This window comes from Methylophaga sp. OBS3 (assembly GCF_026319325.1).
Taxonomy (GTDB): domain Bacteria; phylum Pseudomonadota; class Gammaproteobacteria; order Nitrosococcales; family Methylophagaceae; genus Methylophaga.
The window spans coordinates 346,030-452,906 of record NZ_JAPDMU010000003.1 but is presented as its reverse complement, the minus strand read 5'-3'; the positions used below and the strand labels follow the sequence as shown (position 1 = coordinate 452,906).

Sequence of the window (106,877 nt, the reverse complement as noted above, 5' to 3'; positions counted from 1 at the left end):
CGAGTTGGTCCCACCTGTTCCCATCCCGAACACAGAAGTGAAACAGCTCAGCGCCGATGATAGTGTGGGAGTTCCCATGTGAAAGTAGGACACTGCCAGGCTTTAATACTAAAAAGCCCGACTCTAATCGAGTCGGGCTTTTTTTTTCCTGGTTAAAACTACTATCCGATATGCTCTTGGACTCTTTATTATTGTTACCTTGCATCTGTTAAGGTAGTCATATGTCTCACAGGGAGTCCCAATTCATGCAGACTGAACAGATTGAGATTGCAGGTTTTCTTGCTAGTTATCCGCCTTTTGATGGCCTTCCTGAGCAGGCACTTAATTACCTCGCTACGCAAGTTGAAATTGCTTACTACCAAGCCGGTACCAATGTACTAAATTTTGGTGAAGCAATTCATGATCTTTATGTTATTCGAAGCGGTGTTGTTGAAACCTATCGTCGCACAGGCGAGTTGCATAACCGCCTTGATGAAGGAAACATATTTGGACAAATGGGCTTGCTCATGCATCAACGTGTGCGATTCCCGACAAAGGCGATTGAAGACACGCTCGTCTACTGTATTCCTTTTCCTATCTTTACCGACTATGTAGATAAATATGAGTCTTTTGCTGATTACTTCGAAGGGGAAGATCAGTCACCACTTAGAAAAGTACTGACTGAGCAGCAAGAAAATAGTGCATTAACTTCTGTAAAAGTTAATACGTTATTGTTTCGGGATTTGATTACAGTTCAAGGTGATATTTCTATACGCGATGCAGCTATCACCATGACGGATGAACGGGTTTCATCATTATTAATTGTTGATGAGCGTAAAGACCGTGAGGATGGCTATTCATCTGACCTTATCGGCATGATAACTGATACTGATCTGCGCAAGCGTGTATTGGCTGAAGGATTATCATTTGATACACCTGTTTCTCAAGTGATGACGAAAGATTTAATTACCCTGGATGACAATACGTACGTGTTTGAAGCCGTACTAACCATGTTGCGTTATAACATTCACCATATCCCTATCATGCACCGTCATCAGCCTATTGGGGTTATTGCATTATCGGATGTCGTTCGTCATGAATCCCAGAGCAGCATACTTCTGGTCCGTAGTATTTTTTCTCAGCCGTCCGTAGCTGAACTTGCTGAGCTTGCAAAGCACGTTCCTTCCGCTTTCGTGCGTATGGTTAAAGAAGATGCCAATTCGCATATGATCGGCAGTGCGATGTCTGTTATTGGACGAAGCTTCAAACAACGCTTATTAGAAATGGCGGAAGCTGAGTTTGGCAAACCACCAGTCCCTTACTGTTTTCTTGCGCTGGGTTCCATGGCGAGAGATGAACAGCTTATATATACCGATCAAGATAACGCGCTGGTTTTGGATGATGCCTACAACGAAGAGGAGCATGGGGAATACTTTGAGAAACTTTCCAGGTTTGTTTCAGATGGTCTAGCAGAGTGCGGTTATATCTATTGTGATGGAGGTATTATGGCGACTAACCCTGAGTGGCGTAAAACACTATCAGAGTGGAAAACACATTTCTCCAATTGGATAGATAAACCCGAACCTCAAGCATTACTCAACAGCAGTATATTTTTTGATCTTGATGGTGTTTGGGGTCAAACCAAGTGGGCAAAAGATCTTCATCGATTCGTGACCAGTAAGACTAAAGGTAATCAGAAGTTTCTGGCATGTATTGCACGAAACGCCTTGAATCGAACGCCGCCATTAGGGTTCTTCAAAGGGTTTGTCATGGAAAAAGACGGTCAGCATAAAGACTCAATTAACATAAAGCGCCGAGGAACAGCACCATTGTCAGATGTTGTTAGGGTCCATGCGTTGGCAGTCGGCTCTCGCTCAATCAATTCATTCAAACGGCTAGATGACATCATCGAGGCCAAAGTCTTACCGCCAGGTAAAGGACGTGATTTGAGTGATGCGTTCGAATACATCTCAATGGTGCGAATTCGTCATCAGGCTTGGCAGATCGAAAATGGTGAAACACCAAATAACAACATTCATCCTGATCAGCTTTCTTCATTTGAGCGCCGAAATTTGAAAGAGGCTTTTCAAGTTGTAAGTAATGAACAGAACTTTTTGAAATACCGTTATAACGCTAATGCGTCGTTGAAATGATTGATACCGTTAAAAATCAGATAGCATCCCAGAGCCAATATCCTCCACCGGGTACGTCATGGGCTGAATACTTTGAGCAGCTTTCTTTTTCCAGCAAGGATGAGAGACTACAGCAGTTTTATGGCGCCGGAGTGATGTCTGATGATGCTCAAATTGCCAACACAGCTATGGTTGCAATGGACTTTGAGACAACAGGCTTAAACTCCGATACAGATGAGATTGTGAGTATTGGTATTGTCCCTTTCTCTTTACGACGTATTTATTGTCGAGAAGCAGGGCATTGGGTCGTCAAACCCAGAACGGCGCTAGCGCAAGATTCCATTGTGATTCACGGCATTACCCATTCTGATATTAGATCGGCTCCTGATCTTGATGAGATTTTGGAAGAAGTCCTGACAATTATGGCTGGAAGGCTGGTCGTTGTGCATTACTATCCGATTGAACGTGAGTTTCTAGCCAAATCATTGATGTCACGGATCCAAGAAAGTATCGCTTTTCCCGTGATCGATACGATGGAAATTGAAAATCGTATACGAAATAAACAGAAAACCGTTATGGGGCGCATACTAAATCGTGGCTTACCTTCTTTACGGTTAGGGGATTGTCGAAAACGGTATCAGCTTCCACACTACCAAGCTCACCACGCCTTAACAGATGCAATTGCTACTGCTGAATTACTGCAGGCTCAAATCTCGCATTACTTCTCACCGAGCACGCCGGTGAGCGAATTATGGGTATAAACGATCCATAAAAAACGCCGGATGCATAAAAACATCCGGCGATTATTGATAGTCATCGAACATGCTAACTCTTAGCGTCTTTCGGTACTCATTCCCATCACCAGACTGACACACATTAATAACAATACAATCGTAAATGGTAAGCCGGTTGATATCGCACCGGCTTGCAGCGCTTCAATGGCTTCTGTGCCACCAATCCAAAGCAGTGCTGCGGCGATCGCACCCTCTATCGTTGCCCAAAAAACACGTTGTGGTGCTGGTGCATCAATTTTGCCGCCGGCAGTGATACTGTCAATCACTAAAGAGCCGGAGTCAGATGAGGTAATAAAAAATACCAGTACTAAGACAATTGCTGTGATGGATAGCAAGCTGCCAAGTGGCAACTGTTCAAACATCTGGAACATTGCCAGTGGTACTTCGGTAAGGCCATCAGCACCCAAAGCACCAACACCTGCAGCGACCTGATCAAGCGCAATGCCGCCGTAGATAGACATCCAAACTACAGTCACCATTGTTGGAATCAGTAGTACTGCCGTAATGAACTCACGAACAGTACGTCCTTTAGAGACTCGTGCGATAAACATGCCGACAAAAGGTGACCAGGAAATCCACCAAGCCCAATAGAACACAGTCCAGCCTTGAAACCATGCTTCATCTTCACGACCATGCGGGTTACTTAGTGGAATAATATTTTCGATGTAAGAGCCAATTGTTGTCGGTATATTGCCGAAGGCAACTGCGAAACCAACCATGGCAACGAACGCCAGTAATACAAAGGCAATGATCATGTTGACGTTACTGAGCAGCTTTACACCGCCCTCTAGACCACGCATAACCGATATGATAGCCAAAGCTGTAACACCCAGAATTACGAGGAGTTGCAAGCCGGTATCGCCATCATAGCCAAACACATGATTGATACCTGCTGCTGCTTGCTGCGCCCCCAAGCCGAGTGAGGTTGCTAAGCCAAATAATGTTGCCAGCACAGCCAGTATATCGATGATATGACCAGGCCATCCCCATGCTCTATCACCTAATAAAGGATAAAAGACAGAACGAATTGAGAGTGGTAAGCCTTTGTTGTAAAAAAAGAAGGCTAAAGACAATGCAACAACAGCATATATTGCCCAAGGGTGTAGCCCCCAGTGATACATGGTCGCCCCCATTGCCATACGTGCGGCTTCAGGTGTATTCGGCTCAACACCTAGAGGCGTTTCATACCAACCAGTCATGTAGGCGACAGGTTCAGCTACGCCCCAGAACATGAGTCCAATACCCATTCCTGCAGCAAAAAGCATCGCCAACCAAGAAATCATAGAATGCTCAGGTACGGCATCTTCACCGCCTAAGCGGATTTTGCCAAACGGAGTGAAAATCAATGCAAGACAGAACAGGACAAAAATATTGCCAGCCCACATGAATAAGGCATCGAAATTACTGATAATATCCCACTTAATGCCATCCAAAAGGTCTTTGGCGGCTTTGGGATCGCTAATGAGTGTCGCAATTAAAAAGACCATGATAAGGCCAGCGCTTATCCCGAAAACAGGATTGTGGATATCCAGCCCCCATTTGGTGAAGTTGTCTTGTCCTACAGAGTAATCAGTACTTTCAATACTGTACTTATCTTGTTTTTCGTTCATTTCTCTCCCTCTTTATACCCGATCTAATGCCGGTTTCTCAGGTATTTAATGGTCAAACAGACCAAGTCATTTGCATTACTTTTTGTCAGTATCTAATCCCACATCATGAGCTGACAGTGACATTACAAATTCTAAAAGTAGTAACCGAAGTTAATGTTAAAGCGCGACTCCCAGTCGTCCTCTGCATTTGCACCTAAGCGGTCACCAAAGGTGGTATCACCACCGACAAATTCATTCCCAGTGCTATAAGCCCAATCGGTGTAGATATACCAATTGCCATAACCGAAGGCTGCACCCAGTGTGGCAAGTTGGCTGTCATTAAACTCAGATTCGGCTTTAACAATAGAGCTGTATTCAATGTACGGAATGACATAATCCAGCCAAGAAATATTGTCAGTTTGTTGGTAATAACTCAGGGATATCGCCGGTATCCAAGCTTCAGCAGCAGCTGTACTTGGGAAGTCGTAAGCCCCCATCTGTACCAGTTTGTCAGTTCCAAGTGGTTGTAACGCAGATACGTTGTAATCGTAATAAGTAAGCTGTGATGCGAGGGTGAAGTTGTTCCATTTATTCACCATGTGTACTGATGCAGCGTGGTGATCACCGTCCTTTTGAATGCCTTTGCTGGCAAGCTCGCTATATTGAAGAGACAGACCTAATGCCGTTTCTACCGTTTCACCCTCGAAAGTATAGATAGCCCGAACGTTAAACTGATTCTTTTCTTCATAGCCATCGCCGCTTTCATTGACGACATCGTAGGAGTAACGAGCACTGTCTTTGCTGGCACCTTTATAGCCACCTTCGTCGGTCAGGTAATAAGCAGTATCAAGCTGTAAATTGCCAAATTGCTGGGTAAATTTAACACCCAGATCCATGTCATCAGAGAGCCCTAAGTAATAGTGCTGATCAAATAACCAACTTTGCGATACGCCGTATGGTCCAGGGCCAAACGGTACGCGATTGACGCCCACTTGTAATTGACGGTCTTCGTTAAACTGATAGCCGACCCAGCCAGTATGTAAAAAGTTATAGCCCGGATACCAACGATATTCGACCTTACCCAACCATTTACCTTGTTGATAGTCGAGGTTAACTCGGAATGTATCTAGGCTAAAGTCACCGCCGTCTTCTACTGCTCGACTAGCCGCTCCATTGCCACTTTCTGGGTAATCACCAATGGCGTAATTTGCCCGAATAGCACCGCCAACTTTGAGTGGCCCAAAGGTAATCCCTTCGTCTTTGCTGTTGAGCGCTGCTAACTTTTCTTCTGCTTGGTCAACTTGACTCAGTGCGGTATCCCTTTGATTTTCGGCATCCACAAGTGCTTGTTGAGCGGCTTGTAACTCTTGTTCTAATTGCTGGACTTTACGCTGTAATGATTCAACATCTTGAGCGTTAGCAACTGAGAGAGGGGCTGAGAAAATTATGATTAAACTCAGGCGTAAAAATGCAGAAAAAAAAGTATCTTTGGGCATGTTACCGTGCCTTTATTATGGTTATTTTGTTTGATGTTCTTACATCACATTCTGAAATCAGAACGGCGATTTGAAAGTGTTATGTTGCGGATTTTTCTAAGGAAATTTAAAAACCTATTTTTAACCTAGCATAATGAAGTGATGATGCAAAATGCAGCCGGTGAACTGCTGGTTATAAATAGGCAAGTTCCTACCTGTTATCGAGTTGCTGTTTTAAGTCACAAATCAGTCAAAATAGACTGGCGAAATTTAATGGTGTTTTATGTTTGTGAATTTTTATAAGTGACTGAATTTATTTAGATAAAACCTATCGCTTGATTTGCGGCATAAATACTTGAATAGCAGACAAGCATTGGTCAATAAAAAGACCTATATATCTGTAAGGTGTGTGACGTAATACCTGTGCGACAATAGCGTATGCCTAAATTTATTTACTTGATGTTTGCGGTACTGTTTTTCAGTGCGTGTAGTGATGCTGATTATCCCGTGCCTGATGCTGTTCCAGTGCCGAAAGCAGAAACTCGTTCTGTTTCATTTGATGAAGATATTCGGCCAATTGTCGAAACAAAATGTATTGCTTGTCATGCCTGTTTTGATGCGCCTTGTCAGTTAAAAATGGAATCATCAGATGGGATTGTACGTGGTGCCAACATCCGTGAAGTGTATAACGGCACACGAACAGAAGCCCAAATGCCAAGTCGTTTGGGGATTGATGCCCACTCTGAGTCTGAGTGGCGAGCATTAGACTTTTATTCGGTGCTTCATGCCTACCGAGATGAACCCGCACTGATGGCCAATATGCTGACATTGGCCAAACAATATCCCTTTGAAAGTAATAGCAAACTGCCATCAGAACTAGCGATCGGTACTAAGCGGCAAAATCAATGTCCAACACCGGATAACTTTCACGAATATGCTAAGAAACATCCACTTGAAGGGATGCCAATGGCCGTGTCTGGTTTAACAGACCAAGAATATGCACTAATGATGGGGTGGTTAGAGCAGGGCGCAGCAGTTGATAGCCCAAATAAGGCATTAAGTGCTGATGATCAGGCGATGCTTGAGGAGTGGGAAGCTTATTTGAATGTCCCAGATAAACGCCGACAGTTAGTTGCAAGATGGCTATATGAACACTTGTTTCTTGCTCATTTATATTTTGAAACTGCTTCACTCAGACCGCAGTTTTTTGAACTATTAAGATCAACAACACCGCCTGGAGAACCAATCAAGCCTGTGCAAACAAGGCTACCAAATGATGATCCAGAAAGTGATTTCTACTACCGACTAAGACCCATCACCGGCAGTATTGTCCATAAGCGCCATATCACTTTTCAATTTGGTGAAACGTTACAAAACCGAATCGAAACATTGTTTTACAGTGATGAATGGTCAGTGGATACATTGCCAGGTTATGCCTATGCGGATAGAGCAAATCCATTTATGACTTTTTCTGCGATTCCAGCAAAAGCGCGTTATCAATTTATGTTGGATCATGCTGAATACTTCACACGAACCTTTATCCGTGGACCTGTTTGTCGTGGGCAAATAGCGACTGATGTTATTCGCGATAATTTTTGGGTGATGTACCAAGATCCTGATAGAGATCTGTATATCACCAACCAAAAATATCAGGATGAAGTTTCGCCCTTACTCGGTTTACCTGGGCAAAATGATGACTTGCTTGAAGCCGGCGGTAATTGGGATAAATATCGTGATAAACGCAACGCCTACCAAGATAAACGATATGCCGCCTATCGCCAGCATGCGCCAGAGTGGGCATCACTGAGTTCTGTTTGGGATGGAGATGGTCACAATCCCAATGCGTTATTAACGGTATTTCGTCATTTTGACAGTGCCAGCGTTTTAAAAGGGCTCGTTGGTAAAGTGCCACAAACTATTTGGTGGATGGATTACCCAATTTTCGAACGCAGTTATTACGAGTTAGTTGTTAACTTTGATGTCTATGGCAACCTGGCACACCAGTTACAAACCCGTTTGTATTTCGATTTGATTCGAAATGGTGCTGAACATAATTTCTTAAGATTGATGCCACATGAGACAAGAGGCGATATTTTAGATAGTTGGTATGAGGGAATTGGCGCAATAAAAACCCATATCTCTTATGCCAAGCTTGATGAAGAAACGCCTACTACCGAAGATTTTTCGACGCATATGCCAAAGCAAGAGTTTGCGGGCAGATTATTGGAAACGTTCGCGGCGGTAAATGCGATGGGAGATGATCCTTTAAATCGTTGTAATGGTAATGATTGTTTCCGGCCAGATCAGGACGATTGGATTCAGCAGTCTGATCAACAGTTAGCCAGTATTTCGGGGTTAACGCGTGAGGATTTAGCCGGACTAAGCTATCTTCCAGAGCTAACATTTTTACGCGTAAGTTATGGTGAGTCAGATCGAAGCATGTACTCACTATTGCGAAATAGAGCTCACAGTAATGTTGCCTTCTTGTTCGGTGAGTCGTTAAGACATCAACCAGAAAAGGACACTTTGAGCATTTATCCAGGTATTGCCGGTAGTTACCCTAATTTCATCTTCGATGTTCCAGCTGCAGATTTACCAGACTTTGTCAGTCAGTTAGCTAAGGCTGAAGACGAATCCGCTTTTGAAGACATTGTGATTCGCTGGGGTGTTCGCAGAACGAGTCCAGATTTCTGGCAAATCTTCCATGATTTTACAGCTTGGCAGAGAGAACAGCAGCCTTTAGAAGCAGGCATCTTTGATGCTAATCGTTACGTGAATTTGTAGGCTGTTTTTAGGTAGGTCGATTTTTTAGCTGAGTTCAGCAGAAGTAAAAGTAATTCTCTGCGTGCTAAACGTGGCCGACTTAACATCGCCTCATCAGGCTGTTGCTGCAGTTTGTCTAATGTTTTTAGACCACCTAAAGTCATGGCTCGTATTTCCCACCCGAGGCGGCCATTAATGCTGGCACCTAGCGGAATGCCCGACGCCATGAGCTCAGCTGTTTTTCTATACAAGGTTTTTAATACCGGCGCGATTTGTTGGCTGCTTGCTTTCAGTAAATTTTGATCGTTTAAACCAGCATTTTGGAGCAGATCCTGTGGCAGGTAGATACGGTTTTGTTCGGTTAAATCTTGAACGACATCTTGAAAGAAATTGATTAACTGTAAGCTGCTACAGATAGCATCAGATTGTTTAAGTTGTTGTTCAGTCGGTGTTCCCTGAAGATGTAATATCAATCGCCCAACTGGGTTTGCTGAATAGCGGCAATATTCCAACACCGTCGTAAAGTCCTCATAACGAGTTTTGGTAACATCTTGGCGAAAGGCAATCAATAAATCCTCAAAAAGCTGAATGGGGAGCTGAAAACGCTCGACACAATCGGCAACTGCAATAAAAACCGGATCTTTACCTTCATATCGCTTGCTAGCGATTTGCTGTAAGATCTGGCTATAAGCATTGAGTTTGGCTATTCGCTCCGATGCTGGGGCATCCCCTTCATCTGCAAAGTCATCAGCGGTTCGTGCAAAAGCATATATCGCCGCAATAGGCCGACGTAATTTGGCTGGTAATAATACCGAAGCAACCGGAAAGTTTTCGTAGTGAGATTGTGCTAGTTGTAAACACCAAGCGTATGCCTGGTTTATCTCGGCACTATTCGTCTGAGTCACTGTTATTTTGTACTTGTCGAGGTTGTTGTTCGATAGGCGGAAGATCGTCTATCTCACTTTTGACGCTGATGCCCATTTCAGTGAATTTGCGAGCGCCAGGTAATACATTACGCTCTAACGAACCTACGGCACTATTAAAGTGATTCACACTTTGACCTAGGCTGTTACCTAACTTACTTAAGTGTCCGCCAAAAGTGGCTAATCGTTTATACAAGGTCTCACCCAACTCACGAATCACTTCGGCATTTTCTGCGAGTTTCTGCTGTTTCCAGCCATAGGAAACTGCACGAAGTAGGGCGATAAAGTTGGTAGGTGTTGCCAAGATAATGTTTTGGCTCATGCTATCTTCTAGCAACGCCGGATCAACTTCTAAAGCTGCCGAAAGAAATTGCTCGCCGGGAATAAACAGCACCACAAACTCAGGTGACTGACTGTATTCTGCCCAGTAGTTTTTGCGTGATAATTCTCGAACGCGATTACGAATCACCTGTGCATGGCGTTTTAATTCGGCTTTACGTGTTGAATCATCTTTTGCCTGAATGGCAGATAAGTAAGCATCTAGAGGCGTTTTGGCATCCACAACAATATCGCGATTTTCCGGTAGATGAACGATCATGTCCGGACGAATACTGCCATTATCCGTTTGAGTGTGAGTCTGTTCATCAAAATCACAATGCGCGACCATTCCACTGATTTCAGCGAGCCGACGTAAAGTCATTTCACCCCATTGGCCACGCACTTCTGGGCGACGTAATGCTTGAACTAAGTTCTGGGTTTCTAGTTGCAGCTGTTGCTGGCTTTGGGTCATCTGAGCAATGGTGGCACTTAAATTACCGTAACTTTCTTTACGCTCTTTTTCAATTTCGTGGATTTGTTTGCTGGTATTTTGTAAAGCTTCATTGATGGGTTTAAGAAGTTGTTCAATGGCTTTTTCTTTGGTGCCTAACTCTGCTTTGGCCTCACTTTGGAACCGTTTTAGGTTTTCTTCTGCGAGGTTTAAAAAAGTCTTGTTGTTGTGGGCTAAAGCTTCATTAGATAACTGGTTAAAGGTATTGGCCAGCTGATCGCGGGTATGGTCCAAAATCTCATCTAACTCGGCTTTGTGTTGCTGTTCCCAATCCAGCTTCATCGACAAGGTGTTGTTGTCGGCTTGTAACTGACGCACTTTGTTATTTCGAAGCAAAGTGCCGATAAAGATACCAATCAGGATCCCAGCAACCAGCGTCAGTAATAAGTATTGATTTGTAGCCAAAAAATTAATGATTAAATCCACTGCAAAATCTCCAGTGGGTGATTGATGATGCAGTCAGCTTGCCAGCTATCGATATCTTCATCGTGTTGGATGTAACCATATCTCGCGATAACAGAACGCATATGGGCATTTTTAGCGGCTTCAATGTCACGCTGTGCATCACCGATATAGATGCAATCAGCAGGTGAAATCGATAACAACTCACAGGCATGATGAATTGGTGCTGGATGGGGTTTGCTATATACCGTGGTGTCACCGCTGACGATACAGGCGGCTTGCTCGGTAAGGCCAAGTTGTTGCATCAATGGATCGGTTAAAAATGCAGGTTTATTGGTAACCACCCCCCAGCGGATTTGATGTGCTGTCAGTGTTTCCAATACTTGCTGCATACCGATAAACAAAGCCGATTCACGACTGATATTATCGGCATATAAACGTAAAAATCGCTGCTGTAATGCGGGATATTCAGGCTGATCTTTGCTAATGCCAAAACCAAGATTAATAAGACCAGCACTACCATTACTCGCGACCGGACGGATCAGAGCATGATCCAGCGGTGCACGACCTTCTTCTTGAAGCAATGTATTAAGCGCAAAGCCTAAATCGGGCGCGGTATCGACTAAGGTGCCATCAAGATCAAATAACACCACATTAAAAGGAGAAATAACCATTACAACCGCCGACAGTGCAGCAGATAATTTACATCGACATCTTTGGTCAACGAATATTGTCGGCTGAGTGGGTTATAGCTAATACCGGCAATCGCATTGACCGATAAGCCTGCTTGACGACAGGCTTTTGATAACTCTGATGGCTTGATAAAACGCGCGTAGTCATGCGTGCCTTTAGGCAGCATGTTGGCAATGTACTCGGCGCCAACAATGGCTAACAACCAAGCTTTAGGGTGGCGGTTTAACGTTGAAAAGTAGACATCACCACCGGGCTTCACAAGACTGGCACAGGCCTCAATGATGGCTTGTGGGTCAGGTACATGCTCTAACATTTCCATACAAGTGACGGCATCAAACTCACCCGCATGTTCGGCGGCCATCGCTTCAGCAGTAGTATGTTGATAGTCTATTTTTAAACCAGCTTCCAATGCATGTAACTGGGCGATTTCCAATGCTTGCTGGCCCATATCAATGCCAGTCATTTTGGCACCACTGAGTGCTAAAGACTCAGTCAAAATACCGCCACCACAACCAACATCAATCATGTTGGCACCTTCTACATTAGTGCGTTCACGAATAAATTGCAGTCGGTGCGGGTTAATTTCATGTAATGGCTTGGATTGGCCTTGTGGATCCCACCAGCTATCAGCCAGTGCATCAAATTTCGCAACTTCTGCTGGATCTACATTTTGGTGTGTCATGCATTTGCCTTGATTTGGCTGGCCCATTGTTGAGCATCAGCGATGATTTTGTGACTGTCGAGCGTAGTGAGCTGACGATTTTTTAATAAGTGTTTACCTGCAACCCAGACATCAGTGACTTTATCGCGACTCGTGGCGTAAACCAGCTGCGAAGCAATGTCATAAATAGGCTGAGTTTCTAAGTCGCTGGTTTTGACCGCGATAATATCAGCGGCTTTGCCTGTTTCGAGTGAGCCTGTGACCTGATCTAAACCTAGGGCGGTAGCAGCATTAATTGTTGCCATTTGTAAGGCTTGGTAGGCAGGCACAACACTTGGGTCGCCGGCAACCGCCTTAGCTAGCAAAGCAGCTTGGCGCATTTCTGCAAACATATCTAAGTCGTTATTTGAAGCTGCACCATCAGTACCAATGGTGATATTCACACCACTTTTGTTGAGCGCTGCCACAGGACAAAAACCACTAGCTAATTTCAAATTAGACTCGGGACAGTGTGCGATGTGAACACCCGCTTGCGCGCAGTCCTCGATTTCTTCTGGTGTTAGCTGTGTCATATGCACCGCATTCAAACGCGGAGAGAGTAGACCTAACTGCTTGAGTCGAGATAATGGCCGCTCACCAAATTCTTCAATACTTGTGTTTATTTCGCTAGCCGTTTCATGGATATGCATTTGAATGGGGACATCTAACTCCTCTGCATTCACAATGATTTGTTCTAAGGTTTTATTCGAAACCGTATACGGTGCATGTGGAGCATAGGTACTTGTGATGCGCGGGTGATGGCGATACTTATCATGTAAGGCCTGACCTTTGTGTAAGTACTCATTTACATCACTTGCCCAACTGGTCGGGAAGTCGATAACCACCATGCCTAAACTGGCACGAATACCACTGCGGTCAACAACGCGTGCTGTTGCCTCCGGATAAAAATACATATCACTGAACGTCGTGGTACCGCCTCGAATCATTTCAGCAATAGCTAAGGCAGAACCTGCTTCAACAAATGCATCACCGACAAATTTTTGTTCTGCTGGCCAGATATGATCATTGAGCCAACGCATTAGTGGCAAATCATCCGCTAGACCACGGAATAAGGTCATTGCCGAATGACCATGATTATTGATTAAGCCCGGCATCACGATATGATCCGTTAACTCATGGATCTGGGTAGCAGTATATTGCTGGCTTGCCTCAGCTTGAGGAAGCAGCGCTACAATGATGCCTTCGTGAACAGCAATGGCATAATTTTCATAGATAGTTTGCTCCGCTGTCATCGGCAAACACCAACGGGCATAAATCAGCAGGTCGATTTTTTTCATAGTGACCGATTATAACTGGCAAAAGCAGGAGAACACAGTGGTAAGCACAAGCAAAACCGTGGAGCCAATTCGCTGGCAGCAGCAAAGCTTATGGTTACTTGACCAACGACGGCTACCGTCAGAAATCGTTTGGTTGGAATATCAAGACTGCTTAGAAGTTGCCGAGGCTATCAAATCAATGGTCGTTCGTGGAGCACCCGCTATTGGTGTCACGGCTGCTTATGCGGTGGTATTGGCAGCACGGCAATCTTGGCAAATATCCAATAAAAAATGGCAAGAAACAATAAGTGAATACTTGCTCGTCTTGAAAAATGCCAGACCAACAGCCGTGAATTTACTCTGGGCTATTGAGCAAATGACGGCGGTTTATCAGCAATTACCAACCGATGAAAATCCCGAAGCCGCATTACTTGAAGCTGCAAAATGCATTCACGAATCAGATATTGCGGCCAACCACGCAATGGGTAAATTAGGGGCTGATTTATTAAATGAAAACGCCAAAGTATTAACCCACTGTAATGCTGGGGCATTAGCAACGGGCGGTTTTGGCACGGCGCTTGGCGTGATTCGCCAAGGGAATATTGATGGCAAAATTAGCCATGTTTATGTAGATGAAACGAGACCTTGGTTACAAGGTGCGCGGCTGACAGCTTGGGAGCTGTTACAGGAAAACATTCCATGTACTTTGCAAGCGGATGTTGCCGCAGCCAGTTTGATGGCAGAGGGCAAAATAGACTGGATCATTGTTGGCGCTGATCGTATTGCGGCTAATGGTGATGTTGCCAATAAAATTGGCACTTATGCACTGGCCGTGCTCGCTAAATATCACGGTGTAAAGTTTATGGTGGCCGCACCGTTATCAACGATAGATTGGCAATGTGAACAGGGTAGTGAAATTCCTATCGAACAAAGACCTGCTTCGGAAGTTACACATATCGGGGACAAACAAGTTGCACCAGAGGGGGTTAACGTTAGTAATCCGGCATTTGATGTTACACCGGCTGAACTTATTACAGCCATCGTAACGGAATCAGGCGTTGTCTTGTCACCTTCAGTCGATACAATGGGCAATCTAAAAATAAACAAATAAGGAGAGCGAGATGGCACAAACAGCATTAGTGACCGGAAGTAACCGTGGAATTGGTTTGGAATTATGTCGGCAGTTACAGCAGCGTGGCTTTGAGGTGATTGCTACGTGTCGTCACCGCTCGCCCGAACTTAATGAGTTGGGTGTTGAAATCATTGAAGATGTTGAAGTCAGTGATCCGGTGAGCCTGCAAAATCTGTCAGATAAGTTGGGTAATCGCAAAATTGACTGGCTGATTAATAATGCAGGTATTGCGGGTGGTCTTGGTTTGCCAGATATTGATGCCAACACTGTAGAAAGCTTTAAACGTATGTATGAGGTAAATAGCCTTGGGCCACTGCTTACGACACAAGCTTTATTAAAACATTTAGATAGCGGTAGTAAGGTCGGGTTAATTACCAGTCGTATGGGCTCGGTTGCGGATAATGATTCAGGTGGTAGTTACGCTTACCGCATGTCGAAAGCGGCATTAAATGCTGCCGGTAAATCCCTATCAATCGACTTGAAAGATAAAGGCATTGCGGTGGCAGTTTTGCATCCGGGCTGGGTGCGCACCGATATGACAGGACATGGTGGTTTAGTTGACCCTGATGAATCAGCAAGTGGTTTGCTCGCTCGCATGTCAGCATTAAACCTCGAAAATACCGGTACGTTTTGGCATATGAATGGTGACATATTGCCTTGGTAATGTACCCTGCGCTGACACATCATCAGCAAAGAAATCTGCCGCCACTTGTAAAGCCTGCCAAGGCGGTAGCCGCCCAATTTGAAGACAGTAGTCATCAACTGTGGTTTTGTGAAACCACAGTTGGGCCATTGTTTTTGAAAGTCGCTGATAAAACGACGATAAGGGCCTCAGTTTTTTGGCAGGGCGTGAATCGTTTATTTGCGCTCAACTTTCCGGCATCGTTGGCGGAAACCGCTGAGGTACAGCGATTTCTGAGTAGTGTGAGCCCACTCGTTATTCCAGAGTGTCTGGTCAGCCATCATGACTTTATTCTTTGTCGACAAGTGGCAGGCAGTATGCTGACGGCAGACAATATCACTAAACAAAATGTGCTGGCACTGGCTGAGCATGTGGCACAACTGCATCAACATAGCTCAGCACAATGGGGGGCGCTGCTTAAGCCCGCATTTAATGCTGAGCAATGGTCGGCACGTTTACGGCAAACCCTATCTCATCTTGCCGGCCATCATGAACTCGATGTTCCCCCGCTTATTTTGGGCAGTGCATTAAAACAAGCAGCAGATATTCAACCTGATAGCTTAGTGCCAGTCATGTTGGACTTAAGATGGGACCAGTTTTTAAGTGAAGATGGGCAGCTATCAGCGCTCGTTGATTTGGATGCCTTTGTTATCGCACCCCGTGAGTTAGAACTGGTACTTATTGAGTTATTGTTAACCCAAGAACAAGCTCAAATATTTAGTGATAAATACAGCGAAAGTCATACGCTGCCCGACTTATCTCAAGTGCGAACAGCATATCGTTTGTTACTTTTTTTGATGTTTGTCTTTGGTGAAACAGATTGTCAGGCCTGGTTAGACAGGCCAACTTATTTTTAATTTGGTTTGGATTGCGTGTTTAAAAGCTGACGCCATTTGATGAAACCGACCATCGCTAAAAATAGGTAAATGCTATACATCACAACGGTCGCGTAGAAACCAGTCAGGGCGTATAAGACAATGGCAGCAGAATTGATAACCTGCCAATACAGCCAGTTTTCGATGACTTTTCTCGCCATCAAAACCGTATTCATGACAGAAAACACCATTACACCAGCATCTAAAAATGGATACTGAGTGTCGTAGGCGGATAAATAAAATCCAGCCAATACCGTTAGTGTTGATCCTGTGAGAAGGTAAGCGACATGGTAATGCCAAGGCCAACGATGAATATATAATTCGGCGACGTTGGTTTCGTGGCGGCGCCACAATACAAAACCATAAACAGCCATACCAATGTAGTAAATATTGAGCAGCGCCTGCATTGGTAACTGGTGTTGCCAGAACAGTACGGTGTAAATACAAGTACTGACAAACGCCATCGGCCAGCACCATTGTGATTCTCGACCGGCTAACAAGATGTAAGCAATGCCGAGGCTGGCAGCAAAAACTTCCCAGCCACTCATTTGCATGAGGCCGTTTATAACGACCTCAAACCAACTGTTATCACTCATTTATCAACAACATCTGCGCGATCGGTACCGACTAATTTCAGTACAAATGCACTGTGTGGCATGACAGCAAATATTGCCTCAATTTCGCTATCCATGGCAGCCATCACATCAGCGTATTCACCAAAAATTTGGGTGCTGAGTGAGTTACGTTTAACGACTAAAGCAGGGTTTGCTTCTAACTTGTCGATAAAGGTCAAAATGGGCTCAACATATTGTTCCGTCAGCGGGTAAAGGCTGATATCAACAGAGATTCTCATGTTTTGTCCTTAGTAGTCGTAAGAGACAGTCATACCGATAACACGTGGGTCACCTAGTTGAACATATTTTCTATCTTCGTAGCCTTCACCAGCACTAGGGTCAATACCCCAAAAGAAACCACGTGTGTAGTAATCTTTATCGAACAAGTTTCGACCCCATAACGTGAACTTCCAGTTATTACGTGCATATTGCAGACTGGCATTGACCAGCGCGTAAGAGCCCGACTTGGCATTGTGACTGTTTGAAAAGTAAAACTCGTCTTTACCCTCAACGTTAGCGCTTAATGTCCAATTATTAGTAATGTAATAATCGCCGCCTAAGCTAAATTGGTAAGACGGTGCATGTGCGATTCGACGACCACTCAGGGTGATACCTTCATCTAGCAACTCAGGATTTTCATAATCATTCAAGGTCGCATCAAGAAGACCTAATGATGCAAATAACCGCACATTATTATTTACCAACCAGTCGAGCTCAGCTTCGATACCAACATTTGATACTTTCTCAGCATTAACAAAGTAGTCGATAAAGTCAGTGCCACCACCATCTCTTGGTACTTGGAGTGAACTCTTAATTTGTGCGTCTTTACGTAAGGTATAGAAAGCGGTTAATGATGTTATTAAATCACCATCAAGCCAAAATGATTTCAAACCAGCCTCTAGATTCCAAAGGTACTCAGACTCAAATGAGCGATTACTTTCAATGACTCTGGGATCAACGTTAATACCACCTGCTTTGTAGCCTCGAGATAATGTCGTAAAGGCGAGGTGATCATCGTTAAATTGATATTTCAAACCAACTTTACCGCCGTACATCATTTCATTTGGGTCATCAGAAATGTTATTAGATGCGTCATAATCAGCCGTCCAGTACTCAGCACGCAGACCTGTAATTAAAGTCAGTTTTTGCGTGATTGCAGTATCAAGTTGACCATAAATGGCTGTGTTTAAGGTCTCATAGGTATTGCTTTCTTTGTAAGGGGTAAAAGCAGGGCTTTCAATATCATTAGCGAAGTAAGTTCTCTTTAAATCTTGGCGCTGATCGGCGATATAGAAGCCAATGGTCCAATCAGTTGTATCGGCAAAGATTCGACCATTTTCATTCGATAAGGCACGAAGCTCAAACGAGTAATTTTCACGTTCACGTTTATACTCATCAAAGCCACTGTATGGGCAGGTATAAGGATCATTGTCGTCGTCAGCGTCCACACATTCTGGTGCTAATGGAAACTGAGATTTATATGACCAATCATCATCGTAGCTATAGACAAGATCAGACTTTGAATAAGTCATATTTGACTGTAACTGCACCGCATCATTAACACGGTAATCCGCTTTTAAAGATAAGGCATTTGTATGTTGGCTATCTTCACCTGGCTGATCGGAAAGGCTATTTCGGCTGTTATCAAAGGTAAATGCGTCGTAGCCATTGTCGATATTTAAGTGCAGTAAATTTAGATCAATAGTTAAATCACTAGTCGCTAACCATTTCAAATGCGCACGAGTGGTCAATTCATCACGATTCTGCGTATTGTCACGATTGAGAAAATCGTTATCCATGTAGCCATCAGAATTATTTTGATAAACAGAAATTCGACCAAGTAAGCGATCCTTAACGATCGGTCCGCCAACAGCAATACCAACAGCTCTAGTATCATAATCAGCTAATGTAGACTCAAAACGTAAGTCAAAGTCTTCGGTGGCTTCTTTGCTTTTTAGGTTAATCGTACCTGCCATACCATTGGCACCATAAAGTGTGCCCTGAGGGCCTCTTAATACTTCAACTTGTTCAATATCAAATAAGGTTGCTGCACCGCCAGTACGGCTGAAGTCAATCCCATCAATATAAAGACCAACAGAGGGGTTTAGTGGCGCTTTAAACTCACTTCGCTCACCAATACCACGAATTTGGAAGTATTGGCCTCGAGATGCACCGCTTGAGATATTTACGTTAGGCGCTAGATTGAGCAGATCTTCAATGTGTTGGGCGCCGCGAGACTCGATAATTTCATCGTCAAAGGTCGTTAAGCTAACCGGAATATCTTGGGCTTCTGCTGGTCGAAAGTCAGCATTTACTAACAGTGTTGGTAATGATTCAGGCGTCACTTCAGCTATCGCTGGGCCAGAAAAAAGTACGCTGGCAATAGTGAGTGAAAGCAAGTTGGGTTTCATGACTATCCTTTTTAAGTTCAAAAAGGACAGGGGGATCACAGTCTTTGCGTGAGATCGCAAGCAGGTGTTGCCGCCTGTCCCTACGCCGGAATTACCCGGATCAGGTTCATCGGGTCTTCACCATTTGGTGAATCTCAGGCCTTTCGACCACCCCGAGGCTTTAATTTGCTAAGACGGGCGAATATACAGAAAACTGATTGATTTGCCTATTTTTTGTACAGTTTTATGGCACTTTGTTGACTGTTAGATACCTGTTATCGGGACAATGGTGTTACTGTGATTATGTATATCAATAATGTTTGACCAATAAAAAAGGCGCTCGAAAGCGCCTTTCTTTGTGATGTTATGCGAGTGTATTAATTATTCAACACTTGCTTTAACACTTTCCAAGCCAGCTTTGTAGATGCCAGTAATTGCAGCTTTAGCTGTTTCGTCGTTTAGTTCTTTTGGCTCATGGTGGTTACCAGTGTAAGCGCGGAAGAATTTACCGACCCAAGTGACTTTAGTGCCTGCGCCGTCAGCTTCTACTGTAACCCATGATTTGTATTTACTAACAGGCACAGCTGGTACTTCAAAAGTATGACCTTCATACTCAATCTCACCAACTTTGCTCATTTCTTCGATTTGATACATGTAGCTCATGTTTTCGTTATCGAATTTTTTTAATGTTTCAGTGATTGTGCTGCCATCTTTCAGCGTCAATACACGAGTAGCACCGACGTCGTTGCCGGTCGCTTCAGTTGCTTCAATGGCTGGGTGCCATTTGTGCAAGCTGTCAAAATCTTTAACAACTGCCCAGACTTTAGCTGGCTCAGCGTTGATTGTAATTGATTCATTCACCTCGATACGTGACGCACCATGAGCGAATGCTAATGCTGGTAACAGCATCAGGCCAGTGATCAGGCCTTTAAATAAAGCTTTCATTGTTATTCCTTATCTTATATTTCATCGTTTTGCTGAATTACAGCGGGCACTAAACTATCACCGGTCGTTAAAGCTCGCCAAGTGAAAAATTCATAAATCTATGGCTTTTTCAACTACTTCGCGTTGCAGATGAGGGGCAAAATAGCTGATAAATGCATAGCTGTAGCGGCGTAAGTAGCTACCTTTACGAATGCCAATATGCGTAGTGCTTGGCTGAAATAAACCACTGGCATCGATGGCTTTTAGCGGCGCATCTTTGATAGGGTCAAATGCCATGCTTGCAATAATGCCTATGCCAAGACCAAGCTCTACATAGGTTTTAATGACATCGGCATCTGTCGCCGTAAACACGACATTAGGTTTAAGCCCTTTTTCAGTGAATGACTGATCTTGTTGGGCTCGTCCTGTGAAACCCATGACATAGGTCAAAATCGGATAAGTGGCAATATCGGCCAAACTGATTTCAGGCAAAGATAATAGGGGATGTTCGGGGGGTACGATAATGCTGCGGTTCCATTGGTAGCAGGGCAGAATGGCTAAGTTATCAAATTGTGATAACCCCTCTGTCGCGATTGCCATATCAACCTTTCCCTGTGACGCCATCTCGGCGACTTCGGGCGGTGTGCCTTGCACCATATTTAAATGTACATCAGGAAAGTCAGCGGCAAACTGTTTGATAGCTGCTGGTAATGCATACCGTGCTTGGGTGTGCGTAGTACCGATAGATAAAGTGCCTTTCTGTTCATGGCGACTATCAGCAGCGAGCGCTTTGAGGTTATCTACTTCTTGGAGCACTCTTTCAGCCATAGCGAGGACCGATTCACCAACCGGGGTAATACCAGTTAATCGCTTACCGTGACGATCAAAAATTTGCAGACCAAGCTCGGTTTCAAGTGCTTGTACTTGATTACTAATGCCGGGTTGAGATGCATACAAGGCTTGAGCGGCGGCAGAAACACTTAAACCACGTCGAGCAATTTCACGAACATACTTAAGTTGTTGAAGTTTCATGCTTATAGATATTCTTTATCAAGATAAGCACATGTTATTTATATTAGGTATATATGGCAATTCTGCCGTGACGATTAGATGCCGGTATCTGATTGGGGGATAGCCACTTGATTAACGTAAATACCCTGCTGTGGGTGCCAGACCAATGTCATTGTCCCCGATTTCTTAGGTAAGTCAGGCATAGCCGGCGCAATTGGTTGTGGGGACGTTGTCGTCTCGATGGCTTTTGCTGGTGGCAGATGAACTGACGGGGCACTGTTTGTACCCAGTTGCATTATGGCAAATGTTAACAAGGCTGAACCAATCGTTGTGATGACGAGTAGGCGCTGATAAAGACTCATGGTGTTCCCCTTGTTATTACTTTTTGGAAAATGACTGTCGGCGATCATTCGTGAAAGAAACGTGAATATGGCTTTTTGTGCCTATTTGTAAGTTTGCTTTAGCTCAATTTAATAAGCTTTATAACTTTTCGTTATAACAATAGAAGTGATTATTGATTGTGTGAATATTATGAGCTGGTAAACTTGCTGCCATTTTCTTGGTGTAAGGTCACAAAATGGAGTGGGGTTTCTTACTGGCAGGGTTGTTCGTCGGTATCATGGTCGGTATGACTGGTGTCGGTGGCGGTTCCCTGATGACACCACTGCTTATTTTTGGCTTTGGCATCCAGCCTGCAATTGCAGTAGGCACAGATTTATTATTTGCCGCTATCACCAAAGCTGGTGGTATTTGGGCTTATTGGCGCCACGGCGTTGTGCAATGGTCAGTCGTAACTAAGTTAGCCGCGGGTAGTTTGCCAGCTACGTTATTAACGCTCTGGTTTTTAAGTAGTACCGGCGTAGATGAAGGTGCACACAATGACCTCATCACCAATGCTTTAGGTGTTGCACTTATTTTGACGTCTAGTGCACTGCTCCTTAAAAGCTGGTTGGGTGGTATCTTGCAGGCAAGAGCAGGGCATCCTGTCGTTAATGCTTTATACAAGCTTAGAGAAGATGGTCAACATAAAACGCTAGCTACTATTGCTACGGGTGCTGTCATTGGTGTCATGGTGACGTTATCGTCTGTTGGTGCGGGTGCGTTAGGTGCCGTGGCTTTACTCTTTTTATACCCGCGTATGAAAGGGGTGGAAATTGTGGCAACAGATATTGCTCATGCGGTGCCATTAACTGCAGTAGCAGGTCTAGGTCACTCTGCTGTTGGTACGGTTGATTGGAGTCTGCTGGGCTGGTTGTTAATCGGTTCATTACCGGGCATTTATATTGGCAGCCATCTGGGTATTCGTATTCCAGATAAACTAATGCGTACTGTGTTGGCCGTGATTTTGATTGCAGTGGGGGTAAAATGTCTGATTTAAACAAAACGTTAGACTTGTCGATGTTGGGCTGCCCGTTACACAAAAACAAAGCTTTGGCCGCTGCAGAGTTACTAGAATCAGGGCAATCGATGCGGATCAAGCTCAATAACGATGCTGTTAGTAATGTAATTAAACATCTTGATACCAATGGTTTTGAATGTACCGCAGGTAACGCTGATGTATTAACCACGATTGTGGAAGTGAAACAGAAATGACTGAAATAAGTGAAAAGCTTCAAGCTAAGGTCGATGATGCCATCGCCTTATTAAAAGATATTGCTGCGAACTATTCCCCAGCGGTCTTGGCTACCAGCTATGGTGCTGAAGACATGGTGTTGCTTGATTTAATTTGCAAACACGCGCCAGAAATCGAAATTTTTACGCTGGATACTGGTCGTCTGCCAAAAGAAACTTACGAGTTGATGCAAACTGTTAAGCAGCAATATCAGCGTGATGTTCATGTGTATTATCCAGAAGCAAGTGCGATTGAAGCATTTGTCACACAAAATGGCCCGAATGCTTTTTATGACAGTGTTGACTTACGTAAGACATGCTGTGGTATTCGTAAAGTTGTGCCATTAAACCGTGCACTTAAAGACAAGAAGGCTTGGTTAACAGGGATGCGTCGTTCTCAGTCAGTGACGCGTAAAGAGTTACCTGTTTCTGAGTGGGACGAAGATCACGGTTTGCAAAAGTTTAGCCCATTGACCGATTGGTCAAATGGCGAAGTATGGAAATATATCCGTGCCTTTGATGTGCCTTACAACAAGTTACATGACGAAGGTTATGCCAGCATTGGCTGCGCACCTTGCACACGTGCCATTACGCCGGGTGAAGATATTCGCGCGGGTCGCTGGTGGTGGGAAAATCCAGAAAGTAAAGAATGTGGTCTGCACGTTAAAGCCAAATAAAATTCAGAGATTAATGATCAATGATTAGTGAAAAAAAATTAACGCACTTAAAACAATTGGAAGCTGAAAGCATCCATATCATGCGTGAAGTCGCAGCCGAGTTTGAAAACCCGGTGATGTTGTATTCCATTGGTAAAGACTCAGCGGTTATGCTGCACTTGGCGATGAAAGCCTTTTATCCAGGTAAGCCACCATTTCCTTTGATGCACATTGATACCACATGGAAATTTAAGGAAATGGTTAAATTCCGTGACCAGCGCGCTAAAGAGCTGGGATTGGATCTGATTGTTCACACCAATCAAGAAGGTGCGGAAGCGGGTATTAACCCATTTGACCACCCACGTTACACCGACATCATGAAAACAGATGCTTTAAAACAAGCGCTGAGTAAGCACGGTTTTGATGCGGCATTTGGTGGTGCACGTCGTGACGAAGAAAAATCACGAGCCAAAGAGCGTGTTTATTCATTCCGTGATAAAAACCATCGCTGGGATCCAAAAGCACAACGTCCAGAGCTTTGGAATATCTACAACAGCAAAGTGAATAAAGGTGAAAGCATCCGTGTTTTCCCATTATCTAACTGGACTGAGTTAGATATCTGGCAATACATTTACCTAGAGCAGATTCCAATTGTGCCGCTTTACTATGCAGCTGAGCGTCCTGTCGTTGATTACAACGGTTTGACCATTATGGTCGACGACGATCGTATGCGTATTCCTGAAGGTCAAACGCCACGCATGGAAAAAGTCCGTTTCCGTACCTTAGGTTGTTACCCACTGACAGGCGCTGTGAAATCAAACGCGGATACCTTGCCAGAAATTATTCAGGAAATGTTATTGACGACAACCTCTGAGCGTCAGGGCCGAGCAATTGACCACGATCAAGCCGGTTCAATGGAAAAGAAAAAGCAAGAAGGTTACTTCTAGGCTTAACTTTTCGCTGATTACTATTTACGAACAGAATTCAATACCAGGCACAGACTATGGCATACGAAACTGATGCACTTATCGCCTCTGATATCGAGGCATATTTGAAACAACATGAAAACAAAGAGTTACTGCGATTTTTGACTTGCGGTAACGTTGATGACGGTAAAAGCACACTGATTGGTCGCTTGTTACACGATTCAAAAATGATTTACGAAGATCAGCTGGAAGCGGTTACTCGTGACAGCGCTAAATCTGGTACAACGGGCGACCAAGTTGACTTGGCCTTGCTGGTGGATGGTCTTCAAGCGGAACGTGAACAAGGTATTACCATTGACGTTGCTTACCGCTATTTTTCAACCACCAAGCGTAAGTTCATCATTGCAGATACCCCGGGTCATGAGCAATACACCCGTAATATGGCAACTGGTGCGTCTACCTGTCAGTTAGCGGTTATCTTGATTGACGCACGTCACGGTGTACAAACCCAAACCCGTCGTCACAGCTTTATCGCGTCATTGCTGGGTATCAAACACATTATTGTTGCTATTAACAAAATGGATTTGATGGATTACAGCGAACAAGTTTTTAACGACATTCGCACTGCATACAGCGAATTCGCACGTGAACTAGAAATCGAAGACATTCACTTTGTACCAATGTCAGCATTGGTTGGTGATAACGTTGTTAATCGTAGTGAGCATATGCCTTGGTATCAAGGCAACACGATGATGGAATTGTTGGAAAACATTGAAGTTAGCCATGATGCGAACACCAATGACCTACGTTTCCCTGTGCAATATGTTAACCGTCCAAACCTTAACTTCCGTGGTTATTGCGGTACCTTGTCAGCGGGTGTGTTAAAGCCGGGTGATGCCATTACGGTTCTTCCATCTGGTAAAGAAAGTACTGTTAAGTCATTAGTGACATACGATGGTGAGCTGGATTTTGCTGTACCAGGTGAAGCGGTAACCGTCACCTTGCGTGATGAGATTGATGTCAGTCGTGGTGACATGATTGTTCACCGTGATCATCAACCACATGTTTCAAGCCACTTTAAAGCAATGGTAGTTTGGATGACTGAACAACCATTGGTTGCCAACAAGCAATACAGCATCAAAGTTGGTGTGGCTGATAGTACTGGCGTTATGACTGACGTCGATTACCAAATCGATGTGAATACTCTGGAACAGCGTAAAACAACAGAACTGAAATTGAATGAAATCGGTTTATGTGAGTTTTCGTTAAACAAACCAGTGGTATTTGACGCCTACAAACGTAATCGTCACACCGGTGCATTCATCGTCATTGATCGTTTAACCAACGTTACCATTGGTGCCGGTATGATTACCGAAGCGATTAATCATGATGGCCAAACAGCCAGTTCAGGTGACTACTCTGAATTTGAATTAGAGTTAAACGCATTGATCCGTAAACATTTCCCACATTGGGATTGTAAAGATCTAAAAGGTCTTATCGGCGGCTAATCGTCAGCGTTAAGTAGGACCATAAGAGCCAGTCATGAGATTATTCATGGCTGGCTTTTTTATTTTTAACGTTAGCTAAGTGACTTGGTAATGATTGAGTGCCAATGCGCCAATTTATTATCAAATGACATGGCAGCATAAGCTGGACTGGTTGAAGGCAGCACTTTGATACTGATGTGCTTGGCAAGCTGAACATGACGCTTAAATAATTGGTTTGCTTTGCCACCATTGGTACATACTGTCGTGATGTTTGGGGCAAATTTAAATAAAGCATCAAAGTCATTAATGGCAATCGTATCGCGCTCGATAGCACTATCTAAACTACCTCGTCGTCGACAGTGTCGAAGCACGTCCCACAAGGCAATTTTCTCATTAACTAGCGCTTGGCAACGCTCAGTGTAAGTCATCTCTGACCAACCAAAAATGTGCTGCATGATTGGCCAAAAGGCATTTCGAGGGTGAGCGTAATATTGCTGTTGCTGTAGTGATGCGATACCAGGCATTGACCCCACAATCAGTAATTTGGCATCACTTTTTGCCAACCAATCAAAACTATGTGCGAGCGGGACAGACATTATTGATAAATGGTGCCTTCGTGGCGGATCCAGCCATGAGGATGTCTATCGGCAGGATCATGATGTGTCCAATGCATGATGCCACCTTTATTATTCCAAACATACTCACCATACAAGTCGACCTCATCACCCACTTTCAAAGCATCAATACGCGGTGCTAAATCGATATTGTGGGCAACAAGGAGTGTTAAACCACTGGGCAATTCGATGATGAAACGTTGATGACGGCTGCCTTTATTATCATCTGCTAGTGTCTTTATGACTTTGCCGCTCACTTCGAGTTGTACATCCGTCTGGTGTTTCTCGAATAAAACTTCGGCGGTAAGTGAATTCAGCGCTTCGCGGTCATGTTCAGCCTGATAAAAGCTGCCAACAAAAAGTGCTACAGCAAAACCAAGTATTATCCAAACGCGCTGCAACATACGTTTTTGTTTTGACATGTCATTGGCTCCATTACCGAATCGCTTTAATATGCCACATCTGCTTTTTTCTGATGTGAGATCACTAAAGAAATCGTGATATTTGTTTAATTTATGGCTTTGGTTTGCGCAAATTGTCTTACTTGATCGTTTTGTGGTGATTGTTTCACAGGAAAGTTGTTTTGCATTCAACGATATAAAAGTCAGTTAATCAGCTGTATCTCACTGTTTCATATGATGGATTTAGTGTTCAAGCTAATAACCATATAGCTATTTATAATTTCCTGTTATATCGACTGCCCGTTATAATATTGGGTCCATTGAAACCGTTTAGAGATCTTAGATGTATCAATACGATAAGTACGATCAGGCGATGGTTGATCAGCGCGTAGCGCAATACCGTGACCAAACTCGCCGCTATTTAGCCGGCGAATTAACGGAAGATCAATTTCGTCCGCTTCGCTTGGCCAACGGCCTTTATATTCAGATACATGCCCCAATGCTGCGTGTAGCAGTTCCTTACGGCATGATGTCAGCAACACAAGTTCGCAAGGTTGCGGATATTGCCCGTCGTTACGACCGTGGTTCAGTGCATTTCACAACACGCACTAACTTCCAGTTGAACTGGCCGAAACTTGAGGATGTGCCTGATATTTTGGCTGAACTGGCAACCGTTCAGATGCATGCTATCCAAACCAGTGGTAACGATATTCGTAACACCACAACCGATCAGTTAGCTGGCATTAACGCTGAGGAAGTGGAAGATCCACGTCCATGGGCTGAAATTATTCGCCAATGGTCAACTTTCCACCCAGAATTTGCTTATTTGCCACGTAAATTCAAAATCGCCATTATCGCGACCCAAGAAGATCGTGCGGCAACTCAGCTGCATGATATCGGTCTGCGTATGGTTAAAAACGCTGAAGGCGAAGTCGGTTTTGAAGTATTGGTTGGTGGCGGCCTTGGCCGTACGCCAATTATCGGTGTTCAAATCCGCCCATTCTTGGAAAAACAAGACTTGTTGTCTTATTTGGAAGCCATTTTGCGTGTTTATAACCGCTTAGGCCGCCGTGATAACAAGTACAAAGCACGTATCAAAATTACGGTTCGTGAACACGGTATTAATCATATTCGTGAGTTGGTTGAAGCTGAATGGGTACAAATCCGTGAACAGCTGAAACTGGATCAGAAAGAAATTGATCGTGTTAAGTCTCACTTCACTGAGCCAGATTACGAAGCCGACGCGGCTGATGACACAAGCTTTGATGAAATGATGGCTGAAGATGCTGATTTTGCTCGTTGGGTTAAGCAAAACACAGTTGAGCATAAAATCTCAGGCTATCGTGCAGCTTATATTTCATTGAAAAAACCAGGTTTAGCGCCGGGTGATATCACTTCAGAACAACTCGACGTGGTTGCTGATTTGGCCGAAGAATTTAGCTTTGGTGAAATTCGCTCTACTCACACACAAAACTTGATTTTGACCGATGTGAAAAAAGGCGATTTGTATGCCTTGTGGTTGCGTCTAAACGCTGAAGAACTCGCGACACCAAATATCAACACGCTGGGTGATATTATCTGCTGCCCTGGTCTTGATTATTGTGGTTTGGCGAATGCCACCTCAATCCCATTATCAAAACAAATTGCTCAACGTTTTGATGATCTGGATTACCTTAATGATTTGGGTGATATCAAAATCAAATTCTCAGGCTGCATGAACGGCTGTGCTCACCAAAGTGTGGGTCATATTGGGATTTTGGGGGTCGATAAGAAAGGCGAAGAGTGGTACCAATTCACTTTGGGCGGTAGCTCAGAAGCTGATGCTTCATTAGGTGAGCGTCTTGGTCGTGCCATTCCTAAAGAAGAAGTTGTAGACACTGTCGGGCATTTACTTGATGCGTATGTAGAACTGCGTCATGAAGATGAAAGCTTCTTAGGCACCGTGCGTCGTTTAGGCATTGAACCATTTAAAGATCGGGTATATGCAAATGCAGATAATTAAAGATCGCGAAGTCGTCGAGGATAACTGGACGCATTTAGACGATGAGGCGCCTTTAGCTGATGGCAATATCACGGTATCGCTGAACCGTTGGCAAGAACAACATGAATCACTGGTTAAACATGAAGGTGGTTTAGGTATTCGTTTGTCTGGCGATGACCCATTAGAAGAAATCGTGCCTGATCTGGCGCGTTTTCAATTGGTAGTGTTGATTTTCCCAGCATTTACCGATGGTCGGTGTTATTCATATGCCAAACTGCTACGTGAGCGTTATGCTTTTAAAGCAGAAATTCGGGCGCAAGGTGATGTGCTTTACGATCAACTGTTTAACATGGCGCAATGTGGTTTTAATAGCTTCGAATTGGCAAACCCAAATCGTCTAACAAATGCTTTAGCAGCATTTGATGAGTTTACCGAAAGCTATCAATCTACCGTGCTGCGGCCTGAGCCGCTGTATCGTCGTCGCTAATTAGTAACTTCCATGGCGGTTTATGCCATTGGCGATGTGCAGGGCTGTTTCGATGAGTTAGAAAGACTCCTCGACGCCCTGCATTTTGATGCTGAGCAAGATGAAGTCTGGTTGGCAGGTGATTTGGTCAACAGAGGGCCTAAATCAGCTGAAACATTACGATTTGCTAAAGGTCTAGGTAATCGTGCCAAAGTGGTCTTAGGTAATCATGACCTGCATTTGTTGGCGCAAGCATCTGGTGGAAAAGAATACCAACATCGTTTGGATACCTTAGATAGTGTGATTAATGCAGAAGACAGCGATGAGCTTCTGACTTGGTTACGACATCAACCTCTATTTCATCATGATGCAACACTGCAATTTTCGATGGTGCATGCTGGTTTACCGCCAGAATGGACGATTGATGATGCATTAGCACGCGCCGCTGAAGTAGAGGCTGTATTACAAGGTGATGATTGGCGTGAGTTTTTCCAGCATATGTATGGAAATAAGCCAAAGCGTTGGTCTGCTGATTTAAAAGGCTGGGATAGACTTCGCTTTATCACCAACTGTTTCACCCGTTTACGTTACTGTCATGAAGATGGCTCGCTGGCATTAAAGTTTAAGGGCGCGCCCAAAGACAAACCTGCTAAGCAAAAACCATGGTTTGATATGCCAAAGCGTGCGACAGTGAATGATCGAATTGTGTTTGGTCATTGGTCACAATTAGGCACAGGCCAGTATGGCAATGTCTTTTCACTCGATAGCGGAGCGGTTTGGGGTGATCATTTAACGGCAGTCCGTATAGATACACACCCTTATCAATGGACAACTATAGAGGCTGATCCAGCAGGTTTACCAGCAGCACGTAACAAAGTTGCTACAAAGAAATAACACAAGATATAAGTACTTGTTAGGCATTCATTTTTAAACACAGTACAATAACTGCAAAGAAATTTATCAGGATAAAAAAATGAGCAATATCAAAACCTTTTCAGGTGATTTTTCGGCACAGGGCATGCGTGTTGGTATCGTCGCAGGACGCTTTAACGATTTTGTCGTTGATCACCTGATTAATGGTGCCGTCGATACGTTGTTACGCCATGGCGCAAAAGAAAAAGATATTGAAATTGCTCGTGTACCTGGCGCAGTTGAAATTCCATTAGCGGTTAAGCGTATGGGCAACACTGGCAAATATGACGCAATTATTGCGTTAGGTGCTGTTATTCGTGGTGGTACGCCACACTTTGAATACGTTGCGGGTGAATGTTCAAAAGGTCTTGGTCAACTGAACCTTGAGCTGGATATGCCTATTGCCTTTGGTGTTTTAACTGTAGATAGCATTGAACAAGCAATTGAACGTTCAGGTACAAAAGCCGGTAACAAAGGTGCCGAAGCTGCCATGAGCACCATTGAAATGGTGAACGTATTGCGTCAAATCGGAGCTACAAAATAGTGGCTGCAGGTTTGCCTAGAACACAAGCGCGTCGCGCTGCAGTGCAAGCGCTTTATCAGGCGTTAGTTAACGAGCAAGCGCCAGATAAAGCAGAATTAGATTTTGTGATGGCGGAGTACGCTAACAAAATCGATAAAAGCTATTTTCAGACCTTAGTGTCTGGCGTGCTGAAAAACATCGATGAAATTGATAGCGAGTTAAGTCATGCTGTCGATCGTGATTTAACAGCGGTTGACCCGGTTGAGGCTTCAGTACTGCGTTTAGCCGTATTTGAATACATGCATCGTTTAGATATCCCATATCGCGTTGTTTTAAATGAAGCTGTAGAACTTGCCAAGTCATTTGGTGGCGAGCAGGGTCATAAATACGTCAATGGTGTTTTGGATAAAATGGGTGCTCGCTTACGTGAGGTTGAGTACCAAGCTGCCAAAACTAAGCGTGAACAAAAGAAAAGCTAAGCCACTGGCCAAAATTTGTGATGGCCAGTTCAACAGAGTTCTCCCTCATCCGAGATTATTTTTCTGCGCTAACAGATAGGCGTGATGATGTAATCTTAGGGATTGGTGATGACTGTGCTTTGTTACAGCCGCCTGCTGGTCACATCCTTGCGACTTCCGTTGATACCTTGGTGTCTGGTGTCCATTTTTTCGCTGATGTTGATCCATTCCGACTTGGCCATAAAGCCTTAGCCGTTAATTTAAGTGATCTGGCGGCAATGGGGGCAACGCCTGCTTGGTTTACGCTGGCGTTAACATTGCCGGAAGCTAATCCACAATGGTTACAGGCTTTCTCTGCCGGTATGGCAGCACTTGCTAAACAGCATAATATTCAACTTGTCGGTGGTGATACGACTCGAGGCCCCTTAACGATAAGCATTCAAGTTACCGGTTTTTGTGACAGAGGAAATGTTTTACGACGTGATGCGGCAAGACCTGGCGATAAGATATTTGTCACAGGATCGTTGGGAGATGCGGGTACAGGGCTTTTGATAAAGCAAAACCAGTTAGCCACTGAAAATCTATCAACTGAAGAACAACAATTCTTGATTGATAGGTTGGAGTTACCCACACCACGAAATGAGCTCGTAAAAGAGCTCTTGCCCGAGGTTAAATCTGGTATCGATATTTCGGATGGGCTGCTTGCGGATTTAAAGCACATACTGACAGCAAGTAATGTTGGTGCTGTGATTAATACAGAAGCTTTGCCTTTATCTTCATCATTACAAAAACTGAAATCAGAACAAGCAATTCAACTTGCTCTGACTGCAGGTGATGATTACGAACTGTGTTTTACTGTAGCTGCAGAGAAAGCTGACGCTTTGACTTCACGATTGGGAAGCAAAATCCAGTGTATTGGTGAAATCACTGCAGAACCTGAATTAATCGTCTTACCTGAACAATCATTCAAAAGTCACGGCTATGACCACTTCAACAAAACCTAGTACGCGTGAAATTATTAAAAAGCCCGCAGTTTTATTAGCCTGTGGACTTGGTTCAGGGTTAATCCCAAAAGCGCCAGGTACTTTTGGCACTATAGCGGCAATACCGCTTTATTTACTCATGCAGCCGTTATCTCTGCTTAATTACTTAATATTAACCTTTACCTTTTTTGTGGTGGGCATTTGGTTGTCAGCAGAGGCAATTAAAGTCTTTAAACGCGATGATCCTTCTGAAGTTGTATGGGACGAGGTCGTAGGTTTATTGGTGACAATGATTGCAGCACCAGCAGGTTTGCTCTGGGTACTTTTGGGATTTGTGTTGTTCAGAATATTTGATATCTGGAAACCATGGCCCGTCAGTTTGGCGGATATAAAGTTACATGGCGGTCTTGGCATTATGTTGGATGATGTCATTGCCGGTATTTATGCTCTGATCGTTTTACAAGCGATAGCCTTCATGATCTAAATAATCTAATTGCGACAATTTAAAATCTGTGGCAAATTGAAAGTGCTTGATTTGAATAAGGATATTCAACATGCACAACAAAGGATTGACGCTCATTGAGCTGTTGATAGTTATCGCTATTGCAGCAACCATTGCCGCGATTGCTATGCCTTCATTTAAAGGTTTGCTTAATCGCCAAGAAATAAATGGCCAAGCAAACCTCCTATTTTCAATGTTGTACCTTGCCAGAAGTGAAGCCGTTAAACGTAACTCTGTTGTTACTATTTGTAAAAGCAGTGATGGTCAAGTTTGTGGCGGGCTTTGGGCTGATGGTTGGCTTATGTTTGCCGATACGGACAGTGATGGAAGCTTTGATGAGGGTGAGTTAATAATCGCTCAGGGTAAAATTAGTGACAAAATAGCTGTTGGCTGGGTGGCTTTTGGTTCAAATAACTATATTCGATTCACATCACGAGGCATGACATTAGCGCAAAATGGCACATTCACTATTTGCCCAGTTAGTGCTGATGCATCAATTGCACGTACAGTCGTGGTTAGTAAAACGGCTCGCGTAAGGATTACACCATTAGGAATTGATGGCAGCGGGGATGCAATTAACTGTTAACGTTGCCAGCAGGTAGCTGCGTCTCCTCCGGTAGCAGTATAAACTTCACCATTAGCTGCAGTAACTGTGAGCGTAAGAGTGCCACAAACATCGTTAACTTGAGGTCCGGTGGGTTGCGCAGTAACAGTATAGTTAGTCGCATTCGCACCAGCAGCGATATCTACAATATAAAACCCATCAATAGAACTATTATTATCAGTCTGCGTGTAACCCAAATCAGTCATATCTGACGAATAAGCGGGGTTGTTGGCACGCCACTTTTCCTGAGCTAACTGAATGGCAAGTATAGTTGATTTGGCATCAGCTCTTCGAGCACGCTCAACATAACTTTGGTATGCGGGAATGGCGATTGCAGCAAATATAGCAATAACGACTACAACGATCATTAATTCTATTAGAGTAAAGCCCTTATTATTTCTATATGTCATGAGCGTGCCTCATTCGGTTTATTGATAAGGATAGAAAAAAAAATATGTTTAGTCATGCATAAAGTGTGTGCTAACCCACATAATATTTCATTTAAGTATTGCAAAAGCTATGAAAGGTTTCAAAAGCAGTACTATAATCTTATCTGAGGCAAAAGAGGGAATTGATATGCCGCTTAAAAACCGTTTAGGTTTTACATTAATAGAGCTTATGATAGTAATCGCTGTATTAGCGGTTTTGGCTGCTATTGCTTTGCCCTCATTTCAAACTACCTTAGAGAAGCGCCGAGTAACAGGTGCCGCTGATAATCTCTTTGCTGCGCTGCACTTTGCTCGTTCCGAAGCAATTAAACAAAACAATCAAGTCCAATTTCAGTTTGATGCTAATACATGGTGCTATGGTATCGATGATGCTGGTAGTGATTGTGATTGTAGTGCTGAACCTGCCAACTGCACAATTTCAGGCCAACAAAAAATAGGATTGGGTAACGACTATCGAGATGTCGTTTTAACTGTTCAGAACTTTAATGGAAACGATATTGTTTTTAGCCCTCGCCAAGGAATGCCTCTAGACCCAAATGACAGCGGTGTTTTTACCTTATCGATAAATAACTTCTCTAAAATGGTTAGCATAAATGCCGTTGGCAGGATAACGATGGATTAATTATGTCCAAAAGCAAACAAAAAGGCCTCACTCTTATAGAACTGATGATTGCCATGATAATTGGCATTCTAATAATTGGTGGTGTCATTGGTATGTTTGTCACATCAGTTCGAAGTAATGCTGATCATATAAAAATGATTGAGCTAAACCAAGAAATGCGTGTCGTCATGTCTCTAATTACTAGGGAGTTGCGCATGGCAAATGCTGATGAGGCAGCATTTAATGCTTTACCAAATGTTTATCTTTGTGATGCATGTGACGTTACATTGAATACCGTTGACGGCAATCAAACTTTGGCGTTTTCGTTTAATGGTGATAACAAATCTTTTGCTATCAATGGTGATGTTATTGTATTTGATAATGGTGCAAACCCAGAAGGGTTGACCATGCCCGAGCATAATTACTCAACAAGCAGTTTTACAGTATGGAAGTTATATACCAGTGTGGCTGATGGTACTCGTTGGGAAAATCAAAATTACGCAATACAAGCTGACGATACAGACGAAGATCAAATTAAAGTTGATATTAACCTTGTCGGTTCTACTGAAATTAGTGGTGGGGATATTGCCCAAAGAAGGCTTATCAAGACAGTACGTGTGAGGAATTAAAAATGAAACTGTACCGTCAATTTCAAAGTAAACAACGTGGGGCAGCAGCATTATTTACAGTAATCGTTTTACTTATTGCTGTGACTTTAGTTGTTCTTTTTTCGGGTAGGGTAACCATTCAAGAGTTTCGTATTTCTGGTAACGATGCCCGAGCAAAACTTGCATCAGCTAACGCAGAGCAAGGATTAAACATTGGTCTATCAAACCTTAAAGTAACTGCACCCCCTGATAGAATTGCATGGCCATGGGTAGCTTGTACTGATGATGCTCAAGCACCGTGCGGGGCTGCTTTTGATAGTACTTGGTCTTATGCTGAATTAAATACCATAAATAACGATTGCAATAATGTTAACGAGGAAGGTTATTGTGTTCGTTATTTTTCTCAGACTCCGGGGTTGAACTATGCCTCGATTACGGTGGTTTCCGACGGGCATGCTGATTTTCTAAATGCCTCATCAATTGTTACGCAAACTGTTGCAAAATATAACTTCTTTTCTAGTGCTGCAGGCAGAATTCCACCAATAATGACACCCACTCCGTCGATTGGTGGGAATATGACAATTATCCCTAACCCCAATGCAAATGGTATTGCAGGTCAGAGTAACCCTATTTCTGTATGGTCAAGTAATGCAATGGCTTTTCCTGGTGCAGGAAGTATGCAGACATGCGGTGCACTATTTGATGGTGGTGGTAATGTTGGTAATGCGCAATGTTTAGAGCCGGGAGTGGCCGACCCTTTCAGTCGAACAGTGAGTTCATTTAATCAATGTAACTGTAGTAATGTCGATACTAATTACTCTACCGGGACAGATGAAGATGGCCGAAGAAGGCCTTACAGTACAAAGGATGATTTTGGTACTGACGTTGTTGATAGCGATGCGGGTTTTCCTGATGATATGTTCGAATTCTTTTTTGGTGTACCGGGAGCTGAGTGGCAATCAATTAAAGATCTCGCAAAAGTATATAGCACTTGTAGCAACAATCCTCCAATAGACGATGATACAAATCCTGGGGATATTATTTGGATTGAAGGGAACTGTACTTTGGGATCCAATACTTTTCCAGATCGCCAGTTAGGTAGTCGTTTTATAGAAAATGGTGGAAGAGGCCCTGTTATTTTAGTTGTTGAGGGTGATCTGGATGTTACCGGTACAGAAGTTCACATTTGGGGCATTGTTTATATCATTAACCAGACAGGTGTCAGCGATGAAAATTCAGAGGTTAAATTAACTGGTACACCATATATTCATGGTGCATTGCTTGCTGATGATGAGCTTGATATTGGTAATGGCTCAATGACGGTTATGTATGATGCAGATATGTTAAACGCGGTCAGAGCGTCAGAAGACTCTGAAATCAATGTGGCAACAGATATTTGGTTGCCTCGTTCTGGTAGTTGGTCTGATTCAATACCAGCTAACTAGCTGTTATACGGGAGTTTAATATGGCGTTATTACAGCTAAAAAAACATAATAATGGCTTCAGTTTAGTTGAAGTGATGGTGGCGTTAGTTATCTTGGGCTTGGGAATGGTCGCCTTGATAAAGTTTCAAGGTGAACTTATAACCAATGCAACAGAAGCAAAAGAACTAAGCGAAGCATACTCGGTTGCAGAACAAACAATGGAAGTTTTTCGTTCGTTCGAAAATTTACAAACCTTCGCCGCCATAGATGATGGCACTTATGAAGCTCCTTATCCGGCTCCATTTGATAATGCAAATGCCGATATTTTACAGCTAGACCAATATAATAACGCCTATGAAGTTTCGTGGGTTGTAAGTGACTGCTTTGGTGGTGGTGTTCGGACTGTTGATGGCGACAATAATGATATCGACCAGTGCTTGGATGGCTTTGGTGAAACAGCTCCAGCTGGGTGGCAAATAGGTGGTGCTAATGGTCAGATGTATAAAATTGTTCAGGTCAACATAGATTGGGATCGTAATAATGATGGTGATACAACTAATGATGACCCTATCATTTTGCTAAGTGCTATTGAGTCTACAAATTTCCAAGATACAGCATTACCGCCAACGAATGGAGATGCATCGGATATTGCTGGTGACTCAGCATTAACTAGAGATACTCTTAGTGATGAGGTTCAGGTTAACGTTGATACGGGTTCTGGTGAAAAAAGACAGGCCGGAAAACCTCTCCCTGAAGTCGTTGCTTCTGGTCAACGAAAAAATACTTTAGTAGCTTTTGATGTAATTACCTACAGTCCAATCAACAACTCAAATGAAGTTAATGTAAATCTTCGAGAAGAGTTTTTAAATGTTGCTTGTGAGTGCCGAATAAACAGTACTTCAGCTGTGGGTTACACTCCAGGCCATGTTCAGTGGAACACATCCGGTTCCTATAGATATGACGCTGTTAATAACACCGAGCTAAAAACAACAGCAGTGCCTACAGGAGATAACGCTGCAGATGTTGAGGGGCTATGCACAATTTGCTGTAGGGATCATCATGATGGTAATGGTCCTGTCCGTTATGACGGACAAATAGGAGTGACCGGTAATCATCCTCATTATGATGATAATGGTAATGCTGTTAGTGCGGTTGGCGCAATTTATACTGAATCATGCCGTTTTAAAAGAATCGATGGCGTTTTCCGGGCTTTCCAAGATTGGCAGCTTCAGGCAATTAATATTCTACCGAACGAGCAATTATTAAATAACGCTTCTTTAGAGGCTGCTTATAGTAGCTACGTGGGTGACTATATCATTCCTGATAATGATGTAACGACTTTTGCTGATGTTGAAGCGCTAATAGAGCCTGTGGTTATCCCTGTAGGCGGTACAGGAGTTCAACTACAGGCCAGAGGTATTTACCTTGATAATGTTTATGCGATTGATGGTAGCTTATCAACGGGGGCAGGAAGTTATGCTGTCTATGACGGGGAAGACAAGCTTGAGCAGACGCCATTTGCTGAAGTTAATTTAACTTTATTGGCAGATTGGGATGCATTAAATATTCGTCCCCCAGATGAGCCGAATCTCCCTGATTATTTTTCAGATCCAGAGTTTTTAAATGAAGACTTGGCGACCATTGACGTCACTGAGAGCTATTTTGGTAATTTATACAGACGAGGCATTGCTCGTGGGCTTGAGGAGACTCCTCAAAATGGTGCTCCATGGCCAGTTTATGCATCAATAGAAAGCGGTACTGATGGTATAACTGATAATTCGAACACCGAAATCGATTTAGTACTATCTTTAAACGGAACTAATCCCAATGATCCTGACCCAGTCAATAAAAAATTTAGTCGATTTGATGTCGCAGTTCTGGGAGCAGCAAGTTCTTATAGTGTTACTGGTACCATAAGCTTCACTGGCTTGCCGGGAAATAATCTTAAACCCGTTGGTACCGCTGAAACACCATTTTGTGGATTGATCAGTTCTGGAAACAGTAACACCTATTCTTGTATTGTGCCCGATGGCCAAACCTTTACGTTTAATGTTTCTTTTCTCGATAAGAACGGCACACCATATTCATGTACATCAACAGGTAACTCGAACTCATTCACAATCAATGGGGCAAATATTTCAAGAAACCTGAGTTTTACTTGTCAGGAATAATATGATTTTGCGTACCATGATGGGAGATTTTAATGGCGCCCATCATGGATGCGATACGACCTGTTTCTTCCCAATCTTTGCCGTGCAGAATGCCGTGTAGTAAGCCTGCGCGATAAGCATCACCACAACCTGTTGGATCAGCAATTCGCTCAGCTTTATGGCAAGGAATATCAATTCGTTTACCGTCCGTGTAAATGTGTGAGCCTTGGGCACCACGGGTAATAATCAAAGCTTCGACATGTTCAGCAATCTGTTCTTCAGTCAGGCCGGTTCTGTCCATAAATAACTGTGCTTCGTAATCATTTAAAGCGATATAGGTTGCTTGTTTAGCAAACTGCAGCAACTCTTCGCCATTAAACATCGGTAGGCCTTGGCCTGGATCAAAAATAAACGGAATATTGGCATCTGCTAATTGCTGAGCATGCTGTAACATCGCATCACGACCATCTGGAGCCACGATAGCTAACTTAATGTCTTTTGCTTCGCTAATAGGTGTCTCATGCGCAAGGTTCATTGCGCCCGGGTGAAAAGCCGTGATTTGGTTATCATCAATATCGGTGGTGATATAGGCTTGGGCTGTGTAATGACCTTGTTTTACATGGACGTGTTGACGGCTTATACCATGCTTATCCATCCATTCAGCGTAAGGAGCAAAGTCGGTTCCTACGGTGCCCATTGCGACAGGTTCATCACCTAGTAATTTCAAGTTATAGGCAATATTGCCTGCACAGCCGCCGAACTCACGACGCAGTTCAGGCACCAAAAAAGCAACATTCAACATATGAACTTTGTCTGGCAGGATGTGATTTTTGAACTGATCCGGAAATACCATGATGTTGTCATAGGCAAATGAACCACAAATCAAAACCGACATGTTTAAACCTCTTGTGTTGAAAGTTGTTGGCTATCGGCAGTAATTGCCAGTTCACCATGTAAAAAATCGAGTAATTTCTGACCGACTATTTTTTTACGCCAGCCTTTTAATAATGAAATATCCCGTTCACCCCGAACCAAATGTTCAATATCTTTACGGGTAGCAACAGCAACCGGCGTAATCGATTCTTCATCGCAATATTTACGCAGTAATGCCATTAGGGCATCGAGCAATGCTTCTTGTTGATTGGTTAATGGCACAGGTTTAATCAGTTTTGGCCATTGCGCTTCTGGAATTTCTTGAGCGCGAGAAATAACCTCAATGATATCACTGCCATTTCGCTCAATATCTCGGGGCTCTAGGCCACGAATTTTTGCTAGCTGGTTCTTGCTATCAGGGGCAAACCTAGCGAGATCGAGCATGACATCATCTTTGAGAATCCAGCGACGTGGGCGATTACGATCGATCGCGCGTTGTTCACGCCAAGCTGCTAATTGTTGTAATACAACAAGTTGCGATGCTTTTAATTTGCCCGCACCGCGAATTTTGCGCCAAATTGCTTCAGGATCAGCAGTATAAGTTTTAGGGTCTGAAAGCGATGCAAAGTCATCGTTCAACCATGGACGACGCTCTTGTTCATCCAATTGTGCTGACATTTGATGATACAAAGTACGAAGGTATCGAACATCATCAGCTGCATAATCTAATTGCTCATTACTTAACGGACGCTGAGTCCAGTCAGTTCGTGAGTGAGCTTTATCCAAATCAACATCGAGGCAGTGTTTAACCAGATTGCCATAGCCAATTTGATCGCCAATACCTAATACGGTCGCAGCAAGTTGCGTATCAAAAATCTGTTGAGGCAGTTCGCCTCTCAGCATTTGTAACAACTCTAAATCCTGGCGAGCTGCATGGAAAACCAACGTCATACCGGGTTGATAGAGGATATCCATCAGCGGTGTTAGGTCTTCTATCGCAATAGGATCAACACAGGCGATAACGTCATCATTAGCGATTTGAATTAAACACAGCTGTGGGAAGTAGGTTTTTTCACGCAGAAATTCAGTATCAATTGCTAACCAATCACTTTGCTTGATTTGCTCACAAAAGTTATCGAGGTCCGAAGCGTTGTCTATATATAAAACCGTCATGATTTCGCGCAAAAAGCAGACAGTATAACGGTTTTAGCCCTCAGTATTCATACTCCGCATGCGTTCAAGAACATTATTAATGGCATCAATAATGATTTGTGGTTGTTTTTGTGGAATATCGTGACCGCTTTGATGAGCAAACACTTGCTGACTTTGCGGAGATAATAAATAAAGTTGCTGTTGCAAATCAGACCACGTTTTTTCCCTGTTTTGCTGCGTTATGTCACCAAACCACTCCGGTAAACCTCGAGTGACAATAACCAAAGGAATATTCGGTAGTTCGGGAGACGCCTGCACTTGTTTAGCACTTTCGCTAAGCGATGAGATTTCAGCGCGAGCAGCATGAAATGCACGCTCACGTAACACTTGGGGTTTATTTAGATAAGTAGTCGTATCGTCAGTGGATTTTGGAACGACGAGAATATTGCTTCGGCGGTTGTAATGCTGAGGTAAGCTGATTTGAAACCTATCGTATTGCTCCTCATGTGAGGCATCTACCAACACCATACCTTTAACAGCCTCAGGATGCATGGCCGTAAAAACCCGAATGTTATAACCACCAAATGAGTGTCCAACCATGACATAGGGAGGGGGAATATTGGCTTGCTGAAGTAGGGTTTCAAGTTCTTGAGCTATTCGGTAACTGTTACGAGGTTGAGGGCCAAAGTCGCTCCAGCCATAACCTGGTCGGTCAAAAACACAGATGCGACTATCCACTTCAGCACTTGCCTGAACAGGCAGCCAATCAGTAGAGTCATCGCCGAGACCAACATCAACAATAACAGTGGGCGAACCTTCGCCAACACAGTTGATGTGTAGTTGATAACCGCCGACATCGAACCTCTGCCCCGGTGGCTTAGGAAACTCAGCAGCGTTACTGGTAGCACCGATAGTGCACAGTAAAAAAAAAGGTAATAAACGAATCATGCATCGACTCCGTCACTCACAGACTTATCGATAAGAAAGATTGATACCTATTAAAGTTCCGCGCAATTAAGTTGTAAAAAATCAAATAATTGAATGACATCAAAAGGCCAGCCCAATTCAGCCTGATTCGAAGTCTTCACGACAGGAATTCTAATGCCATATTCCGCCACTAAATCATCATCATCACCAATCTCAACTTGATGAATATCAAGCGGATATTGCTGTTGTAGAGAAGTTAATTGGGCTAATGCTAAATCGCACAGATGACAACCCGCAGTGGTATAAAGCCAAACCTGCATTACTTTTCAAGCAGCCGTGGAATAAGGTCGACAAAGTTACAGGGTTTATGTCGCGCATCTAATTGTGCTTGCAGTATGTCATCCCAAGCCGTCTTGCAGGCACCAGATGAACCGGGTAAGCAAAATATAAAGGTGCCATTAGCCACACCTCCAACAGCACGAGACTGAATGGTTGAGGTTTTGATAATCCCGTAAGAGATTTGTCTAAATAATTCACCAAAACCTTCGATAGTTTTATCAAACAGCACAGTGACGGCCTCAGGTGTGCCATCACGACCTGTAAAGCCGGTGCCGCCTGTCGTTAACACGACATCGACACTGGAATCGGCAATCCACTTAGAGACTACAGCACGAATTTGATAAATATCATCCGGAACGATTTGTTGGTCAGCCAATAAATGACCACTTGCCAATAATCGCTCTCTTAATAGTTTTCCAGAAACATCGTCATTTTCTGTTCGACTATCTGAAATCGTTAATACAGCTATGTTTACAGGGATAAATTCGCTTGCCATGCCGACGGGTTCTCAGTTCGTTTTGTCAAAAACCAGTATAGTGGTGGGGATAGTCACGGTCTAGAATGCATTGTGAAATTCAAGCCAATAAAGGAGTTTGTTATGAAAAAATTAATTTTAGTAACAGCAATGGCGGCGACATTAACTGCCTGTGCAACTGATGATCCGAATAAGCGCACTAAAACAGGTGCGGCTGTCGGTGCAGCTGCTGGCGCTCTATTAGGCTATGCCGTAGATGATGGTGCTGGCGGTGTGCTTGTAGGCGCAGCGGTCGGCAGTCTTGCCGGAGCAGGTGTTGGTCGATACATGGATAACCAGCAAAAAGAAATGCAAGCTGCATTAGCTGAAGAGCAGGCACGTAATGAGCTTCAAATTCAGCAGTTACAAGATGAATCACTGAAAATTGATATTTCTAATGAAGTGTCATTCGACTTAAACAGCGCGGCGATTAAACCTGCTTTCGAGCCAACATTGAATAAAGTAGCCGATGTCTTACAACGTTATCCAAAAACCGTTGTGCATGTTATAGGCCACACCGATAGCTCAGGCTCTGAAAGCTACAACCAAAAATTATCAGAGCAACGCGCGCAATCAGTAGTAAACTATTTCACCAGTCGTGGCGTATTGTCTGACCGTTTGATACCAACGGGTCGTGGTGAATTGCAGCCTCGCGCAAGCAATGAAACCGAAGCGGGTAGACAGTTAAATCGTCGAGTAGAAATTATTGTAAAACCGATTGTTGAGGGCCAAGAGTCTGAAGCCTACCAAACGCCGTAAGGCACCTACTGATAAACCAGCATCTGATTCAGATCTGTTATTCGGCCTACATGCTGTGCAGGCGGCACTTGATGTCCCTGCATCGCGTGTGGCTGAAATCTGGATTGCTGATGAACGGCATGATAAGCGTGTTAATGATGTTATCTCTGTTGCCCAGCGACTAGATATCACCGTTCATAAAATTAGCCGTAAAGAACTCGACCTGATGGTGCCAGAAGGGCGCCATCAAGGTTGTGTTGCTAGAGTGACGCCGTTAGAGACAATGACCGAATCTGGGCTTGAACAGTTACTCGACAATCTCAAAGAACCACCATTTCTACTTATATTAGATGGTGTTCAGGACCCGCATAATTTGGGTGCTTGTTTGCGTACCGCTGAAGCTGCGGGTGCACACGCTGTTATCGCTCCTAAGGATCGGGCATCAAGCTTAACAACAACTGCAATTAAAATTTCCAGTGGTTCTGCAGAACGTGTTCCATTTGTTCAAGTAACTAACTTGGCACGCGTATTACGCGATCTTCAAGAGCGCGGCATTTGGTTAGTCGGCACCTCTGGTGATAGTGAAAGCACGTTGTATCAAGTCGATCTGAAAGGGCCTCTGGCTTTAGTGTTAGGTGCAGAGGGCAAAGGGATTCGTCGTCTTACCCGTGAACATTGTGATGCTGTTGTGTATATCCCAATGAAAGGCCAAGCAGAAAGTCTCAATGTTTCAGTTGCAGCCGGCGTGTGCTTATTTGAAGCACAACGTCAACGTAACTTGTGACGCTCCCATAAAATAAAGTAAAATGTCGGATTGCCTGAAAACTTTTTAAGTTTTGGCAAAAACTCCTTGCTTTTGGCTATTTAAGTCAAAAGCTGATTAAACCGTGAGGAGCTCTAATGAGACATTACGAAATTGTGTTTCTGGTCCACCCTGATCAGAGCGAACAAGTGCCTGGCATGATCGAGCGTTATACACAAACGCTGACTGCCAACGGTGGTCAAATTCACCGTCAGGAAGACTGGGGTCGTCGTCAATTGGCTTACCCAATCAACAAAGTGCACAAAGCACACTATGTGCTGATGAACGTGGAATGTGACGTGGAACAACTGAACGAAGTTACCACTGCTTTCCGTTTTAACGATGCTGTTATTCGTCACTTAGTCGTCAATATGGATGAAGCGCAAACTGAGCCTTCACCGATGATGCGTAAAGAAGACGAAAAACAAGAACGTCAAGCATCTTAATCAGCGAATAGGAGAATTCCCATGGCACGTTTTTTCAGACGTAGAAAATTTTGTCGTTTCACTGCCGAAGGCGTGAAGCAAATCGACTATAAAGATGTAAATTTGTTGAAAAACTACATCACCGAAACAGGCAAAATTGTGCCTAGCCGTATCACTGGTACTAAAGCCCGTTACCAACGTCAGCTGTCTACTTGTGTGAAACGCGCGCGCTTTTTGGCATTACTGCCATATTGCGACATGCACAAATAAGCAGTTTCGTTTAATCCAAGTGTAAAGTTTTAAGTATGCTGCGCGGAATCGCTCAATTTGCCATGCAAGGTCGCTGGCAAGCAGCATTAACAGCCAGTTTTCTGGCGGTAGCAGCGATGTTGTTACCACCTTTAAGTTATCTGGCTAGTGGTGTGATTGTTTTGGCAACATTGCGAACTGGCCCACGGGAAGGTTTGCGAGTGTTGCTGACGGCTCTGGTCGTGTTTGCAATCGCTGCTGCAGTGTTATTTAAGTTGGTTTGGCTGTCATTATTCTTGTTTTTGACAGCGTGGTTGCCAGTATATTTGGTAACGCTAGTGCTGGGTTATAGCCGATCACTAGGTAAATCAATGATAGCTGCAGCAGGTATTGGTTTGGTCGGTGTGTTGTTAGTGCATCTGTTTGTGACAGATCCAACAACATGGTGGCAAGAAGCCATGACGCCATTTATGCAATTGTTAACGACACAAGAAGGTTGGCAATTGAGTGATGCTGATACGAAGCAAGTGTTTGACAGTATCGCAGGCATGATGACCGGCTTACTGGCAGCAGCGATGACATTTAATATTATCATCGGGCTTTTAATTGGCAGATCGTGGCAGGCCAAACTCTATGATGACGGCGCTTTTGGTCGTGAGTTTACGCATGTACTTTTGGGTAAACCATTAGCAATCGTGACCGCGGCTTTGATGCTGACATCAATGACATCAGTGTCAGAGAGTTTGCCAATACTGACGGATTTCTTGTCAGTGCTGTTGGTTTTGTTTGCGTTTCAAGGTATTGCCGTTGTGCATGCTTTGGTTCGTGAAAGACAAAAATCAATGGGTTGGTTGGTCGCAATGTATGCACTTTTAGTCATCATGTTGCCTCAAATGGCTAGTTTGCTTGCAACACTTGGAATTACGGAACAATGGATTAATTTTCGCAGACACCCGAGAGGGGATGCGGATTCAATTGATAAGCAGTAAATACTGCGAATGAGGGTAGAACGATGCAAGTAATTTTGCTGGAAAAAGTTCAAAGACTGGGTAACCTGGGTGATGAAGTTAGTGTAAAAGCAGGCTTCGGTCGTAACTTCCTGGTACCAAAAGGTAAAGCATTACCTGCTACCAAAGATAACCGTGAAAAGTTTGAAGCACGTCGTGAAGAACTTGAAGCGGCAGCAGCTAAAATTTTGGCTGCAGCGGAAGCACGTAAAGCTAAGCTGGTTGCTGCTGGCGACGTTAACATCATGGCTAACGCTGGTGTTGAAGGTAAATTGTTCGGTTCAATCACAGCTGCAGATATCGCTGATGCGGTAAATGCTAAAGGTGCTGATGTTGACCGTAACGAAGTTCGTTTACCAACAGGCCCATTGCGTCACACTGGCGAATACCAAATCGACGTGCAATTGCACGCTGATGTATTGGTAAGCGTTGCTGTTAACATCACTTCTGAAGCTGAAATCGCTGCTAAAGCAGCTGCTGAAGAAGCGAAGAAAGCACGTGATGCAGCCCGCGAAGAGCAAGAAGCTATCGCGAAAGCACAAGAGCAAGAGTAAACCTCTCTGCTAGATTAAAGATGGGACACAGGTCATAATGGCCTGTGTCTTATTTTTGACTACAAAAGTAGTCGCTTTATGTTTAACCAGCCTGGGTGTTGCCTGTGGAACAGATTACCTATCCGGAAGATTATCAGGATAACGCTACGCAGGCATTGAAGGTTCCTCCGCATTCCGTTGAAGCAGAGCAGTCAGTACTTGGCGGCTTGATGCTGGACAACAATGCATGGGAACAAGTCGCCGATGTCCTTGTCGAGAAGGACTTCTATCGTCGCGACCACCAACTTATTTTCCAAGCCATCGAGCAATTGATGGAAAAAGCCCAGCCAGTTGATGTCATCACATTGGCTGAGTACCACGAACAACGTGGTGAATTAGACAAGGTCGGCGAACTTGCCTATCTTGGAACACTGGCTAGAAATACCCCAAGTGCCGCCAATATCGCAGCCTATGCGAATATCGTTCGTGAGCGATCAATCCTCCGGCAACTTATCCAAATTGGTAACAACATTGCCAACATGGCTTTTACGCCAGAAGGTCGTAACAGCGAAGAAATGCTGGATGTTGCTGAACGCCATGTATTTGAAATCGCCGAAAAAGGTGCAAAACGTGGTGGTGGTTTTATTCAGGTCAAAGAAGTATTGAGTACGGTTGTTGATCGTATTGACCAACTATTTGAACAAGACAGCGGTATTACCGGTTTACCAACTGGCTTTATTGACTTTGATGAGCAAACATCAGGTTTACAGCCGGCAGATTTAATTATCGTTGCTGGCCGTCCATCGATGGGTAAAACCACCTTTGCGATGAATATTGCTGAAAATGCTGCAATCCAGGCAAAAGAGCCGGTTGCGGTATTTAGTATGGAAATGCCGGCAGACTCGTTAGCAATGCGTATGTTGTCATCGCTTGGCCGTATTGATCAGCATAGACTGCGTACCGGCAAATTGAACGATGAGGATTGGCCGCGTCTAACCTCGGCGATTCAGTTGTTAAATGATGCGCCATTATTTATTGATGATACCGGCGGTCTTACACCAACCGAACTTCGTGCACGTGCGAGACGTTTAAAACGTGAACATGGCCTTAGTCTTATCGTCATCGACTACCTCCAGTTGATGCAAGGTAGTAGTACGGGGCGTCAGTCTGAAAACCGGGCCACAGAGATCTCTGAAATATCGCGTTCTCTTAAAGCTCTGGCTAAAGAATTAAATGTGCCAGTGATTGCCTTATCACAGTTAAACCGTTCATTGGAACAGCGCCCAAACAAACGTCCAGTCATGTCAGATTTACGTGAGTCAGGTGCGATTGAGCAGGATGCCGATATCATCGTCTTTATTTATCGTGATGAAGTCTATAACGCTGACTCAGCAGATAAAGGCAAAGCCGAAATCATTATCGGTAAGCAACGTAACGGTCCAATTGGTACGGTCGCATTGACCTTCCAAGGTAAATACACGCGCTTTGAAAACTTTGCGCCTGCTTACTACGACGAATATGGTGATGATCATTCGTGACGCTCTATCCACACGCAGTCATTAATCTTGAGGCTTTAAAACACAACCTTGAGTGTGTTCGTAAGTTTGCTCCCAATAGTAAAGTCATGTCAGTTATCAAAGCTGATGCTTATGGTCATGGTGTGACGCAAATAGCTTCGGCACTTATTGACAGTGACGCTTTTGCTGTTGCGCGATTGAGTGAAGGTGTTGCACTTAGAAATGCAGGCTTCAATCATGCTATTACGATACTTGAGGGCGTCCATACGCTTGCAGAGCTTCAAACTGCAGTTGAGTACCAACTTGCTCCAGTTATTCATCAACCAGCCCATATCGAATGGTTATTAAACGTCACTGACTTACCTTATTGTTGGTTAATGCTAGAGACAGGTATGCATCGTCTCGGTTTACCTTCAAAAGTCATTAGTGATGCAATCGAGCGGTTAACAAGCTATCGAAACAAAATGGGCTTGATGAGCCATTTTGCAAACTCTGATCTTTACGATGATGATCGAAATTTCAAGCAAATTGCGGTCATGCATCAGTTAGCTGAACAATCAGGTTTACCGATTTGTATGGCGAACTCTGCAGCTGTTATCAACTTGCCGACATCACATGGCGACTGGGTACGTCCCGGGCTGATGCTATATGGCATTTCGCCTTTTGCTGATAAAACTGGGGCCGACCTCGGTCTTAAACCAGTTATGCAGTTAAAGTCGACACTTATCGCTACACAGGTTTTAGCGCCTGGCCATGAAGTTGGTTATGGTGGTGAATGGACAGCAACAGAAGTATGCCGAATGGGCGTTGTCAGTATTGGTTATGGTGACGGCTTTAATCGTCAATTATCTAACGCTGGTCAAGTCATGATTCGTGGTGTGTTAGTACCGGTGATTGGTCGTGTATCTATGGATACGGTATGTGTACTTCTCAAAGATTGTCCTGATGCCGTAACCGGTGATGAGGTTGTTATTTGGGGACATGAATCACTCAGTGTCGAATCACAAGCGGTACGCGCTAAGACCATCCCCTATGAATTAACAACAGTGCTGGCTGGGCGAGTTACAAGGAAGTACCAAAATGGCCAAAGTTAAACGTGTCTATGTTTGTAAAGAGTGCGGTTCTCAAACACCACAATGGGCAGGGCAGTGCAGCGAATGTGGTGCATGGAATAGCTTAACTGAAGAAGTACATGCACCAGCTTCAAGTCAGGCTGCCATAAGTCGTCACACTGGCTATGCTGGACAGCAGCAAAATGTTGTTCAAACACTCCAAGAAGTCACCTCTGAACAAGCTGTGCGCTGGTCTACCGGTTTACCTGAATTAGACCGTGTATTAGGTGGTGGCTTGGTCACAGGATCTGTTGTTTTGATTGGTGGTGATCCGGGTATTGGTAAATCTACCTTGCTGTTACAGGCCATGGCAATGATGGCGAAAACCAGTGGACTCAGCCCGCTGTATGTCAGTGGTGAAGAATCACTACAACAAATTAAATTACGTGCTGAACGACTTCAACTACAAGAAACCCCTGTTGATTTGTTAGCAGAAACACATGCAGAGCAAATGATTGTGACCGCTCAGCAGCGTAGACCGCAGGTTATGGTCATCGACTCTATTCAAACTGTCTTTACCGAATTACTGCAATCAGCACCAGGTACCGTTGCCCAAGTACGTGAGAGTGCCGCGCAATTAGTCAGATATGCCAAATCGAGTGGTACCACGATGATCTTGGTTGGTCATGTTACCAAGCAAGGTGCGCTTGCTGGACCTCGTGTTTTAGAGCATATGGTCGATACAGTATTGTATTTTGAAGGTGACAGCTCAACGCGTTATCGGATCTTGCGTGCTGTGAAAAATCGTTTTGGCGCAGTGAATGAGTTAGGCGTGTTTGCCATGACGGAGTTGGGGCTGCGCGAAGTCAGTAACCCATCGGCGATTTTCCTATCTCGTGGTGAGCAGGCTGTGCCGGGAAGTGTGATTACTGTTATCCGTGAAGGTAGCCGGCCGATGCTCGTGGAAGTTCAAGCATTGGTTGATGAAAGCCCGCTTGGCAATCCACGTCGGGTATCGGTGGGTTTAGAGCAAAATCGTTTAGCAATGTTACTGGCGATCCTTCACCGCCATGGCGGTATTACTTGCCATGACCAAGATGTTTTTATCAATGTCGTGGGTGGTGTTAAGTTGAGCGAAACAGGGGCTGATTTATCGGTTTTAGCGGCAGTGATTTCAAGTTTGCGTAATAAAGCGTTGCCTCATGATTGGGTGATGTTTGGTGAAGTGGGGCTGACTGGTGAGATTCGACCTGTTCAAGCAGGTGAAGAGCGAATTCGTGATGCGGCAAAACATGGTTTTACCCATGCATTAGTGCCTGCTGCCAATGCACCCCGTAAACCAATTAAAGATATGAAAGTCATTCCAGTACAGCATTTATCTGCAGCGATAGAAGCTTTAAGAAACGCCTGGCTTTAGCTGTCGTGAATAAGTGCGGCTAGTTCCCGGTGCAGTAAATCCTCATCGCCTAGATTAAGTTCCACTAAACGCTTTAAATGACTAATGCTTTCTAAATCAATCAGGCTGCAATGAAAGCCAATCGTCCCATTATCGATGTGTGCCACTTCGGCCTGCATTTTGATAACGAGCTCGGCATTATTTAGCAGCAGGTCAATGTGATATTCGTCACCGATGGCGCCTATCCAGCCGACCGGCTTTTCAATTAATAGGCCGTTAAGCGAGACATCTACGACGTGGCACTGCGGGTGAAGCTCACCTTTGATGGCATGGACATTTGCGGTTGCAGAGAAAGGAATCCGCTGAAAACGACGTTGTGAGTGCTCAGATTCTGACATGGCCAACTCCTTTGCTGTTAGAGTCGATACTATCACTGTTTATTCGTTAGGAGACATATCTATGCTTTGGGTAAAAGCATTTCATCTTATTTTTATCGTTACTTGGTTTGCATCGTTATTTTATTTGCCACGCTTATTTGTCTATCACGCGCAAACAGAAGATGCTGCGGGTAATGCACGTTTTAAGATCATGGAACGTAAACTGTATCGCGGCATAATGACGCCAAGTGCGATTTTGACGGTCATTTTTGGTGGCTGGCTGTTGAGCTTTTATGATTTAGCCACATTGAAAACGATGGGCTGGTTACATGCCAAATTAACGCTGGTCTTACTGCTTTTTATTTATCACCATGTTTGTGGTCGGTATCTCAAACACTTTGCTAATGACGCCAATACCAAGAGTCATGTGTTTTATCGCTGGTTTAATGAGTTGCCTGTACTCGTTTTGATCGCAGTAGTGATTTTGGCCGTTGTGAAACCATTTTAAGTAAAAAAAAGCCCCGATTTACGGGGCTTTTTTGATGTAGCTGGTATCGTTTAGTCGATGTATTCAAAAACTTTAACAACTTTCTGAACACCGCCAGTACTACGAACAACATTCACTACTTTGTCGGCTTCTGCTTTACGGATTTTACCCATCAGATAAACAATACCGCGCTCAGTCACAACTTTGGTGTTTAGGCCTTTAACATTTTTATCAGCCAATAGTTTTGATTTTACTTTTGAAGTAATCCAACCATCGCTAGTGCGAGATGGCACTGCACTTGGTGCTAATAACGCTAGCTCGTTGTACACCTTACGAACCCGTGGAATATCTTTAACTAACTCTGTGACTTCTTGTTTCAGGGCTTCACTTGGTGTTTCACCTGTGATCAGCAATACGCCGTTAAAGCTAGTGAAGTTGATATGACTTTGGTCATAGATTTTTTTGTTTTTGTAAATCGTTGAGCTGGCTTTGAACTCTATACCTTGATCATCGATCATGGCGCCAGTAGTACGGCGATCATTATTGACTGCGGCGCCAGTTGCCGCACCACCAACTACGACGGCAGGGCAGCCTTGTAGTAAACATAAACTAAGCAAAAAACTAATCAGATAAAAACGACGCATGAAAATAACCTCAAGAGGAATTTAACAACCGACAGTGTACAGACTGTCAGACTCAACTTAGCTGGAAAGCATCACGGATCCATTCACAAACTTGATGGCTTTGACCATCTTTTTCGCTATGAATTCGCAGGGTCACCACATCAAAGCGGCAAGTTGCCTGTTCTTGTTTTTGCTGTAAGTAGTGTTGAGCGGTGGCAATGATACGCGATTGTTTAGTTGGCGTAATACTTTCTAATGCACTGCCATAACGGTCATTCTGCCTGGCACGTACTTCGACAAAAACCAGCACATCGGCATCTTTCATGACCAAGTCTATTTCACCACGCCGGCAGTGATAATTTTGCGTGAGAAACACTAACCCTTGCTGCTGCAAGTAGTCGCAAGCGGTCTGTTCTGCAAGTTGTCCGCTGCGACGGCTCATAGTTTAAGGAAGAGGGGATAACAACCCATCTTTGAAAATACCTTGTGGCATTAAACGTTGAACATAGCCTTTTTCGTTGATCTGCAAGTCACCAGTGACACCTTGGTAACTAGCATTATCCGAGCGACTTAATTCACTCAGTTCATCAATTAAGTTATAAGCATCCACACCCATGGCGGCCAGGCGCATATAGGTGCCTTTATCGCCACGTGCTTGGGCCAGCAAACCTTGATAGATGGCATCTTCTGATGGAGAAATGATCCAAGGGATATCACTAATAATAGCGCCGTTAAGATCAATGTCCTGACGCGCATTTGCTTCACCATCATAGGCATGTGATGTGGTGATGATTGGCATATTACCTGAGCGGTGGAAGCGGAATTGGGGAACTAACTGTCTTGCTTTAAGTGGTTTCGCAACGACAAAGATAAAGTCCACATCTTGGCGGCGACGTGGCTCAAATTCTAATGTGCGGCCTAAGGTGCTTCTTAAATCCTTAGCCCGCTGTTCACTGGCATTTAAACCGAACAGTGGCACGATGACTTCGCCGAAATCATTGGCTGATTCGCGATAACCATTGCTGCGTACAACACTACCACCTTCTTCACGCCAAGCGTCTTCAAAAGCATGAGTTACCCGTTCACCCCATTCATTACGAGGGCCAAGTACCAAAGCGCGCGTGTAACCTTGTTTGGCAGCATATATAGCAGCAGTACGGGCATCATCTTCTGGGGCTAAACCAAATTGGAATAAATTACTGTGTTCTGGTGCATTTGTGATGCGGTTCAAGGCAATTACCGGAACGGGTAGCATATCCAGCTTAGCTAATTGTTCAACCGAAGCCTTATCGAGGGGACCAATAACAATGTTCGCACCTGCAGCAACTGCTTCTTGGTAAGCGACTACGGCATTGTTTTGCACATCATAAAACGCTAAATCTCGACCACTGTTGTTGTTAAAGTGGGCAGCAATAATGCCTTGTTTAACAGCCTGAGCAGCACCTGCAATTGGGCCTGATTCTGGCAGTAAGACAGCCACATGATTCAGATCTGAAGATAGTTTAAAAACCGGCTTAACCGTTTTTTCCAAACTACTAAGATCTGCCGGATGATTTGGATAACTCCGCTGCCAATCTTCCAAGGCAACTTCTAATGCTTCGGGATTATTCACATAAGCTTTCATGGCATAAGCCAGTGCAAACCAACCGCTATCGTCTGCTGGCGGTTGACCAGGGTTAAATAAATCTAATTGCTGTGTATCCAAAGACATTAATGCTTGCCATAGTGCCTCGCGATTAGTCGCTTGATCTGGGCCAGCTAGTAATGGATCAAGTTCTGTATGAGCTAGCGCTTTATCCAGCATGTTGCCACTCAAAGCGTATGCTTGCGTACGCAATGAAAGTGCTTGAACTTTTTGTTCAGTATTCGTTTTGGTTAAATCAATACTATCAAGAGCGTTTAAAGCGGCAGCAGAGTCTTGTTGAATAATAGCGATATCAGCGCGTAACAAAGCTGCATCAACTTGTTCACCATCACTAAGTTGCGCGGTATTAATTTGTTTGTATGCTTCAACGGCTTGAGGAAAGTCTTCTAGTTTATAAAGTACTGTCGCTGCGCGTAAGTAATAAGCTGATTGGAGCGGGCCAGTGCTGTCTTCCGCTTTACTGAGATAGTTATCAGCTGCGGTTTTAAGATCACCAGATGTTTCTGCTTCTGAGACTAGGCTTTCCGCCGTAACGAGTTGTGGTTTACGATCAACGGCGATTGGTTGACATGCTGCTAATGTCATCACCAGCATTACCAACAGAAAAGTAGAAATTCTTTGCATCTTGGCCTGCGTTTGTCAGTGGATTAAAGGCATCATCTTACCTGTTAGCGTATATTACGACCAGAACCGTGTCGCACTTCAGGAATTCATCGTGTCAGTAACAGAACCCGGCCATTTGTATATTGTGGCAACGCCGATTGGTAATCTTGGCGATATGAGCACGCGCGCAGTCGAAACCTTAAAAGAGGTTGATCTTATTGCCGCTGAGGATACTCGTCACAGTAAATATCTACTCGACTTGCACCTCATCTCAACACCATCAATATCGTTGCATGACCATAACGAGCAACAACGTAGCCAATTGTTACTGGAAAAGCTTCAAGAAGGTCAATCCATTGCGCTCATTTCAGATGCGGGTACGCCGCTTATCAGTGACCCGGGTTATAAATTAGTCACATTAGTGCGGAGTGCTGGGATAAAGGTCATTCCAATTCCCGGCAGTTGTGCGTTTATTGCCGCCTTATCGGCTTCTGGTTTGCCATCCGATCGTTTTGCTTTTGAAGGATTCTTGCCACCTAAATCTGGTGCTAGACAACAAAAGTTGCAAATTCTGGCAGAGGACACGCGTACGCTTATCTTTTATGAAAGTCCTAAACGTGTTGCGGCAACACTCAATGAAATGCAGCAAATCTTTGGTGCCGACCGACAGGCCTGTATTGCCAGAGAGCTCACCAAAATCCATGAAACTATTGAGACTCGTCCACTGGCAGAGTTAGCAGAGTGGGTTGCCGCTGATAATAATCAGCAAAAAGGGGAAATTGTCTTATTGGTTGCTGGTGCAGTCGACGGCATGTCCGCTGATGAGCAAGCGATGCAACGTATGCTAAATCTGCTGCTACCAGAGATGCCGGTGAAAAAAGCGGCAACCATTACCGCTGAGTGGTTATCGGTGAGTAAAAATGCCGCCTATCAATTAGCGTTGAAACTTCAGCAGAAATAATCAAGCTTGCGTAAAATATGCGCTTGAGATGGCCAGACAATCGCACTAATTCTTTTAGTGAGGAAAGTCCGGGCTCCACAGGGTAAGGTGCCAGGTAACACCTGGGGGACGTGAGTCCACGGCAAGTGCAACAGAAAGGATACCGCCCAGCATCTAGAATGCAGGGTAAGGGTGAAATGGTGCGGTAAGAGCGCACCGCGCGGCTGGCAACAGCAACGGCAAGGTAAACCCCACCTGGAGCAAGACCAAATAGGGGAACACATGCTTTTAAAGCATGGCATGCGGCCCGCATGGTTCCCGGGTAGGTTGCTTGAGGCAGATGGTGACATCTGTCCCAGATGAATGATTGTCCACGACAGAACCCGGCTTATGGCCATCTCAACTTTTTCCATGTGACCTAATTGGCGTTGTTCGAAAGTTTTTTTCGAGCTGTCTTTATGCTGTCAAATTTTTTCTATAGCTAGAATTTACTTTAACTTCGTCAGCCAGTTTTTTGATAAGAAAACAGTCCTCACCTAAGTACCCGATCCGTTTTCTCCCACTTTCACAAAACGTCGCTAAGTCCTTGTCGTAAAAAGAGGATTTTGATGATTTTGATGCTTGACTTGTCTGATCTGCACTCCTATAGTGTCGGTTAGTGGGGAAAAGTGGATCTTTGTGGATCACAATTAATTTTTGAGGATTCAGCGTGTTTAGAGGCGTTGCGACATTTAATCTGGATGCAAAGGGGCGAATGGCTGTGCCAGCTCGTTTCCGTAAGCAGCTGGATGTCTGTTGTGAAGGCCGTCTGGTTGTCACTATCGATCATGCTGATCACTGTTTGCAGGTTTACCCTTTACCCGAATGGGAATTGGTCGAGGAAAAGCTAGGTGCTTTACCTAGTCTTAATCCGCAAGTGCGTCGTTTGAAACGGATGCTGCTTGGTTATGCCACTGAATGCACGATGGATGGTCATGGTCGTGTTTTATTACCAGCAAAACTGAGAGAGTTTGCTGGACTTGATAAAAACATCGTGATGATTGGTCAAGGTAACAAGTTTGAATTGTGGGATGAGCAAACTTGGAACAGCTTGATGGAAGACTGTTTGCAGGAAGACTTCGACGCAATAATGCCGGCTGAACTTGAAAGCCTATCCATATAGGGTGGACCATGACAGAGAGCCTCCCAAAACATTTACCAGTCTTGCTCGAAGAGACTGTGACCTCGCTAGCGATCAAGCCGGCAGGGATTTATGTCGACGGCACTTTTGGCCGTGGCGGTCATAGCCGTGCCATTCTCCAAAAATTAGACAATGATGGTCGTCTGCTTGGTCTAGATAGAGATCCGGCCGCGATTGCGGTTGGTCAGCAGTTAGCCTCAGAAGATCCACGTTTCAGTATTGAGCATTGTGCCTTCTCCCAATTAGATACCGTGATTCATCAACGACTTTGGCAGCAGCGTATAGATGGCATCTTGCTAGATATCGGGGTTTCGTCACCGCAATTAGATGAAGCCGCTCGTGGCTTCAGTTTTATGCAGGATGGCCCACTGGATATGCGTATGGATACCAGCAGTGGTATCAGTGCTGCTGAGTGGTTGGCACATGCTGAAGAAGCAGAAATTGCAACAGTAATCAAAACACTTGGCGAAGAACGTTATGGCAAACGTATTGCCAGAGCGATTATTGAACAGCGTCAGGTTGCACCGATCACAACGACAAGACAATTAGCCGAGTTAGTTGATAAAGCCAGCCCAAGCAAAGACAAATTTAAACATCCTGCAACACGGACTTTCCAAGCAATTCGTATTTTTATTAATAACGAACTGCAAGAGTTAACCACTGCATTAGAAAAAGCGATGGATGTGCTGGCTGTCGGTGGCCGCTTAGCGGTGATTAGTTTCCATTCATTGGAAGATCGCATTGTTAAACGCTATTTCCGCGATGAAGCCAAAGGCGACGATTTACCTGCTCATTTCCCAATTCGTGCTGCTGAGTTAAATCCACGTCTGAAAATTATTGGTAAAGCCATTCGTGCTGGTGACGAAGAGTTGGCTGTTAATCCAAGAGCGCGTAGTGCTGTGCTCCGTGTTGCGGAGAAACTGGCATGAACCTATCAGCTATGTTTGCGACCATTAGAGCGGACTTACCGATGGTCGTAATGTTGTTATTGCTACTGTTTTCAGCCGTTGCTGTGGTGGTTACAAAACATGTTGGCCGCAGTGAGTTTGTGGTGATGCAACAGTTAGAAAATCAACGCGACCAATTGAATGAAGAATGGGGCCGTTTGTTATTAGAGCTGAGCACCTGGGCAAGTCCGGGGCGTGTTGAACAACAAGCGCGTCATAAGCTGGAAATGAAATCTCCAACTAACGATGACACTATTATGGTGATGCCATGAGTCGTCAAGGTTCAGCGATGCAAGTAAATGGCTGGCGTTTAACGCTAGTTCGGTTCAGCTTTGCATTAATTGTGCTGGGCTTGCTTTGGCGTTTGGTTGATATTCAAATTCTGAATAACGAATTTTTGCGTAACCAAGGTGATGCCAGACATTTACGCAATGTGCCGGTCGTTGCCCATAGGGGCATGATTCTGGATCGTCATGGTGAGCCTTTAGCTATTAGTACGCCAGTACATTCGGTTTGGATTAACCCGCAAGTCACGCCTGTTGATCAGCCTGATTTAGCTAAACTTGCCAAAATTTTAGACGTCAGCTTAAACAGCATTCAGGATCGTATTGCGAGTAACACAAGCCGCGAGTTTGTTTATATTAAACGTCGCATTACACCGGCATTATCTGCAAAGGTTAAAGAGCTTAAAATTCCGGGCGTGGCATTACAACGCGAATACAAACGCTACTACCCAACGGCAGAAGTCAGTGGTCACGTATTGGGTTTCACTAATATTGATGACCGTGGCCAAGAAGGTCTGGAGCTCGCTTATGAGCCAATCCTAACTGGCGTACCTGGCCTGAAACGTATGGTACGTGACAGTAAAGGTAATTTTGTTGGTGGCGGTGAGCAAATTCGTGCTGCTAAAGCAGGTGAAAATTTACAATTAAGTCTCGACCTAAGACTGCAATATTTAAGCTACAACGCCCTAAAAAATGCGATTAAAACCCATGGTGCGTTAGCAGGAACAGCAGTAATTTTGGACGTGAAAACTGGCGAAGTATTGGCGATGGCTAATCAACCGGCGTTTAACCCAAATAACCGTACCGGACTTCGTAGCAGCGATTTTCGAAATCGTGCAGTGACAGATTTATTTGAGCCCGGCTCAACAGTGAAACCATTTACAGTGGTCAGCGGTTTGAAGTCAGGACTCTTTGATGAAAAAACTATCATCAACACCCACCCGGGTGTTTTCCGCGTTTCGGGCCATCCAATTACCGACTTCCGTGATTACGGTGAGATTGACCTTGCGACCTTGATCCAAAAGTCTAGCAATATTGCCTCATCAAAAATTGCCTTGGCACTTGAGCCAGATGATTTATGGAATGACTTTGCAAGCTTTGGTATGGGCATGGATACCGGTGCGTATTTTCCGGGTGAAGCCGTTGGTTATCTTCCAGACCGCAGCGATTGGCGCAAACTTGACCGTGCCACATTAGCCTATGGCTACGGCCTCGTTACCAATGCATTGCAATTAGCGCGTGCCTACAGTGTTATCGGTAGTGATGGCATTTTGCGTGACGTTACTTTTGTTAAGCAAGATAAGCCAATGCCTGGTAAGCGAATGTTTAACAAAGATCTGATGCAAACTATTCGCGGCATGATGGAGTTGACTGTGCTGCCTGGCGGGACGGCCACACGTGCAGCAGTGCAAAATTATCGTGTTGCAGGTAAAACCGGTACGGTCAAAAAAGCACGTGCCGGCGGTTATGCCAAAGCCGATTACCAATCAGTATTTGCCGGTCTGATTCCAGCCAGCGATCCACGTTTAGCGATGGTCGTTATGGTCGACTCACCGGGTAATGATGAATATTACGGTGGTGCGGTTGCTGCACCAGTCTTTGCCGAAGTCATGACAGGAGCGATGCGTTTGTTAAACATCGCCCCAGATGCTTTGCCAACCACACAACTACAGGTGGCCAAGCATTGATTTCATTAAATAGATTACTTGCTGGATTGTGTGAGCCATTGGACTTGGATATTGAGATCGAACGTATCTCAATGGATAGCCGTGAGATGCAAACTGCCGGTTTATTTATTGCCAGTGCCAAACAATCAGCAATGCGTCAGCAACATGTTGACCAAGCGGTTAACGCCGGTGCTAAAGCTATCGTTATCGATGACTCACATAGTGTTGAAACGACAGTGCCGGTATTAAAAATTGCAGAGCTAGATCAGAAAATTAGCTTATTAGGTGACCGCTTTTATGGTCAGCCAAGTAAATCAATGACCGTGATTGCGGTGACTGGCACCAATGGTAAAACGTCGGTGAGTCAGTTTATCGCGCAAAGCTTGGAATCATTGGCAACCCCATGTGGGGTGATTGGCACCTTAGGACAAGGTCGAATCAATCAGCTACAAGACACAGGCATGACAACGCCAAGTCCGCTGCAATTACAGCGCGTTTTGGCTGAGATGCAACAACAAGGTATCAAGCACGTTGTCTTGGAAGCGTCATCACATGCATTGGAGCAAGGTCGGTTAAACGCTGTTGATATCAATATTGCAGTGTTTACTAACCTGAGTCGTGATCATCTTGATTACCATGGTGATATGGCATCTTATGCGGCAGCAAAACAACGCCTGTTTACATTTGCTTCTGTTAATACAGCAATTTTCAATATTGATGATAACTATGGCCAGCAGTTTTATGCTCAGCCAAAAAGTCATATCAGTCATGTTAGCTACAGCCAAACACAAACTGCTGATTGGCAAGCAAGTGGATTGCATTGTGATAATGAGGGATTACATTTCGATTTAACCGGCCAGACTAAAACTACCCATATTAATAGCCCCTTATTAGGCCGTTTTAATGTGGATAATTTATTAGCAACCGCAGCCGTATTGAGTGCATTGGATTATCAGTCAGCGGTTATCGCCAAGTGTTTGACAGCCGTAAAACCTGTAACAGGTCGTATGCAATTACTACGTGAACAAAACAGCCCATCAGTTGTTGTTGATTACGCCCATACTCCGGATGCCATTGCCCAAGCACTGACTGCGATGCGTCAACATTTAAACCAAAGCGCTGCTTTATGGTGTGTGTTTGGTTGTGGCGGTGACAGAGACACCGGCAAACGTCCGTTAATGGGTGAGCAAGCAGAGCAACACGCAGATAGATTGGTTTTAACTGACGATAATCCGCGCAGTGAAAGTAGTGAAAACATTATCGAAGCCATTCTGAGCGGCCTACAAAAACCTGAAAGCGCCTTAGTCAAAACTGATCGGCGCGAAGCAATTTTTTATGCCGTTGCCGAAGCCGCTAATGACGACATGATTCTTGTTGCCGGTAAAGGTCACGAGACCTACCAAGAAAAACAAGGCCAGAAACAACCTTTTAATGATATTGCCGTTGTGATGGAAGCGCAGGCAGCGCGCCAACAACAGGCTGGAGTAAATCTATGAGCTTGCCACTGGTGTTAACGGATATTGCCAAGTTGCTCGGTTGTGATTACCAAGGTGCTGCCACGGCAGTTACAGGTACTGCTATTGATAGCCGTAAAGTTAAAAAAGGCGACATTTTTATTGCATTAACCGGTAGCCAAGTTGATGGCCATGATTATTTAGCACAGGCTCGTGAAGCCGGTGCTGTTGCCGCTTTAGTCAGCCGTAAACAAGATGATGAGTTACCTCAGTTGGTCGTTGAGGATGTGGTTAGTGCTTTTGGCAAGTTAGCAACACATTGGGCTGAACAAAGTCAGGCAAAAATTGTTGCGATTACTGGTAGTAATGGCAAGACAACACTGAAAGAAATGGTCAGTGCGATGTTGGCACAACAGCATCATGTTATTGCCACCCAAGGTAATTTGAATAATGAATTGGGTGTGCCTTTAACGCTAACCCGACTTAAAGCTGAGCACCAATATGCCGTGATTGAGATGGGCGCCAATCATCTGGGCGAAATCGCCAGACTGGTTGCGATGGCTAAACCTCAAGTCGCCGTTATCAATAATGTTGGGGCTGCCCATTTAGAAGGCTTTGGCAGCTTAGACGGTGTTGCGACAGAAAAAGGCGCTATTTATGGTGGCCTGAAAGCTGATGGTGTGGCTGTCGTAAATGCCGATATGGACTATCAAGCGATTTGGAAACCATTGATTGGCGAGCGTAAAACGCTGACATTTGGCATGCAAAATTCAGCAGACGTGATGGCGCTAGACTGCCAAACAACGCCTGCGGGTAGCAGCTTCATGGTGGAATTAGATGGCGTAAACCACTTTGTTACATTGCCATTACCTGGTGCCCATAATGTGGCTAATGCATTGGCTGCTATAACAATTTGTCATGCACTGGGTATTGACCCTGCTGCAATGATTAAAGGTTTGGCCAATATCAAACCAGTGCCACATCGTCTGCAAGTGAGAAATACCAAGCAAAAAGCGGTGTTGATTGACGATACCTACAACGCAAACCCTGGTTCATTTGGTCAAGCATTGGCGACATTGAAAAGCTTCCCAGAACAACGCTGGTTAGTATTGGGTGACTTTGGCGAATTAGGTCCAGATAGTCTGCAAGTACACAAACAAATGGGACTTGATGCCAAAGTGGCGGGTGTAAACCGTTTATTTACTGTTGGCGAGCAAAGCGCACAAGCAACAACCGCCTTTGGTGAGAATGCCGAGCACTATGCAGACCGAGATGCTTTACAAGCCTATTTACAAAACAACTTACAAGCTGGCGTGACCTGTCTGATTAAAGGTTCACGTTTTATGCAACTCGACAAACTGGCTGACACTTTAGTAAGCGGAGGAGAGCGCTAATGCTGTTAATTCTGAGTGAATATCTAAGCCAGTATTACAGTGGCTTTAGCGTAGTTCAGTATCTGACATTACGTGCCATCTTGGGCGTAATGACAGCATTGGGTATCGCCTTAGTGGTTGGGCCAGCAATGATTCGCCAATTAAGTTTTAAACAGATTGGTCAGGTAGTTCGTACTGATGGCCCTGAGTCGCATTTCAGCAAAAAAGGCACGCCAACCATGGGCGGTTCGCTGATTTTGGTGGCGATTGCCATTAGCACATTACTTTGGGCTGATTTAAGTAACCGCTATGTTTGGGTCGTGTTACTGGTGACTTTGTTATTTGGTGTCATTGGTTTTGTTGATGATTACATCAAACTGGTTAGACAAGATCCAAAAGGCTTAATCAGTCGCTACAAATATTTCTGGCAGTCAGTTGTTGGTGCTGGCGCAGCCGTATTTTTATATTCAACAGCGACAGTGCCGGCTGAAACACAGTTAATCGTGCCGTTCTTTAAGGAAATCATTATTCCTTTAGGTGGCTGGTACATGCTGCTGGCTTATCTGGTCATTGTTGGCAGCAGTAACGCGGTTAACCTAACTGATGGTCTAGATGGTTTGGCGATCATGCCGACGGTAATGGTGGCTGCTGCTTTAGGTCTTTTTGCCTATGTTGCAGGTCATGCTGAATTCTCGCGATATCTCCAAATACCATTTGTACCAGGCTCTGGTGAACTTATCGTTTTCTGCGCTGCATTGGTTGGGGCTGGTTTAGGTTTCTTGTGGTTTAACACCTATCCAGCTCAAGTCTTTATGGGTGATGTCGGTGCATTAGCATTGGGTGCGGCATTGGGTATCGTGGCTGTTATCGTTCGCCAAGAGTTAGTTCTACTCATCATGGGCGGTGTTTTTGTTATTGAAACCTTGTCGGTCATGATTCAGGTGGCTTCGTATAAATGGCGTGGCAAACGTGTTTTTTTGATGGCACCTATTCATCACCATTACGAATTAAAAGGTTGGCCTGAGCCACGGATCATCGTGCGCTTTTGGATCATTACCGTATTCCTTGTGTTAATCGGTTTGGCAACACTGAAAATTAGATGAGTTATTTGATGGCCAAGATGCAAAATAAAAACTGCGTTATTGTCGGTCTGGGACAGACCGGGCTGTCATGTGCCCGTTTTTTACGTATGCATGGTGCTGCTGTAGCTGTCATGGATACTCGTGAGCAACCACCTGGCTTACAACAGTTGCAACAAGATTATCCTGAAGTATTGGTACGTACCGGTGGTCTTAGCATTGAGTGGTTACAACACGCAGATCAAATCGTGTTAAGCCCAGGTGTTGACCCAAGAATGCCTGAGATTCAGGCTGCAGCTGATGCAGGCATTGAAATCGTTGGTGATGTTGAGTTATTTGCTCGTTATGCCGTCGCGCCCGTCGTTGCGATTAGCGGTTCAAACGGTAAAAGCACTGTGACGACCTTAGTCAGTCTGATGGCTCAGTTGTCAGGTAAGAAAGTTGCTACAGGCGGCAATTTAGGCATACCAGCCTTGGATTTACTTGATGAAGCGCCTGTCGATTTTTATGTATTAGAGTTGTCCAGCTTTCAGTTAGAAACTGTACGTAGTTTGAATGCATTTGCTGCGGTCATTCTCAATATCAGCCCTGACCACTTAGACCGTTACGATAGCTTTGAAGACTATCAACTCGCCAAACAACGGATTTACCAAGGCGAAGGCGTCATGATTATTAACCGTGACGATCCTGTTGTGGCCGCCATGGCAGAAGATAACCGTCAAACGATTGGATTTAGTATCCATGCGCCTCAAGAGCAAGATTTTGCTGTTCGTATGATTGATGAGCAACCGTGGTTGTGTGAAGGCCAATATGAGTTGATGCCGGTTAGCGATATGAAAATCGTCGGTCAACATAATATTGCCAACGCACTGGCAGCACTCGCACTAGGTAGTGTGATGGGGTTATCTATGCAGGCGATGTTGTCAGCCTTGCGTGAATTTAAAGGTTTACCACACCGTTGCCGTTTGGTTCGTGAGCGTCGTGGGGTTCGTTGGTACAACGACTCAAAAGCAACTAACGTTGGTGCAAGCATCGCAGCAATTGAAGGTTTTGCCGGTACTGGCAAGCTGGTCATGATTCTGGGTGGTGTTGGCAAAGGCCAAGACTTTTCTGGATTGACTGCTGTGTTAGCAACCTATGTTCATGCCGTGGTGTTAATTGGTGAGGCCGCAGCTGAAATTGCCAGAGTGATTCCTAAGCAAGTTATTACACAAACTGCAGAAAGTATTAAAGCGGCTGTGAATATGGCCAGCCAATTGGCCGAAGAGGGTATGCAAGTATTGTTGTCACCGGCATGTGCCAGTTTCGATATGTTTGCAAACTATGCCGACCGTGGTCAGCAATTTGAACAAGCTGTTCGGGAGCTGCAACCATGAGCTTGAGCCAACAATTCGACCGTCATGTGCTGTTTGCAGCGCTCGGCTTATTGATGGTCGGGCTGATTATGGTTTGCTCTGCATCTATCACTATGGCTGAGAGTAAAACAGGTCAGCCTTTATATTTCTTCATCAGACAGTTTGTTTATGCATTGATGGGATTAGGCTTTGCTTGGGCAGTGATGTCAATTCGCTTGTTCAGCTGGCAGCAGTTAGCACCGCAACTGTTGATGATGGGTATTATCCTGCTGGCACTGGTGTTGATCCCCGGTATTGGCCGTGAAGTAAATGGTAGTGCGCGTTGGTTGCCGCTAGGACCTGTGAACTTACAGGTAGCCGAGCTGATGAAATTATTTGCGATCATCTATATCGCGGACTATTTACAACGTCACCAAGGACAAATCGGTACAGCAATGGCTGGGATCCTAGCGCCGATGATGTTGTTGGGTATCGCCTCTTTCCTTTTGTTATTACAGCCAGACATGGGCTCTATCGTTGTCATTCTCTCAACGGTAGTAGCGATGTTATTTCTTGGCGGTGCTCGCGTTAGCATTTTCGTCATGATGATTTCGGTATTGGGTGGCTTGTTTTATCTATTAGTCATGTTGGCACCATATCGTTTGCAACGATTACAAAGCTTTATGGATCCATGGGCTGATCCATTTGGTAGTGGCTTCCAGTTAACCCAAGCCTTGATCGCATTTGGTCGTGGTGACTGGTTAGGGGTTGGTCTGGGTAGCAGTATGCAAAAACTGTTTTATTTGCCAGAAGCACATACCGACTTTTTGTTTTCGATCATTGCTGAAGAGCTCGGTCTAATTGGTGCCTTAGTAGTAATTGGCTTGTTCTTCATGTTGATTTGGCGTGCACTTTCAATTGGCCGTGCTGCAGAGCTGGCAGGTCAGCGTTTTGGCGCCCAAGTAGCTTACGGTATTGGTATTTGGCTGGGCTTACAGGCTTGCGTCAACATGGGCGTCAACATGGGCGCTTTACCAACCAAAGGTTTGACTTTGCCATTGATGAGTTACGGTGGCAGTAGTTTGATTATTGTCTGCATTGCAATTGGTTTATTACTTCGCGTCGATCTAGAAACGCGTCAGCCAGAAACAGCAGCTGCGAGGGTCAGACGATGAGCCGCGTGATGATTATGGCAGGTGGAACCGGCGGACATGTATTTCCGGCATTGGCTGTGGCGGAAGTATTACGTTCACGTGGTAATGAAGTGAGCTGGATGGGTACTGCGAAAGGTATCGAAGCACGCTTAGTGCCTGCAGCGGATATTGAGCTAAACCTAATTTCTGTGCAAGGACTACGTGGTAACGGCTTAATGGGCTGGTTAACAGCACCATTCAAACTGGTGAAAGCTGTATTAGAAGCACGTCATCACCTTAAAAACTTTGCGCCTGATGTAGTGTTAGGTTTGGGTGGTTTTGCCTCTGGTCCAGGTGGAATTGCGGCATGGCTGTCAAAAACACCACTCGTTATCCATGAGCAAAATGCAATCGCAGGCCTAACCAACCGTTTGTTAAGTCCATTTTCTAAAGCTGTCTTACTGGGGTTTGCAAACAGTATTAAGTCAGCTAAAGCACAGTGGGTGGGTAATCCTGTTCGTGCAGCGATTGAAAATATTCCAGCGCCTGAACTGCGTTATCAAGACGGTGAAAACAAACTCAATATTTTGGTATTGGGCGGCAGTCTTGGTGCACGTAGTTTGAACGAGACCGTACCTGCAGCTTTGGCAACAATGACTGAAGCTGAACGTCCAAACGTATTACATCAGTGTGGTGAGCGTCATTTAGCTGCAGCAAAAGAAAGCTATCAAAAAGCAGGTGTTGAAGCTGACGTTACAGCCTTTATAGATGATATGGCCGCAAGTTATGCCAAAGCAGATTTAGTGATCTGTCGTGCTGGTGCACTAACTATTGCTGAAGTCGCAGCTGCTGGTGTGGCCTCAATCTTGGTGCCATATCCTTATGCGGTTGATGATCATCAAACGGTTAATGCGCAAGTATTAACTAATGCTGGTGCTGGCATTCTGATCCAAGACGCTGATTTAAACGTCGAAGCATTGGCAAACATTATCAAAGAATTAAACAGCGATCGTTCAAGACTGCTTTCAATGGCTAAGTCAGCTCGTGAGCAGGCACGTATTGGTAGTGCGGAAGTTATCGCAAATATTTGTATGGAGCAGTTGCATGGCTAAATTAACATCAGCAATGCAAAGCCGAGTGAAACATATCCACTTCATTGGTATTGGTGGTGTGGGTATGGGCGGTATTGCCGAGGTACTACTCAACTTGGGTTACCAAGTAAGTGGTAGTGATTTGGCAGAAAACGCTTTGATCCAACACCTTCGTAAATTAGGTGCCAATATTATTATTGGCCATGCACCAGAAAATCTGGCTGGCACTGATGTAGTGGTAGTCACAACAGCAGTCAATGAAGACAACATCGAGCTTCAAGCAGCACGCGAGCAGCGTATTCCAGTGGTACCACGCGCTGAGATGTTAGCTGAGTTAATGCGCTTTAGTTACGGTATTGCGGTTGCTGGTACTCACGGTAAAACGACAACAACAAGCTTGATCGCAGCACTGTTAAGTGAAGGTGAGCTAGATCCAACATTTGTCATTGGTGGTCGTTTGAATAGTGCTGGTACCAATGCACGATTAGGTACAGGCCGATATTTGGTTGCTGAAGCGGATGAGAGTGATGCTTCGTTTTTATATTTGCAACCAATGATTGCCGTTGTCACCAATATTGATGATGACCACATGGCTACTTATGAAGGCGATTTTAATAAGTTAAAAGCGACCTTTATTGAATTTTTACATCACTTGCCATTCTATGGCTTGGCAGTCATGTGTACCGATGATCCTGAAGTTGTCAGCGTATTACCGGATGTTACACGTCCGATCATGCGTTATGGCCAATCAGAGGAAGCAGATTACCGCTTGTCTGATTTAAGCCAACATCAAGGCCAAATTAGCTTTACTGTCACTGAGCAACAAACAGGTTTGTCGTATCCAATTACGTTAAACATGCCAGGTTTACATAACGCATTAAACGCAACAGCAGCATTAACCGTTGCCCGTAATTTAGGCGTTAGTGTTGAAGCATGTCAGTCGGCGTTAAGTAAGTTTGATGGTGTTGGGCGCCGCTTTAATTTATTGGGTGACAAACAAACTTCCCACGGCAGCGTATTGCTAGTTGATGATTATGGTCATCATCCAACCGAAGTTGCAGCAACCTTAGCTGCAGCAAAAGGTGGCTGGCCTGAAAGACGATTAGTAGTGGTATTTCAGCCTCATCGTTATACGCGTACACGTGACTTGTTCGAAGACTTTACCAAGGTCTTGTCATCAGCCGATGTATTGGTCGTGCTTGAAGTCTATCCAGCAGGCGAAGCAAAAATTCCGGGTGCTGATTCTCGCAGTTTATGTCGTGCGATTCGTTTGCGCGGTCAGGTAGAGCCTGTGTTTGTAGAGAACAAACAGGCGCTTTATGAGTTATTACCGGGCTTACTGCAAGATGGCGATCTTTTGTTAACACTTGGTGCTGGTGATATTGGTGCTATTGCCCGTGAACTCGACGGCATGCTGGAAGGTGAAGTGTGATGACGGCAATGCAATCACAACTTCGCGGTGAACTCCGATTTAACGAATCGTTATCGGGTCATACCTCATGGCGCGTGGGTGGTAATGCACATCGGTTCTATCAACCAAAAGATATTGAAGATTTGGCTTTGTTTTTGAGTCAATTACCAGCAACAGAGCCAGTGCTATGGCTTGGTTTAGGTAGCAACTTATTAGTTAGAGATGGTGGTTTTGCGGGAACCGTGATCGCAACGGCTGGGACGCTTCAAGAAATTGAGATTGACGGTAATGAAGTCACGGCTGAAGTTGGTGTTTACTGCAGCAAAATTGCGAAACAATCGGCACGTGCTGGTTTAGCTGGTGGTGCATTTTTGGCAGGCATTCCGGGAACATTTGGTGGTGCATTAGCGATGAATGCTGGTGCTCATGGCAGCGAAACTTGGCAGTTTGTGAAATCAGTAACGACGGTGAGTCGCGCAGGTGAATTAAACAACCGAGAAGCGAGTGAGTTTGAGGTGAATTACCGTAGCGTTAAAGCACCAAAAGATGAGTGGTTTGTTTCGGCAACACTGCAGTTTGAAAATGGTGATGCCCAAACCGAAGCTGACTTGATTAAAACGCTTTTACGTAAACGTAATGCGAGTCAACCAACTAACCAACCTTGTGCTGGTTCGGTATTTCGTAATCCACCGGGTGATTTTGCTGGTCGTCTTATTGAGTCGGCAGAACTAAAAGGTTTACGAATTGGTGGCGCGATTGTGTCAGAAAAACATGCCAATTTCATTGTTAATGACGGTACTGCAAGCGCTGCTGACATCGAATCATTAATTAAGTTAGTACAGCAAAAAGTTACGGAACAGCATGGCGTCGAGTTAACGCCAGAAGTACACATTATTGGAGAACATGCATGAGTCGCCGTGTGACTGATCCCAAAGCATTTGGTCGGGTTGCCGTATTAATGGGCGGTCGTAGTGCTGAGCGTGAGATTTCACTGCGCAGCGGTAATGCTGTTTTGACTGCACTACAGGCTCAAGGCATTGATGCTGTTGGCATTGATGTTGATAAACAAGTGGATATTACATTGCGTCATGGCAAATACGACCGTGCGTTTGTTGTATTGCATGGTCGTGGTGGTGAGGACGGCGAAATCCAGGGCTTATTACAAGCAATGGGAATGCCTTTTACGGGTAGCGGTGTTACTGGTGCGATGCTGTCGATGAATAAACGCATCAGCAAACTTATCTGGCAACAACAAGGTTTACCAACGCCGAAATTCCAGCATGTTAATGCCGAAACTGATGCCGTTGAACTTGTAAAACATCTCGGCTTGCCAATAGTCATTAAGCCAGTGCGTGAAGGCTCAAGCATTGGTATGAGCAAAGTTGTTAATGGTGAAGAAGTTACCGCAGCGATTGCCACGGCATTGCAATATGACGATGACGTTATCGCTGAACAATGGGTCAATGGCGCTGAATACACCGCAAGTATTTTGGATGGTGAAGCATTACCGGTGATTCGTTTGAAAACACCAAATGCGTTTTATGACTTTGATGCGAAGTATCAAGCTAACACCACTGAATACCTTTGTCCTTGTGGTCTTGAGTCAGAACAGGAAAAACTGTGTCAGTCACTTGCGTTGTCAGCATTTAACAGCCTGCAAATGCGTGGTTGGGGCCGTATCGATGTGATGGCCGATACCAAAGGCAATTTTTATTTATTAGAAGCTAACAGTGTGCCGGGTATGACAGATCACAGCTTGGTACCAATGGCAGCCAAACAAGCTGGTTTAGATTTTCAACAACTGTGCTGGCGGGTACTTGAGTATAGCTTGGAGGGCGATCAGTGAGAGCAGAACGTCGCAAAGTAGGCGCAACTCGAAAAGCACCCCAAAAGCCGCGTGAGGCGGTTGATTGGGCGCAACGTGTGCGTGTCATTGTGACAATGCTGACCTTATTGGTGATTGTTGGCAGTGGTTTTTATTTGCACCAAGACGACACGCTGCCAGTTTTGCATGTAACGGTTGAAGGTGAGTTGCAACACACCGATAGACAATATTTACAACAAGTCGTGAAGCCATACGTCACAGGAAGCTTTATTGATGTTGATGTTGCAGGTTTACGAACTGCGGCTAAAGAAATTCCATGGGTTGATCAAATCCAGGTTCGCAGAGTGTGGCCTGATACGTTGCATTTGATTGTGACCGAACACCAAGCAGTAGCACGTTGGAATCAAGATGGTCTGGTAAATAACCGTGGGCAAGTGTTTTACCCAGCCGCAGAAACCTTTCCTGATGGTTTGGTCACGTTATTTGGCCCCGAAGGCAGCAGTGAAATGATGGCTCGTCGCTTAGTCGATATGCAGCAAGAATTAAATGCTCTGGAACTACGGATCCTGAGTTTGAGAATGGATGAACGTCGTAGCTGGGGTATGACATTTACCAATGAATTAGAACTGGAGCTGGGGCGTGCAGACAGTAACGCACGGTTACAAAGATTTATTCGCGTATTAGGAAACCAACTGGCGGTGTATCGCGAACAAATCGCGATGGTTGATATGCGCTATACCAATGGCCTTGCTGTGCAATGGAAAGATGGCCAGAAACCTGATTTTAACGGAACCGTATGATGTCAAAACGAAGCGAACGTGAACTGATTGTGGGACTGGATATCGGCACCTCTAAAGTGGTGGCGATAGTAGCGGCACCAATTCATGATGCCGGCCCCTCGGACAATAAATTAGAAATTATCGGAATTGGCTCACACCCCGCACGTGGTATGAAAAAAGGTGTGGTGGTCAATATCGAGTCGACTGTGCAATCGATTCAACGCGCTGTTGAAGAAGCTGAGTTGATGGCAGGTTGTCAGATCCACTCAGTATTTGCGGGTATTGCCGGCAGCCATATTCGAAGCCTGAATTCACATGGTACGGTCGCTATTCGCGATAAAGAAGTCACACAAGGTGACTTAGACCGAGTGTTAGATGCTGCACGTGCAGTCCACTTCCCGGGCGATCAGCAGTTGCTACATGTCCTGCCACAGGAATACATCATCGATAACCAAGAAGGTATTCGTGAGCCTATCGGTATGTCAGGTGTACGCCTGGAAGCCAAAGTGCATTTGATTACTGGCGCCGTGAGTGCTGCGCAAAATATCACCAAATGTATTGAGCGTTGTGGTCTGGAAGTCGACGGCATCATTCTGGAGCAAATGGCATCAAGCTATTCAGTTCTTGAGCAAGACGAGAAAGAACTCGGTGTTTGTATCGTTGATATCGGTGGTGGCACAACAGATATCGCTGTCTTTGTTGATGGCGCGATACGTCATACGGCTGTCATTCCTATTGCGGGCGATCAGGTGACAAATGATATCGCTGTGGCGTTACGCACACCAACGCAATATGCCGAAGAAATCAAAATCAAATATGCCTGCGCTTTAACACAGCTGGCACGTGAAGACGAAACCATCGAAGTACCCAGTGTTGGTGATAGACCACCTCGCCAATTAGCGAGACAAACATTGGCTGAGGTTGTTGAACCACGTTACGAAGAATTACTGATGCTGGTACAGGCCGAACTGCGTCGTAGCGGCTTTGAAGAAATGCTGGCTGCCGGCGTAGTACTGACCGGTGGCAGTAGCAAGATGGAAGGTGTGATTGAACTCGCTGAAGAGGTGTTTCACCTGCCCGTCAGATTGGGTTTACCACAACACGTTGGTGGATTGGTTGAAGTGGTTCGCAATCCAATTCATGCGACGGGGGTGGGTTTATTGCTGTTTGGCAATGAACAAGTAAGTACCGGCAACAATGAAACAGCCTTGTCGGAAGGTTTTAAGGGAATGCTTGCCAGAATGAAAAGTTGGTTTCAGGGCAATTTCTGAGCAAGTTTTGTATCAAAGAAGAGGGGAGAAACGTTATGACTTTTGAGCTAATTGACACATATACCGAGAACGCGGTCATTAAAGTGATTGGTGTTGGTGGTGGTGGCGGTAACGCACTTGAGCACATGGTGGTAAATAAAATCGAAGGCGTCGATTTCATTTGTGCCAACACGGATGCGCAAGCGTTACGTAAAAGCGCTGCAAACACGCAATTACAATTGGGTACTGATATCACCAAAGGTTTAGGTGCCGGCGCTAATCCAGATGTTGGTCGTCAAGCTGCTTTAGAGGATCGTGAACGCATCATGGAAGTAATCAGTGGTGCTGATATGGTTTTCATTACTGCAGGTATGGGCGGTGGTACGGGTACTGGTGCAGCACCAGTTGTTGCCCAAGTCGCTAAAGAAATGGGGATTTTGACGGTTGCTGTTGTAACTAAACCATTCCCGTTTGAAGGTGGTAAACGCATGAAAACAGCGTTAGCTGGTATTGATGAGTTGGGCCAACATGTTGACTCATTAATTACCATTCCAAATGAAAAGTTACTGAAAGTATTAGGTAAAGAAATGAGCCTGTTAAATGCTTTCAAATCAGCGAATGATGTTTTACTTGGTGCCGTTCAAGGTATCGCTGAACTGATTACCCGCGAAGGTATGATCAACGTCGACTTTGCTGACGTACGTACTGTGATGTCTGAAATGGGTATGGCAATGATGGGTACCGGTCGTGCATCCGGTGAAAACCGTGCGACGGAAGCTGCTCGCTTAGCGGTATCAAGCCCACTGTTAGAAGATGTAGATTTAGCCGGTGCACGTGGTGTGTTAGTTAACATTACTGCTGGCTTGGATATGAGCATCGGTGAGTTTGAAGAAGTGGGTAATACCATTAAAGAATTTGCTTCTGATGATGCAACAGTTGTTGTTGGTACGGTTATCGACCCAGATATGACCGATGAACTTCGAGTCACTGTCGTTGCTACGGGTCTGGGTGGTGCGCGTGCTGCCGTTGCTAAACCAGTTGAAGCTGCTGCTTCGCCGCAGATTGAAATTGTGAAGAAGCCTGTTGAAGTTGATTATGACGAACCAACAGTGATTCGTAATCGTCATGGCGAACAGAAGAAACAAGTGGCTAACGGTGATGTCAATATGGATTACTTAGACATTCCAGCATTTTTACGTCGCCAAGCTGATTGAACGAAATATTTCAATTAGGTGACAGTGCTTAAGCATATGATATTATTATCTGCTAATTGACGTAGAAGGGGGTCACGCGGTGATCAAGCAACGAACATTAAAAAATGTGATTCGTGCCACTGGTGTCGGTTTACACAGCGGCGAAATGGTCTATTTGACACTGCGGCCGGCTGCCCCGAATACAGGCATAATTTTCCGCAGAGTGGATTTAGATCCCGTTGTGGAAATTGAGGCCAAAGCAGTAAATGTCGGCGAAACCGCACTGTCAACCACATTGGTTGAACATGGTCAGAAAGTTTCGACGGTTGAGCATCTTTTGTCTGCACTGGCTGGCTTGGGTATCGATAACGCCTACATCGATCTCAATGCTGCTGAAGTGCCGATCATGGATGGTAGTGCTGGCCCGTTTGTATTTTTGGTGCAGTCTGCGGGAATTGAAGAGCAGAATGTTGCCAAGCAGTTTATCCGTATCAAAAAACCGGTCATTCTTGAAGATGGTGATAAATGGGCTAAGTTTGAGCCATTTGAAGGCTTTAAAGTCTCTTTCACTATTGATTTTGAACATCCGGCTTTTTCTGGCAGACCACAACAAGTGGATGTTGATTTCTCCTCCACATCCTTTGTGCGTGAAGTCAGCCGGGCACGGACTTTCGGTTTTATGAAAGATATCGAAAAGCTGCGTGAAATGAATCTGGCTTTAGGTGGCAGTATGGATAACGCCATCGTTGTTGACGATTTTAGAGTATTGAATGAAGACGGTCTTCGTTACGAAGATGAATTTGTTCGTCATAAAGTACTTGATGCAATCGGTGACTTGTATCTTCTAGGCCATAGCTTGATTGGTGCCTTTGTTGGCCACAAATCAGGTCATGAAGTTAATAATCGGTTATTACGCAAATTATTAGCGCAAGAAGATGCATGGGAATTGGTGACATTTGAAGATGATAAAGATGCGCCAATTCTGTTTAGTCGTCCAGCAGCATCAATCGTTAGCTAAATTATTTATTGCTGCGCTTTGCTAATCGCTGAAGTGCAGCTCTTAAGTTCAGATCGCTGATGCCCTCAGCGGTCTGTTCTATTATTTGGGCACTGTCTTGTGAAAGTGCCAATTGATGTTTTAAACGTGGTCTGGCTGGTTGAAGTTGGTGTTCGGGACGAACCTTAACATTTACCTTTTTAACTGGTTCGGTGAGTTGTGTTGAAAGTTGCTGACATATCTTTCGAGATTGGAAGCGAAGCAAGCTGGCAATTGCCGCATTTTCAGCAATGATGGTAGCTTCATCACCATCGCGATTGACCAGACGACAACGCCCAGCAAAGTTGCTAGGTAAAATTGCTTGCAGAAGGCTATCTAACTGGGTTAGCTTCTGAGCGCGACTGTTGAGTTGTAGTAAGCGAGGATGTTGTTGGCAAAGCTTTGCGAAAGCACGTGGTTTGTCCGACATGAATTATTTCCAAGACTGAGCATAAACAATGCAGATCATAATTATACCGGCCAATAATGCGGGCCATAAACACTGGCATCTTAGTCGAACGAGACTAATTTTGCTGGCTTTAATGCTGACATCAGTCATTGCCGGCGCCACCCTAGGTGTAATGAACTGGCTCAACCCACCCGCTCCATCAGATAATACGCCATTCCCGACTGCAAATTTACTCTCCACCCCTGCGATTCACCAATCAGTCTCCTCAAATACGACAGAGAATGAAGCCTTAGAAGGCTTTTATGCACAACAACTCGGCGGACTCCAAGCCGAAGCAATCAGATTAAAAATGCTCAGTCAGCGTCTTGCTGAAGTTGCTGGATTTGAGACAACCGAATTTGAACTCGATCTTGGACCGGGTATGGGCGGTATCGAGCGTGATGCGAGTCTATTAACTAGTGAAGAGCTTGAAAAAGGCATCGCCAGTTTGAACGAAGAGTTTGCCAGCCAACAAGATACATTGGCCGCTTTGCAGGAATATCTGTTGACCAGCGAGAGCATTACATCAGCTATTCCTACAGGTCGTCCAATCGAACATGGTTGGATTTCATCATTCTATGGGTACCGTGTAGACCCATTTAACGGAAAACGTGTCTTTCATGATGGTATCGACTTTGCTGGTAAAACCGGTAGTTCAGTGCTTAGCGTAGCTGACGGTATTGTCAGTTGGGCAGGTATGAAAGGCGGTTACGGTGGTCTAGTTGAAATCGATCACGGTAATGGTTACATGACGCGTTATGCACATAGTAAAACCATCAAAGTTAAAGCCGGTGACCGCGTTGCTAAAGGTGATGTTATTGCGCTAATGGGCTCAACAGGCCGTTCTACAGGTCCTCACGTACACTTTGAAGTGCTTAAAGATGGTAAGTCAGTTAATCCTTACAGTTACACTGATACTGAATAAGCACTTGTAATCCAGTTTTTCGTCGCCAAATAAACAAGCAGACAAGGTTTCGATCTTGACTGCTGTCCGCGTTATAATCACGCGATTTATCAACTTCACCGCATACGCTGCGTACATCAACAGGTAAGTTTAGTCATGGTAGGCAATATCTTCAGTAAGCTCTTCGGTAGTCGTAATGAGCGTGTCGTTAAAAAATTACAAAAAACGGTCACGCAAGTTAATGAGCTTGAGCCCATCTATGCTGAATTAGATGATGCGGCATTAGCTGCTAAAACCGTTGAGTTTCGTCAGCGATTAGCAGATGGCGCATCGTTAGATGATATTTTGCCGGAAGCATTTGCTGTAGTACGAGAAGCGGGTAAACGCACGATGGAAATGCGTCATTTCGATGTACAGCTCATCGGCGGTATGGTGTTAAACCAGGGCAAAATTGCTGAAATGAAAACCGGTGAAGGTAAAACGCTGGTTGCGACATTAGCGGTATATTTAAATGCCTTACCGGGTAAAGGTGTTCATGTCATTACCGTGAATGATTATCTTGCTCGTCGTGACGCTGCTTGGATGAGCAAGCTATACGGTTTCTTAGGTTTATCTACTGGCGTTATTGTCAGTGGTATGAGTAGTGAAGAACGTCGTTTATCGTATTCTGCAGATATTACCTACGGTACCAATAACGAGTTTGGCTTTGACTACCTGCGTGACAACATGGCGTTCCGTAGTGAAGACAAAGTGCAACGTGAACTCAACTTTGCGGTTATCGACGAAGTTGACTCGATTCTTATCGACGAAGCGCGTACCCCATTAATTATTTCTGGTCCGGCTGAAGATAGCTCTGAGCGTTACCAAGAAATTAACAAACTTATTCCTAGCCTTGATAGAGAAGAAACCAAAGGCGAAGGTGATACCCTTGAAGTCATCAAGCCTGGTGATTACACCGTTGATGAAAAAAATAAACAGGTTCACTTTACTGAAGCGGGTCATGAAAAGATTGAAAATCTGTTGACCCAAGCTGGTTTACTTGCTGAAGATGCCAGCCTCTATGACGCAGCCAATATTGGTCTGATGCATCACGTGACTGCGGCTTTAAGAGCACACGTATTATTCCAACGTGATGTTGATTACATCGTCCAAGATAACCAAGTTGTTATCGTTGATGAATTTACCGGTCGTACCATGCCAGGTCGTCGTTGGTCTGAAGGTTTACATCAAGCGGTTGAAGCGAAAGAAAACGTTAAGATACAAAACGAAAACCAAACGTTGGCATCGATTACCTTCCAGAACTACTTCCGTCTGTACGACAAACTGTCAGGTATGACGGGTACTGCGGATACAGAAGCATACGAGTTGCAATCAATCTATGGTTTGGAAGTTGTCGTTATTCCAACACATCGTCCTATGCAACGTATAGATGAAGCAGATCGTATTTATCTAACCGCGAAAGAAAAATATGATGCGATTATCGAAGACATCAAAGAATGTGTCGCACGTAAACAACCTGTTTTGGTTGGTACGGCCTCAATCGAAAGCTCTGAATATCTCGATAAACTGCTGACCAAAGCCAAAATTCCGCATGAAGTTCTGAATGCTAAGTTCCATGAACGTGAAGCCCAAATTATCGCCCAAGCTGGTCAACCTGGTGCTGTCACTATCGCCACTAACATGGCGGGTCGTGGTACCGATATCGTTCTAGGTGGTAGTTTAGACGCTGAGCTTGATGCACTGGACGAAAATGCGACTAGCGAACAAAAAGCCAGCCTTAAAGCAGCATGGCAAAAACGTCATGATGCCGTTTTAGAAGCCGGCGGTTTACACATCATCGGTACCGAGCGTCATGAGTCACGTCGTATTGATAACCAGTTACGTGGTCGTTCTGGTCGCCAAGGCGACAAAGGTTCAACCCGTTTTTACTTGTCTCTTGAAGATAACCTGATGCGTATTTTTGCCTCAGACCGTATGGCGGCACTGATGCAAAAACTGGGTATGGAAGAGGGTGAAGCGATTGAACATCCATGGGTAAGCCGTGCCATCGAAAATGCACAGCGTAAAGTTGAAGGTCATAACTTCGATATTCGTAAACAATTGCTGGAGTTTGACGATGTCGCCAATGACCAGCGTAAAGTGGTTTACGAGCAACGTAATGAATTGATGGCAAAAGACGATATGTCAGAGGCTGTCGTTAGCATGCGTCGTAGTGTTATGAACGATGTCATTAGTCTGTACATTCCACCAAACAGTATCGATGAGCAATGGAATATTCCAGGCCTTGAGCAAGTATTGCGTGAAGACTTTGCCTTAGAGTTGGATATCAGTGGTTGGTTAGAGTCTGATGACACGCTCTATGAAGAAACATTGCGTGAGAAAATCATTGAGTCTGCAGAGTCAGCTTGCCAAGCAAAAGAAGAGCAAGTGGGTGCTGAGTTAATGCGTCACTTTGAAAAGGCCATCATGTTGCAAACACTGGACTCACAGTGGAAAGAACATTTGGCACAAATGGATTACTTACGTCAGGGTATTAACCTTCGTGGTTATGCTCAGAAAGATCCTAAGCAAGAGTATAAACGTGAAGCTTTTTCGCTATTTACAGCGATGTTGTCTAGTATCAAACATGATGTCATCAGCTTAATTTCACGCGTCCAAGTGCGTGCACCTTCTGATGTGGAAGCAGTCGAAGCACAGCGTAGCCAAAATACAGAAGTTGAATACCAACATGCTGATGCCTCTTCTATGCAGGCTGAAGAGGAAGACCAGGATTTGCCAACAGCGAGTCAACCTGTCACACGCGATGGTCGCAAAGTAGGCCGTAATGAAGCTTGCCCATGTGGCAGTGGTAAGAAGTTTAAAAACTGTCACGGACAGGTAAGTTAATGGCCGTTAATTTGTTGCCACCTGTGGCGGCAGACCTCAAGCCTATTGAGGGCGTAAGATTGGCAACGGCAAGTGCTGGTATTAAAAAGCCTGGCCGACAAGATTTGGTGCTGATTGAAATTGCAGAGGGTAGCCATACCGCAGCGGTTTATACACGCAATGCGTTTTGCGCTGCCCCGGTCGTGTTATGTCGAGAACATCAACAACAAGCTAGCCCTCGTTATCTGCTGATTAATTCCGGTAATGCCAATGCCGGTACCGGTGATTTGGGTATGCAGGCCGCAAAACGTAGCTGTCAGGCAGTGGCTTCTCTAACCCATGTCAGCGCGCAATCGGTCTTACCATTTTCAACGGGTGTGATTGGTCAACAATTGCCTGTCGAAAAGATTGAAACAGTATTACCTTCTGCGGTCGCAGATTTGCAAGCTGATAATTGGTTCGCTGCGGCGAATGCAATTATGACTACCGATACGATTGCCAAGGCGCAAAGTGTTGAGTGCCAGCTTGGTGGTCAAACCGTTACCTTGACGGGAATCGCTAAAGGCGCGGGCATGATCCGTCCGGATATGGCAACCATGTTGTCTTATATCGCAACCGATGCTGCGATTAGCGAAACGGTTTTAAATAGCTTTCTTAAACAATCAATGGACCAATCTTTTAATCGGATTACCGTTGATGGCGATACCTCAACCAACGATGCTTGCGTGTTGATAGCAACGGGTAAAGCCGGTAATGCCGAAATAGGTTCTCTAGAGAGTGATGATGCTAAGTCATTCATGATGGCTCTCAATAAGCTTAGCCGCTTTTTGGCTGAAGCTATCGTTCGCGATGGCGAAGGTGCTACCAAGTTTATTGCGATTAATGTGCATGGCGGCGCAGATGCCGGTGAATGCCGACAAGTGGCTTATACCATTGCCCATTCGCCTTTAGTCAAGACAGCGTTATTCGCCTCTGATCCAAACTGGGGACGTATTCTTGCTGCCGTTGGTCGTAGCGGTTTGGATAACCTAGATTTAAGTAAAATTGATATTGCGCTTGATGATGTAGCTATCGTCACGGGTGGTCAGCCTGATGTGGATTACACAGAAACAAAAGGTCAGCAAGTCATGGACCAAAGTGAAATTACCATCCATATCACCTTAGGCCGTGGCCAAGCAGAAGACTTGGTTTGGACCTGCGACTTTTCCTATGACTACGTCAAAATTAACGCTGAGTACCGCACCTAATACATGTCTGAAGCACCACCTTTACAAGAAAACCCAATCACAACATTAAGTGCTTTTTTTCAGCACAGTGGCGCCCAATATCAATTATTCGATATGGGCCGCCGAGTGGTTTCGCTATCATCAGAAATGTTTGAGCAATTTGAGCGTTGTAAACAAGCTTATGCCTATCCCTTACAACGACATGCGCTTGTTGGTGTTATTTTTTGGGATGCCAACCGAATCGAGCATCGTTACGTCTGGTTTTTAAAATTACCGTTAGACGAACAAGGTTTATTAATACCGCAAGCGCGAGATGCATTTTTAATGATGCTGTTAGATCGCGTTGGTGAGTCAATGATGGCCGCAGCCGATGGCCAGAAAATTGAGGGTGCGTTAAAAGATAGCCCTTACACATTTAAGCCACGCGAAGAGAAGATGGCTGCGTTTAATGCCTTGGCAACATCGCAATTACAGTTGCCGCCTTCACAATACTTCGACTTGGCACAGCAATACTTCACAGGGCAAATGACTGCCGATAATTGGCAACAACTGGCGATGCAAGGTGTGGCCGATTTTGCTGTGCGTTTAACTGCAGAAAATGAGGTAAAGGCCTTAGCAGATAATCTCGCTAATTTGCCAGCAGTGCCGTTTCAAACCTTGTGCAGTTTTTTGGAAAATACCCAAACACCAAAAACATTGGTTGAAGCTTTTGCAGCAATTTTAAGTAAAGCCCTACAAGCTTCTCAGCCAGATATTCCCAAAATAGCGGCGTGTTTACGTGCGGTCAGTCATAGTCAAGAAACGGTCTTAGTTAATCAAATGCTTGAGCAAACACTGACACATGATGTGAGTAAAGATGTTGAAGTGCTGGCAGTCATTGGTGGACGCTGCTGGACTTGGCTAGCCGATTTGGAACTTGCACGGTTGTATTGTGAGCAGTTAGCTGAAAATAATGCCGGCCAACCTGGCTTTAGTCAGCTTTTGGCTGATTTATTGTACTTACCGGGCATCAGAACGCCATTAATGCAAAGTATCCGCTCAGAAAGCCGCTCAGAGGCTTTAACAGTGGCAGTTGGTGAGATGTTTGGTCGCTAAACTTTAGCGTAGCGTTTTATTGTTCACCCAAAATGGCCTGACGCCATTGCTTCTCGGTCATCAAATCTAAGGTCGATTCTGCACGGTCAATAAATAAACGGCCATGGAGATGATCATTCTCGTGCTGAAAAATTCTCGCGAGAAATCCGTCATAAGTTGTTTCTATAGTTTCACCATCTCTCGTCATATAACGCACGCTAACGGATGTGGATCTCGGCACTAGCGCCCGCATACCGGGAATACTTAAACAACCTTCCCAGCCTTTTTCTGTCTCTTCACTACTCTGCAAAATCATTGGATTAATGACACAAGTGGGTTCCATTAACGGCGCATGAGGATAGCGCTGGTTGGGATGGCTGCACATGATAAAAATCTGTTGATTAATGCCAACTTGTGGGGCGGCGATGCCCATACCTTGCTTTTGGGCAACAAACGTTAATAAATCATCCAACAGCTCTTGCGATTCTAGCGAGTGAATATTTGTTACAGGCTGTGCGAGCTTACGTAGTTTGGGATGACCAAGTTCAAGAATTTGCCAGTCTGGAAGTGCCATTTTAGATTAGTGGTGCCTGCATAGGATCATGGGTACGGAACCAGCCGGCAATGCTGTAACGGTCATTTTTGCATGGTAATACTTCATGCGGAAATTGCTCACTCAAAAACACCACAAAGGTACCGATTTCTGGTTCAACTGTCGCCACTATAGCATCACTATCTGGCTGGTAAATCACCAGTTGGCCACCATCTTGTGACTGCCAATCAGGATTCAGATACAAGACCGTTGTCAGAATACGGTTAGATTGACCTTTAAATGCATCAACGTGGCGTTTATAAAATGCGCCAGGTCCGTAATGGGCGTAATGGGCTTCATAATCAAATAAGCCCAAAAAAAGTCGTTCATTCATCGCTAATCGAAATGCCGACATCGCTGCAAGGTAGGCGGTATCAATTGGGTGAGAATCAGTTAACCAACGTGTTTCATCTTTGCGAATTTCGGTGTTCAGTTGAAACTCTTGTTCACGGCCAATGCCTGCTAGGCTTAATGCGTTGTGATCATCAAGTCTGGCAACACGACGATACAAATCATGATTTAGCGGTAAAGGTAATAACTGCGGTAAGACGCAGTAGCCAGTTTCAGCGAGTTGGTCAGCAATCTGATCCAGTAAAGCAGGATCGATAAGAAGTGGGGCATTCAATGCGCAATTTCTCCATCACACAATGGCCTACCAACATCATGCTGATAAGTCCAAGCCCTTGAAAGGGCGATAAAATGTAGCAGAAATCACACAAAAAAGTAGATTTTATTTTGTGCTGTAATACGCGATTAGCCAAAGAACCAATAAGCGATAAATATTGCTGCGGTGATCCCTGCAAGATCAGCAGCTAAACCACAGCCAACAGCATGACGTACTTTGCGAATACCAACTGCGCCGAAATAAACGGCAAGTACATAAAATGTGGTTTCAGTACTGCCTTGGACAATTGACGATAACCTGCCAGCAAATGAATCAGCACCATGTACTTCCATGGTATCAATCATCATGGCGCGGGCACCGCTACCACTAAATGGCTTCATTAAAGCGGTGGGTAAGGCATCAATAAAGCGATCATCCATACCAAAGTATAAAACAACATTACGGACACCATCAGCCAATAAATCTAAAGCACCACTAGCTCGAAATACACCTATTGCCACCAACATAGCGACTAAATAGGGAATAATCATCACCGCGGTTTCAAAGCCATCTTTGGCGCCTTCAATAAACGCCTCGTAGGCATTTACTTTTTGCCAAGCGGCGGCGGCAATAAAAGCAATAACTAACGTAAAAATAACGATATTGCTAATCATGGCAGACTGCACCAGCATCTGCTGCTGACTCAAGCTGGCAAAGTAAGCCAAGATGCCAAAAACCACAGCACTGATACCGACTAAGTAAGTCATTACGACACGATCGAGTAGATTAATTTTCTGGACAGCTGCGACGGTTAATAATCCGATTAGAGTGGAACAATAAGTCGCGATTAGTAATGGGATAAATACGTCTGTTGGATTGACTGCACCCATCTGTGCCCGATAGGTGAAAATGGTGACAGGAAATAACGTGACGGCTGATGTGTTAATCACCAGAAACAATATTTGGGCATTGCTGGCGGTATCTTTGAAAGGGTTTAACTTTTGCAGCTCTTGCATGGCTTTAATGCCAAGCGGCGTAGCGGCATTATCGAGTCCCAAAGCATTGGCTGAAATATTCATCACCATAGCGCCTAGTGCCGGGTGATTTCTGGGTACTTCAGGCATTAAGCGTACAAAAAGTGGTGTCAGGCCTTTAGTCAGCCATTCAATAAAACCGCTACGCTCACCGATTTTCATGATGCCAAGCCATAAGGCCAAAATGCCGGTTAAACCTATAGCAATTTCAAATGCAGTTTTAGAGAGGGCAAATAAGGCCTGCATCATCTGACTGAATATTTCGGTATCACCTAATACCAATAGCTTAAATAGCGCAACGGCAAAGGCGATAAGGAAAAAGGCAATCCAGATAATATTTAGCATGCTGGCTATTGTGGCACGCTCAAAAAAAAAGTCACTGCAAGCAGTGACTTTTTAATCGATTATTTCTTAAATTTCTTCGGTCGTTTATCGCCGCTTTTACCTGCTGGACGATCTTTCTTAAAGCGTTTACGTGGGTTGTTATTGTTGTTGGCAGAAATATCTTCGTCAGTCGCCAAACTCATATTCATTGGTTTGTTTGCGACCCACACTTTACGCAGGTGTTGGAAAATATCTTTTGGCATGCCTTGAGGCAAATCGATCAGACTGTGGTCTTCATTGATGGTAATACGACCAATGAATTGGCTTTCAATACCAGCTTCATTAGCGATAGCACCAACCAAGTTTCTTGGCTCAACATTGTCAGCACGACCTACTTCGACACGGTAGGTATCCATATCAGCTTCTTTAGGATGTGCGCGTGGTGGCCTTGCTTCACCACGAGGCGGACGATCTTCACGGAAACGTTTTTCAGATGGCGCGCGTTCTTCACGTGGGGCACGTTCGCTAACATGTTTCACAGGATTTAATGGACGATCTTTTTGTACTAAGAATGCCAATGCTGCAGCAATTTCAGTTGGGTCAGCATTATGCTCTTGCTGGTATTGGCTGATCATGGTTTCAAAAAACGCGAGGTCTTGTGATTCGATAGTTTCAGTCAATGTTTCCATAAATTGCATGACACGACGATCTGCAATTTCTTCAGTACTTGGCAGCTGCATGCGTGTAATCGTTTGGCGGGTCGCTTTTTCAATAGCGCCCAACATGCGTTTTTCACGTGGTGAAACAAATAAAATGGCTTCACCTTTACGGCCAGCTCGACCGGTACGGCCAATTCGGTGAACGTAAGACTCCGTATCGTAAGGAATATCGTAGTTTACAACGTGGCTCATGCGTTCAATATCTAAACCACGTGCAGCAACGTCAGTCGCGATAAGGATATCGATACCACCTTTTTTCATGCGCTCGATAGTTTTTTCGCGCAGCGCTTGGTTCATATCACCATTTAATGCAGCTGCAGAGTAACCTCGGGCTTCTAGTTTTTCAGCCAGTTCAACAGTGGCATTTTTAGTGCGCACGAAGATAATCATGCCGTCGAAATCTTCGACTTCCAAAATACGCGTTAGGGCGTCAAGCTTGTGTAAACCTGAGACTTGCCAATAACGTTGGGTAATCGTGGTAACGGTTGATGTTTTGGTCTTGATGCGGACTTCAACCGGGTCTTTCAGATAATTCTGAGCAACACGGTGAATTGGACCTGGCATTGTTGCAGAGAATAAAGCGACCTGACGGCTTTCTGGTGTTTCTTTAAGGATGGTTTCAACATCATCAATAAAGCCCATACGTAACATTTCGTCAGCTTCATCAAGAACCAGCGCTTGCAGTTTGGCCAGTTTCAACGTGCCGCGACGAATATGGTCCAAAATACGACCTGGCGTACCAACAACGACTTGCGGATTACGTTGCAAAGAACGCAATTGGATACCCATGCTTTGGCCGCCATAAATCGGCAGGATGTGGAAATCTTTCAGATGCTTGGCGTACGCCTGCATCGCTTCAGAAACCTGAATCGCTAATTCGCGTGTGGGTGCCAATACCAATAATTGTGTTGTTTTGCTTTTGAGATCTAAGCGGCTCAATAACGGCAAAGAAAACGCGGCGGTTTTACCTGTACCAGTTTGTGCCTGACCTAATAAATCGCGGCCTTCTAATAAAGGCGGGATGCTTTGCGCTTGAATCGGTGATGGGGTTTCGTAACCAGCTTGTTGGACCGCTTGCAAAATAGCGGGGGCCAGCCCTAACTCACTGAATGAGGGCGTCGCATCGAATTGTTCTGTAGACATGGGGTAACCTGTGAAAAGCAGTTTTGCGAGCAAAACTGTCTTGGGATGTAAGCAAGGTGCGGATTATACCGGTAGGTTGCTGTAAAAGATATAAAAATCATTTATTTATTCATTCGGTAGCACTTTGTGAAAGTACAGATGAAAGATTGTGATGAAGTTTAGCTGATGACCCATTTTCCATGAAGCGTTTGCTTGATGTTATGGTCAAAAGTGATGATGGCTGTTAAAAAGAACATTGCGTTTTTAGTGCTGATTTAACAAGGAGTAAAACATGACTGAACATACCTACAAACATATTGAAATTACCGGCAGCTCAACGGAAAGCTCAGATAAAGCGATTGAAAATGCGATTGAGAAAGCTGCGCAAACTGTACACATGATGCATTGGTTTCAGGTGATTGATACCCGTGGCTATATCGAAGAAGGCAAAGTGAAGTACTGGCAGGTAACGATTAAAGTCGGTTTTCGTCTGGAAGATTAATTATCAAACCAATCTAGTGATATAAAAAGCCCGCTTGAAGCGGGCTTTTTATTATTGGCTTAGTTAATACCTTGACTACGTAAGTACTCATCATAAGTACCTGAGAAGTCGGTAATACCATCAACTTCCATATCAAAAATTCGGGTGGCCAAAGAGGATACAAATTCACGGTCATGTGACACGAAAATTAACGTGCCTTCATACTGCTCAAGTGCCATGTTTAATGATTCGATCGATTCCATATCCATATGGTTAGTCGGTTCGTCCATGATCAAGATGTTTGGCTTTTGCAAAATCAATTTGCCAAATAACATCCGACCTTTTTCACCACCAGAAAGTACACTGGCTTTTTTATCGATTTGATGGCCAGAAAAAAGCAAACGACCTAGTGTGCCGCGAATAACTTGCTCATCATCTTCTGGACCCGCCCATTGGCTCATCCATTCAAATAACGTAAGGTCATTTTTGAACAAGTGATCATGGTCTTGGGCGTAATAACCAATATTAGAATTTTCGGACCATTTCACATCACCTGATTTAGGTGCTAAATCACCCATTAAGGTTTTTACCAGTGTCGTTTTACCGATACCGTTTGGACCGATAACCGCGATTTTTTCACCAACTTCCACCATAAAGCTGAATTTATCAAACAACTTGCTTTCGCCATCATAACCTTGCGAAATACTGCTGACTTCCAGCGCATTACGGAACAATTTTTTATCTTGGTTAAAACGAATAAAAGGATTCACACGACTTGAAGGTTTGATGTCTTCAAGCTGGATCTTTTCCATTTGTTTTTGACGTGAGGTCGCTTGTTTGGCTTTTGATGCGTTAGCAGAGAAGCGAGAGACGAATTCTTGCAGCTCCTTGATCTGTGCTTTCTTTTTCGCATTATCAGCTTGCAGGCGTTCTCTAGCCTGCGTTGAAGCGGTCATGTATTCATCATAGTTGCCCGGATAAATACGTAATTCACCATAATCCATATCTGCCATATGAGTACAGATTTGGTTTAGGAAGTGACGATCATGCGAGATGATAATCATGGTGCTATTACGTTGGCTTAACACATCTTCTAACCAACGAATGGTGTTGATGTCCAAGTGGTTAGTCGGTTCGTCGAGTAGCAAAATATCAGGATCTGCGAACAGTACTTGCGCCAACAAAATACGTAATTTCCAACCCGGTGCGATTTCACTCATCGGGCCATAATGTTGCTCGACAGGAATGCCTACACCTAAGAGTAATTCACCTGCACGTGATTCAGCGGTATAGCCGTCCATTTCAGCGTATTGGCCTTCAAGTTCGGCAACTTTTAGACCATCTTCTTCACTCATTTCTGGCAGGCTATAGATGCGATCGCGTTCGTGATGGACTTCCCAAAGCGCTTTATCTCCCATGATGACCACGTCAATAACACGTTGGTCTTCGTAAGCAAATTGATCCTGTTTCAAGACAGCAAATGACTCATTAGGATCACGCATGACGTTGCCTGAAGTAGGCTCTTGAACGCCAGCAAGAATCTTCATAAATGTGGATTTACCACAACCATTGGCGCCAATCAGGCCGTAACGGTTGCCGTCGCCGAATTTTACGGAGACGTTTTCGAATAGGGGTTTAGCCCCAAATTGCATGGTGATATTAGCGGTGCTGAGCACGGAAAAACCTCGCAGGAAGCGGTATTTAGCGGAAAAAACCGCCCATTATACCTACTTTGAATGATTGCCGATAAGTTGAAGTTTGGCCTGTCGGGAGAGCTTCTTAATTGCGGCTTCGCGTCGACTGGCGCTACTACGATCGGGATGATTTTCTTGATAAACCAGTTGTTTGGCAGCACTGCTGTGAAAAAATTTAGCGCCGCCACGTTTATTTTGATGTTGTATAAGCCGACGTGTTAGGTCGGTGGTGATGCCTGTATATAAATGTCCGTTTTCAGCTTCGATGATGTAAAGCGTCCAGTCACTCTTTGCCATGAAAATCTATCGCAACTGAGTTGATGCAGTAGCGTAAACCGGTCGGTGCTGGGCCATCATCAAAAACATGTCCCAAATGTGCCTCACAACTTTGGCAGCGCACTTCAGTACGGTTCATGCCATGACTGTAGTCTGCATGATGGGTGACGACACCATGTTCGATTTGGGATGAAAAACTTGGCCAACCACATCCCGCATCAAACTTATCATCTGATTTAAATAACGGCGCATCACAACAAATACAGTGATATTGGCCATTGGCTTTATGTTGATAATATTGACCTGAAAAAGGGGCTTCAGTACCTGCTTGTCGAGTAACCCGATATTGCTCTGCAGTGAGCTCTTTTTGCCACTCGGCATCCGTTTTATGCTCTTTAATTAACATCTTTAACTGCCATCGTTGGATTCAACATATTCTAATCCAATGACAATCATTGTGCAGCTGTGGTTCAGATTTTTTCGATAGGCTGTTGCTGAAGCACCAAGTGCAAATTATCCAGTAACTGATCAAAGTCACGGAGCAATTGCTGCATGCCTTGAATATCAAAGGCGTCTATTCGTTCGTTTAGCTGACTGGCAAACCTATCGAGAGCGGGCACTTGATAGGTTGCTGCTGCCAATTTAATCTCACGAGCAAAATCTTTGATATCACTGAGACTGTTAGTTTGTTTGGCTCGAAGCCAATGCTCATGTGGTGTGGCTTTCAATAATGCAATTAAACTACGCAATTGTTGGTGGTCTAGTTCACCAAAGTCTTCTTCGACATGATGTTCAACAGGTATATCCACCATATCATTAGCTAAAAACTGACTGAGCATTTGCATCAGTTCGTGGCGTAAAACGGGCTTACGTAAATAGCCATCAAAGAAGGCTAAGTTTTGTGCTTCGTGTTCATCACGCATTACTGACGCAGTTAATGCCACGACCGGCAAATGAGGTGAGTGTGCTTTGATTTGTTTCGCTGCTTCGTAGCCATCCATGACTGGCATACGGATATCCATTAACACCAAATCTGGCGGGTTAGCGACCACCGCCTCGACGGCAAGTTGACCATTTTCTGCTTCAAGAGTTGATATCGCACTGTCCATAAAATGCTGACGGATTAATTCACGGTTATGACTGATATCGTCAACAATTAGGATGGTGGCAGGTTTAAATTGAATTTGTCTAGCATCAAAGCCCAGCACTTGCTGGCGCTGTTTGTCTTGTGCGATAGCCGCGATATCAATTTGAGGCAAGATGATTTTAAAGCAAGCCCCTTCGCCAACGGTGCTGGTAACAGTAATGGTTCCACCCATCATTTCAACTAAACGGCGAGTAATCGACAGGCCTAAACCGGTGCCACCATATTTTCGATAGTCTTGCCCAGATTGTTGAGCAAATAACTCGAAAATATGATGGATTTCGTCTGCTGGAATACCGATACCCGAGTCAGCCACTTCGATATGGAGATCGAGTTTACTTAAGTGATCATCAATATTTTTCGCTTTGACACTGAGCCGGACACAGCCATGTTCAGTGAATTTAACGGCATTACCCACTAGGTTAAACAGTACTTGTCTTAATCGTGTGGCATCAAGTAGTAAGCCATGAGGTAACTCATCATCAACTTCGAGCTGTAAAGACAAGTCTTTATTGCGTACCTGCAAAACAAACATATTGGTGATTTCATCAAATAACTGATGCGGATCGACGGCAGTTTTGTTGATTTGTAATTTGCCAGCTTCGATTTTTGATAGATCGAGAATATCGTTAATCAACATCAGCAAAGTATTGCCGGCACTTTGGATGGTTTTAATAAATGATTTGAGTCGTGGTGCTTGAACTTGTTCATCCAGCAATTCAGTAAAGCCCAGAATGGCATTCATTGGTGTACGAATTTCATGACTCATATTCGCTAAAAATTGCGATTTGGCATGATTGGCAGCCTCAGCATCAGACTTTGCCAGTATCAATGAACGCTCAAGCTCAATACGTTCATTCATATTCATAAAGAAGCACAAATAAGCAGGAATTCCTTGATAATCAATGCTAATAATGGTGAGCAAGGTGTGAATGATATTGCCGTAAAGCGGTTTTAATTCGACCATCTCATTACGGATTTCACCATTTTGATTTAACTTGGCTGCGATTTTTTTTGCTTCATCGGCCGAATTGTAGAAGTCGCTGATGGTCAGGTCAGGCCGTTGAGACTCATTAAAACCTAATTCCATGTAACTAAAATCATTCGCTAACATGATGCCGCCGGTCTGGCGCTCTGTAACCAGCAACGTCATGGGCATGGCATTTATAAGGCGGGATAGCTGGTTTTGGCTTTCACGAAGTCGTTGTTCAGAGGTTCGTCGCTTTTGTACTTCATCATGCAGTTTTCTTATCCAGTAAAAGCTCGCTAATAAAAACAGCAACATGACACCGGCGATTTCTAATAATAATTTGTAATCAGTTGTTTCAATGGTCCGAAGTGACATCCAGCGTTGTTTGATTTCAAGATGTTGCTCATCTGAGATGACGTGCAACGCTTTATTTAAAATCGAGAGCAGCTCTGGCTGGCCTTTGATAACGCCAAAGTTGAGAGGGGATGAGAACTCATCAATGATCGAGGTGTTGATATGGCTGAGACCAAGATTTAAAGCATTAAAACTAATCGAGGCGATGTTATCGAAGTAGGCATCAATTTTTTTATCAACCAATAACTCAAGACCTTCAGCAGCATTGTTGACATAAATTGGCTGGATGCTGGGGTAATAGCTTTTTAGCAATGATTCGGAATAATAGTCTTTTACCACGGCCACTCTTTTATCAGTAAAAGATTCCAAGCTGGTAAGGTAGCCATAATGAGATGTGGCGACAGCCATAGGGTAATTGGCGTAGGGCTGGGACATATCCAAAAAGGTTTTGCGCTCGTTATTTTCAGATAATGCGGCAATGAGATTTATCTCGCCATTTCGGGCAGCAGCTAAAACAGAAGTCCAATCCGCTAAGTCGGCTTGTTGAAAAGTTAGCCCTGTGAGTTCACTGATGATTTTTAAATAGTCTGCACTAACCCCGCGGTGAATACCGTTTTCAACAAAATCAAAAGGGGGCCAAGCCGGGTCAACACCTATTTTTATGACACTATTAGCTTCAATCCAACGTTTTTCACGTTCGTTTAGTCTTAGTTTGGCGCGTTGTGATGACAATATTTCAAAGGCTTCACCATCACTTGAACTGAAATACCACTTGCCTGTGATCTTTTGTTTTTCTTCGGCTGTAATTGACGCCAATGTTTTTTCAATAATGCTAAACAGCACGGGGTGATTTTTAGCAATCGCGATGCTGGTATCGGTAGTTAATCCCGGCAGTTTGCCAACAACTTTGAGGTTGGAAAGGTAGCGTTGCTGCATGATTCTTGTTGCCACAGCAATATTGCCGATATAGGCATCAGCTTTAGAAAATGACACCGCTTCAATGGCTTCATCATTAGAGCTTGTGAGAAATAACTCAATTTGCGGGTAATTTTGCTGCATCCATTCATGCAAGTAAGAGCCTTTATTTAAAGCGACGGTTTTATCGTTTAGTTGCTCTATGCCTTTAATATCTTGCCGATCTGACTGCACCAATATCCCTAGGGACATGCTGACATAAGGAAGTGTGAAATTAAGGTAGTCTCTACGATCAGGCGTTTCGGCCGCGCAGGTGAGGCCAACGACTTCACCAGCTTGTAAACGTGACATGGTATCTGCCCATACATCGGGAATGACTTCAAACGTCAGACCACTTTTTTCGGCGACCAACGCTAAAATGTCAGCAGCAATACCATCATGTTCACCGTCGTCATTTTCAAAGTCATAAGGCGCCCAGCTGAAATCAGCACCCAACTTAATGACCGGATTTGAAGCAATATAGGCTTCTTCTCTATCAGTAAACGTTAAAGCACTGACCAGAACTGGCCAACACAACAAAATAAAAGCGAGGAGCTTACTGCTTGATGATGGCAGCAAATTCATCCCGGTGTTCCAACATTAGCGTCACCAGGTAAGGATCGAAGTGGCTACCACTATTGGCGGCTAAATAATCGAAAGTGTCATCGAATGACCACGCTTCTTTGTAGACACGTTTGTGTAAGAGAGCATCAAATACATCAATGATACCTACGATACGGCCGTAGATATGAATGGCTTCGCCTTTTAGACCTTGAGGGTAACCAGAACCATCCCATCTCTCATGGTGTTGATGAGCAATAATGGCTGCTGCCTTGGTGTAACGTCGTTTGGATTGCTTGAGAATATCGTAAGCACGGGTGGTATGCGTTTGCATGGTGGCAAATTCTTCAGCAGAGAGCTTGCCCGGTTTATGCAAAATGTCATGCGGGATCGTGATTTTGCCAATGTCATGCATGGGGGATGCATGAAAAAGTACATCAGCATCTTCGTCGGTCAAACTCTCGTGATACAAGGCTAACAGCCGACAGCACTCGGAAACGCGACGAATGTGTTTGCCAGTTTCATCGGAAGTAGATTCCATCAACTCGGTTAACACATAGATCATTTCGATTTGATTATGCTCAAGTTCGCTGAGAAGACGGCGCTGATTGAATTCGAGTTTACTTTGTAGGCTGAGGTTGTTTTGTTGCAGGAGTCTTTGTGCACGATATAAGTTGAGGTGCGTTTTCACTCGAGCAAGTAGCTCTTCGGCGTGGAAAGGCTTACACAAATAATCTACAGCACCCGCTTGAAAGCCTTGAGAAATAGAGTCGACATCGACTTTAGCGGTAACAAAAATAACGGGAATATTGCGAAGACGACTGTCTTTTTTCATGATGCGACAGACTTCATAGCCGTCCATTTCAGGCATCATGATGTCAAGCAGCACTAAGTCATAGTCGTGCTCTTGCATCAGTGAGAGGGCTTCTTGGCCTCGCGTCGCAAACGATAAATCGTAGTCCTCTTCCTTGAGAAAATTCATCGCTACCTGAATATTATCAGGTACATCATCTACAATCAGTACACGTGCAGAATCAGCCATTGGTCATATCCTTCGATCGCAGTTACCAACATCCATTGCTAGTCGCTTGAGATGGATACAAATCTAACAGTAGTCTTCGGGCTTGTCTATCGACTAGTCGTCATTGATTTTTCAGGGCCAACAAAGTGTTAGCATTGTCGTCTGATTAATTTGGAGATGGACATGGCGCTTGAAAAGGCCCCTGAGTGGCAAACTGCATTAAATGACGAGTTTGAACAACCCTACATGCAGCAACTTAAAGCTTTTCTTAAGCAGGAAAAGCAGGCGAACAAGGTGATTTATCCGCACTCGCAGAATTGGTTTCATGCGCTAGAGGTTACCCCTTTATCCAAAGTAAAAGTAGTGATTTTGGGACAGGATCCTTATCACCAACCCGGGCAAGCGCATGGACTGTGTTTTTCAGTGATGCCGGGCGTTAAAGTGCCGCCCTCGTTAATGAATATCTACAAGGAATTAAAAACAGATGTAGATGCAACGCCGGTTAATCATGGTTATCTGGAAAGCTGGGCACAGCAAGGTGTGTTGTTACTCAATGCTGTGTTAACGGTTGAGGAGAGTAACGCCAATGCGCATCAGGGCAAGGGCTGGGAGCAATTCACCGATAAAATCATTGCAACCGTTAATGCTCAATGTGACAGCGTGGTCTTTATGTTGTGGGGCAGTTATGCTCAGAAAAAAGGCGCGATGATCGATACAGAAAAACATTGTGTTCTTAAAGCACCGCATCCATCGCCATTATCAGCGCATCGTGGTTTTCTAGGCTGTAAGCATTTTAGTATGGCCAATCATTATCTTCGCCTGTCAGGGAAAACACCGATTGATTGGCAACTTCCTGTCAGCGTTTAAAAAAACACCCTGCGATAGACTGCACTATCCGTTACAATTCGCGCCATGATTAAGCTTAGCCAACTCTCTCTTCGCCGTGGACCACGGCTACTTTTTGAACAAGCCAATATGCTGATCCATCCGGGACAGCGCGTCGGTTTAACGGGTGCCAACGGTACGGGTAAATCGAGCCTATTCGCGATGATTCGCGGGCAATTACACCCCGATCTTGGTGAGTTATCGTTCCCAACCAGTTGGGTGATTGCGCATGTTGCACAAGAAACACCGGCGGTCGATACCCTGGCCATTGACTATGTTTTAGAGGGCGATGCTGAATTAAGTAGTCTATTAAATGCTTTGGCTGATGCCGAAGCTGCGGGTGATGGTCATCAGCAAACGCTGTTGCACGACAGACTCGCCATGATTGATGGTTATACCGGCCGTAGTCGTGCTGCCAAATTATTGCATGGACTTGGCTTTTCACCAGAACAGCAAACCCAACCTGTGCGTGCTTTTTCGGGTGGATGGCGAATGCGCTTAAACTTGGCGCAGGCATTGATGTGTCGAAGTGACTTATTGTTATTAGACGAGCCAACCAATCACTTAGATCTAGAAGCGGTTTACTGGCTGGAAGAGTGGTTACGCCAATACCAAGGCACGATGTTGGTGATTTCGCATGATCGTGAGTTTTTGGATCGTGTGGTTAATCAAATCGCTCACATCGAGCAACAAGCTATCAAAGTGTATAGCGGTAACTACAGTGACTTTGAACAAGCGCGTGCTGAGCATTTAGCTAATCAACAAGCAGCACATGACAAGCAGCAACGTGAGATTGCGCATATCCGTAGTTTTGTAAATCGGTTTAAGGCTAAGGCCACCAAAGCAAAACAAGCACAAAGCCGGGTAAAAGCGTTAGAACGCATGGAAAAAATTGCGCCAGCGCATGTTGATTCGCCGTTTCACTTTAGCTTTTTTGAACCGAGAAGATTAACCACGCCCATTTTGGCTTTAGATAAAGCCAGTGTTGGCTATGGTGAACAGCCGCTTATAGACAATGTGCAGCTTAGTTTAAGTGCAGGGGATCGTATTGCTTTATTAGGGCCAAACGGTGCCGGTAAATCCACACTGATAAAGTTAATTGCAGGTGAGTTAACGGCACTTGCGGGAAAGCGTCGTGAAGGCAAAGACATTGAAATTGGCTATTTTGCTCAGCACCAGCTTGAGCAACTAAGACCCGAAGATTCTCCACTACAACATTTACAGCGTTTGGATAGAGAAGCGCCTGAACAAGAGCTACGTAATTTCTTAGGTGGTTTTGGTTTTCACGGTGATAATGCGTTACAAAAAGTCGCACCATTCTCTGGTGGTGAAAAAGCCCGTTTAGTACTGGCTTTATTGGTTTATCAAAGACCAGCGTTATTGTTACTTGACGAACCAACCAACCATTTAGATTTAGAAATGCGTCTGGCGTTAACGATGGCACTGCAAGAGTTTGAAGGCGCTTTGGTTGTGGTTTCCCATGACCGCTATTTCCTAAGAAATGTCAGTGATGACTTGTGGTTGGTGGCGGATGGCAAAGCCGAACCATTTAATGGCGATTTGGAAGACTACCGTTTATTACGCTTAAACAAAGGCAATGAGGAAGTCGACAAAGTCGCACCAGCCAATAATAAAAAAGCAGATAGACAAGCTGCGGCGCAACAGCGGCAAAAATTACAGCCTCTTCGTAAGCTGGTGCAAGCCGCTGAGCAGGCAATGGATAAATTGCATCAGCAATTACAAACCTTAGAGTCTGCCCTGGCCGAGCCAGAGTTATACGACGCAGCAAACAAAGATAAATTGAAGAATTTGTTACAACAGCAAGCGGAATGCAAAGCTGAAATGGAACAAACCGAATTAGATTGGCTTGATGCCAACGAACAATTAGAGCGCGCAGCGCAAGAAGTGGATTAATGGCTTTATTACAACTTAAACAAATTACTGTCAGCTTTGGCGGTCCTAACCTACTCGACAAAATCGATTTCCAAATTGATAAAGGTGAGCGTGTTTGTCTTGTTGGTCGAAACGGTGCTGGTAAGTCTACGTTGATGAAAGTCATTGCCAGTGAAATCTTGCCTGACTCTGGCGAGATGGCAGGGATTAATAGCCTAAAAATTGCCAGACTGGAACAAGAAGTTCCTGCCGGTACTAAAGGCAGTATTTATGATGTGGTTGCCATGGGGCTGGGCGACATAGCGCCATTATTGGTGAACTACCATCACATTGTTCAGCAGTTACAACATGACAGTAGTGAAGCGGTACTAGCGAAACTTGAAAAAGCACAACACCAACTTGAAGCTGTGGATGGTTGGTCTCTTGAGCAACAAGTCGAAACGGTTATTTCCAAACTATCACTCGATCCGAGTGTTGAGTTTTCAAGCTTGTCGGGCGGGATGAAACGTCGTGTGTTGTTGGCACAAGCATTAGTGAAATCGCCTGATATTTTGCTATTAGACGAGCCAACTAACCATTTGGATATTGCCTCGATCATGTGGCTGGAAGCTTTCTTGAAAAGTTATGGTGGCACACTTTTGTTTATCACCCATGACCGTAGCTTTTTACAAGCTTTGGCGACGCGTATCGTGATGTTGGACCGTGGCCAAGTAAGTAGTTTTCCTGGTGACTATCAAAACTTCTTGGCTAAACGTGAAGCCATGCTGGCGGCAGAAGCTGAGCAAAATGCCCAGTTTGATAAAAAGCTAGCCCAGGAAGAAGTCTGGATTCGCCAAGGCATTAAAGCGCGTCGTACCCGTAATGAGGGGCGTGTTAGAGCTTTAGAGAAATTACGTAAAGAACGAAGCCAACGCCGTGAGTTGCAAGGTAATGTCAGCATGCAACTGCAAGAAGCAGATCGTAGCGGTAAGTTAGTGGTTGAGGTTGAAGATATTGGTCAGTCCTACGATGGCCGTACTTTATTTAAAGACTTCACAACACTGATTCAGCGTGGCGACCGTATCGGTATTATTGGCCCTAACGGTTGTGGCAAAAGTACACTATTGTCGATTTTATTAGGCCGTGAAAAACCAGAAACTGGTACGGTAAAACAAGGTACCAATTTACAGATCGCCTATTTTGATCAATTACGTAGCCAGCTTGATGAGCAGGCAAGTGTGGTTGATAACGTCGGGCAAGGTAGGGACTTTGTTGAAGTCGGAGGTAGTCGAAAACATATTATTGGTTACCTACAAGACTTCTTGTTTACCCCTGAGCGGGCGCGGACTCCGGTCAAAGCATTATCGGGTGGGGAACGTAACCGACTACTGTTAGCCAAACTATTTACTCAACCTGCCAACTTATTGGTTATGGACGAACCGACCAATGATCTCGATGCCGAGACATTAGAGTTATTAGAAGATTTACTTGCGAACTTCAGTGGCACGTTATTATTGGTCAGCCATGATCGTAGTTTCTTAAATAATGTGGTGACCAGTAGCATCGTTTTTGATGAGGACGGCAGTCTGCGAGAATACGTTGGTGGCTACGATGATTGGCTACGACAAAAAGCAGAGTTGGCAGAAAAAGCAGCTACTGCGAAACCAGCAACAAGTACCAAACCGGTAGCAAAACCTGAAAAGAAAAAGTCAGCGTTAACTTACCAACAGCAGTTAGATCTTAAAGCATTGCCGGCTAAGATTGAGACCTTAGAAGCTCAACAAATGCAGATGAATGAGACCATGTCATCTCCTGCATTTTATGAGCAAAGTGCTGAAGCGATGCAAAAAGCCCAAGATGAATTGGCGACTCTAACGAGTGAGTTAGAAGCCGCCTATGCGTTATGGGAAGAATTGGAAGAAAAGCAAAATGGCTGACCTAAACAGGCAGCCCTTGCTCTAACAGGGGAATCACATTCTCAGCTGGAATGGGTTTACTAAACAGATAGCCTTGATAGATATCACACTGTTCTGTTTTTAAGAATTTCAGCTGGGCATCGGTTTCAACACCTTCGGCAATGATAAGCAGGCCAAGGCTTTTCGCTAAGGTGATAATGGCCTTACATATTGCTGCATCTTCAAAGTTATTGTCGCACTCGCGAATAAATGCCCGATCGATTTTTAAAACATCGACAGGGAAGCGTTTGAGATAACTCAAGGATGAGTAACCTGTACCAAAGTCATCAATCGACAAACGGATCCGTGTTTTTTTCAGAGAGTTTAGGGCTTCTAAACTGGCGTCAGTATTCCCTGTTAAAACACCCTCTGTGATTTCAAACTCCAGCAGCTCGCCACCGATATCGTGATCAGCCGTCAGTTTCTCAACATATTTTGTTAACGTTTGAGAGTGTAGGTGATGACCAGAGATATTAATGGCGATGGGTAACAATGGCACACCTAACATCCGCCATGAAGCCAATTGCTCAATAACGGTTTTGATGACCCACTCACCTAAATCAATGATCAGGTTTGACTCTTCAATAACCGGTATAAAGTCACCCGGCATGATGAGACCATGTTCAGGATGTTGCCAACGCACCAAGGCCTCAAAACCAACGACCTCATTTGTCATGCAAGACACTTTGGGTTGGTATTGTAAAAACAATTGGTTATGTTTGATGGCATCTGGCAATGCAAATTCCAGTTGGAAGGTTTGCATGGCTTTTTCGCTCATCTCTTCGATGTAGACACGATAAGTGTTTCGTCCTGCTTGCTTGGCACGATACATCGCAATATCGGCTTGTTGCATTAACCGTTCTGGGTTTACTGTGCCATTTTCTGAAATTGCAATACCAATACTGGTTGGTACGATCAGAGACTGTTTATTCAGCATGACGGGTTCACGCATCTGCGCCAAAATATCTTCGGCTTTACGTTCAGCGACTTCCATGGTGACGTTACCTGATAACACCACGACAAACTCATCACCACCCCAACGGCCGGCAAGGTCACTTTCACGTGTGACTTTTTTCAAGCGGCGGGCAACTTCACAAAGCAATTGGTCGCCTGCTTTATGACCTAAGTTGTCATTAATCTTTTTGAACTGATCTAAATCCAAAAACATCAGTACAACAGAGCCCGGCAAACTTTGATGTTGAGCTATGCGTTGTTTCAAATTGCTCATGAAATATGTGCGGTTATAAAGACCTGTTAACGGATCGTTATAAGCCAATTGTTTTAGTCGGTTCTGTAATTTAATTTGCTGCGTGATATCACGGATATGCAGGGTATATTCGACCTGTGGCTGTGAACTGTCGGTTGTCTGTGTGATAACGACTTCAGCAGGGAATTCTTCACCATCGCTACGAGCCAGTTCAGTAATATTTTGGCGTTTCAAAACCAAACCATCACCGGCAACAAAACCTTGTGCCAAGCTGTTCATCGCAGCGGCCCTGGCGCCTTCTGAAATAAATAATTTGAAGAAGTTTAGGCCAAGAACTGATTTTTTGTTCATACCAAAACATTGTTCGGCGGCAGGGTTAAATTCGATGATATCGCCACGTTCATTCACCGTGACAATACAATCCATTGCTGCTTGAAGGATTGCGCCTTTACGAAATTCACTTTCTTTGTATGCCGAAAAAGCTTGATCCCGTTGTTCGATCTCTTGGTTAACTTTATCGATAACGCGGTTGTATTGTTGTGCAATCTGACCCACTTCTGTGAATGGCTCGACCGGTACACGATTAGAAAAATCTGATTCTTGTTGCTGATGTTGCATCGCAGCCAACAAATCAAATACTTCAGTACTTACGCGATGCTCAGAAACGTTCAAACCAATAAGCTCGGCTTGTGGCGTGACACGTAATGGGTAGTAACGATTAATGACGCGGAAAATTACATAAGCGACGACAAAACTATAAATGCCGATAGCGACAATACCTGTGAGCTGTGAGCCAAGCTGTTGCCAAAAACTTAGTCCATTGCCAATCCTTTCGGGATTACCAAATAAGGCAACGGATAATGTGCCCCAGATACCGGCAAATAAATGCACAGGGATAACACCAATCGCATCATCGATTTGTTTATCTTCCAGGAATCTATCGCCATAAAAAACAATGACGCCGCCAATAATACCAATGAGCGCAGCTTCATTTGCCGTGACAACATGACAGTTTGCTGTGATAGAAACCAAGCCACCTAACACGCCATTAATGATCATCAATACATCGACATAACCATCAGTGAAGTATTTGAGTAAGGTTGTGCAAATACCGCCCCAGATAGCTGCGAGTAGGGTATTTAATAAAATGGCTGGAATATCATCGCCCCAAGCCAGCGTGCTACCACCATTAAAGCCAAACCAACCAAACCAAATCAACATGCCGCCTAATACAGCCATTGGCAGGTTGCTGCCTGGAATACGTCTGTCAGGGGTATCGTAGCGACCGATGCGTGGGCCAATGATGAGAACAGCTGCAAGTGCCACCCAGCCACCGACAGAATGCACAACGGTTGAGCCTGCAAAGTCGACAAAGCCAATTTGTTCAAGCCAACCTGTTGGGTTGCCTGACATAATCCCCGCCCAAGCCCAATGTCCAATGACAGGGTAAATAGCTAAGGTAATGGTAATGGTGATAATGACGTAGCCGATATAGCTAGTACGTTCTGCAACGGCACCTGACACAAGAGTGGCGGCAGTACCGCAAAACATCATTTGGAAAATAAAGAAGGTAATTAAAAAGGCGGAGGGTGTTTCGTCAAACATGAAGTCGCTGGTACCAAACCAGCCGGTCATGCTATTGCCAAACATGATGCCAAATCCAACTAGCCAGAAGATAGCACTCGAAACGGTGAAGTCAGTGATGTTTTTGGCGGCAACGTTAATACTGTTTTTACTGCGAACCAGTCCACTTTCAAGGCAGAGAAACCCCGCTTGCATAATGAAGACCAAACAAGCTGAGCATAGCAACCAAAGAATATCCACCCGCGCCTCCAAATTCAGACCTTGCATATGTTTTTACGGTATATATCGCAAAAAATCCATACGTAAGTTAGCGAATAGCGAAAGAATTATTTTCAGGGGGATGCTTAGTAGATAGCTAAGCAAGAGGCTAAAAAGAAAAAAGCCACAAGAAATCAATGTTGTGGCTTTCATTAAGCAGATTTATTAGTGCTTATTCGTCAAGCAATGCATCGCGGTCATCTTCACGAATGCGTGGCAATACCCACATTTCGTACATCGAGACAATCCACATAAATGCGAAAGACATCGCCATTGCGCCACCGCCGATTAACACGAACCAAGCAAAGTTTGGATTCAGTTTTGTTAACCACCACGCCGAGATATCAATTAGTAGGAAGATATAGGGCATTGAAATGACAATGACCTTTAATGCTTTTGGTACGCCAGAGGCAAGACTGAAGATCAGGCCAACAAACATGAAGATGAAGGCGATACCAAATAAGTGAATATGCGATACACGCGCTAGGGCAGTCACGCTGGCACCGGTATCAACTAAAGCACGATCTTTAATTTCTTGGAACTCTGAATAGTCAGGAATCGCACCACCGGCATCAGCATTGTGACAAACAATACATTTGGCTTCGAAAATTTCTTGGACACCCGTTGATTCATAAGCATCTTCAGTCGCACCACTGTGGATCCACTGAATGATTTGATCACGCTCATCATCAGTTGCCATAGGTTTCATCGAACCGTGCAGTTTGTTTTCGAGTAGTGAGTTATTACGGTTACCGTAGTAGCTGTAAACAATGTCATCAATCGATAGGCCATATTCACCATCAGCAAGACCATGCGTCAGCTGGATCTGCACTAATGCCATCAAGTAACCCACCGCAACAACGATTAAGTAACCTGTGAATAACGCTTTGAGTGAGGTGCCCTGACTAGCAAGGTTAAGCCGGTGTAATGAAGCCATAGTCGATATCCCTTATGATTATTGTGTTTATTTTAAATCAATGCGTTTCCGCTGAGTAGCGCTTTTTTAATTATTAGCAAAGACCTGTTTCAGCAATTCTGTAGTGCGCGCTGCTGGATTCTCTCTTATTTTTTGTTCTTCTGCAGCTAGCATAACAAACAATCCTGATAGTGCCTGATCAGTAACATACTTTGTTAAATCCATGTTTAGACTTTGTCCAACCAAGGGGACAGACTGCATGCGATCATCTAATTGATTGTAGTAGCGGGTCGCACCAACTTGATTAAGGGAATCATCAATGACTGGTGAAAAAAGGGCGGCTAATTGATTGCTGGTTTTAGATTCAAAGTATCGGGTTGCAGCATCATCACTGCCTTGCAAAATAGATTTCGCATCATCAATGGTCATCGCTTTGATTGCATTGACCATAATCTCGGTAGCTTGTGGTGCCGCTTTTTCGGCAGCTTGATTGATACTGGTTTCAAAATCATTAGCAAGTTGGGTCATACCAAACTTTTTCATCAGGTCGGATGCTTGCTGGACACGCGGTGGGAGAGGGATGCGAATTTTTGGGTTATTTAAATAGCCACCTTCTTGTCCGATAGTCTCAATAGCACGTTTGCTACCGAGCTCGAGTGCTTCACGAAGGCCATCAATCATGGTGCTATTTGATAAACCATTGCTGGTTGTAGCAGGTTCACCGTTAAGCATCGCCTTACCGGCATCTTTGAGGTCATCGAACATTTTCCCCCAATCAGCATATGCCTGTGAGGATAAAAGTATGGTGAACAGTAATAACGGTAAACTAAATTTTTTCATCGCAAGATCTTCTTCAATCCATCGCGTCAAAGGTGTTGCAAATATTGCGCGTTACGTCAGCACATTATAAAGACAAAAAAGCCGGCGTTTAAACCGGCTTTTTTGTTATTGCATAACTGAACTTAGCCAGGAATGACGTTTTCTGCTTGAGGGCCTTTTTGACCCTGAGTCACTTCCATCGTAACAGCTTGACCTTCTTTCAAAGTTCTAAAGCCTTCTGACTTAATTGCACTGTGGTGAACGAAAACATCTGGACCATCGGCGCGTTCAATAAAACCGAATCCTTTTGCGTCATTGAACCATTTTACGGTGCCTGTAACTTGCTCTGCCATATCAACCTCAATATCTAAAACCTAATACCGGTTTAACTCCTAAACCGGTTTTATTACTGCCCTTCATAAATTAGGGGCTAACTGCATTGTACGCCCAAAAAAAGACAAAAAGTCACGTTTATTTTTCAGTTTTGCCAAATTTTTTTATATCAATTTTCTGCTTTATGTTCGTAAACAGACCTTAATTTAGTCTTAATGTTTTGTTTTTATTGGCGATTTCTTTGTTTTTTAATACGAATCATTACATGCAATGATGTAATTGAAAAGACGAATAAAATCAGTCACATTTCTGTAATATGCGGATTTTTAAACAATTTAAGGCTTATTTCGGGACATAATCAGCAGGTGGTGTCGAGCCTTCACCAAAGAAGAACTTCTCCATTTCTTCTTTCAGAAATGACTGTGATTTTGGATCAGCCAAAGATAAACGGTATTCATTAATTAACATGGTTTGTTGGCCTAACCACATTTGCCATGCTTCTTTAGAAACAGATTCCCACAGTTGTTTTCCTAATTCGCCAGGATAAGGCGGAAAGTCCAGACCTTCGGCTTCTTTATTAAGTTTGATGCAGTGAATTGTACGTGCCATTAAAAACCTCTAGCTAATTGTTGTACTAATGTTTTGGTTGGGGCTGGTAACCCTAATGCCGCAATGTCATCCATTTTAACCCAGCATTGCTTGTCATTGTCGGCAACACCGAAAACTGGGTTATCTAATTCTATATATATAGGAGAAATCGTTAATTTGTAATGTGTAAAAGCATGTTGAATATCTGGAAGATTTTGAAACCTTATGATGTCATTCTTTGATAATAGATGACTGATTTCGTTATCAATAGGCATTTCTGGAAAACTCCACAAGCCACCCCAAATACCTTGTGATGGTCGCTTTTCCAGTAGTAGTTGCCCTTTAGCAGCATAAACAAGCCAACGAATTTCTCGATGAGGCACGGCTTTTTTGGGTTTTTTAATGGGATATTCCGTTGGGGTACCCAGTTGAAAAGCTTGGCAATCAGATTGTAATGGACAAGCCTGACAACGTGGTTTGCTTCTAGTACATAAGGTGGCGCCCAAATCCATTTGTGCTTGGATATAGTCATTAATGCGCTGCTTGGGTAAAAGTTCTTCAGCTAGTTGCCACATATCGATTTCGGCTTGTTTTTCACCCGGCCAGCGTGGTTCGGCAGTATGTCTTGCCAAGACACGTTTTACATTGCCATCTAAAATTGGGTAATGCTTTTTAAAAGCTAACGCCAAGATCGCCCCTGCTGTTGAGCGGCCTACTCCGGGTAAATCAACTAATGCATCAAAGTTAGCCGGTAGTTCACCTTGGTATTTGCTTTGAATGATTTGGGCGGCTTTGTGAAGGTTTCTGCCACGTGCGTAATAACCGAGGCCAGCCCAATATTGCAGTACTTCATCAACTTCGGCATTGGCGAGCGTATTAATGTCTGGGAAGCGTTCGGTAAATTTTTGAAAGTAGGGGATAACTGTCACAACTTGGGTTTGTTGCAACATAATCTCTGATAACCAAACTCGATAGGGTGTTGCTGGCTGTTGCCAAGGTAAATTTTTTCGGCCGTGGTTATCAAACCACTGTAATAGTCTGTGACTGAAATCTTGTGCTGATGTCATATAGGCGCTGCCGCAGCGGTATCACTGCGGCAGATATTACTCATACGTTTAAAAGAAGCTTTTTAGTTTATTTTTAACGTCTTCTTTAAGCTGATCTTCGGCTGAAGGTTGTTCTTCAGGTGCTGGTTCCGATGTGGTTTCATCAGCCGTTGATTCTGAATCAGTAGCCGCTGGTGCTTCAGTTGCTTTTTTACCGCCAAGCGCACCACCTAATAAACCACCTAGATCATCTCCCAGTTTTTCTTTGAGTTTTTCTTCAGCTTTGCCTTTCAGTTCATCAGTGGCTTGCTCTTTTAGAATAGCAGCCAGATCAACACTTGGTTTTGGCTCACTAAAGGTGCCAGTAATTTTTAAAGGGATGCTGATACCTTTAAGCTCTTCTAATTCTTTACCACCTTGACCTTTTGAGGTACCAACAATTGATACACGCAGGTTATAGTCAATCGTTTCCTTAGGCAGGCTAGCAGTACCGTTACCATTGACACGAAGTAATGGTGACATCATTGCTAAATCTTGATTGTTAATGACACCTTTATCTGCCGTAAATGAGCCGCTCAGAGAACTAAAGTCCGTTGCTTCAGGCTCATTACCATCTGCTAATTTTTGCCCTGATAAAGCGGCTTTAGCTTTACGAATGGTTTGGGCGATATTGATTCCCTTGATTGCACCATCGCTAAAAGCAAACTGACCATTACCAGACAGGGTTTGTTTAATACCATCAATATCTTTACCTGTACCCGTTAACTTGATGCTGCCATCAGCTTTACCACTGATTTTGCTCTCACCTGTCAGGTCATCTAATAAAGGGCCGGCTTGAACACCTTCAAGTTTTTCATCAATGGCGAGCTTTAAAGCGTCACCGCGTGCATCAACGGTGACATTACCGCGGTATTTACCTTGGTATAAATCAGCCTGCATTGGGTTTAGCTTAATCAAGCCATCTTGAGCATCAATGGTAACGACAATATTTTCACTGGTGATGCCACTGGCTTTCAATTTACCGATCTTCAAACTGCCCTTTGCATTGATATCGCGCAAAGTATCTAGTGGCAATTCACTAGCACCACCCGCTGCCGCTGCAGCTGGCGGCGCTTTAGGTTGCTCTGTTTTTTCTTTGACGGGTGGCAGATAACGGTCTGCATCAATTTCATCTAAATTTAGGTTGAAACGAAAACCTGGTTTAGCGAAGTTTTCGACAGCAAACTGACCTGTCAATTGGCTTTGATCTAATGTGACTTGTAGATCTTTAGCATTAACGCGGTTGTTTGTACCTTCAATTTGAGCTTGTAATGAAACGGTTTCCAGTGTGCTGTTATCCGCCATTTCTGGCAGCTCAACGTTCATATCATTAGCTAATTTACGAAGATTAAAAGGCTTGATTTGAATGTTGCCAGCAAATGCTGGCGTTTCAGCCAAAATTTTGCTCGCATCGATTTTGCCATTCAACATCAAGTCTTGAAGCTTGAGTGATAGGTCAGCAAGTGACAAGGTTTGCTGCGCTAAATTAGCGCTAATGTCCGTGGTGAGCTCTAAATCAGCTTTTCCACCCGGTAAGGCTGCCGCTGCTACAGTGCCATTTAAAGCAAAGTCAGTGACATTATATTGTTGGTTTGCAAGGTTAGCATCGACTTGGCCGTTCAAGGTCGCCGTAAGTTCTTGATCATCTTTACTCGCAATCGTATCAACTTTTAAACCTTTTAACGTAACGACTTGTTTGACCATATCGGCAGCAACATCAGCATTGAGGGTAATGTTGGCTTTATCAATTGGTAGTTCTGTGCCTTCAGCCAATGTCGTGAATTTTAATCCTTCAAGTGCGTAATGTTGGTTTTCAACATCAACCATAACGCTGGTATCGAGTGTGACATGAGCTTTGGCTTCAGGTTTGGCACTGATTAAATCGAAATTCATGCTCAGCGCAGTAGGTTCGCCGGGCACTAATGGATCTGTTTCCAAGTTTAAGTTTCGTAACTGATAGTTTTCCCCTTTACTGTCATCTGACCAAAGAATATTGGCATTGGTTAGTCTGACGCCAGCAATACTGATTGCGGCTAACGCAGGTGGGGCATCTTGAGCTGACTCAGGTGCAGCTTCTTTGATTTCGGCTTCAGTTTCTGTACTTGGGTTAGAAAGATCTTCCCAGTTAGTACTGCCGTTTTTATTAGTTTCGAGGTTAAGCACCAGACCATCTAAAATGACGGTGTCCATCTCTAATTCTTTTTTCAGTAATGGCAGTAGTTTGATGCGGATTTGAGCATTATTAACTTGAGCAAAACTCTCTGCTTTGAAGCCATTGGCATTACTCAATGATAACTGGCCAAGTTCTAATGCAATCCAAGGAAAAACTGAGAGCCCAATATCACCTTGAATGGTCAACTGACGGCCAGTTGCTTTTTCAACTTGTGTCGCAATTTCATCTTTGTAGTCATTCGGGTCAACTACAAAGGGAATGGCTGCCAATGCGGCAATAGCCAGTACCAGAATAATGACGACGACTTTGATAATTTTGCGCATGTTGAGTTCCTATGCTGTGAGAAGCTGAAAAACATAATAAGGCATGGGGCCGCTATTATGAAATTTTCAGGGTCTTATAACTAAAATAATCGTAGTCCAACGTGCTTGATAGAAGCTGGTCGGCTCCGATTAAGCTCTTTACTTCACTGGTGTTTAAGTGAATTTTTCGCTTAGGACTAAATAATCCTTTTTGGCTGAGCAAACTTGGCTTATCGTCATCATTTAATGAAATCACGGGGATTTCCGCCATTTCACCTTCGGGGATACACTGCTCTGCCGAGGCTTTACCTTGTAAAACGGATAATCCTATCCGAGTTTGCTCAGGGCCAATATGCAACCAACGAATGATGCCTAATTGGTTATGGTCGGGTGTTTCTTTAAAGGCAATAAGATCACCGATCTGAATTGCCCGGCAATCTGCGGTTTCACGCATTAACATCAAGCCTTTATCACCTTGATTCATCAACGTCCAAGGTTGCACATTTACTTTACCTTCCTGTGACAACATCTGATGTATAGCCTTGAGACCATAACAAACACCAACAGTTCGACGCTCAATTGAAGTTGTGCGTTCAGTTTGGCGCTCATAACTACCATTGAGTTGTGGAATCGCGTGAGTCAGTACTTGTCTCTCAATAGCACTGATATTTTTTTGCTGTTTGATGATGGTGTCTAAACGACGCAATAAGGGTTGTACGTTTAATAAACGTGTATCACTAGCTGACCGAATATCAACT

101 protein-coding genes, 1 rRNA gene, 1 other RNA gene, 1 pseudogene and 1 riboswitch (1 of these 105 running past the window's edge) are annotated in these 106,877 nt (G+C 44.3%); of the genes and pseudogenes, 61 read left to right on the top strand and 43 right to left on the bottom strand.

What is annotated here, in order from left to right; all coding sequences use genetic code 11:
• The 3 genes from rrf to OMP94_RS08940 form a co-directional block, all read left to right on the top strand.
• A 5S ribosomal RNA gene (gene rrf, locus OMP94_RS08950) occupies window positions 1-101 on the top strand; the annotation flags it as partial.
• A 144-nt stretch (window positions 102-245) separates the two neighbouring features.
• On the top strand, window positions 246-2,132 hold the full coding sequence (locus OMP94_RS08945) for a DUF294 nucleotidyltransferase-like domain-containing protein (RefSeq protein WP_266277932.1): 1,887 nt from the start codon (window positions 246-248) through the stop codon (window positions 2,130-2,132).
• A complete protein-coding gene (locus OMP94_RS08940; RefSeq protein WP_266277931.1) occupies window positions 2,129-2,872 on the top strand; it encodes a 3'-5' exonuclease in 744 nt (247 codons plus the stop codon). The genes OMP94_RS08945 and OMP94_RS08940 overlap by 4 nt, the downstream gene beginning before the upstream one ends.
• Before the next feature lie 71 nt (window positions 2,873-2,943).
• On the opposite strand, the gene OMP94_RS08935 is transcribed toward OMP94_RS08940, so the two are convergent.
• Window positions 2,944-4,515 carry a BCCT family transporter gene (locus tag OMP94_RS08935; RefSeq protein WP_266277930.1) on the bottom strand — a complete coding sequence of 524 codons (1,572 nt, stop codon included), beginning with the start codon at window positions 4,513-4,515 and terminating at the stop codon, window positions 2,944-2,946.
• A 131-nt stretch (window positions 4,516-4,646) separates the two neighbouring features.
• Window positions 4,647-5,990 (bottom strand): hypothetical protein, encoded by a 1,344-nt coding sequence (locus OMP94_RS08930; RefSeq protein ID WP_266277929.1) that lies wholly within the window; start codon window positions 5,988-5,990, stop codon window positions 4,647-4,649.
• A gap of 417 nt (window positions 5,991-6,407) precedes the next feature.
• Between OMP94_RS08930 and OMP94_RS08925 the strand changes: the two genes are divergently transcribed.
• A complete protein-coding gene (locus OMP94_RS08925) occupies window positions 6,408-8,753 on the top strand; it encodes a fatty acid cis/trans isomerase (protein WP_266277928.1) in 2,346 nt (781 codons plus the stop codon).
• Here the strand turns inward: OMP94_RS08925 and hpnC are convergent.
• Genes hpnC through OMP94_RS08900 form a run of 5 tightly spaced genes read right to left on the bottom strand, consistent with a single transcriptional unit; the run spans window position 8,738 to window position 13,577 of the window.
• Entirely contained in the window at window positions 8,738-9,637 is a 900-nt protein-coding gene (hpnC, locus tag OMP94_RS08920; protein ID WP_266277927.1) for a squalene synthase HpnC, read from the bottom strand. The genes OMP94_RS08925 and hpnC overlap by 16 nt on opposite strands.
• On the bottom strand, window positions 9,621-10,910 hold the full coding sequence (locus tag OMP94_RS08915) for a DNA recombination protein RmuC (RefSeq protein WP_266277926.1): 1,290 nt from the start codon (window positions 10,908-10,910) through the stop codon (window positions 9,621-9,623). The genes hpnC and OMP94_RS08915 overlap by 17 nt, the downstream gene beginning before the upstream one ends.
• Complete coding sequence (locus OMP94_RS08910) at window positions 10,901-11,560, bottom strand: HAD-IA family hydrolase (RefSeq protein ID WP_266277925.1); 660 nt, start codon at window positions 11,558-11,560, stop codon at window positions 10,901-10,903. The genes OMP94_RS08915 and OMP94_RS08910 overlap by 10 nt, the downstream gene beginning before the upstream one ends.
• Complete coding sequence (ubiG, locus tag OMP94_RS08905; protein WP_266277924.1) at window positions 11,560-12,261, bottom strand: bifunctional 2-polyprenyl-6-hydroxyphenol methylase/3-demethylubiquinol 3-O-methyltransferase UbiG; 702 nt, start codon at window positions 12,259-12,261, stop codon at window positions 11,560-11,562. Before ubiG ends, OMP94_RS08910 begins: the two co-directional genes overlap by 1 nt.
• The gene (locus OMP94_RS08900) at window positions 12,258-13,577 is read right to left on the bottom strand and encodes a TRZ/ATZ family hydrolase (protein WP_266277923.1); all 1,320 of its coding nucleotides are present in this window, start codon (window positions 13,575-13,577) and stop codon (window positions 12,258-12,260) included. The genes ubiG and OMP94_RS08900 overlap by 4 nt, the downstream gene beginning before the upstream one ends.
• 37 nt (window positions 13,578-13,614) lie before the next feature.
• Here OMP94_RS08900 and mtnA point away from each other — a divergent pair, with 37 nt between their 5' ends.
• The 3 genes from mtnA to OMP94_RS08885 are packed head-to-tail and all read left to right on the top strand — an operon-like array spanning window position 13,615 to window position 16,227.
• The gene (gene mtnA / locus OMP94_RS08895) at window positions 13,615-14,667 is read left to right on the top strand and encodes an S-methyl-5-thioribose-1-phosphate isomerase (protein WP_266277922.1); all 1,053 of its coding nucleotides are present in this window, start codon (window positions 13,615-13,617) and stop codon (window positions 14,665-14,667) included.
• 10 nt (window positions 14,668-14,677) lie between these two features.
• A complete protein-coding gene (locus OMP94_RS08890; RefSeq protein WP_266277921.1) occupies window positions 14,678-15,352 on the top strand; it encodes an SDR family oxidoreductase in 675 nt (224 codons plus the stop codon).
• Complete coding sequence (locus tag OMP94_RS08885; RefSeq protein WP_266277920.1) at window positions 15,352-16,227, top strand: hypothetical protein; 876 nt, start codon at window positions 15,352-15,354, stop codon at window positions 16,225-16,227. The genes OMP94_RS08890 and OMP94_RS08885 overlap by 1 nt, the downstream gene beginning before the upstream one ends.
• Here OMP94_RS08885 and pnuC read toward each other — a convergent pair.
• From pnuC to OMP94_RS08855, 6 genes are all read right to left on the bottom strand, one after another.
• Entirely contained in the window at window positions 16,224-16,841 is a 618-nt protein-coding gene (pnuC, locus tag OMP94_RS08880) for a nicotinamide riboside transporter PnuC (protein ID WP_266277919.1), read from the bottom strand. The two genes, OMP94_RS08885 and pnuC, sit on opposite strands and share 4 nt — an antisense overlap.
• Window positions 16,838-17,098 (bottom strand): YkoF family thiamine/hydroxymethylpyrimidine-binding protein, encoded by a 261-nt coding sequence (locus OMP94_RS08875; RefSeq protein WP_266277918.1) that lies wholly within the window; start codon window positions 17,096-17,098, stop codon window positions 16,838-16,840. The genes pnuC and OMP94_RS08875 overlap by 4 nt, the downstream gene beginning before the upstream one ends.
• A 9-nt stretch (window positions 17,099-17,107) precedes the next feature.
• The gene (locus OMP94_RS08870) at window positions 17,108-19,270 is read right to left on the bottom strand and encodes a TonB-dependent receptor (protein ID WP_266277917.1); all 2,163 of its coding nucleotides are present in this window, start codon (window positions 19,268-19,270) and stop codon (window positions 17,108-17,110) included.
• A gap of 59 nt (window positions 19,271-19,329) precedes the next feature.
• Window positions 19,330-19,435: riboswitch (TPP riboswitch) on the bottom strand.
• 195 nt (window positions 19,436-19,630) lie between these two features.
• Window positions 19,631-20,194, bottom strand: coding sequence for an SRPBCC family protein (locus OMP94_RS08865; protein ID WP_266277916.1), 564 nt, complete (start codon window positions 20,192-20,194; stop codon window positions 19,631-19,633).
• Between the two features lie 90 nt (window positions 20,195-20,284).
• Complete coding sequence (gene cysB / locus OMP94_RS08860) at window positions 20,285-21,205, bottom strand: HTH-type transcriptional regulator CysB (protein ID WP_266277915.1); 921 nt, start codon at window positions 21,203-21,205, stop codon at window positions 20,285-20,287.
• A gap of 74 nt (window positions 21,206-21,279) precedes the next feature.
• On the bottom strand, window positions 21,280-21,546 hold the full coding sequence (locus OMP94_RS08855; protein WP_266277914.1) for a hypothetical protein: 267 nt from the start codon (window positions 21,544-21,546) through the stop codon (window positions 21,280-21,282).
• Between the two features lie 215 nt (window positions 21,547-21,761).
• Between OMP94_RS08855 and OMP94_RS08850 the strand changes: the two genes are divergently transcribed.
• From OMP94_RS08850 to cysN, 5 genes are read left to right on the top strand one after another with little or no spacing between them, the layout of a single operon-like run.
• Window positions 21,762-22,562, top strand: a complete 801-nt coding sequence (locus OMP94_RS08850; protein ID WP_266277913.1) for a sulfite exporter TauE/SafE family protein — start codon at window positions 21,762-21,764, stop codon at window positions 22,560-22,562.
• A complete protein-coding gene (locus OMP94_RS08845) occupies window positions 22,550-22,777 on the top strand; it encodes a hypothetical protein (RefSeq protein ID WP_266277912.1) in 228 nt (75 codons plus the stop codon). The genes OMP94_RS08850 and OMP94_RS08845 overlap by 13 nt, the downstream gene beginning before the upstream one ends.
• The gene (locus OMP94_RS08840; RefSeq protein ID WP_266277911.1) at window positions 22,774-23,472 is read left to right on the top strand and encodes a phosphoadenylyl-sulfate reductase; all 699 of its coding nucleotides are present in this window, start codon (window positions 22,774-22,776) and stop codon (window positions 23,470-23,472) included. The genes OMP94_RS08845 and OMP94_RS08840 overlap by 4 nt, the downstream gene beginning before the upstream one ends.
• Window positions 23,473-23,492: 20 nt before the next feature.
• Window positions 23,493-24,398 (top strand): sulfate adenylyltransferase subunit CysD, encoded by a 906-nt coding sequence (cysD, locus tag OMP94_RS08835; protein ID WP_323135076.1) that lies wholly within the window; start codon window positions 23,493-23,495, stop codon window positions 24,396-24,398.
• A 56-nt stretch (window positions 24,399-24,454) separates the two neighbouring features.
• Window positions 24,455-25,885: a sulfate adenylyltransferase subunit CysN gene (cysN, locus tag OMP94_RS08830; RefSeq protein WP_266277910.1), complete on the top strand. Its 1,431-nt coding sequence runs from the start codon at window positions 24,455-24,457 to the stop codon at window positions 25,883-25,885.
• Between the two features lie 71 nt (window positions 25,886-25,956).
• On the opposite strand, the gene OMP94_RS08825 is transcribed toward cysN, so the two are convergent.
• Window positions 25,957-26,460, bottom strand: coding sequence for a DNA-deoxyinosine glycosylase (locus OMP94_RS08825; RefSeq protein WP_266277909.1), 504 nt, complete (start codon window positions 26,458-26,460; stop codon window positions 25,957-25,959).
• Window positions 26,460-26,900, bottom strand: coding sequence for a DUF3465 domain-containing protein (locus OMP94_RS08820; protein WP_266277908.1), 441 nt, complete (start codon window positions 26,898-26,900; stop codon window positions 26,460-26,462). Before OMP94_RS08820 ends, OMP94_RS08825 begins: the two co-directional genes overlap by 1 nt.
• Before the next feature lie 322 nt (window positions 26,901-27,222).
• Here OMP94_RS08820 and OMP94_RS08815 point away from each other — a divergent pair, with 322 nt between their 5' ends.
• From OMP94_RS08815 to OMP94_RS08780, 8 genes are all read left to right on the top strand, one after another.
• Complete coding sequence (locus OMP94_RS08815) at window positions 27,223-28,881, top strand: nitrite/sulfite reductase (RefSeq protein WP_266277907.1); 1,659 nt, start codon at window positions 27,223-27,225, stop codon at window positions 28,879-28,881.
• Complete coding sequence (locus tag OMP94_RS08810; protein ID WP_266277906.1) at window positions 28,868-29,347, top strand: DUF934 domain-containing protein; 480 nt, start codon at window positions 28,868-28,870, stop codon at window positions 29,345-29,347. The genes OMP94_RS08815 and OMP94_RS08810 overlap by 14 nt, the downstream gene beginning before the upstream one ends.
• A 12-nt stretch (window positions 29,348-29,359) precedes the next feature.
• A complete protein-coding gene (locus tag OMP94_RS08805) occupies window positions 29,360-30,220 on the top strand; it encodes a symmetrical bis(5'-nucleosyl)-tetraphosphatase (protein WP_266277905.1) in 861 nt (286 codons plus the stop codon).
• 79 nt (window positions 30,221-30,299) lie between these two features.
• A complete protein-coding gene (gene ribE / locus OMP94_RS08800; RefSeq protein ID WP_266277904.1) occupies window positions 30,300-30,782 on the top strand; it encodes a 6,7-dimethyl-8-ribityllumazine synthase in 483 nt (160 codons plus the stop codon).
• A complete protein-coding gene (nusB, locus tag OMP94_RS08795; protein WP_266277903.1) occupies window positions 30,782-31,240 on the top strand; it encodes a transcription antitermination factor NusB in 459 nt (152 codons plus the stop codon). Before ribE ends, nusB begins: the two co-directional genes overlap by 1 nt.
• A gap of 20 nt (window positions 31,241-31,260) precedes the next feature.
• A complete protein-coding gene (thiL, locus tag OMP94_RS08790) occupies window positions 31,261-32,223 on the top strand; it encodes a thiamine-phosphate kinase (RefSeq protein ID WP_266277902.1) in 963 nt (320 codons plus the stop codon).
• A complete protein-coding gene (locus OMP94_RS08785; protein WP_266277901.1) occupies window positions 32,201-32,686 on the top strand; it encodes a phosphatidylglycerophosphatase A in 486 nt (161 codons plus the stop codon). The genes thiL and OMP94_RS08785 overlap by 23 nt, the downstream gene beginning before the upstream one ends.
• A 70-nt stretch (window positions 32,687-32,756) precedes the next feature.
• Window positions 32,757-33,290: a GspH/FimT family pseudopilin gene (locus OMP94_RS08780; RefSeq protein ID WP_266277900.1), complete on the top strand. Its 534-nt coding sequence runs from the start codon at window positions 32,757-32,759 to the stop codon at window positions 33,288-33,290.
• Here OMP94_RS08780 and OMP94_RS08775 read toward each other — a convergent pair.
• Window positions 33,287-33,718, bottom strand: coding sequence for a type IV pilin protein (locus OMP94_RS08775; protein ID WP_323135075.1), 432 nt, complete (start codon window positions 33,716-33,718; stop codon window positions 33,287-33,289). The genes OMP94_RS08780 and OMP94_RS08775 overlap by 4 nt on opposite strands.
• A gap of 109 nt (window positions 33,719-33,827) precedes the next feature.
• On the opposite strand from OMP94_RS08775, the gene OMP94_RS11310 reads away from it, so the two are divergent.
• From OMP94_RS11310 to OMP94_RS08745, 4 genes are read left to right on the top strand one after another with little or no spacing between them, the layout of a single operon-like run.
• Window positions 33,828-34,379 carry a GspH/FimT family protein gene (locus OMP94_RS11310; protein WP_323135074.1) on the top strand — a complete coding sequence of 184 codons (552 nt, stop codon included), beginning with the start codon at window positions 33,828-33,830 and terminating at the stop codon, window positions 34,377-34,379.
• A gap of 2 nt (window positions 34,380-34,381) precedes the next feature.
• Window positions 34,382-34,987 (top strand): PilW family protein, encoded by a 606-nt coding sequence (locus OMP94_RS08755; RefSeq protein WP_266277899.1) that lies wholly within the window; start codon window positions 34,382-34,384, stop codon window positions 34,985-34,987.
• A gap of 2 nt (window positions 34,988-34,989) precedes the next feature.
• Complete coding sequence (locus OMP94_RS08750) at window positions 34,990-36,411, top strand: pilus assembly PilX family protein (RefSeq protein WP_266277898.1); 1,422 nt, start codon at window positions 34,990-34,992, stop codon at window positions 36,409-36,411.
• 20 nt (window positions 36,412-36,431) lie between these two features.
• The gene (locus tag OMP94_RS08745; protein ID WP_266277897.1) at window positions 36,432-38,561 is read left to right on the top strand and encodes a type IV pilus modification PilV family protein; all 2,130 of its coding nucleotides are present in this window, start codon (window positions 36,432-36,434) and stop codon (window positions 38,559-38,561) included.
• On the opposite strand, the gene OMP94_RS08740 is transcribed toward OMP94_RS08745, so the two are convergent.
• Genes OMP94_RS08740 through moaB form a run of 5 tightly spaced genes read right to left on the bottom strand, consistent with a single transcriptional unit; the run spans window position 38,545 to window position 42,327 of the window.
• On the bottom strand, window positions 38,545-39,435 hold the full coding sequence (locus OMP94_RS08740) for a carbohydrate kinase family protein (RefSeq protein ID WP_266277896.1): 891 nt from the start codon (window positions 39,433-39,435) through the stop codon (window positions 38,545-38,547). The genes OMP94_RS08745 and OMP94_RS08740 overlap by 17 nt on opposite strands.
• A 2-nt stretch (window positions 39,436-39,437) precedes the next feature.
• Window positions 39,438-40,586 carry a ribonuclease D gene (gene rnd / locus OMP94_RS08735; RefSeq protein ID WP_266277895.1) on the bottom strand — a complete coding sequence of 383 codons (1,149 nt, stop codon included), beginning with the start codon at window positions 40,584-40,586 and terminating at the stop codon, window positions 39,438-39,440.
• Between the two features lie 33 nt (window positions 40,587-40,619).
• Window positions 40,620-41,513 carry an alpha/beta hydrolase gene (locus OMP94_RS08730; RefSeq protein WP_266277894.1) on the bottom strand — a complete coding sequence of 298 codons (894 nt, stop codon included), beginning with the start codon at window positions 41,511-41,513 and terminating at the stop codon, window positions 40,620-40,622.
• Between the two features lie 50 nt (window positions 41,514-41,563).
• On the bottom strand, window positions 41,564-41,812 hold the full coding sequence (locus tag OMP94_RS08725; protein ID WP_266277893.1) for a glutaredoxin family protein: 249 nt from the start codon (window positions 41,810-41,812) through the stop codon (window positions 41,564-41,566).
• Window positions 41,812-42,327 carry a molybdenum cofactor biosynthesis protein B gene (moaB, locus tag OMP94_RS08720; protein WP_266277892.1) on the bottom strand — a complete coding sequence of 172 codons (516 nt, stop codon included), beginning with the start codon at window positions 42,325-42,327 and terminating at the stop codon, window positions 41,812-41,814. The genes OMP94_RS08725 and moaB overlap by 1 nt, the downstream gene beginning before the upstream one ends.
• Window positions 42,328-42,429: 102 nt before the next feature.
• Here moaB and OMP94_RS08715 point away from each other — a divergent pair, with 102 nt between their 5' ends.
• From OMP94_RS08715 to radA, 9 genes and pseudogenes are all read left to right on the top strand, one after another.
• On the top strand, window positions 42,430-43,104 hold the full coding sequence (locus OMP94_RS08715; RefSeq protein WP_266277891.1) for an OmpA family protein: 675 nt from the start codon (window positions 42,430-42,432) through the stop codon (window positions 43,102-43,104).
• A gap of 34 nt (window positions 43,105-43,138) precedes the next feature.
• Window positions 43,139-43,867, top strand: coding sequence for a 23S rRNA (guanosine(2251)-2'-O)-methyltransferase RlmB (gene rlmB / locus OMP94_RS08710; RefSeq protein ID WP_266277946.1), 729 nt, complete (start codon window positions 43,139-43,141; stop codon window positions 43,865-43,867).
• A gap of 116 nt (window positions 43,868-43,983) precedes the next feature.
• Window positions 43,984-44,331, top strand: a complete 348-nt coding sequence (gene rpsF / locus OMP94_RS08705) for a 30S ribosomal protein S6 (protein WP_266277890.1) — start codon at window positions 43,984-43,986, stop codon at window positions 44,329-44,331.
• A gap of 21 nt (window positions 44,332-44,352) precedes the next feature.
• Entirely contained in the window at window positions 44,353-44,580 is a 228-nt protein-coding gene (rpsR, locus tag OMP94_RS08700) for a 30S ribosomal protein S18 (RefSeq protein WP_014703480.1), read from the top strand.
• Between the two features lie 35 nt (window positions 44,581-44,615).
• Window positions 44,616-45,548 (top strand): DUF2232 domain-containing protein, encoded by a 933-nt coding sequence (locus OMP94_RS08695; RefSeq protein ID WP_266277889.1) that lies wholly within the window; start codon window positions 44,616-44,618, stop codon window positions 45,546-45,548.
• 23 nt (window positions 45,549-45,571) lie between these two features.
• Window positions 45,572-46,015, top strand: a pseudogene (gene rplI, locus OMP94_RS08690) (50S ribosomal protein L9); the annotation flags it as partial.
• Window positions 46,016-46,224: 209 nt separating this feature from the next.
• On the top strand, window positions 46,225-47,637 hold the full coding sequence (gene dnaB / locus OMP94_RS08685; RefSeq protein WP_266277888.1) for a replicative DNA helicase: 1,413 nt from the start codon (window positions 46,225-46,227) through the stop codon (window positions 47,635-47,637).
• Complete coding sequence (gene alr / locus OMP94_RS08680) at window positions 47,634-48,710, top strand: alanine racemase (protein WP_266277887.1); 1,077 nt, start codon at window positions 47,634-47,636, stop codon at window positions 48,708-48,710. The genes dnaB and alr overlap by 4 nt, the downstream gene beginning before the upstream one ends.
• Window positions 48,697-50,085 carry a DNA repair protein RadA gene (gene radA / locus OMP94_RS08675; protein WP_266277886.1) on the top strand — a complete coding sequence of 463 codons (1,389 nt, stop codon included), beginning with the start codon at window positions 48,697-48,699 and terminating at the stop codon, window positions 50,083-50,085. Before alr ends, radA begins: the two co-directional genes overlap by 14 nt.
• Here radA and OMP94_RS08670 read toward each other — a convergent pair.
• Window positions 50,082-50,462 (bottom strand): PilZ domain-containing protein, encoded by a 381-nt coding sequence (locus tag OMP94_RS08670; protein ID WP_266277885.1) that lies wholly within the window; start codon window positions 50,460-50,462, stop codon window positions 50,082-50,084. The genes radA and OMP94_RS08670 overlap by 4 nt on opposite strands.
• Window positions 50,463-50,517: 55 nt before the next feature.
• Here OMP94_RS08670 and hemJ point away from each other — a divergent pair, with 55 nt between their 5' ends.
• Window positions 50,518-50,949, top strand: coding sequence for a protoporphyrinogen oxidase HemJ (gene hemJ, locus OMP94_RS08665; RefSeq protein ID WP_323135077.1), 432 nt, complete (start codon window positions 50,518-50,520; stop codon window positions 50,947-50,949).
• A gap of 50 nt (window positions 50,950-50,999) precedes the next feature.
• On the opposite strand, the gene OMP94_RS08660 is transcribed toward hemJ, so the two are convergent.
• Genes OMP94_RS08660 through OMP94_RS08650 form a run of 3 tightly spaced genes read right to left on the bottom strand, consistent with a single transcriptional unit; the run spans window position 51,000 to window position 53,820 of the window.
• On the bottom strand, window positions 51,000-51,572 hold the full coding sequence (locus OMP94_RS08660) for a BON domain-containing protein (RefSeq protein ID WP_266277883.1): 573 nt from the start codon (window positions 51,570-51,572) through the stop codon (window positions 51,000-51,002).
• Window positions 51,573-51,624: 52 nt separating this feature from the next.
• Window positions 51,625-51,993: a YraN family protein gene (locus OMP94_RS08655; RefSeq protein ID WP_266277882.1), complete on the bottom strand. Its 369-nt coding sequence runs from the start codon at window positions 51,991-51,993 to the stop codon at window positions 51,625-51,627.
• Window positions 51,994-51,996: 3 nt separating this feature from the next.
• The gene (locus OMP94_RS08650; protein WP_266277881.1) at window positions 51,997-53,820 is read right to left on the bottom strand and encodes a penicillin-binding protein activator; all 1,824 of its coding nucleotides are present in this window, start codon (window positions 53,818-53,820) and stop codon (window positions 51,997-51,999) included.
• A gap of 91 nt (window positions 53,821-53,911) precedes the next feature.
• Here OMP94_RS08650 and rsmI point away from each other — a divergent pair, with 91 nt between their 5' ends.
• From rsmI to lpxC, 19 genes are all read left to right on the top strand, one after another.
• Window positions 53,912-54,760 (top strand): 16S rRNA (cytidine(1402)-2'-O)-methyltransferase, encoded by an 849-nt coding sequence (rsmI, locus tag OMP94_RS08645; RefSeq protein ID WP_266277880.1) that lies wholly within the window; start codon window positions 53,912-53,914, stop codon window positions 54,758-54,760.
• A 24-nt stretch (window positions 54,761-54,784) separates the two neighbouring features.
• Window positions 54,785-55,145: RNase P RNA component class A (gene rnpB, locus OMP94_RS08640), an RNA gene on the top strand.
• A 303-nt stretch (window positions 55,146-55,448) separates the two neighbouring features.
• Complete coding sequence (mraZ, locus tag OMP94_RS08635) at window positions 55,449-55,901, top strand: division/cell wall cluster transcriptional repressor MraZ (RefSeq protein WP_266277879.1); 453 nt, start codon at window positions 55,449-55,451, stop codon at window positions 55,899-55,901.
• An 8-nt stretch (window positions 55,902-55,909) separates the two neighbouring features.
• The gene (gene rsmH / locus OMP94_RS08630) at window positions 55,910-56,848 is read left to right on the top strand and encodes a 16S rRNA (cytosine(1402)-N(4))-methyltransferase RsmH (protein ID WP_266277878.1); all 939 of its coding nucleotides are present in this window, start codon (window positions 55,910-55,912) and stop codon (window positions 56,846-56,848) included.
• Window positions 56,845-57,138 (top strand): cell division protein FtsL, encoded by a 294-nt coding sequence (gene ftsL / locus OMP94_RS08625; protein ID WP_266277877.1) that lies wholly within the window; start codon window positions 56,845-56,847, stop codon window positions 57,136-57,138. The genes rsmH and ftsL overlap by 4 nt, the downstream gene beginning before the upstream one ends.
• A complete protein-coding gene (locus OMP94_RS08620) occupies window positions 57,135-58,838 on the top strand; it encodes a peptidoglycan D,D-transpeptidase FtsI family protein (RefSeq protein ID WP_266277876.1) in 1,704 nt (567 codons plus the stop codon). Before ftsL ends, OMP94_RS08620 begins: the two co-directional genes overlap by 4 nt.
• A complete protein-coding gene (locus OMP94_RS08615; protein WP_266277875.1) occupies window positions 58,835-60,313 on the top strand; it encodes a UDP-N-acetylmuramoyl-L-alanyl-D-glutamate--2,6-diaminopimelate ligase in 1,479 nt (492 codons plus the stop codon). Before OMP94_RS08620 ends, OMP94_RS08615 begins: the two co-directional genes overlap by 4 nt.
• Entirely contained in the window at window positions 60,310-61,665 is a 1,356-nt protein-coding gene (locus tag OMP94_RS08610) for a UDP-N-acetylmuramoyl-tripeptide--D-alanyl-D-alanine ligase (RefSeq protein WP_266277874.1), read from the top strand. Before OMP94_RS08615 ends, OMP94_RS08610 begins: the two co-directional genes overlap by 4 nt.
• Window positions 61,665-62,747 (top strand): phospho-N-acetylmuramoyl-pentapeptide-transferase, encoded by a 1,083-nt coding sequence (gene mraY / locus OMP94_RS08605; protein WP_266277873.1) that lies wholly within the window; start codon window positions 61,665-61,667, stop codon window positions 62,745-62,747. The genes OMP94_RS08610 and mraY overlap by 1 nt, the downstream gene beginning before the upstream one ends.
• Window positions 62,748-62,755: 8 nt before the next feature.
• Window positions 62,756-64,099 (top strand): UDP-N-acetylmuramoyl-L-alanine--D-glutamate ligase, encoded by a 1,344-nt coding sequence (murD, locus tag OMP94_RS08600; RefSeq protein ID WP_266277872.1) that lies wholly within the window; start codon window positions 62,756-62,758, stop codon window positions 64,097-64,099.
• Window positions 64,096-65,232, top strand: a complete 1,137-nt coding sequence (gene ftsW, locus OMP94_RS08595; protein WP_266277871.1) for a putative lipid II flippase FtsW — start codon at window positions 64,096-64,098, stop codon at window positions 65,230-65,232. The genes murD and ftsW overlap by 4 nt, the downstream gene beginning before the upstream one ends.
• A complete protein-coding gene (gene murG / locus OMP94_RS08590) occupies window positions 65,229-66,302 on the top strand; it encodes an undecaprenyldiphospho-muramoylpentapeptide beta-N-acetylglucosaminyltransferase (protein WP_266277870.1) in 1,074 nt (357 codons plus the stop codon). The genes ftsW and murG overlap by 4 nt, the downstream gene beginning before the upstream one ends.
• Window positions 66,295-67,713 (top strand): UDP-N-acetylmuramate--L-alanine ligase, encoded by a 1,419-nt coding sequence (murC, locus tag OMP94_RS08585; protein ID WP_266277869.1) that lies wholly within the window; start codon window positions 66,295-66,297, stop codon window positions 67,711-67,713. Before murG ends, murC begins: the two co-directional genes overlap by 8 nt.
• Window positions 67,713-68,603, top strand: coding sequence for a UDP-N-acetylmuramate dehydrogenase (murB, locus tag OMP94_RS08580; protein ID WP_266277868.1), 891 nt, complete (start codon window positions 67,713-67,715; stop codon window positions 68,601-68,603). The genes murC and murB overlap by 1 nt, the downstream gene beginning before the upstream one ends.
• Window positions 68,600-69,538 carry a D-alanine--D-alanine ligase gene (locus tag OMP94_RS08575; RefSeq protein ID WP_266277867.1) on the top strand — a complete coding sequence of 313 codons (939 nt, stop codon included), beginning with the start codon at window positions 68,600-68,602 and terminating at the stop codon, window positions 69,536-69,538. The genes murB and OMP94_RS08575 overlap by 4 nt, the downstream gene beginning before the upstream one ends.
• Window positions 69,535-70,317 carry a cell division protein FtsQ/DivIB gene (locus OMP94_RS08570; RefSeq protein WP_266277866.1) on the top strand — a complete coding sequence of 261 codons (783 nt, stop codon included), beginning with the start codon at window positions 69,535-69,537 and terminating at the stop codon, window positions 70,315-70,317. Before OMP94_RS08575 ends, OMP94_RS08570 begins: the two co-directional genes overlap by 4 nt.
• Entirely contained in the window at window positions 70,317-71,567 is a 1,251-nt protein-coding gene (gene ftsA, locus OMP94_RS08565; RefSeq protein ID WP_266277945.1) for a cell division protein FtsA, read from the top strand. Before OMP94_RS08570 ends, ftsA begins: the two co-directional genes overlap by 1 nt.
• A 35-nt stretch (window positions 71,568-71,602) precedes the next feature.
• The gene (gene ftsZ / locus OMP94_RS08560) at window positions 71,603-72,760 is read left to right on the top strand and encodes a cell division protein FtsZ (protein WP_266277865.1); all 1,158 of its coding nucleotides are present in this window, start codon (window positions 71,603-71,605) and stop codon (window positions 72,758-72,760) included.
• Between the two features lie 79 nt (window positions 72,761-72,839).
• Window positions 72,840-73,757 carry a UDP-3-O-acyl-N-acetylglucosamine deacetylase gene (gene lpxC, locus OMP94_RS08555; protein WP_266277864.1) on the top strand — a complete coding sequence of 306 codons (918 nt, stop codon included), beginning with the start codon at window positions 72,840-72,842 and terminating at the stop codon, window positions 73,755-73,757.
• A 1-nt stretch (window position 73,758) separates the two neighbouring features.
• Here lpxC and OMP94_RS08550 read toward each other — a convergent pair whose 3' ends face one another.
• Window positions 73,759-74,205 carry a DciA family protein gene (locus tag OMP94_RS08550; RefSeq protein ID WP_266277863.1) on the bottom strand — a complete coding sequence of 149 codons (447 nt, stop codon included), beginning with the start codon at window positions 74,203-74,205 and terminating at the stop codon, window positions 73,759-73,761.
• A gap of 28 nt (window positions 74,206-74,233) precedes the next feature.
• Between OMP94_RS08550 and OMP94_RS08545 the strand changes: the two genes are divergently transcribed.
• The 4 genes from OMP94_RS08545 (at window position 74,234) to OMP94_RS08530 (ending at window position 80,313) form a co-directional block, all read left to right on the top strand.
• On the top strand, window positions 74,234-75,148 hold the full coding sequence (locus OMP94_RS08545) for a M23 family metallopeptidase (protein ID WP_266277862.1): 915 nt from the start codon (window positions 74,234-74,236) through the stop codon (window positions 75,146-75,148).
• A 135-nt stretch (window positions 75,149-75,283) separates the two neighbouring features.
• Complete coding sequence (gene secA / locus OMP94_RS08540) at window positions 75,284-78,013, top strand: preprotein translocase subunit SecA (protein WP_266277861.1); 2,730 nt, start codon at window positions 75,284-75,286, stop codon at window positions 78,011-78,013.
• Window positions 78,013-79,239, top strand: a complete 1,227-nt coding sequence (gene argJ / locus OMP94_RS08535; protein WP_266277860.1) for a bifunctional glutamate N-acetyltransferase/amino-acid acetyltransferase ArgJ — start codon at window positions 78,013-78,015, stop codon at window positions 79,237-79,239. The genes secA and argJ overlap by 1 nt, the downstream gene beginning before the upstream one ends.
• Window positions 79,240-79,242: 3 nt before the next feature.
• Window positions 79,243-80,313 (top strand): DUF3549 family protein, encoded by a 1,071-nt coding sequence (locus OMP94_RS08530; protein WP_266277859.1) that lies wholly within the window; start codon window positions 79,243-79,245, stop codon window positions 80,311-80,313.
• A gap of 16 nt (window positions 80,314-80,329) precedes the next feature.
• On the opposite strand, the gene def is transcribed toward OMP94_RS08530, so the two are convergent.
• The 4 genes from def to OMP94_RS08510 form a co-directional block, all read right to left on the bottom strand.
• Window positions 80,330-80,866: a peptide deformylase gene (gene def / locus OMP94_RS08525; RefSeq protein ID WP_266277858.1), complete on the bottom strand. Its 537-nt coding sequence runs from the start codon at window positions 80,864-80,866 to the stop codon at window positions 80,330-80,332.
• A 1-nt stretch (window position 80,867) separates the two neighbouring features.
• Window positions 80,868-81,509, bottom strand: coding sequence for a 2OG-Fe(II) oxygenase (locus tag OMP94_RS08520; protein WP_266277857.1), 642 nt, complete (start codon window positions 81,507-81,509; stop codon window positions 80,868-80,870).
• A gap of 128 nt (window positions 81,510-81,637) precedes the next feature.
• A complete protein-coding gene (locus OMP94_RS08515; RefSeq protein WP_266277856.1) occupies window positions 81,638-82,867 on the bottom strand; it encodes a nucleoside recognition domain-containing protein in 1,230 nt (409 codons plus the stop codon).
• A gap of 59 nt (window positions 82,868-82,926) precedes the next feature.
• Window positions 82,927-84,708 carry a DEAD/DEAH box helicase gene (locus OMP94_RS08510; protein WP_266277855.1) on the bottom strand — a complete coding sequence of 594 codons (1,782 nt, stop codon included), beginning with the start codon at window positions 84,706-84,708 and terminating at the stop codon, window positions 82,927-82,929.
• A gap of 271 nt (window positions 84,709-84,979) precedes the next feature.
• Here OMP94_RS08510 and OMP94_RS08505 point away from each other — a divergent pair, with 271 nt between their 5' ends.
• Complete coding sequence (locus tag OMP94_RS08505; RefSeq protein ID WP_266277854.1) at window positions 84,980-85,189, top strand: dodecin; 210 nt, start codon at window positions 84,980-84,982, stop codon at window positions 85,187-85,189.
• A 59-nt stretch (window positions 85,190-85,248) separates the two neighbouring features.
• Here OMP94_RS08505 and OMP94_RS08500 read toward each other — a convergent pair whose 3' ends face one another.
• From OMP94_RS08500 to OMP94_RS08480, 5 genes are all read right to left on the bottom strand, one after another.
• Window positions 85,249-86,844 carry an ABC-F family ATPase gene (locus tag OMP94_RS08500; protein WP_266277853.1) on the bottom strand — a complete coding sequence of 532 codons (1,596 nt, stop codon included), beginning with the start codon at window positions 86,842-86,844 and terminating at the stop codon, window positions 85,249-85,251.
• A 51-nt stretch (window positions 86,845-86,895) separates the two neighbouring features.
• Window positions 86,896-87,159 carry a GIY-YIG nuclease family protein gene (locus tag OMP94_RS08495; protein WP_266277852.1) on the bottom strand — a complete coding sequence of 88 codons (264 nt, stop codon included), beginning with the start codon at window positions 87,157-87,159 and terminating at the stop codon, window positions 86,896-86,898.
• The gene (gene msrB, locus OMP94_RS08490) at window positions 87,146-87,544 is read right to left on the bottom strand and encodes a peptide-methionine (R)-S-oxide reductase MsrB (protein WP_266277851.1); all 399 of its coding nucleotides are present in this window, start codon (window positions 87,542-87,544) and stop codon (window positions 87,146-87,148) included. The genes OMP94_RS08495 and msrB overlap by 14 nt, the downstream gene beginning before the upstream one ends.
• Before the next feature lie 64 nt (window positions 87,545-87,608).
• Complete coding sequence (locus tag OMP94_RS08485; protein WP_266277850.1) at window positions 87,609-91,145, bottom strand: transporter substrate-binding domain-containing protein; 3,537 nt, start codon at window positions 91,143-91,145, stop codon at window positions 87,609-87,611.
• Window positions 91,117-92,163 carry a response regulator gene (locus OMP94_RS08480; RefSeq protein ID WP_266277849.1) on the bottom strand — a complete coding sequence of 349 codons (1,047 nt, stop codon included), beginning with the start codon at window positions 92,161-92,163 and terminating at the stop codon, window positions 91,117-91,119. Before OMP94_RS08480 ends, OMP94_RS08485 begins: the two co-directional genes overlap by 29 nt.
• A gap of 162 nt (window positions 92,164-92,325) precedes the next feature.
• On the opposite strand from OMP94_RS08480, the gene ung reads away from it, so the two are divergent.
• The 3 genes from ung to OMP94_RS08465 are packed head-to-tail and all read left to right on the top strand — an operon-like array spanning window position 92,326 to window position 96,836.
• Entirely contained in the window at window positions 92,326-93,009 is a 684-nt protein-coding gene (gene ung, locus OMP94_RS08475) for a uracil-DNA glycosylase (protein WP_266277848.1), read from the top strand.
• A gap of 45 nt (window positions 93,010-93,054) precedes the next feature.
• Complete coding sequence (locus OMP94_RS08470; RefSeq protein WP_266277847.1) at window positions 93,055-94,941, top strand: ATP-binding cassette domain-containing protein; 1,887 nt, start codon at window positions 93,055-93,057, stop codon at window positions 94,939-94,941.
• Window positions 94,941-96,836, top strand: coding sequence for an ATP-binding cassette domain-containing protein (locus OMP94_RS08465; protein WP_266277846.1), 1,896 nt, complete (start codon window positions 94,941-94,943; stop codon window positions 96,834-96,836). Before OMP94_RS08470 ends, OMP94_RS08465 begins: the two co-directional genes overlap by 1 nt.
• Window position 96,837: 1 nt before the next feature.
• On the opposite strand, the gene amt is transcribed toward OMP94_RS08465, so the two are convergent.
• The 8 genes from amt to OMP94_RS08425 all read right to left on the bottom strand — a co-directional run.
• A complete protein-coding gene (gene amt / locus OMP94_RS08460; RefSeq protein WP_266277845.1) occupies window positions 96,838-99,885 on the bottom strand; it encodes an ammonium transporter in 3,048 nt (1,015 codons plus the stop codon).
• A 190-nt stretch (window positions 99,886-100,075) separates the two neighbouring features.
• Complete coding sequence (locus OMP94_RS08455) at window positions 100,076-100,840, bottom strand: elongation factor-1 alpha (RefSeq protein ID WP_266277844.1); 765 nt, start codon at window positions 100,838-100,840, stop codon at window positions 100,076-100,078.
• A gap of 66 nt (window positions 100,841-100,906) precedes the next feature.
• Window positions 100,907-101,659, bottom strand: a complete 753-nt coding sequence (locus OMP94_RS08450; protein WP_266277843.1) for a DUF4197 domain-containing protein — start codon at window positions 101,657-101,659, stop codon at window positions 100,907-100,909.
• A gap of 122 nt (window positions 101,660-101,781) precedes the next feature.
• On the bottom strand, window positions 101,782-101,991 hold the full coding sequence (locus OMP94_RS08445; RefSeq protein ID WP_266277842.1) for a cold-shock protein: 210 nt from the start codon (window positions 101,989-101,991) through the stop codon (window positions 101,782-101,784).
• Window positions 101,992-102,313: 322 nt separating this feature from the next.
• Window positions 102,314-102,580 carry an oxidative damage protection protein gene (locus tag OMP94_RS08440; protein ID WP_266277841.1) on the bottom strand — a complete coding sequence of 89 codons (267 nt, stop codon included), beginning with the start codon at window positions 102,578-102,580 and terminating at the stop codon, window positions 102,314-102,316.
• Window positions 102,580-103,626: an A/G-specific adenine glycosylase gene (gene mutY, locus OMP94_RS08435; protein WP_266277840.1), complete on the bottom strand. Its 1,047-nt coding sequence runs from the start codon at window positions 103,624-103,626 to the stop codon at window positions 102,580-102,582. Before mutY ends, OMP94_RS08440 begins: the two co-directional genes overlap by 1 nt.
• Window positions 103,627-103,674: 48 nt before the next feature.
• Window positions 103,675-106,140, bottom strand: coding sequence for an AsmA family protein (locus OMP94_RS08430; protein WP_266277839.1), 2,466 nt, complete (start codon window positions 106,138-106,140; stop codon window positions 103,675-103,677).
• 55 nt (window positions 106,141-106,195) lie between these two features.
• On the bottom strand, window positions 106,196-106,877 hold the 3' portion of the coding sequence (locus tag OMP94_RS08425) for a hypothetical protein (RefSeq protein WP_266277838.1). It continues 647 nt past the right edge of the window; 682 of the gene's 1,329 nt are visible here — the last part of the coding sequence; its start codon lies beyond the right edge, outside the window; it ends in the stop codon at window positions 106,196-106,198.

Coding starts and splice junctions, on each gene's coding strand:
- OMP94_RS08945 (WP_266277932.1), top strand. CDS start 246: ATGCAGACTGAACAGATTGAGATTGCAGGTTTTCTTGCTAGTTATCCG.
- OMP94_RS08940 (WP_266277931.1), top strand. CDS start 2,129: ATGATTGATACCGTTAAAAATCAGATAGCATCCCAGAGCCAATATCCT.
- OMP94_RS08935 (WP_266277930.1), bottom strand. CDS start 4,515: ATGAACGAAAAACAAGATAAGTACAGTATTGAAAGTACTGATTACTCT.
- OMP94_RS08930 (WP_266277929.1), bottom strand. CDS start 5,990: ATGCCCAAAGATACTTTTTTTTCTGCATTTTTACGCCTGAGTTTAATC.
- OMP94_RS08925 (WP_266277928.1), top strand. CDS start 6,408: ATGCCTAAATTTATTTACTTGATGTTTGCGGTACTGTTTTTCAGTGCG.
- OMP94_RS08910 (WP_266277925.1), bottom strand. CDS start 11,560: ATGGTTATTTCTCCTTTTAATGTGGTGTTATTTGATCTTGATGGCACC.
- ubiG (WP_266277924.1), bottom strand. CDS start 12,261: ATGACACACCAAAATGTAGATCCAGCAGAAGTTGCGAAATTTGATGCA.
- OMP94_RS08900 (WP_266277923.1), bottom strand. CDS start 13,577: ATGAAAAAAATCGACCTGCTGATTTATGCCCGTTGGTGTTTGCCGATG.
- OMP94_RS08890 (WP_266277921.1), top strand. CDS start 14,678: ATGGCACAAACAGCATTAGTGACCGGAAGTAACCGTGGAATTGGTTTG.
- OMP94_RS08885 (WP_266277920.1), top strand. CDS start 15,352: ATGTACCCTGCGCTGACACATCATCAGCAAAGAAATCTGCCGCCACTT.
- pnuC (WP_266277919.1), bottom strand. CDS start 16,841: ATGAGTGATAACAGTTGGTTTGAGGTCGTTATAAACGGCCTCATGCAA.
- OMP94_RS08875 (WP_266277918.1), bottom strand. CDS start 17,098: ATGAGAATCTCTGTTGATATCAGCCTTTACCCGCTGACGGAACAATAT.
- OMP94_RS08870 (WP_266277917.1), bottom strand. CDS start 19,270: ATGAAACCCAACTTGCTTTCACTCACTATTGCCAGCGTACTTTTTTCT.
- OMP94_RS08865 (WP_266277916.1), bottom strand. CDS start 20,194: ATGAAAGCTTTATTTAAAGGCCTGATCACTGGCCTGATGCTGTTACCA.
- cysB (WP_266277915.1), bottom strand. CDS start 21,205: ATGAAACTTCAACAACTTAAGTATGTTCGTGAAATTGCTCGACGTGGT.
- OMP94_RS08855 (WP_266277914.1), bottom strand. CDS start 21,546: ATGAGTCTTTATCAGCGCCTACTCGTCATCACAACGATTGGTTCAGCC.
- OMP94_RS08850 (WP_266277913.1), top strand. CDS start 21,762: ATGGAGTGGGGTTTCTTACTGGCAGGGTTGTTCGTCGGTATCATGGTC.
- OMP94_RS08845 (WP_266277912.1), top strand. CDS start 22,550: ATGTCTGATTTAAACAAAACGTTAGACTTGTCGATGTTGGGCTGCCCG.
- OMP94_RS08840 (WP_266277911.1), top strand. CDS start 22,774: ATGACTGAAATAAGTGAAAAGCTTCAAGCTAAGGTCGATGATGCCATC.
- cysD (WP_323135076.1), top strand. CDS start 23,493: ATGATTAGTGAAAAAAAATTAACGCACTTAAAACAATTGGAAGCTGAA.
- cysN (WP_266277910.1), top strand. CDS start 24,455: ATGGCATACGAAACTGATGCACTTATCGCCTCTGATATCGAGGCATAT.
- OMP94_RS08825 (WP_266277909.1), bottom strand. CDS start 26,460: ATGTCTGTCCCGCTCGCACATAGTTTTGATTGGTTGGCAAAAAGTGAT.
- OMP94_RS08820 (WP_266277908.1), bottom strand. CDS start 26,900: ATGTCAAAACAAAAACGTATGTTGCAGCGCGTTTGGATAATACTTGGT.
- OMP94_RS08815 (WP_266277907.1), top strand. CDS start 27,223: ATGTATCAATACGATAAGTACGATCAGGCGATGGTTGATCAGCGCGTA.
- OMP94_RS08810 (WP_266277906.1), top strand. CDS start 28,868: ATGCAGATAATTAAAGATCGCGAAGTCGTCGAGGATAACTGGACGCAT.
- OMP94_RS08805 (WP_266277905.1), top strand. CDS start 29,360: ATGGCGGTTTATGCCATTGGCGATGTGCAGGGCTGTTTCGATGAGTTA.
- ribE (WP_266277904.1), top strand. CDS start 30,300: ATGAGCAATATCAAAACCTTTTCAGGTGATTTTTCGGCACAGGGCATG.
- thiL (WP_266277902.1), top strand. CDS start 31,261: ATGGCCAGTTCAACAGAGTTCTCCCTCATCCGAGATTATTTTTCTGCG.
- OMP94_RS08785 (WP_266277901.1), top strand. CDS start 32,201: ATGACCACTTCAACAAAACCTAGTACGCGTGAAATTATTAAAAAGCCC.
- OMP94_RS08780 (WP_266277900.1), top strand. CDS start 32,757: ATGCACAACAAAGGATTGACGCTCATTGAGCTGTTGATAGTTATCGCT.
- OMP94_RS08775 (WP_323135075.1), bottom strand. CDS start 33,718: ATGACATATAGAAATAATAAGGGCTTTACTCTAATAGAATTAATGATC.
- OMP94_RS11310 (WP_323135074.1), top strand. CDS start 33,828: ATGAAAGGTTTCAAAAGCAGTACTATAATCTTATCTGAGGCAAAAGAG.
- OMP94_RS08755 (WP_266277899.1), top strand. CDS start 34,382: ATGTCCAAAAGCAAACAAAAAGGCCTCACTCTTATAGAACTGATGATT.
- OMP94_RS08750 (WP_266277898.1), top strand. CDS start 34,990: ATGAAACTGTACCGTCAATTTCAAAGTAAACAACGTGGGGCAGCAGCA.
- OMP94_RS08745 (WP_266277897.1), top strand. CDS start 36,432: ATGGCGTTATTACAGCTAAAAAAACATAATAATGGCTTCAGTTTAGTT.
- OMP94_RS08740 (WP_266277896.1), bottom strand. CDS start 39,435: ATGTCGGTTTTGATTTGTGGTTCATTTGCCTATGACAACATCATGGTA.
- rnd (WP_266277895.1), bottom strand. CDS start 40,586: ATGACGGTTTTATATATAGACAACGCTTCGGACCTCGATAACTTTTGT.
- OMP94_RS08730 (WP_266277894.1), bottom strand. CDS start 41,513: ATGATTCGTTTATTACCTTTTTTTTTACTGTGCACTATCGGTGCTACC.
- OMP94_RS08725 (WP_266277893.1), bottom strand. CDS start 41,812: ATGCAGGTTTGGCTTTATACCACTGCGGGTTGTCATCTGTGCGATTTA.
- moaB (WP_266277892.1), bottom strand. CDS start 42,327: ATGGCAAGCGAATTTATCCCTGTAAACATAGCTGTATTAACGATTTCA.
- OMP94_RS08715 (WP_266277891.1), top strand. CDS start 42,430: ATGAAAAAATTAATTTTAGTAACAGCAATGGCGGCGACATTAACTGCC.
- rpsF (WP_266277890.1), top strand. CDS start 43,984: ATGAGACATTACGAAATTGTGTTTCTGGTCCACCCTGATCAGAGCGAA.
- rpsR (WP_014703480.1), top strand. CDS start 44,353: ATGGCACGTTTTTTCAGACGTAGAAAATTTTGTCGTTTCACTGCCGAA.
- OMP94_RS08695 (WP_266277889.1), top strand. CDS start 44,616: ATGCTGCGCGGAATCGCTCAATTTGCCATGCAAGGTCGCTGGCAAGCA.
- radA (WP_266277886.1), top strand. CDS start 48,697: ATGGCCAAAGTTAAACGTGTCTATGTTTGTAAAGAGTGCGGTTCTCAA.
- OMP94_RS08670 (WP_266277885.1), bottom strand. CDS start 50,462: ATGTCAGAATCTGAGCACTCACAACGTCGTTTTCAGCGGATTCCTTTC.
- OMP94_RS08660 (WP_266277883.1), bottom strand. CDS start 51,572: ATGCGTCGTTTTTATCTGATTAGTTTTTTGCTTAGTTTATGTTTACTA.
- OMP94_RS08655 (WP_266277882.1), bottom strand. CDS start 51,993: ATGAGCCGTCGCAGCGGACAACTTGCAGAACAGACCGCTTGCGACTAC.
- OMP94_RS08650 (WP_266277881.1), bottom strand. CDS start 53,820: ATGCAAAGAATTTCTACTTTTCTGTTGGTAATGCTGGTGATGACATTA.
- rsmH (WP_266277878.1), top strand. CDS start 55,910: ATGACAGAGAGCCTCCCAAAACATTTACCAGTCTTGCTCGAAGAGACT.
- ftsL (WP_266277877.1), top strand. CDS start 56,845: ATGAACCTATCAGCTATGTTTGCGACCATTAGAGCGGACTTACCGATG.
- OMP94_RS08620 (WP_266277876.1), top strand. CDS start 57,135: ATGAGTCGTCAAGGTTCAGCGATGCAAGTAAATGGCTGGCGTTTAACG.
- OMP94_RS08610 (WP_266277874.1), top strand. CDS start 60,310: ATGAGCTTGCCACTGGTGTTAACGGATATTGCCAAGTTGCTCGGTTGT.
- mraY (WP_266277873.1), top strand. CDS start 61,665: ATGCTGTTAATTCTGAGTGAATATCTAAGCCAGTATTACAGTGGCTTT.
- murD (WP_266277872.1), top strand. CDS start 62,756: ATGGCCAAGATGCAAAATAAAAACTGCGTTATTGTCGGTCTGGGACAG.
- ftsW (WP_266277871.1), top strand. CDS start 64,096: ATGAGCTTGAGCCAACAATTCGACCGTCATGTGCTGTTTGCAGCGCTC.
- murG (WP_266277870.1), top strand. CDS start 65,229: ATGAGCCGCGTGATGATTATGGCAGGTGGAACCGGCGGACATGTATTT.
- murC (WP_266277869.1), top strand. CDS start 66,295: ATGGCTAAATTAACATCAGCAATGCAAAGCCGAGTGAAACATATCCAC.
- murB (WP_266277868.1), top strand. CDS start 67,713: ATGACGGCAATGCAATCACAACTTCGCGGTGAACTCCGATTTAACGAA.
- OMP94_RS08575 (WP_266277867.1), top strand. CDS start 68,600: ATGAGTCGCCGTGTGACTGATCCCAAAGCATTTGGTCGGGTTGCCGTA.
- ftsA (WP_266277945.1), top strand. CDS start 70,317: ATGTCAAAACGAAGCGAACGTGAACTGATTGTGGGACTGGATATCGGC.
- ftsZ (WP_266277865.1), top strand. CDS start 71,603: ATGACTTTTGAGCTAATTGACACATATACCGAGAACGCGGTCATTAAA.
- OMP94_RS08550 (WP_266277863.1), bottom strand. CDS start 74,205: ATGTCGGACAAACCACGTGCTTTCGCAAAGCTTTGCCAACAACATCCT.
- OMP94_RS08545 (WP_266277862.1), top strand. CDS start 74,234: ATGCAGATCATAATTATACCGGCCAATAATGCGGGCCATAAACACTGG.
- secA (WP_266277861.1), top strand. CDS start 75,284: ATGGTAGGCAATATCTTCAGTAAGCTCTTCGGTAGTCGTAATGAGCGT.
- argJ (WP_266277860.1), top strand. CDS start 78,013: ATGGCCGTTAATTTGTTGCCACCTGTGGCGGCAGACCTCAAGCCTATT.
- OMP94_RS08530 (WP_266277859.1), top strand. CDS start 79,243: ATGTCTGAAGCACCACCTTTACAAGAAAACCCAATCACAACATTAAGT.
- def (WP_266277858.1), bottom strand. CDS start 80,866: ATGGCACTTCCAGACTGGCAAATTCTTGAACTTGGTCATCCCAAACTA.
- OMP94_RS08515 (WP_266277856.1), bottom strand. CDS start 82,867: ATGCTAAATATTATCTGGATTGCCTTTTTCCTTATCGCCTTTGCCGTT.
- OMP94_RS08510 (WP_266277855.1), bottom strand. CDS start 84,708: ATGTCTACAGAACAATTCGATGCGACGCCCTCATTCAGTGAGTTAGGG.
- OMP94_RS08505 (WP_266277854.1), top strand. CDS start 84,980: ATGACTGAACATACCTACAAACATATTGAAATTACCGGCAGCTCAACG.
- OMP94_RS08495 (WP_266277852.1), bottom strand. CDS start 87,159: ATGGCAAAGAGTGACTGGACGCTTTACATCATCGAAGCTGAAAACGGA.
- msrB (WP_266277851.1), bottom strand. CDS start 87,544: ATGTTAATTAAAGAGCATAAAACGGATGCCGAGTGGCAAAAAGAGCTC.
- OMP94_RS08485 (WP_266277850.1), bottom strand. CDS start 91,145: ATGAATTTGCTGCCATCATCAAGCAGTAAGCTCCTCGCTTTTATTTTG.
- OMP94_RS08480 (WP_266277849.1), bottom strand. CDS start 92,163: ATGGCTGATTCTGCACGTGTACTGATTGTAGATGATGTACCTGATAAT.
- ung (WP_266277848.1), top strand. CDS start 92,326: ATGGCGCTTGAAAAGGCCCCTGAGTGGCAAACTGCATTAAATGACGAG.
- OMP94_RS08470 (WP_266277847.1), top strand. CDS start 93,055: ATGATTAAGCTTAGCCAACTCTCTCTTCGCCGTGGACCACGGCTACTT.
- OMP94_RS08465 (WP_266277846.1), top strand. CDS start 94,941: ATGGCTTTATTACAACTTAAACAAATTACTGTCAGCTTTGGCGGTCCT.
- OMP94_RS08455 (WP_266277844.1), bottom strand. CDS start 100,840: ATGGCTTCATTACACCGGCTTAACCTTGCTAGTCAGGGCACCTCACTC.
- OMP94_RS08450 (WP_266277843.1), bottom strand. CDS start 101,659: ATGAAAAAATTTAGTTTACCGTTATTACTGTTCACCATACTTTTATCC.
- OMP94_RS08445 (WP_266277842.1), bottom strand. CDS start 101,991: ATGGCAGAGCAAGTTACAGGCACCGTAAAATGGTTCAATGACGCAAAA.
- OMP94_RS08440 (WP_266277841.1), bottom strand. CDS start 102,580: ATGGCACGTACAATTCACTGCATCAAACTTAATAAAGAAGCCGAAGGT.
- mutY (WP_266277840.1), bottom strand. CDS start 103,626: ATGACATCAGCACAAGATTTCAGTCACAGACTATTACAGTGGTTTGAT.
- OMP94_RS08430 (WP_266277839.1), bottom strand. CDS start 106,140: ATGCGCAAAATTATCAAAGTCGTCGTCATTATTCTGGTACTGGCTATT.